This is a genomic window from Pseudomonas sp. NPDC087029, assembly GCF_044745345.1.
Classification (GTDB): domain Bacteria; phylum Pseudomonadota; class Gammaproteobacteria; order Pseudomonadales; family Pseudomonadaceae; genus Aquipseudomonas; species Aquipseudomonas faucium.
The window spans coordinates 1-87,129 of record NZ_JBIVAB010000021.1; the positions used below are offsets into that span (position 1 = coordinate 1).

At 65.2% G+C, this 87,129-nt stretch carries 82 protein-coding genes and 1 pseudogene; 37 read left to right on the top strand and 46 right to left on the bottom strand.

Annotated features, from left to right (window positions below):
• The first annotated feature begins 210 nt into the window (after positions 1-210).
• The gene (gene rhtA / locus ACIPG5_RS23390) at positions 211-1,098 is read left to right on the top strand and encodes a threonine/homoserine exporter RhtA (RefSeq protein ID WP_176516249.1); all 888 of its coding nucleotides are present in this window, start codon (positions 211-213) and stop codon (positions 1,096-1,098) included.
• Positions 1,099-1,286: 188 nt separating this feature from the next.
• Entirely contained in the window at positions 1,287-1,568 is a 282-nt protein-coding gene (locus tag ACIPG5_RS23395) for a hypothetical protein (protein ID WP_176516251.1), read from the top strand.
• A 49-nt stretch (positions 1,569-1,617) separates the two neighbouring features.
• Here ACIPG5_RS23395 and ACIPG5_RS23400 read toward each other — a convergent pair whose 3' ends face one another.
• Positions 1,618-3,426, bottom strand: coding sequence for an aminopeptidase P family protein (locus tag ACIPG5_RS23400; RefSeq protein ID WP_401378463.1), 1,809 nt, complete (start codon positions 3,424-3,426; stop codon positions 1,618-1,620).
• A 182-nt stretch (positions 3,427-3,608) separates the two neighbouring features.
• On the opposite strand from ACIPG5_RS23400, the gene ACIPG5_RS23405 reads away from it, so the two are divergent.
• Positions 3,609-4,727 carry a DUF3182 family protein gene (locus ACIPG5_RS23405; RefSeq protein WP_401378465.1) on the top strand — a complete coding sequence of 373 codons (1,119 nt, stop codon included), beginning with the start codon at positions 3,609-3,611 and terminating at the stop codon, positions 4,725-4,727.
• Positions 4,711-5,481 carry a S9 family peptidase gene (locus ACIPG5_RS23410; protein ID WP_176516258.1) on the top strand — a complete coding sequence of 257 codons (771 nt, stop codon included), beginning with the start codon at positions 4,711-4,713 and terminating at the stop codon, positions 5,479-5,481. Before ACIPG5_RS23405 ends, ACIPG5_RS23410 begins: the two co-directional genes overlap by 17 nt.
• Here ACIPG5_RS23410 and ACIPG5_RS23415 read toward each other — a convergent pair.
• On the bottom strand, positions 5,460-5,840 hold the full coding sequence (locus ACIPG5_RS23415) for an antibiotic biosynthesis monooxygenase (RefSeq protein WP_176516261.1): 381 nt from the start codon (positions 5,838-5,840) through the stop codon (positions 5,460-5,462). The genes ACIPG5_RS23410 and ACIPG5_RS23415 overlap by 22 nt on opposite strands.
• A gap of 87 nt (positions 5,841-5,927) precedes the next feature.
• Between ACIPG5_RS23415 and soxR the strand changes: the two genes are divergently transcribed.
• Together soxR and ACIPG5_RS23425 are read left to right on the top strand one after the other, a co-directional pair.
• Entirely contained in the window at positions 5,928-6,386 is a 459-nt protein-coding gene (gene soxR / locus ACIPG5_RS23420) for a redox-sensitive transcriptional activator SoxR (protein WP_176516263.1), read from the top strand.
• A gap of 80 nt (positions 6,387-6,466) precedes the next feature.
• A complete protein-coding gene (locus ACIPG5_RS23425; protein WP_401378468.1) occupies positions 6,467-7,015 on the top strand; it encodes a cysteine hydrolase family protein in 549 nt (182 codons plus the stop codon).
• A gap of 10 nt (positions 7,016-7,025) precedes the next feature.
• On the opposite strand, the gene ACIPG5_RS23430 is transcribed toward ACIPG5_RS23425, so the two are convergent.
• Positions 7,026-7,589 carry a helix-turn-helix domain-containing protein gene (locus ACIPG5_RS23430; RefSeq protein WP_176516267.1) on the bottom strand — a complete coding sequence of 188 codons (564 nt, stop codon included), beginning with the start codon at positions 7,587-7,589 and terminating at the stop codon, positions 7,026-7,028.
• An 84-nt stretch (positions 7,590-7,673) separates the two neighbouring features.
• Between ACIPG5_RS23430 and ACIPG5_RS23435 the strand changes: the two genes are divergently transcribed.
• The 7 genes from ACIPG5_RS23435 to ACIPG5_RS23465 all read left to right on the top strand — a co-directional run bounded on the left by ACIPG5_RS23435 (position 7,674) and on the right by ACIPG5_RS23465 (position 14,831).
• Positions 7,674-8,624 carry a DMT family transporter gene (locus ACIPG5_RS23435; protein WP_401378470.1) on the top strand — a complete coding sequence of 317 codons (951 nt, stop codon included), beginning with the start codon at positions 7,674-7,676 and terminating at the stop codon, positions 8,622-8,624.
• Between the two features lie 149 nt (positions 8,625-8,773).
• Entirely contained in the window at positions 8,774-11,689 is a 2,916-nt protein-coding gene (locus tag ACIPG5_RS23440) for a monovalent cation/H+ antiporter subunit A (RefSeq protein WP_401378472.1), read from the top strand.
• On the top strand, positions 11,689-12,033 hold the full coding sequence (locus ACIPG5_RS23445) for a Na+/H+ antiporter subunit C (RefSeq protein WP_012315281.1): 345 nt from the start codon (positions 11,689-11,691) through the stop codon (positions 12,031-12,033). The genes ACIPG5_RS23440 and ACIPG5_RS23445 overlap by 1 nt, the downstream gene beginning before the upstream one ends.
• A complete protein-coding gene (locus ACIPG5_RS23450) occupies positions 12,030-13,709 on the top strand; it encodes a monovalent cation/H+ antiporter subunit D (protein ID WP_401378474.1) in 1,680 nt (559 codons plus the stop codon). Before ACIPG5_RS23445 ends, ACIPG5_RS23450 begins: the two co-directional genes overlap by 4 nt.
• On the top strand, positions 13,706-14,194 hold the full coding sequence (locus ACIPG5_RS23455) for a Na+/H+ antiporter subunit E (RefSeq protein WP_176516275.1): 489 nt from the start codon (positions 13,706-13,708) through the stop codon (positions 14,192-14,194). Before ACIPG5_RS23450 ends, ACIPG5_RS23455 begins: the two co-directional genes overlap by 4 nt.
• Positions 14,191-14,469 carry a K+/H+ antiporter subunit F gene (locus tag ACIPG5_RS23460; RefSeq protein WP_016393160.1) on the top strand — a complete coding sequence of 93 codons (279 nt, stop codon included), beginning with the start codon at positions 14,191-14,193 and terminating at the stop codon, positions 14,467-14,469. Before ACIPG5_RS23455 ends, ACIPG5_RS23460 begins: the two co-directional genes overlap by 4 nt.
• Positions 14,466-14,831 carry a Na+/H+ antiporter subunit G gene (locus ACIPG5_RS23465; RefSeq protein WP_314615331.1) on the top strand — a complete coding sequence of 122 codons (366 nt, stop codon included), beginning with the start codon at positions 14,466-14,468 and terminating at the stop codon, positions 14,829-14,831. Before ACIPG5_RS23460 ends, ACIPG5_RS23465 begins: the two co-directional genes overlap by 4 nt.
• A 12-nt stretch (positions 14,832-14,843) precedes the next feature.
• Here the strand turns inward: ACIPG5_RS23465 and ACIPG5_RS23470 are convergent, their stop codons facing one another.
• From ACIPG5_RS23470 to ACIPG5_RS23485, 4 genes are all read right to left on the bottom strand, one after another.
• The gene (locus tag ACIPG5_RS23470; protein WP_401378477.1) at positions 14,844-15,056 is read right to left on the bottom strand and encodes a hypothetical protein; all 213 of its coding nucleotides are present in this window, start codon (positions 15,054-15,056) and stop codon (positions 14,844-14,846) included.
• Complete coding sequence (locus ACIPG5_RS23475; RefSeq protein WP_176516365.1) at positions 15,053-15,523, bottom strand: hypothetical protein; 471 nt, start codon at positions 15,521-15,523, stop codon at positions 15,053-15,055. The genes ACIPG5_RS23470 and ACIPG5_RS23475 overlap by 4 nt, the downstream gene beginning before the upstream one ends.
• 360 nt (positions 15,524-15,883) lie before the next feature.
• Positions 15,884-16,078 (bottom strand): hypothetical protein, encoded by a 195-nt coding sequence (locus ACIPG5_RS23480; RefSeq protein WP_176516282.1) that lies wholly within the window; start codon positions 16,076-16,078, stop codon positions 15,884-15,886.
• 176 nt (positions 16,079-16,254) lie between these two features.
• Positions 16,255-16,659, bottom strand: a complete 405-nt coding sequence (locus ACIPG5_RS23485) for a TraR/DksA C4-type zinc finger protein (protein WP_176516284.1) — start codon at positions 16,657-16,659, stop codon at positions 16,255-16,257.
• A gap of 317 nt (positions 16,660-16,976) precedes the next feature.
• Here ACIPG5_RS23485 and ACIPG5_RS23490 point away from each other — a divergent pair, with 317 nt between their 5' ends.
• Entirely contained in the window at positions 16,977-21,494 is a 4,518-nt protein-coding gene (locus ACIPG5_RS23490; protein WP_401378478.1) for a hypothetical protein, read from the top strand.
• A 3-nt stretch (positions 21,495-21,497) separates the two neighbouring features.
• Here ACIPG5_RS23490 and ACIPG5_RS23495 read toward each other — a convergent pair whose 3' ends face one another.
• The 8 genes from ACIPG5_RS23495 to ACIPG5_RS23530 all read right to left on the bottom strand — a co-directional run bounded on the left by ACIPG5_RS23495 (position 21,498) and on the right by ACIPG5_RS23530 (position 33,650).
• On the bottom strand, positions 21,498-22,271 hold the full coding sequence (locus ACIPG5_RS23495) for an enoyl-CoA hydratase (protein ID WP_176516288.1): 774 nt from the start codon (positions 22,269-22,271) through the stop codon (positions 21,498-21,500).
• Positions 22,272-22,284: 13 nt separating this feature from the next.
• A complete protein-coding gene (locus tag ACIPG5_RS23500) occupies positions 22,285-23,412 on the bottom strand; it encodes an acyl-CoA dehydrogenase (protein WP_401378480.1) in 1,128 nt (375 codons plus the stop codon).
• Between the two features lie 9 nt (positions 23,413-23,421).
• A complete protein-coding gene (locus ACIPG5_RS23505; RefSeq protein ID WP_401378482.1) occupies positions 23,422-24,615 on the bottom strand; it encodes an acetyl-CoA C-acyltransferase in 1,194 nt (397 codons plus the stop codon).
• Between the two features lie 12 nt (positions 24,616-24,627).
• Positions 24,628-25,395, bottom strand: coding sequence for an SDR family NAD(P)-dependent oxidoreductase (locus tag ACIPG5_RS23510; RefSeq protein WP_176516294.1), 768 nt, complete (start codon positions 25,393-25,395; stop codon positions 24,628-24,630).
• A gap of 12 nt (positions 25,396-25,407) precedes the next feature.
• Positions 25,408-27,054, bottom strand: a complete 1,647-nt coding sequence (locus ACIPG5_RS23515; RefSeq protein WP_401378484.1) for an AMP-binding protein — start codon at positions 27,052-27,054, stop codon at positions 25,408-25,410.
• A 115-nt stretch (positions 27,055-27,169) separates the two neighbouring features.
• A complete protein-coding gene (locus tag ACIPG5_RS23520; RefSeq protein ID WP_401378486.1) occupies positions 27,170-31,612 on the bottom strand; it encodes an NEL-type E3 ubiquitin ligase domain-containing protein in 4,443 nt (1,480 codons plus the stop codon).
• Positions 31,613-31,705: 93 nt separating this feature from the next.
• Positions 31,706-32,728 carry an AraC family transcriptional regulator gene (locus ACIPG5_RS23525; RefSeq protein WP_176516300.1) on the bottom strand — a complete coding sequence of 341 codons (1,023 nt, stop codon included), beginning with the start codon at positions 32,726-32,728 and terminating at the stop codon, positions 31,706-31,708.
• A gap of 58 nt (positions 32,729-32,786) precedes the next feature.
• Positions 32,787-33,650, bottom strand: coding sequence for a LysR substrate-binding domain-containing protein (locus tag ACIPG5_RS23530; protein ID WP_176516302.1), 864 nt, complete (start codon positions 33,648-33,650; stop codon positions 32,787-32,789).
• Positions 33,651-33,783: 133 nt separating this feature from the next.
• On the opposite strand from ACIPG5_RS23530, the gene ACIPG5_RS23535 reads away from it, so the two are divergent.
• Positions 33,784-34,890, top strand: coding sequence for a 2-aminoethylphosphonate--pyruvate transaminase (locus ACIPG5_RS23535; RefSeq protein WP_401378488.1), 1,107 nt, complete (start codon positions 33,784-33,786; stop codon positions 34,888-34,890).
• Positions 34,891-34,924: 34 nt separating this feature from the next.
• On the top strand, positions 34,925-35,752 hold the full coding sequence (gene phnX, locus ACIPG5_RS23540; RefSeq protein ID WP_176516307.1) for a phosphonoacetaldehyde hydrolase: 828 nt from the start codon (positions 34,925-34,927) through the stop codon (positions 35,750-35,752).
• Between the two features lie 96 nt (positions 35,753-35,848).
• On the opposite strand, the gene ACIPG5_RS23545 is transcribed toward phnX, so the two are convergent.
• The gene (locus tag ACIPG5_RS23545) at positions 35,849-36,409 is read right to left on the bottom strand and encodes an NADPH-dependent FMN reductase (protein WP_176516309.1); all 561 of its coding nucleotides are present in this window, start codon (positions 36,407-36,409) and stop codon (positions 35,849-35,851) included.
• A 156-nt stretch (positions 36,410-36,565) separates the two neighbouring features.
• Here ACIPG5_RS23545 and ACIPG5_RS23550 point away from each other — a divergent pair, with 156 nt between their 5' ends.
• A complete protein-coding gene (locus tag ACIPG5_RS23550; RefSeq protein ID WP_176516311.1) occupies positions 36,566-36,784 on the top strand; it encodes a hypothetical protein in 219 nt (72 codons plus the stop codon).
• On the opposite strand, the gene ACIPG5_RS23555 is transcribed toward ACIPG5_RS23550, so the two are convergent.
• From ACIPG5_RS23555 to ACIPG5_RS23570, 4 genes are all read right to left on the bottom strand, one after another.
• Positions 36,768-39,017 carry an Orn/Lys/Arg decarboxylase N-terminal domain-containing protein gene (locus ACIPG5_RS23555; protein WP_401378491.1) on the bottom strand — a complete coding sequence of 750 codons (2,250 nt, stop codon included), beginning with the start codon at positions 39,015-39,017 and terminating at the stop codon, positions 36,768-36,770. The two genes, ACIPG5_RS23550 and ACIPG5_RS23555, sit on opposite strands and share 17 nt — an antisense overlap.
• Positions 39,018-39,168: 151 nt before the next feature.
• Positions 39,169-39,927 carry a DNA polymerase III subunit epsilon gene (gene dnaQ, locus ACIPG5_RS23560; RefSeq protein ID WP_286912706.1) on the bottom strand — a complete coding sequence of 253 codons (759 nt, stop codon included), beginning with the start codon at positions 39,925-39,927 and terminating at the stop codon, positions 39,169-39,171.
• A gap of 51 nt (positions 39,928-39,978) precedes the next feature.
• Positions 39,979-40,425: a ribonuclease HI gene (gene rnhA, locus ACIPG5_RS23565; RefSeq protein WP_176516318.1), complete on the bottom strand. Its 447-nt coding sequence runs from the start codon at positions 40,423-40,425 to the stop codon at positions 39,979-39,981.
• A gap of 13 nt (positions 40,426-40,438) precedes the next feature.
• The gene (locus tag ACIPG5_RS23570; protein ID WP_236237396.1) at positions 40,439-41,212 is read right to left on the bottom strand and encodes a class I SAM-dependent methyltransferase; all 774 of its coding nucleotides are present in this window, start codon (positions 41,210-41,212) and stop codon (positions 40,439-40,441) included.
• 85 nt (positions 41,213-41,297) lie between these two features.
• Between ACIPG5_RS23570 and gloB the strand changes: the two genes are divergently transcribed.
• The 14 genes and pseudogenes from gloB (at position 41,298) to ACIPG5_RS23640 (ending at position 57,338) form a co-directional block, all read left to right on the top strand.
• On the top strand, positions 41,298-42,077 hold the full coding sequence (gene gloB, locus ACIPG5_RS23575) for a hydroxyacylglutathione hydrolase (protein WP_401378493.1): 780 nt from the start codon (positions 41,298-41,300) through the stop codon (positions 42,075-42,077).
• A gap of 100 nt (positions 42,078-42,177) precedes the next feature.
• A complete protein-coding gene (locus ACIPG5_RS23580) occupies positions 42,178-43,593 on the top strand; it encodes a transglycosylase SLT domain-containing protein (RefSeq protein ID WP_401378494.1) in 1,416 nt (471 codons plus the stop codon).
• A gap of 120 nt (positions 43,594-43,713) precedes the next feature.
• A complete protein-coding gene (locus tag ACIPG5_RS23585; RefSeq protein WP_236237394.1) occupies positions 43,714-45,543 on the top strand; it encodes an extracellular solute-binding protein in 1,830 nt (609 codons plus the stop codon).
• Complete coding sequence (locus ACIPG5_RS23590) at positions 45,540-47,375, top strand: extracellular solute-binding protein (protein ID WP_401378497.1); 1,836 nt, start codon at positions 45,540-45,542, stop codon at positions 47,373-47,375. Before ACIPG5_RS23585 ends, ACIPG5_RS23590 begins: the two co-directional genes overlap by 4 nt.
• A 1-nt stretch (position 47,376) precedes the next feature.
• Complete coding sequence (locus ACIPG5_RS23595; RefSeq protein ID WP_176516327.1) at positions 47,377-48,450, top strand: microcin C ABC transporter permease YejB; 1,074 nt, start codon at positions 47,377-47,379, stop codon at positions 48,448-48,450.
• 1 nt (position 48,451) lies between these two features.
• Complete coding sequence (locus ACIPG5_RS23600; RefSeq protein ID WP_176516328.1) at positions 48,452-49,471, top strand: ABC transporter permease; 1,020 nt, start codon at positions 48,452-48,454, stop codon at positions 49,469-49,471.
• Position 49,472: 1 nt separating this feature from the next.
• Positions 49,473-51,092, top strand: coding sequence for an ABC transporter ATP-binding protein (locus ACIPG5_RS23605; RefSeq protein WP_286914862.1), 1,620 nt, complete (start codon positions 49,473-49,475; stop codon positions 51,090-51,092).
• A 287-nt stretch (positions 51,093-51,379) separates the two neighbouring features.
• On the top strand, positions 51,380-51,619 hold the full coding sequence (locus tag ACIPG5_RS23610) for a hypothetical protein (RefSeq protein WP_176516330.1): 240 nt from the start codon (positions 51,380-51,382) through the stop codon (positions 51,617-51,619).
• Between the two features lie 137 nt (positions 51,620-51,756).
• A pseudogene (locus ACIPG5_RS23615) lies at positions 51,757-52,029 on the top strand (DUF3077 domain-containing protein).
• A 109-nt stretch (positions 52,030-52,138) separates the two neighbouring features.
• Complete coding sequence (locus ACIPG5_RS23620) at positions 52,139-52,606, top strand: helix-turn-helix domain-containing protein (RefSeq protein ID WP_401378500.1); 468 nt, start codon at positions 52,139-52,141, stop codon at positions 52,604-52,606.
• Entirely contained in the window at positions 52,603-53,178 is a 576-nt protein-coding gene (locus tag ACIPG5_RS23625; RefSeq protein WP_401378502.1) for a PIN domain-containing protein, read from the top strand. Before ACIPG5_RS23620 ends, ACIPG5_RS23625 begins: the two co-directional genes overlap by 4 nt.
• Positions 53,179-53,292: 114 nt before the next feature.
• A complete protein-coding gene (locus tag ACIPG5_RS23630) occupies positions 53,293-53,808 on the top strand; it encodes a sigma-70 family RNA polymerase sigma factor (protein WP_236237391.1) in 516 nt (171 codons plus the stop codon).
• Positions 53,805-54,767: a FecR domain-containing protein gene (locus tag ACIPG5_RS23635; RefSeq protein ID WP_401378504.1), complete on the top strand. Its 963-nt coding sequence runs from the start codon at positions 53,805-53,807 to the stop codon at positions 54,765-54,767. The genes ACIPG5_RS23630 and ACIPG5_RS23635 overlap by 4 nt, the downstream gene beginning before the upstream one ends.
• Before the next feature lie 93 nt (positions 54,768-54,860).
• Entirely contained in the window at positions 54,861-57,338 is a 2,478-nt protein-coding gene (locus tag ACIPG5_RS23640; RefSeq protein ID WP_401378506.1) for a TonB-dependent siderophore receptor, read from the top strand.
• Positions 57,339-57,371: 33 nt separating this feature from the next.
• On the opposite strand, the gene ACIPG5_RS23645 is transcribed toward ACIPG5_RS23640, so the two are convergent.
• From ACIPG5_RS23645 to ACIPG5_RS23765, 25 genes are all read right to left on the bottom strand, one after another.
• Positions 57,372-58,088 (bottom strand): SDR family NAD(P)-dependent oxidoreductase, encoded by a 717-nt coding sequence (locus ACIPG5_RS23645; RefSeq protein ID WP_401378507.1) that lies wholly within the window; start codon positions 58,086-58,088, stop codon positions 57,372-57,374.
• Positions 58,089-58,168: 80 nt separating this feature from the next.
• Positions 58,169-58,453 carry a hypothetical protein gene (locus ACIPG5_RS23650; RefSeq protein ID WP_401378509.1) on the bottom strand — a complete coding sequence of 95 codons (285 nt, stop codon included), beginning with the start codon at positions 58,451-58,453 and terminating at the stop codon, positions 58,169-58,171.
• 59 nt (positions 58,454-58,512) lie between these two features.
• Positions 58,513-59,049 (bottom strand): EndoU domain-containing protein, encoded by a 537-nt coding sequence (locus ACIPG5_RS23655; protein ID WP_401378511.1) that lies wholly within the window; start codon positions 59,047-59,049, stop codon positions 58,513-58,515.
• Between the two features lie 79 nt (positions 59,050-59,128).
• The gene (locus tag ACIPG5_RS23660; protein ID WP_236237385.1) at positions 59,129-59,911 is read right to left on the bottom strand and encodes a glycoside hydrolase family 19 protein; all 783 of its coding nucleotides are present in this window, start codon (positions 59,909-59,911) and stop codon (positions 59,129-59,131) included.
• A 107-nt stretch (positions 59,912-60,018) separates the two neighbouring features.
• Positions 60,019-60,393 (bottom strand): hypothetical protein, encoded by a 375-nt coding sequence (locus ACIPG5_RS23665; protein WP_401378513.1) that lies wholly within the window; start codon positions 60,391-60,393, stop codon positions 60,019-60,021.
• Between the two features lie 32 nt (positions 60,394-60,425).
• Complete coding sequence (locus tag ACIPG5_RS23670; protein ID WP_176516345.1) at positions 60,426-60,659, bottom strand: hypothetical protein; 234 nt, start codon at positions 60,657-60,659, stop codon at positions 60,426-60,428.
• Positions 60,643-60,948, bottom strand: a complete 306-nt coding sequence (locus ACIPG5_RS23675) for a hypothetical protein (protein WP_236237383.1) — start codon at positions 60,946-60,948, stop codon at positions 60,643-60,645. Before ACIPG5_RS23675 ends, ACIPG5_RS23670 begins: the two co-directional genes overlap by 17 nt.
• Positions 60,948-61,220, bottom strand: a complete 273-nt coding sequence (locus tag ACIPG5_RS23680) for a hypothetical protein (RefSeq protein WP_176516349.1) — start codon at positions 61,218-61,220, stop codon at positions 60,948-60,950. Before ACIPG5_RS23680 ends, ACIPG5_RS23675 begins: the two co-directional genes overlap by 1 nt.
• 94 nt (positions 61,221-61,314) lie before the next feature.
• Positions 61,315-61,914, bottom strand: coding sequence for a DUF2589 domain-containing protein (locus ACIPG5_RS23685; protein WP_236237381.1), 600 nt, complete (start codon positions 61,912-61,914; stop codon positions 61,315-61,317).
• A gap of 10 nt (positions 61,915-61,924) precedes the next feature.
• Positions 61,925-62,404 carry a DUF2589 domain-containing protein gene (locus ACIPG5_RS23690; RefSeq protein WP_176516353.1) on the bottom strand — a complete coding sequence of 160 codons (480 nt, stop codon included), beginning with the start codon at positions 62,402-62,404 and terminating at the stop codon, positions 61,925-61,927.
• A gap of 178 nt (positions 62,405-62,582) precedes the next feature.
• Entirely contained in the window at positions 62,583-63,650 is a 1,068-nt protein-coding gene (locus tag ACIPG5_RS23695; RefSeq protein WP_401378517.1) for a helix-turn-helix domain-containing protein, read from the bottom strand.
• 102 nt (positions 63,651-63,752) lie between these two features.
• Positions 63,753-64,448 (bottom strand): response regulator, encoded by a 696-nt coding sequence (locus ACIPG5_RS23700; protein WP_176516355.1) that lies wholly within the window; start codon positions 64,446-64,448, stop codon positions 63,753-63,755.
• Positions 64,445-67,099 (bottom strand): DUF4118 domain-containing protein, encoded by a 2,655-nt coding sequence (locus tag ACIPG5_RS23705; protein WP_401378519.1) that lies wholly within the window; start codon positions 67,097-67,099, stop codon positions 64,445-64,447. The genes ACIPG5_RS23700 and ACIPG5_RS23705 overlap by 4 nt, the downstream gene beginning before the upstream one ends.
• Positions 67,100-67,199: 100 nt before the next feature.
• Positions 67,200-67,751, bottom strand: a complete 552-nt coding sequence (gene kdpC, locus ACIPG5_RS23710; protein WP_401378521.1) for a potassium-transporting ATPase subunit KdpC — start codon at positions 67,749-67,751, stop codon at positions 67,200-67,202.
• Between the two features lie 10 nt (positions 67,752-67,761).
• Positions 67,762-69,816, bottom strand: a complete 2,055-nt coding sequence (kdpB, locus tag ACIPG5_RS23715) for a potassium-transporting ATPase subunit KdpB (RefSeq protein WP_401378523.1) — start codon at positions 69,814-69,816, stop codon at positions 67,762-67,764.
• A gap of 10 nt (positions 69,817-69,826) precedes the next feature.
• Entirely contained in the window at positions 69,827-71,521 is a 1,695-nt protein-coding gene (gene kdpA / locus ACIPG5_RS23720) for a potassium-transporting ATPase subunit KdpA (protein ID WP_236193865.1), read from the bottom strand.
• Positions 71,522-71,530: 9 nt separating this feature from the next.
• A complete protein-coding gene (gene kdpF / locus ACIPG5_RS23725; RefSeq protein ID WP_176518325.1) occupies positions 71,531-71,620 on the bottom strand; it encodes a K(+)-transporting ATPase subunit F in 90 nt (29 codons plus the stop codon).
• A gap of 220 nt (positions 71,621-71,840) precedes the next feature.
• Positions 71,841-72,893, bottom strand: a complete 1,053-nt coding sequence (locus ACIPG5_RS23730) for an AI-2E family transporter (RefSeq protein ID WP_176516562.1) — start codon at positions 72,891-72,893, stop codon at positions 71,841-71,843.
• A 12-nt stretch (positions 72,894-72,905) separates the two neighbouring features.
• Positions 72,906-73,688 (bottom strand): DUF4892 domain-containing protein, encoded by a 783-nt coding sequence (locus ACIPG5_RS23735; RefSeq protein ID WP_176516564.1) that lies wholly within the window; start codon positions 73,686-73,688, stop codon positions 72,906-72,908.
• A gap of 109 nt (positions 73,689-73,797) precedes the next feature.
• Positions 73,798-74,652 (bottom strand): alpha/beta hydrolase, encoded by an 855-nt coding sequence (locus tag ACIPG5_RS23740; protein WP_176516566.1) that lies wholly within the window; start codon positions 74,650-74,652, stop codon positions 73,798-73,800.
• Positions 74,649-75,437, bottom strand: a complete 789-nt coding sequence (locus ACIPG5_RS23745; protein ID WP_176516567.1) for an alpha/beta fold hydrolase — start codon at positions 75,435-75,437, stop codon at positions 74,649-74,651. The genes ACIPG5_RS23740 and ACIPG5_RS23745 overlap by 4 nt, the downstream gene beginning before the upstream one ends.
• A gap of 94 nt (positions 75,438-75,531) precedes the next feature.
• A complete protein-coding gene (locus ACIPG5_RS23750) occupies positions 75,532-75,903 on the bottom strand; it encodes a hypothetical protein (protein WP_176516569.1) in 372 nt (123 codons plus the stop codon).
• Between the two features lie 112 nt (positions 75,904-76,015).
• A complete protein-coding gene (sixA, locus tag ACIPG5_RS23755; protein ID WP_176516571.1) occupies positions 76,016-76,474 on the bottom strand; it encodes a phosphohistidine phosphatase SixA in 459 nt (152 codons plus the stop codon).
• Positions 76,471-76,818, bottom strand: a complete 348-nt coding sequence (locus ACIPG5_RS23760) for a DUF4389 domain-containing protein (protein WP_314615289.1) — start codon at positions 76,816-76,818, stop codon at positions 76,471-76,473. The genes sixA and ACIPG5_RS23760 overlap by 4 nt, the downstream gene beginning before the upstream one ends.
• Before the next feature lie 28 nt (positions 76,819-76,846).
• Positions 76,847-77,872, bottom strand: a complete 1,026-nt coding sequence (locus tag ACIPG5_RS23765) for an NAD(P)H-dependent glycerol-3-phosphate dehydrogenase (RefSeq protein WP_401378526.1) — start codon at positions 77,870-77,872, stop codon at positions 76,847-76,849.
• A 115-nt stretch (positions 77,873-77,987) separates the two neighbouring features.
• Between ACIPG5_RS23765 and ACIPG5_RS23770 the strand changes: the two genes are divergently transcribed.
• The 5 genes from ACIPG5_RS23770 (at position 77,988) to fabB (ending at position 84,902) form a co-directional block, all read left to right on the top strand.
• The gene (locus ACIPG5_RS23770; protein ID WP_401378528.1) at positions 77,988-80,135 is read left to right on the top strand and encodes a TonB-dependent receptor plug domain-containing protein; all 2,148 of its coding nucleotides are present in this window, start codon (positions 77,988-77,990) and stop codon (positions 80,133-80,135) included.
• Positions 80,135-81,025 (top strand): ABC transporter substrate-binding protein, encoded by an 891-nt coding sequence (locus ACIPG5_RS23775; protein ID WP_176516579.1) that lies wholly within the window; start codon positions 80,135-80,137, stop codon positions 81,023-81,025. The genes ACIPG5_RS23770 and ACIPG5_RS23775 overlap by 1 nt, the downstream gene beginning before the upstream one ends.
• The gene (locus ACIPG5_RS23780; RefSeq protein ID WP_176516581.1) at positions 81,022-82,953 is read left to right on the top strand and encodes an ATP-binding protein; all 1,932 of its coding nucleotides are present in this window, start codon (positions 81,022-81,024) and stop codon (positions 82,951-82,953) included. Before ACIPG5_RS23775 ends, ACIPG5_RS23780 begins: the two co-directional genes overlap by 4 nt.
• Positions 82,954-83,154: 201 nt before the next feature.
• On the top strand, positions 83,155-83,670 hold the full coding sequence (fabA, locus tag ACIPG5_RS23785) for a 3-hydroxyacyl-[acyl-carrier-protein] dehydratase FabA (protein WP_054899906.1): 516 nt from the start codon (positions 83,155-83,157) through the stop codon (positions 83,668-83,670).
• A gap of 11 nt (positions 83,671-83,681) precedes the next feature.
• Positions 83,682-84,902, top strand: coding sequence for a beta-ketoacyl-ACP synthase I (gene fabB / locus ACIPG5_RS23790; RefSeq protein ID WP_176516582.1), 1,221 nt, complete (start codon positions 83,682-83,684; stop codon positions 84,900-84,902).
• Positions 84,903-85,029: 127 nt separating this feature from the next.
• Here fabB and ACIPG5_RS23795 read toward each other — a convergent pair whose 3' ends face one another.
• The gene (locus ACIPG5_RS23795; protein ID WP_401378531.1) at positions 85,030-86,034 is read right to left on the bottom strand and encodes an amidohydrolase family protein; all 1,005 of its coding nucleotides are present in this window, start codon (positions 86,032-86,034) and stop codon (positions 85,030-85,032) included.
• A 115-nt stretch (positions 86,035-86,149) separates the two neighbouring features.
• Here ACIPG5_RS23795 and ACIPG5_RS23800 point away from each other — a divergent pair, with 115 nt between their 5' ends.
• Positions 86,150-87,013, top strand: a complete 864-nt coding sequence (locus tag ACIPG5_RS23800) for a pirin family protein (protein ID WP_401378532.1) — start codon at positions 86,150-86,152, stop codon at positions 87,011-87,013.
• Positions 87,014-87,129: the final 116 nt, after the last annotated feature.

The window sequence follows — 87,129 nt, forward strand, 5'->3', positions numbered from 1 at the left end:
ACCTGGATTAAGTAACTCATTGAATCTCAAGGAGTTTCTCGTTCCGACTACGCTGGAAGTGGGGCGCATTATAAGGGGATTCGAAAGCCCGTCAACCCCTGCCGTTCATTTATTTGAAAGTGCGCCCCCTTTGCACCTTGCACCGCTACCCAGCATTTGCGCACTATAGTGCTCACGCAGCCCCACCCCTCTAAGGATTCCCTTCCACAAATGAACACCCAGCCTCGCAGCCTGGCCGCCATGCTCTTCCCTGTCGGCTTGCTGCTGATCGCCATGGCATCGATTCAATCCGGCGCCTCATTGGCAAAAAGCATGTTCCCCATCGTTGGCGCACAGGGCACCACCACCCTGCGCCTGGTATTCGCCAGTATCATCATGCTGGCGATACTGCGCCCATGGCGCGTGCGCATGACCGCCAGCACCCTGCGCAACGTGGTCATCTATGGCATGGCGCTGGGCGGCATGAACTTCCTCTTCTATATGGCTCTGCAGACCACCCCGCTGGGTATCGCCGTAGCCCTGGAATTCACCGGCCCGTTGGCCGTGGCCCTGTTCGCCTCGCGACGGGCTATTGATTTTCTCTGGATTGGCCTGGCCGTTGCCGGCCTGCTGCTGCTGATTCCAATCGGCGACAGCGGCCAGCCCTTGGACCTGACAGGCGTTGGTTATGCACTGGGGGCAGGAGTCTGCTGGGCGCTGTACATCCTCTTTGGCCAACGTGCCGGCGCCGAACATGGCATTCAGAGCGCGGCACTGGGCGTCGTGGTCGCGGCCCTGTTCGTGGCCCCCATCGGCATCGTCCATGCTGGCAGCGCGTTGCTCACACCCGCGCTCATTCCCTTGGCGCTGGGCGTGGCCGTCCTCTCGACCGCCTTGCCTTACAGCCTGGAAATGGTTGCCCTGACCCGCATGCCCGCACGCACCTTCGGCACCCTGATGAGCGTCGAACCTGCAATCGGGGCACTTTCCGGACTATTGTTCCTGGGCGAGGTACTGAGCGTAAGCCAATGGCTGGCCATTCTTGCCATCATTGCGGCCTCTGTAGGCGCTACGCTTTCGATGCGCCGCGACAGCACGCCAGCAGTCGCCGCGGACTGATTTGAGAAAACTTTGCATTTGTGACGGCATTAGCCATTGTGGCGCCCCGCCTCGCTGATTAAGCTGTCACAAAAGCATAATCTTCACGCTATCTACTTGTATGCGCACGGATGCCGGGGAATTCAGGAAGAAACGCAGCGATAACCGAAGGGTAAGGCACAAAGCCAACCCTGCATTTAAGGACAGGAATGAAACGTATTTTGCTCATCCTGGCCGTTTTGGCCATTGCTGGATGCGCCGCGACGGCGAAGACTGAGGTCAAACAGGGGAAAAAGGGCCTGCATATCAACTGCTCCGGCCTCTCCTCGTCGTGGGACAAGTGCTACAGCAAAGCGGCCACCTCCTGCAGCAAGCGCGGCTACAAGGTCGTTGCGCGCTCGGGGGACACCGACGAAGAACCGGGTGACTACCTGTTTGGCATCAACCCTGCCGGCTACACCAGCCGCAGCATGATCGTCATCTGCAAGTAATAAAGAAGGGCAGCCCATGAGCTGCCCTTTTTAATAGCCTCCCGCCCTCTTACAACGGCGCAGTACGCGCCTGCAGCCAGGCCAGTGCGTTGCCCTTGAGCAATGGCGCAATACGTTCGCGCACGGTTGCGTGATAATCGTTGAGCCAGCCCAGCTCTTCCTGGGTCAGCCGTTCCGGCAGCAGGCAGCGGGTATCGATGGGGCACAACGTCAAGGTTTCGAAGTTCAGGAAGTCGCCGAACGCACTGTTGCCGGCTTCGCGGTTCACCACCAGGTTCTCGATACGTACCCCCCAGGCACCCGGGCGATAGGTGCCGGGCTCGATCGAGCTGATCATCCCGACCTGCATGGCTGTCTGCGGGGTGGTTGCCGCCTGGTAGGCGATGACCTGCGGCCCTTCGTGCACGTTCATGAAATAGCCCACGCCATGGCCGGTGCCGTGGCCATAGTCGACCTGGTCTGCCCAGATCGGTGCACGCGCGATGGCATCGAGCAGCGGAGAGAGAATACCGCGGGGGAAGGTGGCCCGTGACAGGGCGATCACCCCCTTGAGTACGCGCGTGCAGTCCTGCTTCTGCGCAAGGCTCGGCGTACCCACCGGGACCATCCGCGTGATATCGGTAGTACCGCCCAGGTATTGCCCACCCGAATCGATCAACAGCAAGCCATCCCCCTCGATTACTGCATGGGATTGCTCGGTCGCCCGATAATGCGGCATCGCGCCATTGCCATTGAAGGCGGCAATGGTGGAGAAGCTCAGCGAGACGAAATCGGGCCGGCGCGCCCGTGCGGCGCTCAATTGCTCATCAATGGTCAGTTCGGTGATGACCTCCTTGCCCAGATGCGCCTCGAACCAGGCGAAGAATTCGCACAAAGCCGCGCCATCCTGCTCCATGACCCGGCGGATATGCACCAGCTCTTCGGCCCCCTTGCGTGATTTGCTCAAGGTGGTCGGGTTCAGCCCTTCGACCAACTGCACCTGGCCGTCCAGGTTCTTCAACAGGCCGCACGTCACCCGAGCAGGGTCGACCAGCAGCCGGCTGCCTGCAGCCAAACCTGCTAGCGCCTGCTGCACCTGCGGGTAGTCACGCACCTCGATGCCGTCCACCTCCAGCACATGGCGCAAGTGATCATCGAGCTTTTCGGCACCCACGAAGAGAATGGCTTGTTCCTGGCTGATCAGCGCAAAGGAGACAAACACCGGGTTGTAGGACACATCGCTGCCACGCAAGTTGAACAGCCAGGCGATGTCATCGAGGGTGGCCAGGAAATGCCAATCAACCCCCTTCTCCTTCAAGGTGCTGCGCAGCTGGGCCAGCTTTTCGGCACGGCTCACCGTGGCATGGGGCGGCAGGTGTTGGTACACCGGGTTGCCTGGCAATGCCGGGCGCCCTTCCCAGACCCTGCCCAGCACGTCAAGGTCAGTCACCAGGCGCACCCCACGAGCGCTCAGGCGCTCTTCGAGCTGACGCGCCGAAGCCAGGGCCATCACCGCGCCATCCACGGCCACGGCGCCGCCAGCGACGACGTTGTCACCCAGCCACTCCAATGCACCCGGCTTGCCCGGCTGCAGCTTCATCAGCTCGATGCCACTGCCCGCCAACTCTTTCTCGGCTTGCTCCCAGTAGCGGCTGTCGGCCCACAGCCCGGCAAAATCCGCCGTGACCACCAGCGTGCCGACCGAACCTTCGAACCCCGACAACCAGCGGCGCCCTTGCCAGTAGCCCGGCATGTATTCGGAAAGATGCGGATCTGCCGAGGGCACCAGCAGGGCATCCATACCCGCCTCGGCCATCACTTCGCGCACGCGCGCCAGGCGCTGCGGCACACTCTGCTCTATCGTGGTCTGAACGTTCATGCGCACTCCTGCGGACACATCTTGGTTGATCCAGGATGTCGATAATGGAGCAGCCATCCCAGCGCTGCAATCATCCAGGCCCAGGCAACGCCCGTGTGCAACGCCCCTACCTTCGATCGACTGCGGCTGAACTTCCCGCAGGCACAAGCTTCACAACCAGTACATTCCCTGCAGACAGGTCGATGCCCATGCCCAGCGCCTGCGACCCGAAGACTGCCGTCGTGCTGCTCGACACCCGCGAACACACCCCGGAGCACGAGCGCGCCGTACACCTCAAGCTCGCTGCCGGCCTGGCCCAGTTGCTGGGCTGTGCAACCGCGCACAACGTGCAAACGCCCAGTGCTGCGGACAACTTCTATTACCTGCCCACCGAAACCCTGGTCGACCCGGCCCGCTACGCACCGATGGGCATCCGCAGCGAACAGGACCTGTTTGGCGGCCTGGTCAGCCATCCCTACATGGCCACCAAGGCAATCTCCCACCCGCTGCCTGCCAACGCCACGTTTCCACCTGGCTGGACCGATGCCTTCGCCCAGCAGGCCAGTGACGCCCTGCTGCGCGGCTACACCGTCTTCAGTAAAGCCGACGCCCGCCGCGCAGCGCAGTTGCTGTTGCTCGATGGCCCCGTTCGGTTCAAGCCGGTGCTGGCCTGTGCCGGGCGCGGGCAGAAAGTGATCACCCAAGCGGAGCAACTGGAGCCGCTGCTGGCTGACCTCGATGACCAGGACCTGGCCCTCTGGGGCCTGGTGCTGGAAGAAGACCTGAGTGATGTGCAGACATTCAGTGTCGGCCAGGTCCGCGTTGCTGGCATAACCTGCAGCTACCACGGCACCCAGCAATTGACCCACGACCACCAGGGCACCGAAGTCTACGCAGGCTCCGACCTGGTAGTGGTGCGCGGCGACTACCAAGCCTTGCTGCAGCTGCCCCTGGAAGATCACCTGCGCCTGGCGATCAACCAGGCCATCACCTACGAGCAGGCGGCAGAGCAGCACTTCCCAGGTTTCATTGCATCGCGGCGCAACTATGACATCGCCCGCGGCAGCAATGCCCAGGGCCACCTGCGCAGCGGCGTGCTCGAACAATCCTGGCGCCCGGGTGGCGCCAGCAGCGCCGAACTGCTGGCCCTGCAGGCATTTGCCGGCGACCCCGCCCTGCAACGGCTGCGCGCCTCCACCCATGAAGTGTTCGGCAGCCACGACCTGCCCGCCGATGCCACCCTCTTCTATCAAGGAAACGACAGTGAACTCGGACAACTCAGCAAATTCGCGCGGATTCGCGAGCATGACCATTCAGAGTGAAAGCGTAGAGCTGCAGGTGGACAACGGCAGCATCGCCGGTACGTTGGTCAGCCCCGGCAGCAAGATGCCCGGCATCCTCTTCGTCCACGGCTGGGGCGGCAGCCAGCAGCGTGACCTGGCTCGCGCCCGGCACATCACCGGGCTGGGTTGCGTATGCATGACCTTCGACCTGCGCGGCCATGAGAAGACCGAGAACCAGCGGCTGACGGTAACCCGTGAACAAAACCTCAAGGACCTGTTGGCCGCCTATGACTGCCTGGCCAATCACCCCGCCGTGGACAGCAATGCCATCGCCATCATCGGCAGCAGTTATGGCGGCTACCTGGCCACCTTGCTGACCCTGCAGCGACCGGTGAAATGGCTGGCGTTGCGGGTACCGGCGATGTACTGGGATGACCAATGGGACACCCCCAAGCAAGCCCTCGATCGCCAGCGCCTCAACGCCTACCGCCAGCGCCCGCTCGGCCCGGCCGACAACCGGGCGCTGGCCGCCTGCGCGGAATTCGCCGGCGATGTGCTGCTGGTCGAATCCGAGCAGGACGACTATGTGCCGCACACCACGCTGATGAGCTACCGCTCGGCGTTCATCGGCGCCCATTCGCTGACCCACCGCATCGTCGACGGTGCCGACCACGCGCTCTCCAGCGAAGAAAGCCAGAAGGCCTACAGCTCGATCCTGGCCGCCTGGATCAGCGAGATGGTGATCGGTGCGCGCCTGGACCGCTACCCGCACTACGCACCGTGGTACGCCTGACGCTCGCCCACCTGGCAATGCAGGCCGCCGTCGGCGCCGCGCACCAGGCTGCGTAGCGCCTGGTAGGCGGTAAAGTTGACACCCCGCGCCTGGTGCTGGCTGAGCAGGTCGAGAAACGGCTCTTGAGCAAAGCTTTGTGCCGCCGTCGCCCACGCCTGGCGCGACTGCCACTGCAAGTACTGCAGCACCCGGCTGCCGTCATCGCTGGCCTGCACACTGACCCCCTGCAGCCCTTCGCAACGCAAAGCCAATTCCTCGCTGCGCGTGACCAGGGCCTGGGCCAATGCGGCCTGGCGCGAAACCGGCACTTCGTATTCGATCATCTGGGTAAACCACAAAGCATGCGGCGTGGCCGTCATGGTCAGTCTCCTTGCTTCGGACGCTTGCAGCGCGATGGCCAGCAGGGTAAAACCTCCAGTTAACTCAAGGTCAAGAGCTTTTTGCGCATGCCACGCCCCACCTCGACAGCGCAGGACACCCAACTGAGCGTCGGCCAACTGGCCGCCCGCAGCGGCGTGGCCGTTACCGCCCTGCACTTCTATGAAACCAAAGGCCTGATCCACAGCAGCCGCAACACGGGCAACCAGCGTCGCTACCCGCGTGCCATGCTGCGCCGCGTGGCGGTGATCAAGATGGCCCAGCGCCTGGGCATCCCGCTGGCCGAGATCGCCACGGCCCTCGCCACGCTGCCCAGCCACCACACCCCGACCGCCGAAGACTGGCAGCGGTTATCGGCGCGCTGGCGCGAGGACCTCAGCCGACGCATCGATGAGATGGTGATGTTGCGCGACCAGCTGGACGGCTGCATTGGCTGCGGCTGCCTATCGCTGAAGGAGTGCCCGCTGCGTAACCGCCAGGATCACCTGGCCGAAGCGGGCCCTGGGCCGCATCCACCCGCGCCGTGATTGCGCGCTATTTCCCGGCAGTACAGCGCTGCAGCACCTATAACTAGCGTCTGGCCACAACGACCGCCACAGGAGGCAGCATGAGCAAGCAGGCGTTGATCATCATCGACATCCAGAACGATTACTTCCCCGGCGGCAAATGGGCGCTCGAAGGCGCCGAACAGGCCGCCGACAATGCCGCAAGGCTGCTGGCCGCAGCGCGCCAGCGCGGTGACCTGGTGGTGCATGTGCGCCATGAGTTCGAAGCGGCCGACGCACCCTTCTTCGCGCCGGCATCGCCCGGTGCGGCGATCTACAGCAAGGTGCAGCCCCAAGAGGGCGAACCCGTGGTGCTCAAACACAAGGTCAATGCGTTTCGCGATACACCCCTCAAGGGCACCCTGGACCAGCACGGCATCGAGGCCCTGACCATCGTCGGCAGCATGAGCCACATGTGCATCGACGCTGCCACCCGCGCCGCGGCCGACCTCGGCTATGAGGTCACCATAGCGCATGATGCCTGCGCCACCCTGGCGCTGGACTTCGATGGCAAGCAGGTGCCCGCGGCGCACGTCCATGCCTCGGCAATGGCCGCGCTGGCGTTCGCCTATGCCAAGGTGGTGAAGACGGACGAGCTGCTGGACCGATGACAGGTCGCGATCAGATCACCACGTTGCGCACGAAGCGCGTGGTCACAGCGCTATCGTTGCGATACGCGTACCGGCAGTTGCTGGCAAACACATGGAACTGGCCGACCTGCAGGCAGTGCTCGGCCTCTTCGATGATCAGCGTGAGCTGGCCTTCGGCCACATAGATCTGCTCGCTCCACCCCTCGGCGTCGGCTTCGCTGACGTAGCATTCGCCTGGCGCCAGGGTCCACTCCCAGATTTCCACCTCGCGCCGCGCCGCGCTGCTGGCCAGCAGCACCGCCTTGCTCTGCGGGTGCACCCCTGCCCAGGCCAGTTCGTCGATACGGCTGGGGTCGCGCTGGTCGGGTGCCTGGATGAGCGTACTGAACGCCACCCCAAGGGCCTCGGCGATCAAGTCCAGGGTGGTCAGGCTGACATTCTTTTCGCCTGCCTCGATTGCCACCAGCATGCGTCGGCTGACCCCGGAGCGCTCGGCCAGCGTGGTCTGGCTCATGGCAGCGGCATTGCGCAGGCTGCGAACGTTGAAGCTGACATGCTGCAGCACCGACGCGCGGTGCGTGGATTCTTTGTGCACTATATTGCTCACTTACCCAGGTTGCGCAGTATACTGCCCACTTTGCGCCGATTGTGCGCCGCCCCCCTCTGAGTGTGCAAGCGCATGAGCCTACCGACCAGCAGCCCGAAGACCTCCCTGTCGTTTCGCCTGAGCAAGGCCGAAATGGTTTTGGTGTTCATCACCATGCTGTGGGGCGGCACCTTCCTGCTGGTGCACAACGTCATGACCGTCAGCGGCCCGATGTTCTTCGTCGGCCTGCGCTTTGCCGCGGCGGCCTTGTTCGTCGGCCTGGTGTCGGCGCGGGCACTGCCTGGGCTGACCTTCACCGAGCTCAAGGCCGGGGTGCTGATCGGCGTGACCATCATGCTCGGCTACGGCTTGCAGACCATGGGCCTGCAGACCATCAGCAGCAGCCAGTCGGCGTTCATCACCGCGCTCTACGTGCCGTTCGTGCCACTGTTGCAGTGGCTGGTACTGGGGCGCCGGCCAGGGCTGATGCCCAGCATCGGCATCTGCCTGGCGTTCATCGGCCTGATGCTGCTGGCCGGGCCACAGGGCGGCGCCCTGCATTTTAGTGAAGGCGAAGTGGTCACCCTGGTCAGCGCCGTGGCCATCGCCGGCGAGATCATCCTGATCAGCCGCTACGCAGGCCAGGTCGATGTGCGCCGGGTGACCGTGGTGCAACTGGCCACCGCCTCGCTGCTGGCGTTCCTGATGATCGTCCCGACCCAGGAGCGCCTCCCCGACTTCTCCTGGCTGTTGCTGCTCAGCGCGCTCGGCCTGGGTGCCATGAGCGCGGTGATCCAGGTGGCGATGAACTGGGCGCAGCAATCGGTATCGCCAACCCGCGCCACCCTGATCTACGCCGGGGAGCCGGTGTGGGCCGGGATTGTCGGGCGCCTAGCCGGCGACCGCCTGCCCGGCGTGGCGCTGCTGGGCGGTGTGTTGATCGTGGTGGCCGTGGTGGTGAGCGAATTGAAGCTGCGCCGCACCCGCGAGGCCAGCGAGCCCATCGAGATAGCGCACGATCACGAACACGAAACCGGCCGGTAAAGCGCGCAACTGCAGCTATGCTTTGTAAAAAACTGTTATAAAAAAATGGCTTGTCACGCCATGTTTGTATGATTCTGCGACAGCTTGCGTGTTGGTGATCACCTGCTCGGCACGTATGATCCTTGCAAACCTTTCCAGAATAGAACGCTATGTCATTGATAGTGCTACTGCTTCTGCCGTTCGTGGGCAGTTGCCTGGCAGCTGTGCTGCCGCACAACGCACGTAATGCCGAGTCCATCCTTGCGGGGCTCGTGGCCCTGGTCGGCACGGTCCAGGTAGCACTGCTGTACCCCCAGATCGCCGACGGCGGCGTCATCCGCGAAGAATTCCTCTGGCTGCCCAGCCTCGGCTTGAACCTCGTGCTGCGCATGGACGGCTTCGCCTGGCTGTTCTCGCTGCTGGTGCTGGGCATCGGTAGCCTGGTGTCGCTGTATGCGCGCTACTACATGTCGCCACAAGACCCGGTGCCGCGCTTCTTCGCCTTCTTCCTGGCGTTCATGGGTGCCATGCTCGGCCTGGTGATCTCCGGCAACCTGATCCAGCTGGTGTTCTTCTGGGAGCTGACCAGCCTGTTCTCGTTCCTGCTGATCGGCTACTGGCACCACCGCGCCGATGCCCGCCGCGGCGCCTACATGGCGCTGATGGTCACAGGGGCCGGCGGCCTGTGCCTGCTGGTGGGCGCGCTGCTGCTTGGCCATGTGGTCGGCAGCTACGACCTGGACAAGGTGCTGGCCGCTGGCGATGTCATCCGCCAGCATGCGCTGTATCCCGTGCTGCTGCCCTTGATCCTGCTCGGTGCGCTCAGCAAGAGCGCGCAGTTCCCCTTCCATTTCTGGCTGCCCCACGCCATGGCGGCGCCCACACCGGTCTCTGCCTACCTGCACTCGGCGACCATGGTCAAGGCCGGGGTGTTCCTGCTCGCGCGGCTGTGGCCGGTGCTATCGGGCAGCGAGGAGTGGTTCTGGATCGTCGGCGGCGCCGGCGCCCTGACCCTGCTGCTGGGCGCCTTCGCGGCCATGTTCCAGAACGACCTCAAGGGCCTGCTGGCCTACTCCACCATCAGCCACCTGGGCCTGATCACCCTGCTGCTGGGCCTGAACAGCCCGCTGGCGGCCGTGGCCGCTGTGTTCCACATCCTCAACCATGCCACCTTCAAGGCCTCGCTGTTCATGGCCGCCGGCATCATCGACCACGAAAGCGGCACCCGCGACATCCGCCGCCTCAGCGGGCTGATCCGCCTGGTGCCCTACACCGCGACACTGGCCATGGTGGCCAGCGCCTCGATGGCGGGCGTACCGCTGATGAACGGCTTCCTGTCCAAGGAAATGTTCTTCGCCGAGACCGTGTTCATTTCCTCGACCGCCTGGGTCGAGGCCGCGCTGCCAGTGATCGCCACCCTCGCCGGCACCTTCAGCGTCGCCTACGCCCTGCGCTTCACGGTCGATGTGTTCTTCGGCCCGCCCGCCCAGGACTTGCCGCACACCCCGCATGAACCACCTCGCTGGATGCGTGCGCCGGTCGAGCTGCTGGTGCTCACCTGCCTGGTGGTCGGCATCTTCCCCGCACAATCGGTCGGCCCGCTGCTGGCCGCCGCCGCCCTGCCCGTGGTGGGCGGCACCCTGCCGGAATACAGCCTGGCCATCTGGCACGGCTGGAACGCCCCGCTGATCATGAGCCTGGTGGCCATGAGCGGTGGCGTCGTGCTCTACCTGCTGCTGCGCAACCAACTACGCCTGGGCCGCTTCCCGAACCCGCCGCTGATCGAGCGCTTCAATGGCAAGCGCCTGTTCGAACATGGCCAGGTGCGCCTGATGCTGCTGGCACGGCGGGTCGAGAAGCTGCTGACCAGCCGCCGCCTGCAGTCGCAACTGTTCATGCTGGTGCTGGCGGCCTTCCTCGCCGGCCTCACGCCCATGCTGTACAGCGACCTGAGTTGGGGCGACCGGCCCAAGATCCCGGGCTCCGGCGTGTTCGTCGCGCTGTGGCTGATCGCCATTGCCTGCGCCATCGGCGCGGCCTACCAGGCCAAGTACCACCGCCTGGCCGCACTGATCATGGTCAGTGTCTGCGGCCTGATGACCTGCATCACTTTCGTCTGGTTCTCCGCACCCGACCTGGCCCTGACCCAACTTGTGGTGGAAGTGGTCACCACGGTGCTGATCCTGCTCGGCCTGCGCTGGCTGCCACGGCGTATCGAAGGCGTCTCTCCTTTGCCCGGGAGCCTTGAGCGGGCGCGTGTGCGGCGCTTGCGCGACCTGGTGCTGGCCATCCTGGTCGGCGCCGGCATGGCCGTGCTGTCCTACGCCATGCTGACGCGGCCCACGCCCAATGACATCTCCTCGTTCTACCTGAGCCGGGCCCTGCCCCAAGGCGGTGGCACCAACGTGGTCAACGTGATGCTGGTGGACTTCCGCGGTTTCGACACGCTCGGCGAGATTACCGTGCTGGTGGCCGTGGCGCTCACCGTGTTCGCCTTGCTGCGCCGCTTCCGCCCACCCAAGGAGAGCATGCAGCTGCCTTCCCAGCAGCGCCTGCTGGCACCTGACGTGGTCACCGACCTGATCAACCCACGCCATGCCACCGACACCGCCCTGGGCTTCATGATGGTGCCAGCGGTGCTGGTTCGCCTGCTGCTGCCGATCGCCCTGCTGGTGTCGATGTACCTGTTCATGCGCGGCCACAACCAGCCAGGCGGCGGTTTCGTCGCAGGCCTGGTGATGTCGGTGGCGTTCATCCTGCAGTACATGGTCGCCGGCACCCAGTGGGTGGAGGCACAGATGAGCCTGCGGCCGCTGCGCTGGATGGGCACCGGGCTGCTTTGCGCCACCCTGACCGGGGTCGGTGCCATGCTGCTGGGCTATCCGTTCCTCACCACCCACACCGCCCACCTGCACCTGCCGCTGTTGGGCGACGTGCATGTGGCCAGCGCGCTGTTCTTCGACATCGGCGTGTACACCGTGGTGGTCGGCTCGACCCTGCTGATCCTCACTGCCCTGGCGCACCAGTCGGTCCGCGCCTATCGCCCGGGCAATTCGTCGAAAACCAGCCAAGCAGGAGCCGCCTGATGGAAGAAGTCATAGCAGTCGCCATCGGTGTACTGGCCGCCTCCGGGGTGTGGTTGATCCTGCGCCCCCGCACCTACCAGGTGATCATGGGCCTGTGCCTGCTGTCGTATGGGGTCAACCTGTTCATCTTCAGCATGGGCAGCCTGTTCATCGGCAAGGAGCCGATCATCAAGGAGGGCGTGACCCAGGACCTGCTGCACTACACCGACCCACTGCCCCAGGCCCTGGTGCTGACCGCGATCGTGATCAGCTTCGCCATGACCGCGTTGTTCCTGGTGGTATTGCTGGCATCGCGCGGCCTCACCGGCACCGACCATGTGGACGGCCGGGAGCGTGACGAATGACAGGGATGAGTCAACTGATCGTCGCGCCCATCCTGTTGCCGCTGCTGACCGCAGCGCTGATGTTGCTGCTGGGCGAGAAGCATCGCCAGCTCAAGGGGCGCCTCAACCTGCTGTCGACCTTCACCGGCCTGGCCATCGCCGTCAGCTTGCTGCTGTGGGTGCGCACCCAGGGGCAGGCAGAGTCGATTGGCGTTTACCTGCCGGGCAACTGGCCAGCGCCGTTCGGCATCGTACTGGTGCTCGACCACCTTTCGGCACTGCTGCTGACCCTGACCGGGGTCATCGGCCTCAGTGCATTGCTGTTTGCCCGCGCCCGCTGGGATAGCGCGGGCGCCAGCTTCCATGCCTTGTTCCAGATTCAGCTGATGGGCCTGTACGGGGCGTTTCTCACTGCCGACCTGTTCAACCTGTTCGTGTTCTTCGAGGTACTGCTGGCAGCCTCGTATGGCCTGTTGCTGCATGGTTCGGGCCGGGCACGGGTGCGAGCAGGCCTGCACTACATCGCCATCAACCTGTTCGCCTCCTCCTTGTTCCTGATCGGCGCCGCCATGCTCTATGGCGTGACCGGCACGCTCAACATGGCTGACCTGGCGTTGAAGATCCCGCTGGTGCCGGAAGCCGACCGCGGCCTGCTGCATGCCGGCGCCGCGGTGCTGGCCATGGCGTTCCTGGTCAAGGCCGGGATCTGGCCACTGAACTTCTGGCTGGTGCCGGCCTATGCCTCGGCCAGCGCACCGGTTGCCGCGCTGTTCGCGATCATGACCAAGGTTGGCCTGTATGCCGTGCTGCGCTTGTGGACACTGCTGTTCTCCGGGCAGGCAGGTGCCTCCGCGCATTTCGGCGGGCAATGGCTGGTGTATGGCGGCCTCGCCACCCTGGCCATCGCGGCGCTGTCGATACTTGCAGCCCAGCGCCTGGAGCGCATGGCCGCCCTGAGCATCCTGGTCTCCGCCGGCACCCTGCTCGGCGCCATCGGCTTTGCCCAGCCCGCCCTGACCGGCGCGGCGCTGTTCTACCTGGTGAACTCGACCCTGGCACTGTGCGCGCTGTTTTTGCTCGCCGAGCTGGTCGAGCGCTCGCGCTCGGCCAACGAAGCGCCGCTGGATGACGAAGAGGACGCCATGCCGTCGCCGCTCGAGTCCTTGCACCCGCCCAAGGGCATCAACCTGGACGACGAGCAAAAGGCCGTGATCGGGCAGATCATCCCCTGGACGATGGCCTTCCTGGGCCTGAGCTTCATCGCCTGCGCCCTGCTGATCATCGGCATGCCGCCGCTGTCGGGCTTCGTCGGCAAACTGAACCTGATCAGCGCATTGTTCAACCCGCTGGGGCTGGGTGTTGCCGCCGAGCAACCGCTGCCTGCCGCGGGCTGGGGCCTGGTGGCCTTGCTGGTGCTGTCGGGCATGGCCTCGCTGATTGCCTTCGGCCGCGTGGGCATCCAGCGCTTCTGGAAGCCTGAAGAGCGGCCTTCGCCGGTTTTGCGCCGTTATGAATGCCTGCCGATCGTGATCCTGCTGGGCCTGTGCATCATCCTCAGCTTCAGGGCCGAGCCGTTGCTGCGCTACACCCAGGACACCGCCGCCAGCCTGCAGACGCCGGAGCGCTATATCGAAGCGGTGATGGCTGCACGCCCCATCCCGGGCCCGACCACCCTCGACGAACAGGTGCAGCCATGAGCCGATTGTTCCCCGCTCCGCTGCTGTCCGTCGCGCTGTTCGGCTTGTGGTTGCTGATGAACTTGTCGGTCAGCCCCGGCAACGTGCTGCTGGCCGCCGCATTGGCGGTACTTGCCCCGCTGCTGATGGCGCCATTGCGGCCACAACGCGCCCATGTGCGCCGGCCGCTGGTGATTGCCAAGCTGATCGCTCGCGTCGGTATCGACGTGATCGTGTCCAACCTGCTGGTCGCCCGTGGCGTACTGCGGGCCGGCAAGCAAGCGCCGCGCTCGGCGTTCGTGCACATCCCGCTCGACCTGCACGACGCCCACGGCCTGGCCGCGCTGTCGATGATCACCACCGTGGTGCCCGGCACCGTCTGGTCCGAGCTGGCCCTGGACCGCAGCGTCCTGCTATTGCACGTGTTCGACCTGGAAGACGAAGCGGCCTTCATCGAGCACTTCAAACACACTTACGAACGCCCGCTGATGGAGATTTTCGAATGACAGGCCTGCTCGCCAACGCAGTCCTCGCCAGCCTGTTCATCTTCGCCCTGGCCATGGGCCTGGCGCTGATCCGGGTGTTTCGCGGCCCGTCCGCCCAGGACCGAGTGCTGGCACTGGACTACCTGTACATCCTGGGCATGCTGATGATGCTGGTGCTGGGCATTCGCTATGCCAGTGACACCTACTTCGAAGGCGCCCTGCTCATTGCGCTGTTCGGCTTCGTCGGCTCGTTCGCCCTGGCCAAGTTCCTGCTGCGCGGCGAGGTGATCGAATGAATCAGGCCCTTGAACTGCCGTTCTGGCTGGAGCTGGTGACGGCGGCATTGCTGTTGATTGGCAGCCTGTTCGCCCTGGTCGGTGCGATCGGGCTGGTGCGACTGAAGGACTACTTCCAGCGCATGCATCCGCCGGCGCTGGCCTCGACCATCGGCGCCTGGTGCGTTGCGCTGGCGTCGATCCTGTATTTTTCGTGGCTCAAGCAAAGCCCGGTGCTGCACGCCTGGCTGATACCTATCCTGCTGTCGATCACCGTGCCGGTGACCACGCTGCTGCTGGCGCGTGCAGCGCTGTTTCGCAAGCGCATGGCCAAGGAGCCGGTACCCGATGAAACCAGCAGCGGCGGCCATCGCGGTAACTGAGTGATGCTCGCCTCACGGCTGGGTGAGGCGCTGCAGCTCCCGTCGCACCATGGCCGCATAGGGCGGCGGCGTAAGCTGGTACAACTGTGCGGCCACCCAGCTCAACCAAGCGCCTTGCAGCGCTTCACGCCGAGCCAGCAGGGCTTTGGCCTGGGCTGTCGCCTGCTCCTGATACTGCCGATGGAACGCGGCACGGCTGCCGGTTTCCTCGCCTGGCTCGCTCATTCACTGGCCTTGAAAGTGGTCAGTTCGCCCTTGCGCCATTTCGCAACCTTGCCGGTAACCGCCTTGAGCAGCTTGCCCAAGCCTTCCTGCACTTGTTGCTGGGCCGCGAACACCAGCATCACGCCCTGCCCTTCACGGAAGACGATGCCCTCACCTTCAGGCACCGAAACAAAGGCATAGTCGCCTACGCCGTAGACATTGAGCTTGATCTCGCGAAAGCGCATTTCCAACTTGCCGCCTTCGCGGCTGGGCAATACGGCTGCACGGAAATGATCCCCCACCTTCAACTCCAGGCGCTGCTTGTCATCGACAACCAATGCGCTATCGGTATCGATTTCGGCCATGTACAGGCCTTCGGGGTTTTGTTCGGTGACATATATGAAACGGCCTTGAAACAGCTTGGCCAACTTACCGCGCAAGTCGCCAAGTGCAAACAAGGCGTGGGTATCCAGTGTACTGACTGCCAATGAAGTAATCCTCAAACCGGTGACATCCGCCCTCACTCGGGCTCGGTGAAGTGCGGCCATTGCAATTCGATAGGCGAAAAAGAGTAATGAACCGAAGCGCGAAACGTCTGTGCCTGCTAGCGATACAGCACGCAGGAATCCTTACACACGCATGTCAGACATGGGCTTTGTACAGCCGTTCGACCTATTCCCTGAACAAGGAAGCGTAATGCCTGACAATAAATCCGCCAGAAAGAGGCGATGGATACGGCAGACCCCCGGCAGATCGGGCGCGGCATCCATGAGCGCATTAGCGGGGATTAAATATGCACGAAAACACCGAAATCCGTCGAGCGCTAAAAGGCATTTATTCATCGAGGCTCAAGCAGCGTGGCCCTTGTGCAATTGCTGCAACCAGGCTGCCTGACACTCAAGCGCCTCTTCGCGAGTGGCAAATGCCGTACCACGGCGCTCGCCATTGACCAGCACCACCCAGCAAATGCGCTTGCCCAACGCCTGCAGCGTTGCCGGTACACCCGTACCGATCATCACGGCCACATCGACTCGGCTATTCATCATTCCCTCCGGAATATAATTAGCACCCTAACGATGTCGTCATGATACGCCCGCCAGGCGGGGATAAACAGCGCATTGCGGTACAGCAGCGTTACACGCCAAGCAATAAACCCCAGGCGCAAGAAACGCAAAAAGCCCCACGGACTGCTCCGTGGGGCTTGGCACACCGCGCGCGGTCAGACCTGGCGCTGGTGGCGGTCGAGCTGCTCGTGACGTTCCTGCGCTTCGATGCAGTACTTGGTGGTCGGGCTGATCAGCAGGCGCTTCAGGCCGATCGGCTCACCGCTGTCATCGCACCAGCCAAAGCTCTCGTCGCTGATACGGTCCAGGGCCATCTCGAGCTGCGGCAGCAGACGCTGGTCGCGATCAATGGCGTTGACCAGCCAGCTGCGCTCTTCTTCGACCGAAGCCACGTCGGCAGGGTCCGACGGGGTGTCCAGGCCTTCGATGGTGGCGCGGCTCAGCTCGATGCGTTCATGGGTTTCGACTTTCATCGCCTGCAGCAAGGCAGTGAAAAATGCCAGCTGATCAGCGTTCATGTAGTCATCGGCCGACATGGCCAGCAACTGTTCCTTGGTCATCGATTTCTCTATGAAAAAATGTGCATTTGGGCGATTCGGGTGCCGCCCAGGCTTCGGCCTGGGCAACGGAATTCTTCAAGCGCCAACCGGCACTCTTTTACAGGGGGCGGCAGTCTAAGGCGCCACGTCGCCAGGGGCAACACCAATAAAGAAGGAAATGACCGAAATGACCGGGTTTCCCCCTGCCACCCGTCATTTCCCGCCTGATCGGAGCAATGGCCCGGGCCGGCACGAATACCGGGCAGTACCCCGGTAGCCCCCGCCCCTGCTGCATGAACGGCCCAATGGCGGCCTTGCCACCAGCCGAGAGTGCCATCATGCCGACATCCCAAAATCCATCACGCAGCCCCAGGCTGCCTTGCGCAGTCGCCAGAAAATTCCTCCACCGCCCGGCCTTGTTCGACGTTGCCAACCAACTGCTGCTGGAACTGTGGCCGGCCTATCAGCTGGGCAACTCGCAAGACCCGGCCAGCCTGCAACTGGCCAGTTTCGGCCCGGTGCCGGGCGTGGCCTACGTGCGCCCGCTGTACGAAGTGCTGGTGGAGCGGTTTTGCATGCGCGCCACGCTCAACCTGACCCCGGGCGAGGATGTGGTGTGCAAGGCGCAGACCATCGACCCGGACTTTCCTGTACCCATAGACCTCCCCCAGCTCGAAGCACTGATCAACGACAGCGGCCCGCTGCTGCTCGACAAGTATTGCCAAGCCATCGTCGATTACTGGGGCGAGGCCGACAGCAGCGGCGAAACGCCCTGGCTGTGGTTCGCTCACTACCTGCAGGGGTTGCTGCGCAGCGCCACGGATCAAGTCATCGCCCTTGATCGGGTGCCAGCCGCCCACGCCACGCTGCAGGCACTCTCCAAGGGGCCAGCGGAACTTGAAGACCTGCTCGAACTCAGCGCAGCCCAGGGCATAACTCTGCAAACCCTGGCCTCGAATTTTTCCGCCGACTGGCAACTGGACCCAAGCCTTGCCAGCGCCCTGCTGATCGAACGGGCCGAAGCGCCCGGTCGCCCACCCTTCACCTTGCTGTTCAGCACGGCCGGCCGCTTGCTGTCCTACCCCTCCCGCGAACGTCTGTTGGAGGCCATCCGCCAGTACTGGCCAGCCATCCTCGCCAGTGCGCCGCCCCAGGTGAAGATCAACACGCCAGACCGCCAACTGTTCCAGGCCCTGGCGCTCAACCTGCTGCAGGAGTTGCTCGAAAGCATAGAAGTGGCCGCTACGGCATTTCATGACCAGAACAGCGCAGAACGCCTCGCCGATGCGCTGGACCGCCTGACCTCCCTGACACAGCTGTGCAGCGTGAATGACCAGGCCGCCCACGCCGCACTGTTCGATCAGTTGCCAGGCTGGGTGCGCCAGGGCGACCCTCGGTCGCTGATCGTGTACAGCACCATGCTGACCGACGTCGCCCGCAGCAGTGCCGAAGCCGAAGGCAAGAGTTGGCTGGACGGAGTACCCAGCGCACAGGCCTTCGCCTGCGAGCGGCTAACCAGCCTGATCCGCCGCGACCACCCCGACACGCCAGTGGATCCGGCCACTGTTCAGGTGATCAACCACCAGACCACCGCCACCGCCATCTCGGTTGGCGGCCAGATCATCAGCGATGGCGCCAGCGTAGCGGTCACCTTCAGCCTGGCGCAGCTGGCGATCGCCAACCTGGGCCTGCTCAAACCCGGCCGGGTGACCCTGGAGACCACCGATGGCCAAGCCATTCCAGGCTGGCTCGACACCGCGACGCTGCAAAGGCTCATCACCGAAGCCGACATCGGCGCCACCTACCCCAAACGGCTGCAAGCACTGCTGCTCGATAACCCGCAACAACGCAGCGCCCGCGAGCAGCGGCTCGCAGCACAACTGCGCACGCAACTGCCTGCACAGGTGATGACCCATCACCTGCAGCACAACAAGCCAACCCTGCAAGCGCTGACCGCCGTGCAGCACGTGTTCTCCCCCATGGTCGACGACCAGAGCCACTGGGTACTGCGCCCGCTCGGCCTGCTGCGCAGCCTCGATGCGCAGCCCGACCATCCGCACAATGCCTGGCTGATCGAAAACGATGACTCGGCCACGGCGTGCTGCCTGTTATACCGCCCGCTGCACCGCGAACCGCTCGTGGAATTCAGTGATCGCCTGGCGTTACTGGTGGCCATCAGCGAGCCTGGCGACCTGCAGGACGACATCCTGCACCGCCTGCCTGAAGAGGACCGGCGCATCTATGCCCATGGCGGCTTTCTGCAGCCGCACCTGTTCCACCCGCTGGATGACGACTGGGCGGTGCCGTTGTTCACCCCGGCGCCGGTGACACTGGCGCGCGAAACACCGGTTGCCGAAGCCGCCCCTGCCATCTACCAGGCCTGCGTCGAGGAAACCTTGCGCAACTTCAAGGCCCAGTCGGCCAGCAGCGACGAAACCCGCTGGCAACGTTGGGAGACGCTGGGGTGGCTGTTGCTCAACAGCGTGCTGCCGTTCGTCGAAGGGCCGATCGCCGAAGCCGCCTGGCTGGTGCAGATGGAAACAGCCCTGGCGCAGCTGGTCGATGACAGCGACCCGCCGGGCGATCGCAGCGCAGCGTGGATCGAGCTGCTGGTGAATGTCGCCCTGCTGATCTTCAGCCACGCAATGACCCGCCTCGACGAACAGAATCCACTGGATATTGCCCTGGCCCACACCCCGACAGCACCCGCGCTGCCAGCCCCCGTGGTGGTCACCGGCATGAGCGAGGCTCAGGTCGAATTCGCCTGGACGCACCCCACGCTCAAGCTCGACAGCCACCAGGCCAAGGCCCTCGCCCACATGCAGGTGGCCATTTCGCCCACGCTGCTGGGCACGCCAATCCCATCCGGGCCAATGCGCGGCCTTTTCCTGCATCAGGACCAGCTATGGGTTCGCCTGCAGGACCAGACCTTCAAGGTCAAGCTCGACCCACAAAGCGAGCGGCTGCGCATCGTGGGCGACGACCAGGCGCTCGGCCCCTGGCTCAGGCGCGACGAGGTCAACCGCTGGCAACTGGACCTGAGGCTGCGCCTGCGCGGCGGCATGCCGCTGTCGAAACGGGTCGCCAAGCTGCAGGAGGAACGCCGGAAAACCTCCGAACAATTGCTCAAGCGTGTGGCGGACGACTCAAAAAGCATCACCGAACAACTCCCCACCGTGCGCAAAGTCCACGCCCTGGGGCAGCGCTCGGACGATGCGCGGGTGTTGCGCAGTTGCCTGGAAAAGCTGCGGGCGTTCGAGACGTTCGTGGCCGAGCATGTCGAGCGACTGCATGAGGCGAATGCACAAGCCCCCCTTCCCGACTACAAGAACCTGCGCGCCGGCACGCTGTTCCACCGCCTCGATTGTCAACTGAACGTGCGTGACTTGCTGCTGCGCCTATACAAGCCTGAGCGTGCGCACTTGCTCGACATGGCCAAGCGCCAGGCCGACGCCACCCCTGAAGACGAAGCCATTTTGCGAAAGCGCCTGGGCGTTCTCGCCTCGGTGGTGGACGAACTGTTCGACAACGCCATTGCCCTGAACGAGGGGCATGAGCAGTTGCGCAAGCTGGCCAGCCCGTCCCTGCCCAATGTCAGCGGCATGCTGCAGCGGGTTGAGCAGCAGAAAGGTCACTGGACGCCGCTGTTCTGGCGCTACATACGCATCGAAACCTGCGTCAACCGCATTTCCCTGGAGGCCAGCGAAAACGTCGAATTCTGGATCGACCGCGCCTGGGACAGCATCGAACTTGCCATCGGCCAGCAACAGCAACTGAGCAAGCGCTCAAGCGACAGCGAAGAGGTCAGGCGTCGCTTGCTGGCCAACATCGCGCAACACCTGGCCACCGCCCGGGCACGCCTGCAAGCCTTGCAGGATGCGCTCGAAGCAGGGGCGGAGCCGGCGCCGCTCAAGCCGCTGCTCAACGACATCAACGACCTGCGCAAGGCCGTTGCCAGTGAACTGGCCGAATACCCCGACCTGCCTGCACGCAGCACGGTTTCGCAATTGAGCAGGCAACTGCCCGGGCTGATCGAAACCCGCGACGACGGTTTGCTGCTGGGGCAACCGCGTGCTGACGATGCCGATATCGTCGACGTCCCGGGCGCCGAGCAGGACTCGGTCTCCTGCAGCTACAAACGCGACCACGAGCAGTGGGTGCCGGTAGCCACCCCGGCTGCAGGCACCCTGCCCACGGCCCTGCCAGCCGGCAAGCTCAAGGGGCTGCTAAGGGAAAGTGCCCGGCGCCTGGCCAGCGCGCGTCAGGATCTGGCGCTGATGCAAAGCAAGAAGGCCAACGCCTACTTGCCAGCCGATATCCAGGACATCCTGCTGCACCATCAGGCAGGTCTGGACCGCCATCGTTCGGCCATCGAAGCGCGCCTGACCCGTGACAATCAGACCGACGAAGGCAGTGGCGAAGCCGATGCAGCCCTGAGCATCAAGGCCATCGAGGACCTGTCGGCGACATTGGCCAAACAGGCCATCGAGCAACGCACACGGGTGGCGCTGCTGCAGAAACCGAAGATGGCCGAGTTGCGTTTCCTGCTCGGCAAGCAGCAGGTCGAGATCCAGCGCACAGGCCCAAGGCGGCAGCTGGCAAAAGTGGCCGGGCGCAGCGACGACTATATGGAGGAGTTCGCCATCAGCCACCAGGGCACCCCACGCTGGTACGCCCACTTTCACTACGCCAGCCGGGAGGTCGAGCAGGCCGTCTATACCGCCGGTCACCTGAAAACCGCCGAGCAGCGCTATGCCAGCGGGCGTTCGAGCAAGGACGCCAATGGCCGCGAGGTCGAGGTCTACCGCAGCCCGATCGACCTGGCTGCGGCAACGCAGTACTTCTTCGACAACTGAGCCTCAGCGGTCCTTGAACTGCGCCTCGCGCTTGCCGATGAAGGCAGCCATGCCTTCCTTCTGGTCTTCGGTGGAGAACGCGGCATGGAACACCCGGCGTTCGAAGCGCACCCCTTCGCTGAGGGTGACTTCGAACGCGCGGTTGACGCTTTCCTTGACCATCATGCTGATCGGGATCGACTTGCTGGCAATGGTCGCGGCCACTTTCAAGGCTTCCTCGAGCAGCTCGGCCTGCGGCACCACGCGCGCCACCAGGCCGGCACGCTCGGCCTCCTCGGCGCCCATCAGGCGGCCGGTCAGGCACAGTTCCATGGCCTTGGCCTTGCCGACCGCGCGGGTCAGCCGCTGGGTGCCGCCCATGCCCGGCAGCACGCCCAGGTTGATCTCCGGCTGGCCGAACTTGGCGTTGTCGGCAGCGAGGATGAAGTCGCACATCATCGCCAACTCGCAGCCGCCGCCCAGGGCAAAGCCAGACACCGCGGCGATGATCGGCTTGCGCCGGTTGGCGACCCGGTCGGCATCGCTGAACAGGTCATCGACGTAGATCTGCGGGTACTGCAGCTCGGCCATTTCCTTGATGTCGGCGCCGGCGGCAAATGCCTTGGCAGAGCCGGTCAGCACCACGCAGCCGATGTTCGGGTCCTTTTCCAGCTGGTCCAGGGCCTGGTTGATCTCGCCGACGATCTGCGCGTTCAGCGCATTGAGCGCCTGCGGGCGGTTGAGGGTGATCAGGCCGACCTTGCCGTGGATGTCCAACAGGATGGTTTCGAATGCCATGCAGACTGCTCCTTCAAAGATTGCGCGCAATGACCATGCGCTGAATGTCGCTGGTGCCTTCGTAGATCTGGCAGACACGCACGTCGCGGTAGATCCGCTCCAGCGGGAAGTCGCTCAGATAGCCATATCCGCCGAGCGTCTGCAAGGCATCCGAACAGACCTTTTCGGCCATTTCCGAGGCGAAAAGCTTGGCCATCGAGGCCTCGACCAACGCCGGGCGCCCGGCGTCGCGCAGCGCGGCGGCGTGCAGCACCATCTGCCGGGCCACGGCAATCCTGGTCGCCATGTCGGCCAGGCGGAAGGCCACGGCCTGGTGTTCGATCAAGGGCTTGCCGAAGCTCTGGCGCTCGTGGGCGTAGTCACGCGCCACCTCGAAGGCGGCGCGGGCCATGCCCACCGCCTGCGAGGCGATGCCGATGCGCCCACCTTCCAGGTTGGCCAGGGCGATCTTGTAGCCCTGCCCCTCTTCGCCCAGGCGGTTGGCCACGGGCACCTGCACATTGTCGAAGACGATCTGGCAGGTGTCGGAGGCGTGCTGGCCGAGCTTGTCCTCGACCCGCGCCACCTGGTAGCCCGGGCTGTCGGTCGGCACGATGAAGGCGCTGATGCCGCGCTTGCCGGCGTCCGGGTCGGTCACGGCGAAGACGATCACCACGCCGGCGTTCTGCCCGGAGGTGATGAACTGCTTGCTGCCATTGAGTACGTAGTGGTCGCCCTCCAGCCGTGCCCGGGTTTTCAGGCTGCTGGCATCGGAGCCGGCCTGGGGCTCGGTCAGGGCGAAGGCGCCGAGCATCGCACCGCTGGCCAGTGGCACGAGAAACTGCTGCTTCTGCTGCTCGCTGCCGAACTTGAGAATCGGCACGCAGCCCACCGAGTTGTGCACGCTCATGATGGTCGAGCAGGCGCCATCGCCCGCGGCGATTTCCTCCAGGGCCATGGCGTAGGCCACGTAGCCGGTGTCGCTGCCGCCGTACTGCTCCGGCACCAGCATGCCGAACAGGCCCAGGCCGGCCATCTCCTCGATGGCCTCCTTGGGGAAGCGATGGGCTTTGTCCCATTGTTCGGCAAACGGCTTGAGCCGCTCCTGGGCAAAGTCACGCACGGCGTCGGCGATTTGTTGTTGCTCGTCAGTTACCAGCATGGTTGCACCTCAGTACAGGCATTCGACGGCCATGGCCGTGGCCTCGCCACCGCCGATGCAGATGGCTGCCACGCCGCGGCGCAGGTTGTTCTGGCGCAGGGCCGACAGCAGGGTCACCAAGATCCGCGCGCCCGAGGCGCCGATCGGGTGGCCCAGGGCACAGGCGCCGCCGTGGATATTGACCTTGTCATGGGGCAGGTCGAGCTGCTTCATGGCGGCCAGGGTGACCACGGCGAAGGCTTCGTTGATTTCGAACAGGTCGACCTCAGCCAGGTTCCAGCCAGTGCGCTTCATCAGTTTGTCGATGGCGCCGATCGGTGCGGTGGGGAACAGTGCCGGGGCATCGGCGAACGCGGCATGGCCATGGATCACGGCCAGCGGCTTGAGGCCTCGCTTGTCGGCTTCGCAGCGGCGCATCAGCACCAGCGCCGCCGCGCCATCGGAGATCGAGCTGGAGTTGGCCGCGGTCACGCTGCCGCCTTCACGGAAGGCCGGCTTGAGCTGCGGGATCTTGTCCAGGCGCGCTTTCGGCGGCTGCTCGTCGTCCTCGACCAGGCGCTTTTGCTTACCCTCGGTGACTTCCACCGGGACGATCTCGGCGCGGAAACGGCCGTTGCTGATCGCCGCCTGGGCGCGGGTCAGCGAAGCGATGGCGAACTGGTCCTGGGCTTCGCGGCTGAAGTTGCCGGCCTGGGCGCAGTCTTCGGCGAAGGTGCCCATCAGGCGGCCTTTGTCGTAAGCGTCTTCCAGGCCATCGAGGAACATGTGGTCGAGGATCTTGCCGTGGCCCATGCGGTAGCCACCACGCGCCTTGTCCAGCAGGTAGGGGGCGTTGGTCATGCTTTCCATGCCGCCGGCGACGATCACATCGGCGCTGCCGGCCAGCAGTTGGTCATGGGCCATGATCGCCGCCTGCATGCCCGAGCCGCACATCTTGTTCAGCGTGGTGCAGGTGGTGTGCTTGCCCAGCCCTGCGCCCAGCGCGGCCTGGCGTGCCGGGGCCTGGCCGAGGCCTGCCGGCAGCACGCAGCCGAACAGCACCTGCTCGACGCTGGCAGCATCGATGCCGGCGCGCTCGACGGCGGCGCGAATGGCGGCCGCCCCCAGCTGTGGCGCGGTCAGGCTCTTGAGGTCGCCCTGCAGCCCGCCCATGGGCGTGCGCACGGCGCTGACGATGACGATCGGGTCGTTGGCAAGTGTCATGTTCGTTTCTCCTTACTTGGCTGCCATGCGCAGTGCGCCGTCGAGGCGGATCACCTCGCCGTTGAGCATGCTGTTCTCGATGATGTGGCGGGCCAGCGCCGCGTATTCGCCCGGGCGCCCCAGGCGCGGCGGGAACGGCACGCCGGCGGCCAGCGAATCGCGCACTTCCTGGGTCATGCCGGCCATCATCGGGGTTTCGAAGATGCCGGGGGCGATGGTCATCACCCGGATGCCGAAGCGCGCCAGCTCGCGGGCGGTCGGCAAGGTCAGGCTGGCGATGGCGCCTTTGGAGGCCGCATAGGCAGCCTGGCCGATCTGGCCGTCGTAGGCCGCGATCGACGCGGTGTTGATGATCACGCCGCGCTCGCCCTCGGCGTTGGCGGCGCCTTCGGCCATGGCCGCGGCGGCCAGGCGCAGCAGGTTGAAGCTGCCGATCAGGTTGACGTTGATGACCTTGGCGAAGCTGGCCAGCCCATGCGGGCCTTGCTTGCCCAGCACCTTCTCGGCGCCGACGATGCCGGCGCAGTTGACCAGCCCGTGCAGGCTGCCGAAAGCAGCCACGGCAGCGTCCACGGCCGCCTTGGCCGCCTGTTCGTCACTGATGTCGGCCACGGCGAAGCGTGCATTGTCGCCAAGCTCACGGGCCTTGGCCTCGACGGCCTGGGCGTTGAGGTCGACCAGCATGACCTTGGCGCCGGCCTCGACCAGCATCTGCGCAGTGGCGGCGCCCAGGCCCGAGGCCGCGCCGCTGACGATGAAATTGCTGTTGGCTATGTGCATGGTAGGTATCCTTCAGGCGCTGGCGCGGTTGGCCAGCACGGCTTGTTGTAGGGCGATTTCCTGATTGCGCAGGATGAAGCGTTGCAGCTTGCCGCTGGGGGTCTTGGGCAGCTCGCTGACGAATTCGATTTCCCGTGGGTAGGCATGGGCATAGAGGCGCTGGCGCACATGCTGGCGCAGCGCTTCCTGCAGCGCCTCGCTGCCGCTGACACCGGCCGCGAGCACGACGAAGGCCTTGATCAGCTCGGTGCGCTCCGGGTCCGGCTTGCCGATCACTGCCGCTTCGATCACCGCCGGGTGCTCGATCAGCGCGCTTTCCACATCGAACGGGCCAACCCGGTAGCCGGAGGTGGTGATCACGTCGTCGCTGCGGCCGACGAAGCTGATGCTGCCATCGGCGTTGAGCTCGACGGTGTCGCCACTGAGGTAGTACTTGCCGACGAAGCTCTTGGTCGGCAAACCCTGGTAGCCGCCGAACCAGCACAGCGGCGATTGTTCGCGGTCCACCGCGAGGATGCCTGGCTGGCCTGCGGGCAGCTCGGCGCCCTGCTCGTCGAGCACGACGATGCGGTGGCCGGGGATGGCGAAGCCTGCCGAGCCAAGGTGCACCGGGTGCTGCAGGCCATGGTGGTTGCACAGCACCATGCCCAGTTCGGTCTGGCCATAGTGGTCGTGGATGGTCACCCCCAGCTCGTCGGCGAACCAGCGGATCACCTCCGGGTTCAGCGGCTCACCGGCGCTGCTGACCACCCGCAGGCGGCCCTGGATCGGCGCCGAGAATTCGCGCCCGGCAGCGATCAGCAGGCGGTACGCGGTGGGCGAGCCGGCAAGGTTGGTGATGCCCAGCTTGTCGATCACCCGCGCACAGCTCTCGACGCTGAACGGGCCATCGTAGAAGGTGGTGGCGTGGCCCAGCGACAGCGGGCCTGTGACCGCGTAGTAGAGGCCGTAGGCCCAGCCCGGGTCGGCCAGGTTCCAGAAATTGTCCGCCGGCCGCAGGTCGATTGCATCGCGCATGTAGCCCTGGAACGCGACGATGGCCCGCAGCGGCACTTCAAGCGGCTTGGCCGGGCCGGTGGTGCCCGAGGTGAACATCAGCAGGAACGGGTCGTCGCCGCTGCGCAGCACCGCCTCGCACTCGGGCGCTGCCGCATCGAGCAGGCGCTGGAAGTCCAGCTCGCCCTCGGCCGCATTGACCGTGATGCGCACCGGGCAGGCCGCCAGCTCATCGAGCTTGGGCCGATTGCCGCGGTCGGTGACCACCACCTTGGCCCCGGACTGCGCCACGCGGTGCTCGATGGCCTTGGGGCCGAAGGCGGTGAACAGCGGCTGGTACACCGCGCCCAGGCGCCAGGTGGCGAGGATGGTCACCAGCAGTTCAGGGGTACGTGGCAGCAGGCCGGCAACCCGGTCGCCCGCGCCTACGCCCTGGTCCTTGAGGACATTGGCAAAACGACTGGCCAGGGCTTGCAGCTGCTCGAAACTGTAGCGTTTGCCATTGCCGTCGCGGCCTTCCCAGACCAGCGCGGCCCGGCCCTCGCCGACATGGCGATCGCAGCATTCGACACAGGCATTGAGGCCCTTGAGGTTGCCCTGCAGCGCCGTGCCCACGGCATCGGCATAGGCGAACGAACGGGCGGCCTCGGCGTAATCGCGCATCGTCAGACTCCTGGTTTCTTATTGTTGGAATCGCACCAAAGGTCTGACGATGGTCACGCCAAGGCCGCGCGCGGACAATGGCCAAAGCGTTCAATCTGGATGAGCGGTTTGGCCGCTAAGCCTTCTTCAGCGCCTCCCGGCTCAGGTACAGGCACAGTTCATGCTCGACGCTGTCGCGTTCCGTCTTCAGCGCATCCCAACGGCTCACGTACTCCTCGGTGGTCAAGCGCTCGGCCAGTGCATCGAGCGCTTCGCCACGGGCATCGAAATCGGCAGCAACGGCCGCGAACAGCGCTGGGTGTTGTGCACGCAGGTGGTCGGTCCAGAAGCTTTGCCGCGAGACGCTTTGCGCCACTGCCTCGGGCGTCTGCGCGGCGAGCACCGCTTGCAAGGCCTCCTGCTGGCGTTGCGGGGTGATGTCGGCCAGGGTGTTGAAGGTCATGGTGCGCGGCTGGCAAGGCAGGTCCAGCGCGTCGGCCAGGTGGATGCGGTAGCCGAGGACGATCTCCAGGTCATCGACCATTCCCTGCGCCGCGCGTCGTTGTTCAACTGCCCAGTAAGCAAAACGGTCCAGTGCCTCCAGGCGGAACAAGCGCCGCCCTAGATTGAGCAGCTCTGCGCCGGCTTCGGCGGCCGTACTGCGCTGGCCAGCCTCGTAGGCCAGCGCCTGGATCTGCAGGCGGCTGAAGCGCTCGGCAGAGCTGTCGACGCAGCCCAAGGTCTCGCCGGCGCTGTCGAAGATCTGCTGGCGCAGGGTTGCATCCTGGTCAATGGCGCCGAGCAGGTTCCACACCTGATCGCTGATGTAATCACGCTCTCTGTTGTAGTCACTGCCTTGGGTCAACGCCTGCAACAGCTCGAAAAGCCCACTGCTGCCCTCCTCTTGCTGCAGCCGTTGCCAAAGCGCCGTGCGTGCCTGACGGCGATCGGCCGGCTGCTCAGTCACCCACCGCGCCAGCGCATCATCGCTCGCCTGCGCCAGCGTGGCTGTCTCGCCATGGCCATCGAGGCCGTAAAAACGCTCACGCTCGGGGAAGGACATCGGATTGCGCAGCAGGTTGAACCGGGTACGGAAGGCCCACGGCATACGTAGAAGTGAGGCTGGAATGGTTTCGATCTGGTTGTCGCTAAGGTCGGCCATCTGCAGGAAGCCGCAGTGTTCGATAGCCTCGGGAATGCTGCGCAACAGGCATCGGCCAAGGCGCAGCGTGCGCAACTGGGGTAGCTGCTCGAAACGCAAGTTGAGCGAACGTAGCGGGTTGAAACTGATATCCAGCTCTTCCAGATGCGACAACGACGACAACACCGCCTGGCTCTGTGCATTCATGCGAATTCGGTTGGCCATCAACCGCAGCGAACGCAGCTCGCGCAGATGGACAAGGCCCGAGGGCAAGGCTGTCAGGCGGTTGTTGGTCAGTACCAGGGTACGCACGCGGTGGAAGCAGCGCAGGAAGTTGGCCGGCACCTCTTCCAGCCCCATGCCAGCCAGCACCAGCTCGCCCACATGGCTCATGTCCACGGCCGCCGGCAGCGAGGGTAGCAGTACGATGCGCCAGCCACTGAGGTTCACACGCATCGTGCCTTGATTGCCGCCATGGCTCACCTCGACCTCACCCTCCAGGCGCCAGGCCCGACGCAGTTGATTGGCGAAATGCTGTTGCTGGTTGCGCAGCGCGCGGTCGGTGGTGTTGGCGCCCCAGCGGTTGAGTGCCTCATCGAGCAGCGCATAGTTGCGTTCGTGATCGATCAGGCGGTCGAAAGGCGATTCCGTCGCCTGCATCAGGCGCCGGAAGAAGCTTTCGACCTGGTCCTCGTTGAAGGCCGGATACAACGCACGAATACGGTCGTGCAGGGTTATGACCGAATACTCCCGGCTTGCGGCCCGCCCACCCAGCGCATAGCCCACGCGGCCATCAGGCAGGCGCGAACCCGGGTTGCACCACGGTGCTTCGTTGCGCCAGCCGAGTAGATTGAACAGTTTCTGGCGCGGCTCCGGCAGGCCGGCCGCCAGCTGGTCGCGAAGCTGCAATGCGGCATCGTCCGCCGCCAAGCCCAACGCTGTACGCTCGGTCGCGTCGAGCAGCGCCAGCAATGCATCGAAGATGCTCCCCGGTTCCTCGACTTCGATATCGAGCTCCAGCCCCTGCGCGTCGTACAACCTGAAGCCGCCAGCGCGATTGACCAGCACGATGCGCGAAGCGGCTGGCCCCTGAGGGTCCAGTTGCGCCAACAGCCGGCCGCTCTCCGTGCCGTTGCGCAGCTCGAGGTTGAGCCGGGCAGGCCATTTGGGCAGCTTTCGCAGCAAGGCGAACACCAGCTCGCCCGTGCCGTCGTTGTAGGCACCTTGCAGGTACAACCCTTCCACCGCACGGTTGACCCGCGCCAGCTGCAGCAGCGAGCGCGCCTTGGTGGCCAGCGCCAGGGGCAGGCGCTGTTCAACCTTGACGATATCGAGCTCGGTCGGTGCCAAGTCGTGCAATGTCGCTTGGGCATAGGCATCCGGGAGCCCGGGGAAATCCCGTTTGAGCAACCTCAGCACTTCGTCATCCAGCTGCATGGGCGCAGCCAGGTGATCGAGCAAGCGGCCCCGCCACAGGCTCGGGTCTTCGAGCAGCGCGGTACCCATCTGGGAATCGGTCAGGCCCTGCATGTCGGGATGAAGCTTGCACCCGTCGAGAATGGCAGCATCGGTGAACTGCGCAGGGGTCTGTTGCAAGCCGGCAAAGAACCGCGTGAGCCGTGCGTCGGCTTCGAAGCGGCGAAGGGTATCGCGCAAGTTGGCCGGCACTGGGCGGTTTTCCACCAGTAGCCCACGCAACTCGTCGCGGTCCACGCCCGACACCTGGAGAATCCTTTGCACCTGCGGCGTCTGCAGGGGTGGATCGCTTGGCCACAGCCGGTCCAGCATCGCGCCACTGTCATCCCATTCCAGCGGGCGCTCCAGGCGCAGGCGCCAGCAACGCTCGCCATTGCTGACCAGTTCAGGCTCGAAGGCATCGGCGCGCAGAGGATGCTTCAGGCGCCACGGGGCGTGCGGATCCGGTTTGTGCACTTGATAGAAGCGCGACTCGATGCGCAGGTAACGCTTTGTGCCCTGCGTGTACAGGCCATCATCCTGCAATACCGCCTGGTCCGGAGCAGCCTCGTAGTGGCTCAGGTCATGCGCCCACAAGCGCGTGTCGCCCGCCACATCCACAGGTTCGAGCTGATCGACGAAGGCCGTGCGGGCGAAGCCGCGCGCTACCAGCCCTACCCCGGCCCCTGTCGCTGCAGTCACAGCAACGATTTCCGCTACACCCAGCAGATGCTCGGCCGCCTCGTGCTGGTGACCCTGCGCCCAATCGACGACGCCTTCGCAGGTCTGCCGGGTCAGCTGATACGCCAACTGCGCCAACAGCAACTGACCCAGCCCGGGCACGAACAGGCCGGCGATCCCCAGGGCTCCCATGCCAATGCCTTCCCAGCGCGCCAGCCTGTTGCTGGCCTCGCTGCTGTCGGCTTCTGCGGTGGTCACCAGCAGCGTGCCGGCATCCGCGCGCAGGCGCGCGACGTGTGCCTCGGCCAGGGCGGAGAATGCATCACCCTCGACCGTCTGGCCCTCCAATTGAAGGTCAGGGTTGTTATCCGTCAGTCGCTTGCCCAGCTTGTTCACGAACGCCACACGCTCGCTCAACGCCACCCGCTCGCCGAAGCGCCGGCGCGCTGCCGGGCTCGCCAGTTCGACGACCAAGGCTTCATCGAGTTGGCCCAGGGTGGTGAAATAACGCAGTGGATGCTCGATGTCGGCGGGCATGTAGAGCACCACCCCGGCATCCTCGCCTTCAGGGTCCCGCAGTTGGATAAGCAACGCGTCGAAGGTGACACAATCGAGAATGTTCAGCAGCCCGGGGTAAGCGCTGGTCGAAAGCTGCGCACGCGCACCGCTTGCCATGCTGCGCAGCGCTGCCTGCACCGCGCCGTCGATTGCGCCCTTGATTACCGCCAGCTCCAAGGCCAGGTTGAAGCCCGTGCGCTTGTGCTCGGCCAAGGCTTTACGCACGTCGTCCGTCACTGCCTTGTTCAGCAAGGCCTGGTATTGCTGCCCGGCATCCAGCTTCCGACAGCGCCGGGCAACGTCATTGCCAGCACCTGCCAGCAGGACGCTCTTACCCTTGGCCACCAAGCCGCTGCCTTCGTAGAAAGGATCGCCTGCTGGGAAATTCTGCATCAGCCTCAGCAGCGCGGGGCTGCGCACATAGGTGATTTCCTCCTCGGGCAGACCGATGCCTTGCGGTACTTTGAGCCGACGCCGCACCTCCAGCCATTCAAGGTTTTCCAGCCCCAGCGCGGCAGCCTCGGCCGTCAGCAGGCCACCGAATGCCTGATGAGCGAACGCTTGAGGGGATGGCAGCACCTGCAGGGCCTTGGTCAATTTCCCATGGCTGGCGCGGTGGGCTGCATAGCAGTCGCGCAGCGTGTTGATCTGCGCTGGGGAAGCGCGTTCGAGCCAATCAGGCAGGCGGGCCGCGACGAACTGGTCGGTGAGGTTGGCGAGCGTGGTGGATGTGGCTTGCGACATGATTGCACCTGTGCGGGTTGGAGGGGCCCATACAGTGAGCAAGGGCCACTTGCCAAGGCACAGGGAACTGCCCCGCACGGCGGTTTGTGGCGCTCAGGCGGCGCCGTCGCCCTGCACTACCAGCGTGCGGTAATGCCCCGGGTTGCAGCCGAACCACTTGCGAAACGCCTTGTAGAACGAACTGCTGTCGGCAAATCCCAGGCGCTCCGCCACCTGTGCCAGGCCAAGGTCGGCTTCGGCCAGCCAGGTGATCGCCAACTCGCGGCGCACGCTGTCCTTCAGGCCCTGGTAGGTCTGCCCTTCCTCGGCCAGGCGCCGGCGCAGGGTCGACGCCGACATGCACAGGCCCAGCGCCAGGCGCTCGGCATCGGGCCAGCCGGCCGGGTCATGCTGGCGCAGGTCGTGGCGGATGCGCCGGGCCAGGCTGTCGGGGTCGCGGTACTTGACCAGGATATTGCCCGGCACCTGCGCCAGAAAGCGCTGCAGGTCTTCGGCCGTGCGCCTGGGCGTCAGCGCCAGGCAATCGGCGGCGATGATCATGCGCGTGCGGGGGCGGTCGAACTGCAGGTTCTCGGAGAACATCACCCGGTAGTCGTCGCAGAACGGCGGCTCGGCGCAGCGCAGGTCGATGGCCAGAATCGGGATGCGCCGCCCGGCCAGCCAGCAAGCCACGCCATGCACGATCATCCAGAAGGTGAAGTAGGTGAAGGCCCGCCGGGGCTGTTCACGGGGCTCGCCGATGACGATCTCGGCCAGGCTGCCCTGGCGTACCAGCACCGGTTGCAGGTCTTCGAGCATCAGGCCGAGAAAGCCCAAGGCCACATCCAGCGCCTCGCCCAGGCTGGGCTGGGCCATGGCCGCGCGGGCCAGCAGGGCCAGGCTGCCGCCCCGCAGGCCACGGGGGTCCATGGCGAAGAATTCGTCATTGCAGCGCTGCGACAGCAGGCGCCACACGCGTGCATAGGCACCGGCAGCCACCCGCGCATCCGGCTGCTCCAGCAAGCCCGCATCGATCCCGGCGCGCCGCAGCAAGGCAGCGGCCGCATCGCTGTCGGGGCAGCTCTGCAACAGGGCTTCACGCACCAGCTGCATGGAAATCGTGTCTTTCTCGCTCATCGGCCATCCGGCGCCAGGTTGCTCACTGGCGGCCATCTTACGGCAAGCCGGCGCGGCCTCACAGGCTTGCCGCCAAGCCCAGGAAGGCCTGGATCAGGCGCAGTTCGCGGCGCCGCTCCAGGCAGCCGAGCATGTGCTGGTTGCGCAAGCCCTGCCCGGCCAACGGCCGGGCCAACACCCGCGGGTCATGGGCCACCTCGGTCGAAGAGACGACGCCGATGCCCAGCTGCGAAGCCACGGCCTCGGTGACCGCCTCGCGGCTGTCCAGCTCCAGCAGTACCCGCGGCTGTACCTTGGCCTGGGCGCAGGCCTTGTCGAAGGTGCGCCGGGTGGTCGAGCTCGGCTCGCGCAGCACCATGATCTGCTGGTGCAGCGCCGCCAGCGGCAGGTCGCCCTCGCCCCTGGCCCAGTCGTGCCCCACCGGCAGCAGTGCGCACAAGCGCGACTCGCAGAGGTTCTGCAGGTGCAGGCCCTTGCGCGGCTCGATCTCGGTCAGCACGGCCACGTCAGCGTGCTCGGACAACAGCGCGGCCAGGGTTTCCTGGGCATTGCCCAGGCGCAGGTTGACGGTGATGCCCGGGTAACGCTCGCGCAGCAGGGCAAGCATCGGCATCACCCGGTGCGGCCCGTCGGCCGCCACTTCCAGGCGCCCGGTGAGCAATTGGCGGTTGGCCTCGAGCATTGCCTGGGCCTCTTCGGCCAGGCCGAACATGGCCCGGGTGATGGCCGCCAGGCGCGTGCCCTCTGGGGTCAATTCCACACGCCGGGCGGTGCGCCGCAGCAAGGTGATCTGGTAGTGCTCCTCCAACGCCTTGACGTGCCCGGTCACCGCCGGCTGGCTGATGAACAGGCGCTCGGCGGCGCGGGTGAAACTGCCCTCGCGGGCAACCGCATCGAAAGCGCGAAGCTGGAAAAGGTTCATTTTGTATCGGCCTGACTTATGGCTGGCATAACGACAAACAATTTGATTGATAGCTCGGTGAATTGCAACCTAGGCCCCGTAGTTTCAGCGCCCAACCAACTGGCGAAACCCGCAGCTTGTGAGGAACCACGGAATGAGCAACGCCCCGATCCTGCTGACCCCCGGCCCACTGACCACATCACTCCGCACCCGCCAAGCCATGCTGGTGGACTGGGGCTCCTGGGACCGCGATTTCAACCAACTGACCGCCAGCGTCTGCGAGCAACTGTTGGCGATCATCGACGGCAGCGCCAGCCACCACTGCGTGCCCCTGCAGGGCAGCGGCACCTTCGCCGTGGAAGCGGCCATCGGCACCCTGGTGCCGCGTGACGGCAAGGTGCTGGTCCTGATCAACGGCGCCTACGGCCAACGCCTGGCGAAGATCTGCAAGGTGCTGGGCCGCAGCTTCACCACCTTCGAGACCGCCGAAGACCAGCCGACCACCGCCGCCGACGTCGACCGCCTGCTGGCCGCAGACCCGGCCGTGACCCACGTGGCGCTGATCCACTGCGAAACCAGCACCGGCATCCTCAACCCGCTGCCGGAGATTGCCCAGGTCATCAAGAACCACGGCAAACGCCTGATCATCGATGCCATGAGCTCGTTCGGCGCACTGCCGATCGATGCCCGCGAAATCCCCTTCGAAGCGCTGATCGCCGCCTCCGGCAAGTGCCTGGAAGGCGTACCGGGCATGGGCTTCGTGTTCGCCGAGAAAACCGCCCTGGCCGCTGCCGAAGGCAATGCCCACTCGCTGGCCATGGACCTGCACGACCAGCACGCCTACATGGCCAAGACCGGCCAGTGGCGCTTCACCCCGCCCACCCACGTGGTCGCTGCCCTGCACGAAGCGTTGCAGCAGTACTTCGAAGAAGGCGGCCTGCCGGCCCGCCACCAGCGCTATGCCGACAACTGCAAGACCCTGCTCGACGGCATGGCCGCCATCGGCCTGCGCAGCTTCCTGCCGGCCGAGATCCAGGCGCCGATCATCGTCACCTTCCACGCACCGAACGATGCCCGCTACCAGTTCAAGGACTTCTACGAGCGGGTCAAGGCCAAGGGCTTCATCCTCTACCCGGGCAAGCTGACCCAGGTCGAAACCTTCCGCGTCGGCTGCATCGGCGTGGTCGGGCCCGATGGCATGCAAGCTGCCGTCAATGCCGTGGCCCAAGTGCTGCGGGAAATGCAAGTACTGGACATCTGACCCTCTGCCTCACCACTTTCAGGAAAACGCGCACATGAACTACAGCAATCCTACCCAGCTGCAAGCCGCCATCCTCGACTGGGCCGGCACCGTGGTCGACTTCGGCTCCTTCGCCCCAACCCAGATCTTCGTCGAAGCCTTCGCCGAGTTCGACGTGCAGGTATCGATCGAAGAAGCCCGAGGCCCGATGGGCATGGGCAAGTGGGACCACATCCGCACCCTGTGCGACGTGCCGGAAATCGCCGAGCGCTACCGCAAGGTGTTCGGCCGCACCCCGACCGACGATGATGTCACAGCCATCTACAACCGCTTCATGCCGCTGCAGATCGAGAAGATCGCCGTGCATTCGGCGCTGATCCCAGGTGCCCTGGACACCCTCACCGGCCTGCGCCAGGAAGGCCTCAAGATCGGCTCGTGCTCGGGCTACCCGAAGGTGGTGATGGACAAGGTGGTGGAGCTGGCGGCCAAGAACGGCTATGTCGCCGACCACGTGGTGGCCACCGATGAAACCCCCAATGGCCGCCCATGGCCGGCCCAGGCACTGGCCAACGTGATTGCCCTGGGCATCGATGACGTGGCGGCGTGCGTGAAGGTCGACGACACCGTGCCGGGGATTCTGGAAGGCCGCCGTGCCGGCATGTGGACCGTGGCCCTGGTGTGCTCGGGCAATGCCCTGGGGTTGACCTGGGAGGAATATCAGGCGGTGAGCGCCGAGAAGCTGGAAAGCGAGCGCAAGCGCATTCACAAGCTGTTCGAAGGGTCGCGCCCGCACTACCTGATCGACACCATCAATGATCTGCCTGAGGTGATTGCCGACATCAACCGGCGGTTGGCCAAGGGTGAGATGCCGCAGGCGTTCTGATAGCGCGGCGTTGCAACCATCGCCGGCAAGCCGGCTCCCACAGGCATTGCACATACCTTTACCCGTGGGAGCCGGCTTGCCGGCGATAGGGCCCTGTCAGGCGGCCCGATTGAGCTTCACCCAGGAGGCGAACTTGTCGATGAAGCCCTGCAGGAACGGCCGGGTCTTGTCGTTGAGCTTGCCACTGTCATCGAACAGGCTCGCCGCGCCGCCCAGATACGCCTCTGGCATCTGCATGCAGGGCATGTCGAGAAACACCAGCGACTGGCGCAAGGCATGGTTGGCGCCAAAGCCGCCAATCGCCCCCGGCGACACACTCACCACCGCCGCAGGCTTACCACCCCAGGCGCTCTGCCCGTAAGGGCGCGAGCCCACATCGATGGCATTTTTCAGGCAGCCGGGCACCGAGCGGTTGTACTCCGGGGTGGCGAACAGCACCGCGTCGCTGCGGCGGATCTCATCGCGAAAACGCTTCCATGGCTCGGGCACGCCCGCCGCCTCGACATCCTCGTTGTACAGCGGCAGGTCGCCGATTTCGACGATCTTCAAGGCAAGGCTGGACGGTGCCAGCTCTGAAAGGGCGCGGGCCACCTTGCGGTTGTAGGAGTCCTTGCGCAAGCTGCCGACGACAACCGCTACCGAATACACCTGGCTCATGGCGATTTCCAACCTTTGCGGGCTAAAGAGACGTTGTAGTTATAGATGACCGTTCCTCGGCGCTTAGGTTTTTTTTGCCGTAGGCGAAAACTCCGGCGGGGATGCACGGTCTATCGCTGCAGACATTTCCTACGTATTTCAGAGGTTTTCACCTAAATGGCAGCAGTAATGGTCGGCCAATTCCACGCCCGAGACGCCGAAGGCCGCATCTACCCCGTTCACGAGTTCCAGGAGTCGACCCTGCAGACCGACGGCAGCGCCCTGGGCGCGCCGATCACCACCTATCGCCTGGCCATTGGCGACCGCGTCAACCACCTGGGTGAGGACCGTTTCGAGCTGGCCCGCACTGGCGTGGAGATCATTCGCATTCCTTGATGCAGTCCACCGTGTACTGGCCGCTCTCGTTCTGCAGGCCATGCACATCGGCGACAAAGCCCGGGAAACCACTGTTGAAGGCCCGGGCGAACGCCAGGTAGTCGAGGATCGAGCGCGTGGTTTCGGTGAACCGCTCGCCCGGCATGATCAGCGGGATGCCCGGCGGGTACGGCACCAGCATCACCGCCGCGACCCGGCCCAGCAACGCCTCGATCGGCACTGCCTCCACCTCCCCGCGCACCATCAGGTCGTAGGCCCGCGCCGGGGTCATGGCCACCTGCGGCAAACGCGTGAACAGGCGCTTGAGCTGCTTGGCCGTGGCATTGCTGCGGTAGCAGGCGTGCAGCTGGTCGCACAGATCCTGCAGGCCCATGCCCTGGTAACGAGCCCCATCGACCGCGACGATGCTCGGCAGGCAGCTGCCGAGCGACGTGTTGGCATCGTAATGGCGCTTGAACTCCAGCAGCTCGGTCAGCAGCGTGCTCCACTTGCCCTTGGTGATGCCCATCGAGAACAGCACCAGGAAGCTGTACAGCCCGGTCTTCTCCACCACCAGGCCACGCTCCCAGAGAAACTTGCTGACCACCGCCGCCGGTATGCCGTGCTCGCCCAGTACGCCGCCGGCGCTGAGGCCTGGCATCACCAGGGTCACCTTCAGCGGGTCGAGCAGCACATAGTCCGGCGCCACCTCGCCAAACCCGTGCCACTCGGCGCGCGGCTGCAGCAGCCAATCGGCGGCATCGAGGCGCTGGATGCCCTCCGCCGCCGGCGGCTGCCAGATGCTGAACCACCAGTCATCGGCGGCGATATGCTCGCGCAAATTGGCCAGGGCACGGCGAAAGCTCAAGGCCTCGTCGAACATCTCCTGCAACAGCGAGTGCCCCGCCGGCCCTTCCATCATCGCCGACGCCACATCCAGCGACGCGATGATGCTGTACTGCGGCGAAGTGGAGATATGCATCATGAAGGCTTCGTTGAAACGGTCGCGATCGAGCTGGCGCTTGGCGCCATCCTGCACATGAATCATGGACGCCTGGCTGAAGGCGGCGAGCAGCTTGTGGGTGGAGTGGGTGCTGAACACCAGCGGGCTCTGCGCGTTGCACGTGGTGCCCATGGCGTAGCGTTCGGCGAAGAAGGCATGAAATGCGGCATAGGCGAACCAGGCCTCGTCGAAATGCAGCACCTCGACGCTAGGGCCCAGCACCTGCTTGATCAGGCCGGCGTGATAGCACAGGCCGTCGTAGGTGGAATTGGTCACCACAGCCAGCTTGATTCGCGGTTCACGCCCCTGCGCCAGCGGGTTGGCGTGGATTTTTGCCTGGATCGCCTCGGGCGTGAACTCGCTGAGCGGTATCGGCCCGATGATGCCCAGCTCGTTGCGCTCGGGGCACAGGTAAAGCGGGATGGCACCGGTCATGATGATGGCGTGCACCACCGACTTGTGGCAGTTGCGGTCCACCAGCACCAGGTCGTCGCGGCCGACCATCGCATGCCAGACGATCTTGTTGGCGGTGGAGGTGCCGTTGATCACGAAGAAGGTGTGGTCGGCGCCGAAGTTTCGCGCCGCGCGTGCCTCGGCCTGGGCCAGCGGGCCGGTGTGATCGAGCAGCGAGCCCAGTTCGGGCACCGACACGGACAAGTCCGAGCGCAGCGTATTTTCCCCGAAGAACTGGTGGAATGCCTGGCCCACCGGGCTTTTGCGGTAGGCCACGCCACCGCCGTGGCCTGGGGTATGCCAGGAATAGTTGGACTGCGCGGTGTGCTGGACCAGGGCTTTGAAGAACGGCGGCAACAGGCCGTCGAGGTAATTGTGCGCAGCCCGCGCCACCTGCCGGGCCAGGAACGGCACAGTGTCTTCGAACAGATAAAGGATGCCGCGTAGCTGGTTCAGCTCGCCCATGGCCTCGGCGGGGGCATTTTCCAGGGTCACCTGCTCGCCCAGGGCGAAGATTGGCAGGTCGGGCGCCCGCGCGCGCGCCAGGCGGATGAGCTCGGCGATGTTTTCCAGCAGGTGGGTGTTAGCGCCGACGCCTTCGGCAGCGATCAGCATGCAGGCCAGGCCGTGGTGGGTGGCGGCGACCAGGCGCGCTTCGGCGTGGTCTGCAGCGGCGAGGATGGCGAAGCCGTCCTGGCTCAGTTCGTCGGCGATGCCACGGATGCGCTCGCCGGCGACGCTGTCGGCCTTGATGGCGCGGTGGACGATGAGGATGGGGAACTTGAGGTCCTTGTACATCAGGCTGCTACCTCCGAAGGACGGATCGTCCCTCTCAGGGTAGTAGAGCCTGATGGTTACAGCGGCGGCCCTGTCGCCGGCAAGCCGGCTCCCACAGGTAACCCATTGTGGGAGCCGGCTTGCCCGCGATAGGGCCGCTACTGCCTGTAAATCAACCGGCCGGCGTCTCGGTCAATGCCTGCCACATCGAAGGCCCACCCGCCGACTTGGCAATCGCCGCCAAGCGCTCGGCATGCGCCTCCAATTCCTCGGCATTGGCCATGATCACCCGCCCTGGCGCCCGGCCTGCGATCCGGCGAATTTCACTGCCCCCACTGCCCTGCCCATCGTTGTCGCCATCAGCCCCATGCCCGGCCAGCGAAAGGCTGGTCTGGCCCCCGGTCATCGCCAGGTAGACGTCCGCCAGCAACTCGGAGTCGAGCAACGCGCCGTGCAGGTCGCGGCCGGAGTTGTCGATGTCGTAGCGTTTGCACAGTGCGTCGAGGCTGTTGCGCTGCCCCGGGTGACGGGCACGCGCCAGCAGCAGGGTGTCGAGGATGGTGCAGTGCTGGGCGATGTCGGCGCGCTCGCGCTGGCCCAGCAGGGCGAATTCGTTGTTGATGAAGCCAACGTCGAACGCCGCGTTGTGGATGACCAGCGTGGCGCCCTGGATGAACTCGAAGAACTCCTGGGCGACCTCGGCGAAGCGTGGCTTGCCCACCAGGAAGGCATCGGTGATGCCGTGGACGTTGATCGCGCCCTCGTCGCTTTCGCGGTCAGGCTGCAGGTAGACGTGGAAGTGCCGCCCGGTCAGGCGCCGGCCGATGACCTCGACGCAGCCGATCTCGATGATCCGGTGGCCTTCGCTGACCGGCATGCCCGTGGTTTCGGTATCGAGAATGACGAACCGCTTATCTTGCTGCTGCTCCACGCGGGGCGCTCCAACTTGCATCAATTACAGAGCCGCGGATTGTACCCCAGCTCAGCGCTTGGCGCGCACTTCCTCGACGCCACGGTTGGCCAGCTGGTCGGCACGCTCGTTGCCGGGGTGGCCGATATGACCGCGCACCCACTTCCAGGTGACCTTGTGGCGGTTGACCTGCTCATCGAGCAGCTGCCACAGGTCGGCATTTTTCACCGGCTCCTTGGCGGCCGTCTTCCAGCCGCGCTTCTTCCAGTTGACCATCCATTCGTTGATGCCCTTCATCACGTACTGCGAGTCGGTGGTCAGCACCACCTCGCATTCGCGCTTGAGCGCCATCAGCCCCTGGATCGCCGCCATCAGTTCCATGCGGTTGTTGGTGGTTTCGCGCTCGCCGCCCCACAGTTCCTTCTCGACGCCCTTGTAGATCAGCAGGACGCCCCAGCCGCCCGGGCCAGGGTTGCCCTTGCAGGCACCATCGGTATACAGCTCGACGCTTTCGCTCATGTACCACTCATGTTCAGTGCTTTTCGGTATCGGGGTTGACGGCGGTGCGGTTGACCTTGGCCAACGGCAACGGCAGCAGCTTGCCCATCGGTTCGCGGCGCTCCGGGCGCAACGGCCGCAGGCCGACCACCATCTTGCGCGCCACCAGCAGGTAGACCCCGCCACCCGAGCTCTGCCAGCCACCCGCCAGCCGTTCCCAGCCCGCCAGGCGTTGTTGCCAGGCCGGCGAGGCAAGCGGCGGACGATAGCACCCGAAGCGGCGTTTCTCCAGCGCGAAGCCCAGCAGGTTGAGCCAGTCGCCGACCCGCGACGGTGAAATGCAACGCGCCTTGCGCAGCGCGCCGTGGCTGAAGAAATGGCGCATGCCCCAGCTGCTCCAGGGGTTGATGCCAACGATCAGCAAGTGCCCGCCCGGGCGCACGGCACTGGCGGCTTCACGCAGCAGGCCATGGGGCGACAGGCAGAAATCCAGGCCATGCTGCAGCACCACCACGTCGGCGGCATGCTCGCTCAGTGGCCAGGCCTGCTCTTCGCAGACGATTTCCACCCCCGGCAGCGGCGCGCCCAGGCGCACGTTGCGCTGCACCTGGGGGGCGCTGGGCGGGGCGTCGGCGCAGGGGCCGTAATGCACCAGGTAACCGCCGAAGAAGCGCCCGAGCTCTTCTTCCAGCAGTTTTTCCTCTTCCTTGAGCATCAACTGGCCGAGTGGGCCGTTGAACCATTCACGGGCCAGGCTGATCAGCTCGACCCAGTCTGGGTCGGCCTGGGCAAAGGCTTGGTCGGTCATTGCGCTCTCCCTCGAAGGTTCTCGCACCGCGCCATCGCGGCTAAGATGCCCTCATGTGCCACGCTAGGCGAATCGGATCCGCACCATGATACAGATCGATGCTCTCCCCGCTTTCTCCGACAACTACATCTGGTTGTTACAGGATACTGCCAAACGCCGTTGCGCGGTGGTCGATCCCGGCGACGCCGGCCCAGTGGAAGGCTGGTTGGCTGCCCACCCCGGCTGGGTGCTGGACGACATCCTGGTCACCCACCACCACAACGACCACGTCGGCGGTGTCGAACGGCTCAAGCAGCTGACCGGCGCCCGCGTCTGTGGCCCGGCCAACGAGCGCATTCCCTGCCGCGACCTGGCGCTGGACGACGGCGACCAGGTCAGCGTGCTGGGCGTGACCTTCAAGGTGCTTGCCGTGCCGGGCCACACCCTGGGCCATATCGCCTTTTTCAGCGATCAGCCGGCCACCCCCGTGCTGTTCAGCGGCGACACCCTGTTCGCGGCCGGCTGCGGGCGAATGTTCGAAGGCACGCCGCAGCAGATGCAGCCAGCCCTGGCCCGCCTGGCGGCGCTGCCGGAGAACACCGAGGTGTATTGCGCCCACGAATACACCTTGAGCAACCTGCGTTTTGCCAAGGCCGTGGAACCTAGCAACCCGCACGTTCAGCAACGGTTCGAAGACGTTACCCGTTTACGTGCGGAAAATCGCATCACATTGCCATCAACGATTGGCCTGGAGCGCCTGACCAACCCCTTCTTGCGCACCTCTGAAACATTAGTTAAACAAAAAGCAGACGAATGGAAGGGACATTCAAACGACTCGCAGGTCACTGTTTTTGCTGCCTTGAGGTCTTGGAAGGACACCTTCTGATAACCTCAAGATATATCGCAACAGGCTGACAACGGTTGACCCGGCCGGGAGCGGTTTCTAGAATCGCCGAAATTTTTTGCCCGGAAACCTGTCCCCGCCGATGTCTTCCCGTAGCCGCAGAACCGCTCATTCAGTCGCCCTGACGCGCCTGGCCCAAATCAGTGCGCTGGCGCTGGCCGCCACCCTGGTGGGCTGCCAGAGCACCCGTCAGGTCGACGAAGCCGACAGCGTTCGCGCGCACAACTACCAGGCGCGGATCAAGCACAAACCGGCCCCGCTGGCGATCAAGCCTGCCGAGCCGCCGCAGGATGTGTGGGAGCGCATGCGCCAGGGCTTCGTGCTGCAGGACAGCATCGACGTCAACCCGCGCATCGAGCAGCAGCGCCTGTGGTTCGCCAGCAACCCGACCTTCCTGGAAAGTGCCGGCGAGCGCGGCAGCCTCTACCTGCACTACATCGTCGAGCGCCTCGAAGAGCGCGACATGCCGCTGGAGCTGGCACTGCTGCCGGCCATCGAAAGCGCCTACAACCCGATGGCCTACTCGCGCGCCCACGCCGCCGGCATGTGGCAGTTCATCCCCTCCACGGGGCGCCACTTCAACCTGCGCCAGACCAACTTCTATGACGGGCGCCGCGACATCACCGCGTCGACCAACGCCGCGCTGGACTACCTAACCCGCCTGCACGACATGTTCAACGGCGACTGGCTGCTGGCCCTGGCCGCCTACAACGCCGGCGAAGGCACCGTCAGCCGCGCCATCGAGCGCAACGAACGGCTCGGCCTGCCCACCGACTACTGGAACCTGCCCCTGCCGCAGGAAACCCGCGACTACGTGCCCAAGCTGCTGGCCCTGTCGCAGGTGGTCATGACCCCCGAGGCCTACGGCGTAAACCTCAACCCGATCGCCAACGAGCCCTACTTCGAGGCAGTCGTCATCAACGAACGCCTCGACCTGTCGCGGGTGGCTGCCTTCGCCAACATCGACGAAGACGAGCTGATCCAGCTCAACCCGGCGTTCAAGAAGCGCATGACCGTGGACGGCCCCAAGCAACTGCTGGTGCCGACCGCCAAGGCGCAGTTGCTGACCGACCTCAAGCCCGAGCAGATCGTCAGCCTGCAGCCGAACAAGGCAGTGTTCGAACGCGCCATCGCCGAAGCCAAGGCGCCGGCCACGGCGCGCAGCTACCGGGTCAAGCGCGGCGACAACCTGAGCAGCATCGCCCAGGCCAACCGGGTGTCGGTCAAGGACATCCAGCGCTGGAACAGGTTGCCGGGCAACCGGGTAAAAGCCGGCCAGGTACTGGCCCTGCGTGGCAGCAGCGCGCCAAGCGCTGCGGGCAACCGGGTAGCGGCCGCCGGCAAGCGTTCGACCCAGTACAAGGTGCGCAAGGGCGACTCCCTGTATTTGGTTGCCAAACGTTTCAACGTCGAGATGCAGCACCTCAAGCGCTGGAATCCGCGCAGCGGGCATGCGCTCAAGCCAGGGCAGACACTGACCGTCTACCTGTCACATTGATGTGAATTCCGGGGCCGCACAGCGGCCCTCTTCATTCCCCCGGACACACCCTTTTTCCAACCCCGCCAAGCTGTTACTGTACCCCGACCAAAGCCCAACGCCCCTGGATCGGATGCCGACTTGATACGTCCCCTCCTGCTGTCACTCAGCCTGGCCTTGAGCTTTCCCGCAGCCGCGATGGTGAGCGAAAGCCACGGATACGCGCAGTTCGGCACGCTCAAGTACCCAGCCACCTTCACCCACTTCGACTGGGTCAACCCGCAAGCGCCCAAGGGCGGCACCTTGCGGGCCATGGCATTCGGCACCTTCGACACGCTCAACCCCTACACCTTCAAGGGCACAAGCCCGGTGACCACGCCAAACTTTTTGCAGTATGGCGTCAGCGAGCTGAACGAAACGCTGATGGTCGGCACCGGCCAGTACGACCCGTCCGGTGACGAAGCCACCTCCAGTTACGGCCTGATCGCGCGTTCGGTCGAATACAGCGAGGATCGCAGCTGGGTGGTGTTCAACCTGCGCCCGGAAGCGCGCTGGCACGACGGCAAGCCGATCACCTCGGCGGATGTGGCCTTTACCTACCGCACCCTGCTCAAGGAAGGCCACCCGATCTACCGCACCAACCTGCAGGAAGTGCAGCGCGTCGACATACTCGGCCCGTTGCGCATCCGCTTCGTCTTCAAGCGCGCCGGCAACCCGCTGCTGATCCTGCGCCTGGGCGAAATGCCGGTGCTGCCCAAGCACTACTGGCAAGGCCGCGACTTCCAAGCCACCACCTTCGAGCCACCGCTGGGCAGCGGCCCCTACCGCATCACCCAGGTGCAGCCGGGCCGGCGCCTGGTGTTCGAGCGGGTGAAGAACTACTGGGGCAAGGACCTGGCAGTCAACCGCGGCAAGTACAACTTCAAGCGCGTCGAATTCGAGTTCTACCGCGATGCCACGGTGGCCTTCGAAGCGTTCAAGGCCGGCGAGTTCGACATCTATATCGAGCACCAGGCGAAGAACTGGGCCAACGGCTACAACTTCCCCGCCGTGCGCCGGGGCGAGGTGATCAAGGCGCAGATCCCGCACCGCATCCCGACCCAGACCCAAGGCCTGTTCATGAACAGCCGCCGCGCCAGCTTCAGCGATGCGCGGGTGCGCCAGGCGCTGGGCCTGATGCTCGACTTCGAGTGGACCAACCGCGCCCTGTTCAGCAGCGCCTACCGCCGCTCGACCAGCTATTACCCCAACAGCGAGTTCGCCGCTGCCGGCGTGCCCACCGGCAAGGAATGGCTGCTGCTGGCGCCATTTCGCGACCAGCTGCCGGACAAGCTGTTCACCCAGCCCTACCAGGTCAGCCACACCGACGGGCGCGGCATCAGCCGCCAGACCCTGCGCCAGGCCCTGACCCTGCTCGGCCAGGCCGGCTGGAAGCTCGACGGCCAGCGCCTGGTGGACAGCAAGGGCCGGCAACTGCGCCTGGAATTGCTGCTGGTGAACCCCAACCTCGAACGTATCCTGCAGCCCTATGTCGAAAACCTCGCGAGCATCGGCATCGATGCCCACCTGCGCACCGTGGACCGTGCCCAGTACAAGCAACGCCTGGACCAGTTCGACTTCGACATGATCCTGATGACCCTCAACCAGACCTTGAGCCCAGGCCTCGAACAGTGGCTGTACTTCCACTCGAGCCAAGCCTCGACCAAGGGCAGCAAGAACTATGCTGGGGTCAAGGACCCGGTGGTCGACCACCTGCTCGATACCTTGCTCGCCGCGCGCACCCGCGACGACCAGGTCGCCGCCGCCCGCGCCCTGGACCGGGTGCTTTCATGGCAGTACTACATGATCCCCAACTGGTATCTCGACAATCACCGCCTGGCCTACCGCAACCGGTTCGCCTTCGTCACCACGCCGCCCTACACCCTCGGGCTGAACAGCTGGTGGATAAAGCCTTCGGAGAAAGCCAAATGATGCCCATGCCCCGCCTGCGCCAGCTGGCCGGCAGCCTGTTGCTCGCCTGCCTGAGCCTGCCGGCCCTGGCCGCGCCCCAACACGCGCTGACCCTGTACGACGAGGCGCCGAAATACCCGGCCGACTTCAAGCACTTCGCCTTCGTCAACCCCGACGCGCCCAAGGGCGGGACCTTCCGCCAGTCCAGCTTCGGCGGCTTCGACAGCCTCAACCCGTTCATCAACAAGGGTGTATCGGCCGAGAACGTCAGCGCCATCTACGACACCCTGATGCGCCAGAGCCTGGACGAACCCTTCACCGAATACGGCCTGGTCGCCGGCAAGATCGAAAAGGCCCCGGACAACAGCTGGGTGCGCTTCTACCTGCGCCCCGAGGCACGCTTCCACGACGGCCAGCCGATGCGCGCCGAAGACGTGGTGTTCACCTTCAACGCCCTGATCAAGGACGGCGCCCCGCTGTACCGCCAGTACTACGCCGACGTCGCCGAAGTGGTCGCCGAAGACCCGCTGCGCGTGCTGTTCAAGTTCAAGCACAAGAACAACCGCGAATTGCCGCTGATCCTCGGCCAGCTGCCGGTGCTGCCCAAGCACTGGTACGAGGGCCGCGACTTCAACCGCGGCAACCTGGAAATCCCGCTGGGCAGCGGCCCCTACAAGATCGCCGAGGTCAAGGCCGGCCGCTCGATCCGCTACGAGCGGGTCAAGGACTACTGGGCCAAGGACCTGCCGATCAACCGCGGCTTCTACAACTTCGACGTGATGACCTTCGATTCCTACCGCGACAACACCGTCGCCCTCGAAGCGCTCAAGGCCGGCCAGTTCGACTATGGCCTGGAGACCAGCGCGAAGAACTGGGCCACCGCCTACAACGTGCCGGCGGTGCGCGATGGCCGGCTGGTCAAGGAAGAGCTGCCCAACGGCAACCCCACCGGCATGCAGGGCTTCATCTTCAACCTGCGCAAGCCGGTGTTCCAGGACATCCGCGTGCGCCATGCGCTGAGCCTGCTGCTGGACTTCGAGTGGACCAACAAGCAGCTGTTCAACGGCGCCTACACCCGCACCGGCAGCTACTTCGAGAACTCCGAGATGGCCGCCAGGGGCCTGCCCAGCGCGGATGAGCTGAAAATCCTCGAACCGCTGCGCGGCAAGGTGCCCGAGCAGGTGTTCGGCGAGGCCTTCCACAACCCGGTCACCGACGGCAGCGGCATGATCCGCGAGCAACAGCGCCAGGCCTACAAGCTGCTGCAGGAAGCCGGCTGGAAGATCGTCGACGACAAGATGGTCGACAAGGATGGCAAGCCGGTGTCGATCGAGTTCCTGCTGGCGCAGACCGAGTTCGAACGCATCCTGCTGCCGTTCAAGCGCAACCTCGCCGACCTTGGCATCGACCTGAACATTCGCCGCGTCGACGTCTCGCAGTACATCACCCGCCTGCGCTCGCGCGACTTCGACATGATCGTCGGCGGCTACCCGCAATCCAACTCGCCGGGCAACGAGCAGCGCGAGTTCTGGAGCAGCGCCGCCGCCGACAACCCCGGCAGCCGCAACTTCATCGGCCTGCGCGACCCGGCCATCGACCAACTGGTCGAACAGCTGATCAACGCCGACTCGCGCCAGAGCCTGATCGACCACACCCGCGCCCTCGACCGCGTGCTGCTGTGGGGCTACTACGTGATCCCCAACTGGCACATCAAGACCTGGCGCGTGGCCTACTGGAACCACATCGGCCACCCCAAGGTGTCGCCCAAGTACGACATCGGCATCGACACCTGGTGGATCAAACCGGGCGTCACCCCGGCAGTGGTCGACGCACCTGCGCAAGAGGCCAACTGACATGCTGGCCTATATCCTGCGCCGCCTGCTGCTGATCATCCCCACCCTGTTCGGCATCCTGGTCATCAACTTCATCATCGTCCAGGCCGCCCCCGGCGGCCCGGTGGAGCAGATGATCGCCAAGCTCGAAGGCTTCGAGGGCGCCACCAGCCGCATCGCCGGTGGCGGCGCCGAAGTGTCGGTGGCCGGCTCCAACTACCGCGGCGCCCAGGGCCTGGACCCGGCATTGATCGCCGAAATCGAGCGCATGTACGGCTTCGACAAGTCGCCGCCCGAGCGCCTGTGGATCATGGTCAAGAACTACGCCCAGCTGGATTTTGGCGACAGCTTCTTCCGTGACGCCAAGGTCATCGACCTGATCGTCGAGAAGATGCCGGTGTCGATCTCGCTGGGGCTGTGGAGCACCCTGATCATGTACCTGGTGTCGATCCCGCTGGGCATCGCCAAGGCAGTGCGCCACGGCAGCCACTTCGACGTCTGGACCAGTTCGGCGATCATCGTCGGCTACGCCATCCCCGCGTTCCTGTTCGCCATCCTGCTGATCGTGCTGTTCGCCGGCGGCAGCTACTTCGACTGGTTCCCGCTGCGCGGGCTGACCTCCAACAACTTCGACGAGCTGTCCACCACCGGCAAGGTGCTCGACTACTTCTGGCACCTGGTTCTGCCGATCACCGCGCTGGTGATCGGCAACTTCGCCACCATGACCTTGCTGACCAAGAACAGCTTCCTCGACGAGATCAACAAGCAGTACGTGGTCACCGCCAAGGCCAAGGGCCTGAGCCGCCCGCGGGTGTTGTACGGGCATGTGTTCCGCAACGCCATGCTGCTGGTGATCGCCGGCTTCCCGTCGGCCTTCATCGGCATCTTCTTCACAGGCTCGCTGCTGATCGAGGTGATCTTCTCCCTCGATGGCCTGGGCCTGATGAGCTTCGAAGCGGCGATCAACCGCGACTACCCGGTGGTCTTCGGCACCCTGTTCATCTTCACCCTGCTGGGGCTGGTGGTGAAACTGATCGGCGACCTGACCTACACCCTGGTCGATCCGCGCATCGACTTCGCCAGCCGGGAGCACTGACATGGCCTTGTCCCCTCTCAACCGCCGGCGCTTCGAGCGCTTCAAGGCCAACCGCCGTGGCTGGTGGTCGCTGTGGCTGTTCCTGATCCTGTTCGGCCTGAGCCTGGGCGCCGAGCTGATCGCCAACGACAAGCCGATCGCCGTGCGCTACGACGGCCAGTGGTACTTCCCGGCGTTCAAGCGCTACCCGGAAACCACCTTCGGCGGCGAATTCCCGCTGGAGGCCAACTACAAGAGCCCGTACATCCGCGAACTTTTGGCCAACAAAGACAGCTTCGTGCTGTGGGCACCGATCCCGTTCAGCTACCAGAGCATCAACTACGACCTGCGCGTGCCGGCCCCGGCGCCGCCATCGGCGGACAACTGGCTGGGCACCGACGACCAGGGCCGCGACGTGCTGGCGCGGGTGATCTACGGCTTTCGTATTTCGGTGCTGTTCGCCCTGACCCTGACTATCCTCAGCTCCATCGTCGGCGTCATCGCCGGCGCCTTGCAGGGCTTCTACGGCGGCTGGGTGGACCTGGCCGGCCAGCGCTTCCTGGAAATCTGGTCGGGCTTGCCGGTGTTGTACCTCCTGATCATCCTCGCAAGCTTCGTGCAGCCCAACTTCTGGTGGCTGCTGGGCATCATGTTGCTGTTCTCGTGGATGAGCCTGGTGGACGTGGTGCGCGCCGAGTTCCTGCGCGGGCGCAACCTGGAATACGTGCGCGCGGCCCGGGCCCTGGGCATGCGCAATGGCGCGATCATGTACCGGCACATCCTGCCCAACGCGATGATCTCGACCATGACCTTCATGCCGTTCATCCTCACCGGCGCCATCGGGACCCTCACCGCGCTGGATTTCCTGGGCTTCGGCCTGCCGCCGGGCGCCCCTTCGCTGGGTGAACTGGTGGCCCAGGGCAAGTCCAACCTGCAGGCGCCGTGGCTTGGCATCAGTGCCTTTGCCGTGCTGGCGATCATGTTGAGCTTGCTGGTGTTCATCGGCGAATCCGCCCGCGATGCCTTCGACCCGAGGAAGTGAAATGAGCGAACAGAACTTGATCGAAGTGCGCGACCTGGCCGTGGAGTTCGTCACCGGCGAGCAGGTCAACCGCGTGGTCGACGGCGTCAGCTTCGACATCCGCAAGGGCGAAACGCTGGCCCTGGTGGGCGAGAGCGGCTCGGGCAAGTCGGTGACCGCCCACTCGATCCTGCGCCTGCTGCCCTACCCCCTGGCCCGCCACCCCAGCGGCAGCATCCGCTTCGAGGGCAAGGATTTGCTGCAGCAGAACGAAAAAGCCTTGCAGCGCATCCGCGGCAACCGCATCGCCATGATCTTCCAGGAGCCGATGACCTCGCTGAACCCGCTGCACTGCATCGAGAAGCAGATCAACGAAATCCTCCTGCTGCACAAGGGCCTCACCGGCAAGGAAGCGACCGCGCGCACCCTGGAGCTGCTGGAGATGGTCGGCATCCCCCACCCGCGCAAGCGCCTCAAGGCCCTGCCACACGAGCTGTCCGGCGGCCAGCGCCAGCGGGTGATGATCGCCATGGCCCTGGCCAACGAGCCGGACCTGCTGATCGCCGACGAACCGACCACCGCGCTCGACGTGACCGTGCAGCTGAAGATCCTCGACCTGCTCAAGGAACTGCAGGCGCGCCTGGGCATGGCCTTGCTGCTGATCAGCCATGACCTCAACCTGGTGCGGCGGATTGCCCACCGCGTGTGCGTGATGCAGCGCGGGCAGATCGTCGAGCAGGCCGATTGCGCGACGCTGTTCAGCGCGCCGCAGCATCACTACACGCAGATGCTGATCAACGCCGAGCCCAGCGGTTTGCCCGCGCACAACCCAGTGGGCTCGCCGCTGCTGGAAGTGAACGACCTGAAGGTGTGGTTCCCGATCAAGAAGGGCTTGCTACGGCGTACCGTCGACCATGTGAAGGCGGTGGACGGCATCAATTTCAGCCTGCCACAGGGGCAGACCCTGGGCATCGTCGGCGAGTCCGGATCAGGCAAGTCCACCCTTGGGCTGGCAATCTTGCGCCTGATTTCCAGCCGCGGCGGCATTCGCTTCCACGGGCAGGCGCTGGAAGGCATGAACCAGAAGCAAGTGCGGCCACTGCGGCGGGAAATGCAGGTGGTGTTCCAGGACCCGTTCGGCAGCCTCAGCCCGCGCATGTGCGTGGCCGATATCGTTGGCGAGGGCTTGCGCATCCACCGCATCGGCACGCCTGCCGAGCAGGAGGCCGCGATCATCGCGGCGCTCGAAGAGGTGGGCCTGGACCCGCGCACACGCCACCGCTACCCCCACGAGTTTTCCGGCGGCCAGCGCCAGCGCATCGCCATTGCCCGGGCGCTGGTGTTGAAACCTGCGCTGATTCTGCTGGATGAGCCGACCTCGGCGCTGGACCGCACGGTGCAGCGTCAGGTGGTGGAGCTGCTGCGCAACCTGCAGCAGAAATACAACCTGACCTACCTGTTCATCAGCCATGACCTGGCGGTGGTCAAGGCGCTGAGCCACCAATTGATGGTGATCAAGCATGGGCAGGTGGTGGAACAGGGGGACGCGCAGGCGATCTTCCATGCGCCGCAGCATGCCTATACCCAGCAGTTGCTGGAGGCGGCGTTCTTGCAGCCGAATGGGGAAAGGAATCAGTTTTAAGCTCTATTTTGTAGGACGTTTCCCAAAGATACTCCTACCGCCATTTTCCCGTTGCGGTCGTTCTGGTCGGGCCCTAGGCTCGGTGGGTCGTTGCTTGGCGACGATATTCGGCTTTGACAGGCCGTGATGGGACATGGCTTTCAGCACGTCTTTATGGCGGCTGTACGTGCGGGCACGCTTGCGTGCGCCGGAACTTGCTATGTCCACCGGTCTGTCAACCCACGTACAGCTGCCACCCTTCTGTTTGACAGCAGGCAGGTGGCGGCGCCCATAAAAGGACATATGCAATGTTAAAGATCGTTCCCGATCCACCGCACATCCACACCTTCGAAGACACCCTCATCCAGGCTGCGGACTACGCCCTCTGCGCACAGACCGTGATACATCAGGCCCTTCAACTGCAGCCCAAATCCCCCGCTTCGATCCTGATGATGGCCTCCATGCATGAGGTTGAGGCGCTGCGCGTCATGCTCGAGTCCATGTTGATCCAGGTGCAGATGCCGGCTGAGCCGCAGACTTCGCACTAGGCATCAGTGATGTGCTGACTGGGCTGGCCTCATCGCCGGCAAGCCGGCTCCCACAGGTGCTGCGCGGCCCCCTGTAGGAGCTGGCTTGCCAGCGATGAGGCCAGCACAAGCAGCAAAGATTTCAGGGAGATCAAACAATGACCACAGATACCACCCACTTCACCGTTGGCAAAACCACCTTCTTCCAGGGCGCAAACCAGACCCACCCGCTGTTTCGCATCGAGCCCGGCATCCCCTGCCACAACGCCCGCGAACAAGCCTCCGAGCTGATGGGCTACGTGCGCGACATGACCCTCGCCGGCCTGATGGACGACAACCCCCAACTGTAATGGGCCTCGCACTACCTCAGCGCGCTGGCCAAGGCCCTGATGGATGATGCCGAGCTGGGCATGGCGCACCAAGGCAACTGATGAAGGGGGCGTTTCGTTTATTGCGATTTTCGAATATTTCGAATATAACTCGAAGCCATGCATTTGCGTAGACGCAACGCCCCCTACCGATAGAGCTCTGGAGACACCCATGACCACCGCCAACCTCCCTCGCAATGTACTTCCCGATGAGAAAGAGATTGCCGTGGCTGTCGAATCCAGCCGCACCCTGGCCGCTTTCCTGTCGACCAAATCAGAAACCCAACGGATTGAGCTGCTCAACGAAGAGAATCAGCGCCAGGTCGTCGAGGTTCCTACCTTTGCGCTTCGCTTGTTCGGCGAAATCCTCAGTGAGCTGGCACTGGGCAACTCCGTCAAAGTGGTACCGATCCACGCAGAACTGACGACCCAGGAGGCTGCCGACTTGCTCAACGTCTCTCGCCCGCACCTGGTCAAACTGCTGGACGAAGCCGTCATTCCACACACCAAGACTGGCCGCCATCGGCGGGTAAAGTTTTCTGATCTGGTTGCCTACAAAGACAAGCGAGATGAGGCCAGCCGCAGCGCACTGGACGCGCTTGCGGCGCAAGCCCAAGACTTGAGGATGGGGTACGAATGAAGCATTCGCCCTTCACTGCACTCTACGACGCCAACGTTCTCTATCCCGCCCCCTTGCGCGATTTGCTGATGAACCTTGCTCTGACTGGCGTTTACCGCGCACGCTGGTCGGCAAACATTCACGAGGAGTGGAAGCGCAACCTGCTGCTCAATCGCCCGGACTTGACCCGCACGCAGGTGGACCGCACCTCAGCGCTCATGGACGCTGCGGTGCCAGATGCTCTCGTTACCGACTACGAGCCGCTGGTCGAGGGGCTGGACCTACCAGATGTAGAAGACCGCCATGTCCTCGCAGCTGCGATCAAATGCAACGCCTCGGTCATCGTCACGTTCAACCTCAAGGATTTTCCCGCCTCCGTGCTGGGCAGTTTCGATATCGAACCACTCCATCCCGACGACTTCATCGCCGACCTGTGGGACCTGGACAAGGCAGCAGTGCTTGAAGCGGCCCAACGCCAACGAATGTCGTTGAAGACCCCACCTCACAGCGTGCAGGAGTATCTGGACAGGTTGCTTCAGCAGAAGCTGCCCGAGTCTGTAAAACTGCTCTCGGAGTTTAAATTTCTCATCTGAGCACGCGTTTGCGCCCAGCGCTCTGGCTCAGGTTGAAGCACCACCCCTCTTGCCAACAAACCACCTCCCACACGACAATAAGATTCATTACCAGTCGCGAACCATTCCATCATCATGCCCGCCAACGATCTCTCCCTGCGCAGCGCCGTCAACGACCTGTACTGCGAGCACCACGGCTGGCTTCATGGGTGGCTGCGCAAGCGCCTGGGCAATGGCTTCGATGCCGCCGACCTGGCACAGGACACCTTCGTGCGGGTGATCAAGGCGCGTAGCGCGCTGGAGATTCGCGAGCCGCGCCCGTACCTGTCGCGCATCGCCAAGGGCTTGCTGATCGACCTGTTCCGCCGACGCTCGCTGGAACAGGCCTACCTCGAAGCCCTGGCCGCACTGCCGGAGGCGGTACACCCTTCGCTGGAAGAGCAGGCGATCCTGCTGCAGGCACTGGTGGAGATCGACCGGCTGCTGCAAGGGCTGGGGGCCAAGGTCAAGCAGGTGTTCATGCTGTCGCAGTTCGACGGCCTCACCTACCCGCAGATCGCCGAGCAGCTGAACATCAGCGTGCGCAGCGTCAACAACTACATGGCCAAGGCCATGGAGCATTGCTGCCTGATGCAGTTGCAACAGGCATGAGCCTTTCGCCTGCCGAGTTGAAGGCAATCAGCATGGCCGCGCGCTGGTACGCGCAGCTGCAGTCTGGCGTTGCCACCGATGCCCAGCGCCGCGCCTGGAACGACTGGCTGCTCGCCGACCCGGTACACCGCCAAGCCTGGCAACGCATCGCCGCCGTGGGCGAACAGATGGCGAGCGTGCCCGCTGCCCTGGCCGCGCCCGCCTTGCGCGGGGCCGATCGCTCTCGCCGGCAACTGCTGCGCAGCGTGATCGTGCTGGTGCCTGCGACGTCGCTGGGCTGGCTGGCCTGGCGCAGCGACAGCTCCCAGCGGCTGCGTGCCGACTACCGTACCGCCGTGGGTGAGCGCCGCGAGTTTCGGCTGGCGGATGGCAGCTTGTTGCTGCTCAACACCGACACGTCGGTGAACCTCAAGTACGACGGCCAGCAGCGCGTGCTGGAACTGCTGCGCGGTGAAATCCTGGTGGCCACGGCCTCAGACCCACTGCAGCGGCCCTTCAAGGTACACACCCGGCATGGCGTGGTGCGGGCGCTGGGCACGCGCTTCATCGTCCGCAGCCAAGCCCTGGGTAGCGAGGTGGCCGTGCTGGAGAAGGCAGTTGAGGTCAAGGCCGCCGGCGCAGGGCTGGCAGTACGCCTGGAGGCGGGCCAATCCACTGCGTTCGACGGCCGTTCGATAGGGCCGATAATGCCCAATGACGCATCCGTGGGGGCCTGGCAGCAAGGCAGCATCATCGCCCTCGATCGGCCTCTGGGCGAGTTGCTGGCAGACCTGTCGCGCTATCGCCCCGGGGTGCTGCGTTGCGACCCGCGGATCGCGCAGTTGAAGATTTCCGGCGCCTTCCCCATCGATGACACCGACCTGGCACTCGCCGCGCTGGAAAGCGGATTTGCGCTGCGTGTCACGCGCTACAGCCGCTACTGGGTCAACGTGTCGCCACCTGCCACGCAGCTGTCCTGAAAAAACCTTCCAGGCTTTTGCACTTTTCCCACACACCGTTCGGCTCATCCCCCAAAGGGTTTCATCGATCATTTTTACGGGGGGAGGTTTTACATGTCTGGCGTGTTCAAGCGTGGTCGTCTGGCGACTGCAGTGAAGGTGGGAATGTTGGCCGTGTCGGCTGCCGGTGCCTGGCCAAGCATGACGTTCGCAGCGCCCATGCCCGCGCAGCAAAACGCGGTGCAGTCGTTCGACATTGCCGCAGGCAGCCTGACCGAAGTGCTCAGCCGCTACGCCAGCGCAGCGGGTGCGGCGCTGTCGTTCGATGCCCGGCAGACCAATGGCTTGCGCTCCTCGGGCCTCAAGGGGGCTTACGGCGTCAGCGAAGGCTTCAGCCAGATCCTCGCCGGCAGCGGCCTGCAGGCCGAGCCGCAGGCCAACGGTACCTATGTGCTGCGGGCCGTGCCGCCTTCAGGGTCGGCACTGGAGCTGGGGGCCACCAACATCACCAGCCAGGTGCTGGGGGCCACCACTGAAAACAGCGGCTCGTACACCACCGGCGCCGTGACCATCGGCAAAGGTGAGCATTCGCTCAAGGAGACGCCGCAGTCGATCACGGTCATCACGCGCAAGATGATGGATGACCAGAACCTCAACACCATCGATCAGGTCATGGAGAAGACGCCCGGCATCACCGTGTACGACTCGACCATGGGCGGCAAGTACTTCTACTCGCGCGGCTTTCGCATGTCGGGGCAGTACCAGTACGACGGCGTACCGCTGGACATGGGCAACCTGTATGTCCAGGCCGACAGCTTCAGCAGCGACATGGCCTACTACGACCGCGTCGAGGTGCTGCGCGGCGCCGCAGGCATGATGAAGGGCTCGGGCGGCACCGCCGGCGGGGTCAACTTCGTGCGCAAAAGGGGCCTGGCAGCGGCGCATACCGATGTCACGCTGTCCGGCGGCAGCTGGGACAACTACCGTGGCCAGCTCGACACCGGCGGCCCGCTGAACGCCTCCGGCACCCTGCGCGGCCGGGCGGTGGTGGCCCAACAGAGCCGCCACTACTTCACCGACGACGCCAACCGCAAGGACCAGGTGTATTACGGCGCCCTCGATTTCGATGTCAGCCCCGACACCACCCTGGGGCTTGGCGTGGCCTACGAGGACGTCGACGCCAACCCATGCTGGGGCGGCCTGCCGCGCTACAAGGACCGCAGCGACTTGAAGCTCAGCCGCTCGACCTGCCTCGACCCGGCCTGGAACACCTGGCGCAGCCAGCGCACCACGGTGTTCAGCGACCTCACCCACCAGCTCGATGACAACTGGAAACTCAAGGTCGCCAGCGTCTATACCAAGAACACCCAGGACATCAAGTACGCCTTCGCCTCTGGCGCCGTCACGCCCGGCACCAACACCACCGGCATGCTCGGCAGCCTGTACGACTACGACCAGGTCGATTACGGCCTGGACGCCTACGTCGATGGCAAGTTCGACGCCTTCGGCCAGCAACACGAGCTGGTGCTGGGCATGAATGCCAGCCGCTCGAACAAGGATGACTTCTACTCGGTGGCGTTCCTGCCGCAGCGGCAAAACGTGTTCAACCCCGACAAGTTCATCCCGGAGCCCGACGACAGCTATTTCATCGAAAACTCCTCGCGCGGGGGCCCGGCCAAGACGCGCATCACGCAAAAGGGCCTGTATTCGACCCTGCGCCTGAAACTGGCCGACCCACTGACCCTGGTCATGGGCAGCCGAGTCAGCTGGTACAACGCCCAGACCGATTACGACTTCATCAACACCGGCACCTCGGAGCATTCCAGCACCCGCGAGACCGGGCAGGTGACGCCCTTTGCCGGCGTGCTGCTGGACCTGAACGAAAACCTCACCGCCTACGCCAGCTACTCCGACATCTTCACCCCGCAAGGCAACTACCGCGGCGAAGATGGCGCGGCGCTCAAGCCGCTGGTGGGCCAGAGCTACGAGCTGGGGATCAAGGGCGCCTGGTTCGACGGGCGGCTCAACGGTGCCTTCAACCTGTTCCGTACCGTGCAGAAAGACCAGGCGCAGACCGACTACAACTCCTCGTGCCCGTCCTCCGATGGCTACTGCTACGTCAACGCAGGCCGGGTCCGCGCCCAGGGCTTCGAGGCCGAGCTCAGCGGCGAAGTGATCGAACGCCTGCAGCTGCTTGCCGGCTACACCTATACCCAGACCAAGACCCTGGACGATATCGACAGCAGCCTGAACGGCGCCGCGTTCAACAGCTACGTGCCTCGGCATGTGCTGCGCATGTGGGGCGAGTACGCCTTAAGCGGTGCGTTGGAGCGCTTCACCCTCGGCGCCGGGGTCAGTGCGCAAAGCGACAACTTCCGCGTATCGCCCGCCAGTGGCGAGAAGATCAGCCAGGCGGGCTACGCGATCTGGAATGGCCGTATCGGCTACCGCATCGACGACACCTGGTCGGTGGCGCTCAACGGCAACAACCTGTTCGACAAGCGCTACTACGCCAGCATCGGCACCGAGACGTTCGGCAACTACTACGGCGAACCACGCAACTTCATGGTCTCGGTCAAGGCCAGCTTCTGATGCCAATGGGGGCTTGAGCGGTGGCAGGCAGCATCAGAACCGCTCATCGGCAATCGCCGGCAACACCAGCTCGCGCACGAACGATGCCGTGGACAAGTGCAACAGCGCCTCGACCATGGCCACCACGTCGTGCACGGGCACCTGCTGGCCACCCCCACGCTGCGCCGCCTCGTGCAGCGGCGTGGCCAGCGCATCGTCGGTATTCAGGTACCCCAGCTGCAGCACCGTGACCGCCAGGTTGTGCTGGCGAAACCCTTCGCGCAGCGCATCGGCCATGCCGTTGAGGGCAAACTTGCTGGCGCCGAATGCCACCTCCGGGCGCCCGCTCTGGCGCAAGGCGGAGGTGGAACCGGTCAGGATCAGTTGTGGCCTGGGTGCGGCGAGCAGCCTGGGCACCAGGCGCTTGAGCAATAGCAAGGTGGCGGTGATGTTCACGTCCACCAGCTTGCCGATCGACGCATCGCTGTCGTTCAGGAAGCTGTAGCCTTCGCTGAACGCCAATTCTTCCCAGATGCCGATGTTGCAGATCAGCACATCGAGGTTGTCCGACGCCCTTGCCGCGATCTGTTCGACACCTGCCAACGGCTCGGCCAGGTCTGCCTCGATCCACTCTAGGCGCGTGCCTGGCGACGGTTCAAGATCCCTGGGTTGCGAGCGCGATACACCAATCAGGGTGTCCCCGGGTTTGCCAAGCCCCTCGATCAAGGCACGGCCCAAGCCCCTGCTGGCACCGATAACCATCGTCTTCATGCTGTGTCCTTCCTTGCAAGAGAAGACCACAGCCTGAGACCTCGAGTTAACCTGAGGTCAAGCGCTGCAGCAAAACGCCCTCACATCACCCGGCCAGTGCGCCAGGCGCACAAGACGCTGATGAACGTATCGAGGCCCAAGGTAACCGTGGGATGGTTCGGCAGATGCAGGTGCTCGAGTACCACGGCCTTGTCGGAAAACGCCACGTGGTACGCGTTTCCCGTGTAGTCCACCCCAGGCCGACCGGCCTGCACATGACGCGCCTGTTCCAGCAGCAAGTCGGCTGCGATGCCATTGACCTCATCGTTCAAGAAAGCCCCAAGACCGGGGTAGCTAGCTTCCAGTTCGGACAAACACTGCATCACGGCCTTTCTCCCACGCATGAATCGAAAAAGGGCCGCAGTGACGCCGGCCCTTTTCACTCTTATGGCTTGATGGCTGAAGGATAGGCGGTGTTCACCTTGCCATCCAGAAGCCAGCCCTCGATGGCGAACGCCTTGCCCCCGACGGTGCATCCAGACCCAGAAGAGCCGGTGAATTTCCCAGTGTCCGTGGTACTGCCACTGGCAGCATTGACGATGGCCGCCAGCACCTGATCATGGCTGCAACTGTCCGGGAACATGGTAGAGCGCGTCTTGCTTGCAGGGCCTTGGTTACCGTCCAAGATGTCGAACTTGGTCATCTCGTAGATACCGGTCGAGGTCGTCGGTGCGATCACCGTATCGGCGGTCACCTGGACGGTCGCGGGCAGCGTGCCACCCGGCCGGCTGTGAAAGCCGACGGCCTTGCCCTTTTTGTTTATCTCGCCGCAGAAAACATGCTTCTGATTGACCACCGGCACCGTCGCCGAATCGCCCCAGGGGCATACCGCACCGCTTGCGGCAAACGTGAGGCCAGATGCCAGCGCCAAACCGGCCAGTGCCACGCGCGCTGCATGGATCGCAATCACCTTGTTCATCATCAAAACTCCCTTTTTGCTGTTGATCGGGGCGCACCCGCCCCGTGCTGCCGCCCTGTGCGGCAAAACCTGGAGCAGGTGTTCAGAGCCCAAGCAGCCACTTGGCGCGGGCCAGGTAGGCGATGCGCTCGTCAAGGCCGTTGAAGCCGCCATTGATGCGCCGGGTAATCTCGCGCACGTCATCCTTGTCGGCGTGGTCGTTGAGCTTGCGGCTGTTCCAGAACCAGCCCGCCACATCCACCGCCAGCCCTGGGTCTGTACTCACCAGCGTGGGCGCGTCCTTGAGCTCGAAATCGCGCCCGCAGGCCTTGCCGTATTCGCGGTAGTTGGCGCGCCCGGTGAGCTGGATCAGGCCACGCCCCTTGAAGCGCGCCCCGTCGCCGGCCTGGGTGTTGCCCAAGTCCTTGCGGCCTTCGTAGGCGTTGCCGTTGGCGATTTCCTCGGTGTATTGCAGGCAGCCACTTTCATGGGCGATCTGCGCCAGGAAATGCGCGCGGCGCAGCGGGGTGTCGATCCTGTAGCGCTCGAACACGTCGACGATGGGCTGGCGGAACGCCTCGATCCTGGGGTCGCTGGCCAGGTTGAAGATCGCCCACAGCTTGGCCTTCACCAGCCCCGCCGGCAGGCCGGCGCGCAAGGCGGCAAGGGTCGGGTCCTGGGGCTTGACCATGCTGCTCTCGGCGAGCCCATTGGCCATTTGAAAACGCTTGAGGGCGACGCGCGAACCCTGCCCCCACAAGCCGTCGCAGACCAGCGCACTGACGAACTCGCCGCGGCCACTGTTCATGTTCAGCAGCAACTGCAGGCTGCGCACATCGCCCCTGCTGTTGCTGCCACCGTCGCCAACCGATTTGTTGATGCACATGTTTGCCTCCTTGCGACAGGTGCACGCGCCCCGTGGGGCGACGTCCAATGCGTGCCTTTGCGCAGGTTGTTGATGGGAATGCTGTGTTGGTGAAGCGGGGTCAGCCGCTATCTGGGCGTGAGGGTGAAGCTGTACATCGTGGTGCCCTTGTAGGTTTTCAGCTGCACCTGCAGCGCATCGCCATCGGGCCGGCTCAGCAGGTCGCCGTTGTTCAAGGGCCCGCAGCGGCCCTTGCCAGTTTCCTTGATGGGGTAGCGCAACGCATCGCCCACCGGCTTGGGCGAATCCAGTTTCAGCACGCAGGCCCACTTGCGGATGGCAAGGCTGCCTGCTTCCATCGCGCCCTTGTCGGCGAGGGTCAGGGTTACATCGACAGTTGCCTGGCCATCCTTAAAGCTTCCCTCGTAGGCCTGGCCGGCAAGGGTGGGCAGCGCGATCGTCAGCGCCAGCGCACCCGCCAGCAGTGAGGTAATAGGTTTCATGTTGACTCTCCTTGTTGAATGAATACCCGGGGTCAGAACGCCAGCAGCAGCCCGACCCATTCGGCGATGGCGATCGCCAGTTCCGGGCGCACCAGCCCCAGCGCCATGAGCCCGACCAGCAGGCTGGCGCCGATGGCAATCACCAGCCGCCTCTGGCCAGACATCTTGCGGCGGGGGGACGACTTGAGGTCGATGATGGATTTCAAGGCACTGCCCTCCTCCTGTGAAAGCACCAACAGCATGGAACGGTCATTGCGCCTGCTCATTGCCAGGCCTCCTGTAGATCGCCAGCAACTGCCCGTCGACGCGCACCACGATGGCCTCGACGCCGTATCCGGGTACTTCGATGCTCAGTTGATGGGTGGCCTGCTTGCGGGTCGGCGGGCTGCCGATACGCAAGCCATAGCTGCCGGCACTGCCCAGTGGCTCCACGCAGGCATCCATCACCCAGGTCATGCCAGCCACCTGGGTGCCCGGCCACAACCGCTCGCACGCCTGCTGCGCACGCTGCATCTCGGCGCCCAGCGCCAACACCAGGTCCTCCAGCCGCTTCATCACGGCTGCTCCGCGTCATCGGGCAACCAGTACGGCCTGCGGGCAAAACCGACGTGGTAGGTCAGGGCCTGCAAGACCACCTGGTGCTCACCGATGTTGAGCAACTTGAAGCTTTTCTCGATACCCACCACGCGCCCGCGTGGGGTCCCGCTGAGGCAACGGTTGAGCAGTGCGGCCTGGGCCTGCACCGCCTCTTCCGGAGTCAGCTTTTCCGGGTCGAGGCTGCCAACCACGATGCGCTTCACATATCCAACATCCGTCAAATCGAACATCACGGCACTCCCTTACCGGAAAAGCTGGTCAGCCAGCGCTGGCCTGATGCACAGGCACACCTGCCGCTGGCCGGTCACTCAGCACGACCACGCCTCAGGCGGCGATCTTCGGCGCGACCGACTGGGCGATGAGGTCCATCACCCGCGCCAGCCCCTCGGGCATGCCGTCATCGACCGCATGCACTTCCACGTGGTACTTGGCCGACTGGTCGGTGGAGCGGGTGTTTTCCTTGTGCGAAGTCACCGAGCCCGACACGTTCACCTTGGCGCTGAACGGGCCCCAGCCCAACTTCGCTTCCGCCGAGAACTTGCCCTCCTCGGTGCGCTCGTCGCGCGATTGCTCCGAATTCTTCACCTCCATGTCGAAGCTGATATCCACCTTGTTGATGGCCAGGCTCGGCACCTTGACCACCGCCAGCAGCGGCACCTCCAACTGGACCTTTTCGGTCGCCCCCGCGTCGTCGGCGGTGGGGGCCGAGCGCTGGTAGCTGAACATCACGTTGCGGATATCGCCTACATCGTTGGGGCCGGCCGTGGTCGGGTCGGCCGGGGGCAGAAAGCCAATCACCTTGATGAAGTTGGCGGTGGCATTGGCCAGGCGAACCTGCGCGTCGCAGGCTGCAGCCAAAGGTGCGCCGATCAGCTCGCCCATCGGCAGGCCGCTGAACTGGTTACCCATTGCAAAGTCAGGCATGACGTCTCTCCTAGATCAATTTATCGAGGTTGTGAATCAGTCGGGCCATGCCCTCGGACGAAGGCTGGGTTTCGACTCTGAGGGTGACGCGCGCCATTGGCCCGCCTTCACCATTGCGGCGAACGCCCATGTCGACGTTCAAAGGCTGATGTGTATCGGTTGGCCACGCCGAATCGGAACCTTCGGCGGGCGCAGGCTTGGCATCGCTCTGGTCGGCATGCAGGCCGACCTCGAAGTCGATCTGCATGTCCTTGACGGTGAGCAGCCGCGAGCCGACCAGCGAGAGCAACGGCACGCGTACAAGGCGTTCCTCACCTTCGGCTGCATCGGGGGCTTGCGATGGCAGGCGCACATCGACACTGACGGGCCGGTTGTCCTCGTCGAAGTACTGGCGCACGGTCGACATCTGGAACCGCTGGATCTTGTCCTGAGCTTCGGCGACAGCGCCGGCAATGCTCTGGATCAGATGGTGGAGGGAGTGATTCGCCACGGCTGACGCTCCTTGTCGAAATCAGTGCCGATCCAGGGCCGCCTTCGGGCAGGCCGGTTGACGATGGCACTTGCAGTTGTTGGTTGAGCTCAGGTTAAGGTGCGCCCGGCGCGGCGTCCCGGGGCGTGCGTCCCGATAACTTGGAGGCGCGTCCCAGAATGCCGGCCCGCCCGCACCATCAGCTGTAGGTCAGCTCCCTGACCCACTGATCGAGTGCCGAGCGTTCGCCGGGCAGTGGTACCAGGCTGAAGAAGCCCGGCACTGCCCCGGCGTGCAGCGCGGTTCGGGCCGCACGTGGCGACAGGCCAAAGGCCTTGCGGAACAGGCGGCTGAAATGCGCCTCATCGACAAAGCCATGCTCGAAGGCCAGGTCGCCAATGCGCCGCCCGGCGTTGGCGCTGTCGCACAGGGCGAACAGGCAATGCCGCAGGCGCCGTTGCAGCACATAGTGGCGCACCCCGCCAAAGCGCTCGAAAGCGCGGTACAGCTGGCTGCGCGAGGTGCCGGCCTCCTTGGCCAGTAGCGCAGGAGTGAGGTCGCTGCGGTGCAGATTGCGCTCGATCAACAGGCGCACTCGCCGGCCCAGGTCCACCGGCCCTGCGCCGGGCGCTATCGCTTGCGTGGCCTTCGCCAGGCAGGCCGCCACCATCCCCAGCAGGGGCAGCGCCAACCTCAGCGCCTCGTCCGTGCCCAGGCACGGCGCGCTCGCCGCCAGTGACGAAAACAGATGCGCCAGGAGCATGCCGGCGGCTGTTTCACGGCGCAGCACCAGGCCATGCAGTTGCCCGGCATCGAACAGCAGCAACGACAGGGCAGTACGCGGAATCAGCAGGCTCATGCCTTCGCTGCTGGCCATGCCGAAACGCGAAGGTTGCGCGAGGTCGAGCATCACCAGGTCACGCGGCCGCACGCGCATGCCATTGCCGCAGGCAAGGCCGCGCTGCAGCGGCAGGTGCAGCAGGTAATGGTCCAGGTCGCACCAGCCCAGGCGGGTGCGATCCCGTTGATAGCGGGCGCCATCCAGGTGCCCGCAACAGAACAGAAAACGACTGAAGTGATACACCGTGAGCGAGCAGGAAAAGGCGTCGGGGGCGCGCGTGCTGACCTCGAACAGCACGCTGGCACTCATCCGCCAATGGCTGAAGCCGGGTGCCGGCATCCCTGCCGGGGCACTGGGCAGGCTGGGGATCAGCGCGGTTTGTGTTGCGGCGTGGGGGGTGGGGGCAAGGGTAGAAGGGCAATCCATGATATCGACTCACTATCCATAGTTGAGTCGGTAAATTGGTTCAGGCCCAGGCCACCTGCTGCAATTTGCCACTATTGCCTTGCCCGCCAGAGCGCGTCGGGCTCAGGCGCCGGGCGCTACCAGGCGGTAGCCTACCCCCGCCTCGGTGATGATGAACCGCGGCGCCGTGGGGTCGTCGCCGAGCTTCTGGCGCAGATGCCCGACCACGATGCGCAGGTAGTGGGTGTTCTCCACATGGGACGGCCCCCAGATCTCCTTGAGCAGTTGCTGCTGGGTGATCACCCGCCCCGGGTGCCCGGCCAGCAGCGCCAGCAGCGCGTATTCCTTGCGGGTCAGCGCCACTTCGGCGCCCGCCAGGGTCACCTTGCGAAAGGCAAAGTCGACGGTCAGCGGCCCGAAGCTGGCCGCCACTTCGCCGCCGCCCGACTGCGGCACCTGGCGCAGCAGGGCGCGCACCCGGGCGAGAAATTCCTGGATGCCGAACGGCTTGGTCACGTAGTCATTGGCCCCGCCATCGAGCGCATCGACCTTCTGCACCTCACTGGCGCGCACCGACAGCACCATCACCGGCACCGCGCTCCATTCGCGCAGTTCGCGCAGCACCTGCTGGCCGTCCATGTCGGGCAGGCCAAGGTCGAGCACCACCAGGTCGGGCTTGGCCAGCGCCGCCTGGGCCAGGCCCTCGCCACCGGTGGCGGCCTCGATCACCTTGTAGCCCTGGGAGGCCAGGCTGATGCGCAGGAACTTGCGAATCTGCGGTTCGTCGTCGATGACCAGAATGGTGGCGGACTGGCTCATGGGGCTTCGCTTTCGGCTTCGGGTTGCTGGGGCAGCGGCAAGCATAGAGTGATGCAGGTGCCATGGCCATCGATGCCTTCGCCGACCAGAATCTGCCCGCCGTGGGCGCCGATCATGCCCTGGCAGATCGCCAGGCCCAGGCCGGTGCCCTGCCCGCCACGATCGCCCCGCGCGGCGGTGTAGAACATGTCGAAGATCTTCTCGCGCTCAGCCACCGGGATGCCGGGGCCCTGGTCGCTGACGGCAAAGCGCAGCTGTTCGTCGTGCACCGACACCTGCAGCTCCAGGCGGCCTTGGGCCGGGGAGAAGCGCGCGGCGTTTTCCAGCACGTTGATCAATGCCTGTTCGATCAGCGCCGCATGCACGAACAGCAGCGGCAATTGCGCAGGCACATCGGTGTGCACGCGCAGCGGCGCCAGCACCACGCGCAAGCGGTTGAGGGCACTGCCGACGATATCGGCCGGGGCCACCCAGTCGCGAGCAAGCTTCAGGCCGCCGTGGCCCAGGCGGGTCATGTCGAGCAGGTTCTGGATGTAGCGGTCGAGGCGTTCGGCTTCATCGCGGGTGCCTTCGAGCAGTTCGCGGCGGTCTTCGACCGGGATCGCCTCGCCCAGCGCCAGGAGGCTGTCGATGCTGCCGCGCATGGCCGTCAGCGGGGTGCGCAGGTCGTGGGACACCGATGCCAGCAAGGCGCTGCGCAGCTGTTCGGTCTCGCCGTGCAAACGGGCGGCCTCCAGCTGCTCGGCCAGGCGGGCGCGGGCCAAGGCTTGTGCCAGGGGCTGGCCGAGCGCCTGCAGCAGGCGCCGGCGCTGGGCACTGAGCGGCTCGCCGGATTGCGGGCGCACGCCAAGCAGGGCCAGGGGCTGGTCGTCGACGGCCAGCGGCCACCACCACCAGCGGCCATTGGGCAAGGTGTCGCTGCCATGCCCGGCGGCCTGGCCGTGCTGCCAGGCCCACTCGGCGGCGGCGCGTTCAGTGTCGCCAAGGCCGTGGGCTTCGCCGCTGGCCACCTGCAGCAGGCCTTCGGCATTGCGCTCGAGCAGGCACACCTGCACGTCCTGCCAGCCATTGAGGTGCTGGCCGGCCGCGTTGAACACCGCCCGCCGGTCGGTGGCCACGGTCAGGCGGCGTGACAGGTCGAGCAGTTGGCTGGTCTGCGCCTGGGTTTCGCGCAGCGCCTGCAACTGGCTGCGCTGGCGGGCGGCGAGGTTGCCGGTGAGGGCGGCCATCAGCAGGAAGAACACCAGCGTCAGCACGTCTTCTTCGCGCTGGATGCTGAAGGAAAAATTCGGCGGGATGAACAGGAAGTCGTACGTCAGGAACGACAAGGCCGCACAGGCCAGGGCCGGGCCCAGGCTGCTGCGCACCGCGACCAGCAGCACGGCGGCGAGAAACACCAGGGAGATGTTGGGCAATGCCAGCACGCTCGACACCGCCCAGGCCAACCCTGCCGCGAGCACGGTGGCAAGCAGTGCCAGCAAGTAGTGGCGCCACACCCATACCCGCTGTACCGCGGCCGCGGCCGGTGCGGGCTGGGCATCGCGGTCGAGCACGTTGATTTCCAGCCCGTGGCTTTCACGCAGCAGCCGCGCTGCCACCCCGGCGCCGAAGAAGCGCCGGCGCAGGCGGTCGCGGGACTGCCCCACCAGCACCAGGCTGGCGCGGCGCTCGGCGGCATGCTGGATCAGCGTGTGCGCCACTTCGCCGGCGCGCAGCAGCACCACCTCGCCGCCAAGCCGCTCGGCCAGCTGCTGCGCGGCCTGCAAGCGATGGCGGGCGGTTTCGTCGCGCAGCCGGCCGTTGTCCACGTGGACCATGCTCCAGGGCAGGTGGCGCCGTTGCGCGACCCGGCTGGCATGCCGCACCAGGCGCTCAGCCTGGTCGTCACCGTCGATGCCGACCAGCAGGCGCCCGCGCAGCGCCGGTGCTTCCTGGCCACGCTGGCGGTAGCCATGGGCAAGGTCGGCGTCGACCTGGGCGGCGGCGGTCTGCATGGCCAGTTCGCGCAGGGCGGTGAGGTTGGTTTGCGAAAAGTACGCATCGATGGCCGCCCTCGCCTGCTCGGGCACGTACACCTTGCCCTCGCGCAGGCGTTCGAGCAGCTCGCGCGGTGGCAGGTCGATCAGCACCAGCTCGAAGGCTTCCTGCAGCACCCAGTCCGGCAGGGTTTCGCGTACGTGCACGCCGGTGATGTCGCGCACCTTGTCGTTAAGGCTTTCCAGGTGCTGGACGTTGATCGTGGTGTACACATCGATGCCGGCGGCGAGCAGCTCCTGCACGTCCTGCCAGCGCTTGGCGTGGCGGCTGCCGGGGGCGTTGGTGTGCGCCAGCTCATCGACCAGGGCCAATTTGGGCGCGGCCTGGAGCAGGCCATCGAGGTCCATTTCCTCGAGGGTGACGCTGCGGTACTCGCTGCGCAGCAACGGCTGCTGCTGCAACCCGCCCAGCAGCCCCTCGGTTTCGGCGCGGCCGTGGGTTTCCACCACCCCGGCCAGCACCTGCACGCCCTGGCGTTGCTGGGCATGGGCGGCCTGGAGCATGGCGTAGGTCTTGCCGACACCGGGGGCGGCGCCGAGAAACACCTTGAGCCTGCCGCGGCCTTCGCGCGGCAGGTTGGCCAACAGCGCGTCGGCGCGGGCTGCGTCACTCATGTTTCATCCTTTGGTTGTGGGCCTGCTTTGCAGGCCATCGCCGGCAAGCCGGCTCCCACAAGCTGTGGGAGCCGGCTTGGCTGCGATTGGGGCCTTGCTGTCACTGCGCCAGATGCTCCAGCGCCTGGTTCAGCGCCAGCACATTGACCACGGGCGGCCCGATCAATGGGTGGAGGGTGGCCTCTTCCAGCATCGCTTGCAACCTCTGCTCCGGCACCTGCCGCGCCGCCGCCACCCGCGGGATCTGGTAGGCCACCGCCTGCGGCGGCAAATGCGGGTCCAGGCCACTGCCGGAGGTGGTCAGCAAGGCCAGCGGCACCGGCCCTTGTTCGGTGCGATAGCGCTTCGCCGCGTCACCCATCACCCGCTCGGCCAGCGCCGGGTTGCTCGGCGACAGGTTGCTGGCGCTGCTGGCCACGGTGGCATAGGCCCCCGCCGAAGGCCGCGAATGGAACCAGCCATCGCCCTGGAAATCCTGGGCGATCAGTGCCGAGCCGCGCACCTGGCCGTGCGCGTCGCGCACCAGGCTGCCATTGGCCTGTTCGGGGAAGGCCACCTGGGCAATGCCGGTGACCGCCAGCGGGTACAGGGCGCCGGTGACCACGGTCATCAGCAGGATCAGGCTCAGCGCCGGGCGTACATACGTATTCATGATGGCCTCCTCAGACCAGGTGCAGGGCATTGAGCAGCAGGTCGATCAGCTTGATCCCGGCGAACGGCACGACGATGCCGCCCAGCCCGTAGATCAGCAGGTTGCGCCGCAGCAGGTGCGCCGCGCTCGCCGCTTGCACGCGCACGCCACGCAGGGCCAGGGGGATCAGCACGATGATGATCAGCGCGTTGAACACGATCGCCGAGAGGATCGCGCTCTGCGGGCTGGCCAGGTGCATCAGGTTGAGCACGCCCAGCTGCGGGTAGATGGCGGCGAACAGCGCCGGCAGGATGGCGAAGTACTTGGCCACGTCGTTGGCGATGGAGAAAGTGGTCAGCGCGCCGCGGGTCACCAGCAGCTCCTTGCCGACCTGCACCACGTCCAAAAGCTTGGTCGGGTCGCTGTCCAGGTCGACCATGTTGGCCGCCTCACGCGCGGCCTGGGTGCCGTCGTTCATGGCCATGCCGACATCGGCCTGGGCCAGCGCCGGGGCGTCGTTGGCGCCGTCGCCGCACATGGCCACCAGGCGGCCGTCGTTCTGCTCCTGGCGAATGCGCGCCAGCTTCTTCTCCGGGGTGGCTTCGGCGAGCACGTCATCCACGCCGGCTTCGGCGGCGATGGCCGCGGCGGTCAGCGGGTTGTCGCCGGTCACCATCACGGTGCGGATGCCCAGCTTGCGCAGTTCGGCGAAGCGCTCGCGGATGCCGGGCTTGACCACGTCCTTGAGGTGGATCACGCCGAGCAGGCGCTTGTCGACGCACACCAGCAGCGGCGTGCCCCCGCTCTGGGCGATGCGCTCCACTTCGCGGGCCAGGGCGGCGGGCATTTCCAAACGTTGCATGCCGACGAAGGCCAGCACCGCATCGACCGCCCCTTTGCGGTAATGGTGCTGCTGGAAGTCGATGCCCGACAGGCGCGTCTCGGCGCTGAAGGCAATGGCGTCAAACTGCTCGGCGGCGGGCTCGACGAAGTCGTGCAACTGGCGCAGGTACTCGACGATCGACTTGCCTTCGGCGGTGTCATCGGCCAGCGACGCGAGCAAGGCGCCCTCGCCCAGCTCCTTGGCGGTGACCCCGGTGGCGGCATGCAGCGCGCTGCAACGGCGGTTGCCGAAGGTGATGGTGCCGGTCTTGTCGAGCATCAGCGTATGCACATCGCCGGCCGCCTCGACGGCGCGCCCGGAACGGGCGATCACGTTCAGGCGCACCAGGCGGTCCATGCCGGCGATGCCGATGGCCGAGAGCAGGCCACCGATGGTGGTCGGGATCAGCGTCACCAGCAGCGCGGCGAGGAAGATCAGCGGCAGGCTGCCACCGGCGAAGTGGGCGAACGGCTGCAGGGTCACCACCACGATGAGGAAGATCAGGGTCAGGCCGATCAGCAGGATATCCAGGGCGATCTCGTTGGGGGTCTTCTGCCGCTTGGCCCCTTCGACCAGGGCGATCATGCGGTCCAGGGTCGACTCGCCGGGGTTGCTGGTGACACGAATCAACAGCCAGTCGGAGACCAGGCGGGTGTTGCCGGTCACGGCCGAGCGGTCACCGCCGGATTCGCGGATCACCGGCGCCGACTCGCCGGTGATGGCGGCCTCGTTGACCGCCGCGATGCCTTCGAGCACTTCGCCGTCGGCGGGGATCATCTCGCCCGACACCACCCGCACCACGTCGTCCTTGCGCAGTTGGCCGGCGGCCACCGTTTCGAACGTGCCGTCACTGCGTCGGCGTTGCGCGGTAAGGCCCTGGCTGCCGGCCTTGAGGCTGTCGGCGCGGGCCTTGCCGCGGCCTTCGGCGAGGGCTTCGGCGAAGTTGGCGAACAGCACGGTGAACCACAGCCACAGGGCGATCTGCACGGCAACCGCGGTGCTCACGCCACTGCCGGGGGCGAAGCACAGCAGGGTGGTCAACACGGCCGTCAGGGCCACCACCAGCATCACCGGCGAGCGCTTGAGCTGGCGCGGGTCGAGCTTGACGAAGGCCTGCACCAGCGCCGGGCGCCAGAGCGCGGCGAAGCGGGTCTGGTCCTTGGCGCTGTGCGCGGCGTTCACTTCAGGAATGGGCATGTTCATGGTCAGCTCCTCAGAAACCCAGGCTCAGGTGTTCGGCGATCGGCCCAAGGGCCAGGGTCGGCAGGAAGGTCAGGCCACCGACCAGCAGGATGGTCACCAGCAGCAGGCCGGTGAACAGCGGGCCGTGGGTGGGGAAACTGTTCAGCCCCTGGGGCGCGCTTTTCTTCGCCGCCAGGCTGCCGGCCAGGGCCAGGATCGGCAGGATGTAGCCGAAGCGGCCGATGAGCATGGCCAGGCCGATCATCAGGTTGTGGAACACCGTGTTGGCACCAAAGCCTGCGAATGCCGAGCCGTTGTTGGCGGTGGCCGATGTATAGGCGTACAACAGCTGGCTGAAACCATGCGGGCCCGGGTTGCTCACCGCCCCGGCCGGGCCCGGCAGGCTGGCGGCGATGGCGCCGAGCACCAGCACGCCCACCGGCATCACCAGCAAGGTCGCCACCAACAACTGCACCTCCCGCGCCTGCAGTTTCTTGCCCAGGTATTCCGGCGTGCGGCCAATCATCAGGCCTGCCAGGAACACGGCGATCAGCACGAACAGCAGCATGCCGTACAGCCCCGCGCCGACGCCGCCGAAGATCACCTCGCCGACCATCATGTTGACCATCGCCACCATCCCGGTGAGCGGGTTGAGGCTGTCGTGCATGGCGTTGACCGAGCCGTTGGAGGCGGCCGTGGTGGTCACCGTCCAGAGCACCGAGGCGGTGGTGCCGAAGCGGCTCTCCTTGCCTTCCAGGGGCGGCGCCTGTTCGATCTGGGCGCTCTGCAGCGCCGGGTTGGGCTGGTACTCCGACCACAGCGCCGTGCCGCCGCCAATCAGGAACAAGCTGAGCATGCAGGCGAGGATCGCGCGGCTCTGGCGCAGGTCCTTGACGTAGTGGCCGAAGGTGAACACCAGCGCCACCGGGATCAGGATGATCGAGGCCACCTCGAACAAGTTGCTCCAGGCCGTGGGGTTCTCGAACGGGTGCGCCGAGTTGACGCCGAAGAAGCCGCCGCCGTTGGTGCCCAGTTGCTTGATGGCGATCTGGCTGGCGGCCGGGCCGAGCGGGATGCTCTGGTCGGCGCCTTGCAGGGTCACGGCGTGGGCGTAGTCGGCGAAGGTTTGCGGCACGCCCTGCCACACCAGCAGCAGCGCCAGCACCAGGCACAGCGGCAGCAGGCCGTAGAGGGTGGCGCGGGTCATGTCGGCCCAGAAGTTGCCCAGGCTGGAGGTTGAACGGCGGGCGATGCCGCGGCACAGGGCGACCAGCACGGCCAGGCCGGTGGCGGCACTGACGAAGTTCTGCACGGTCAGGCCCAGCATCTGGCTCAGGTAGCTGACCGAAGCCTCGCCGCTGTAGGCCTGCCAGTTGGTGTTGGTGATGAAGCTCACTGCGGTGTTGAAGGCCAGCGACCATTCCTGGCCCGGCAGGTGCTGCGGGTTGAGCGGCAGGTAGCCTTGCAACAGCAGGACTGCGAACAGCAGCAGGAAGCCGGCCAGGTTGAAGGCCAGCAGCGCCAGGGCGTACTGCTTCCAGTTCTGCTCTTGTTCAGCCTCGACCCCGGCAAGGCGGTAGCAGCCGCGTTCGACGGGGCCCAGCAGCGGCGTCAGCCAGGTGCGTTGGCCCTCCATGACCTTGTAGTAGAAGCGCCCCAGCCAAGGTGCTGGCAGCAGCACGATGGCGAAAAACGCCAGCAGCAAAGCGAAGTCGTAACTGTGCATGGCCACTCCCTAGCTGCGATCGGCGCGCAGCAGCGCCACCAGCAGGTAAACCGCCAATGCCACTGCAAGAAACAGTGACAGCCCGTCGAGCATGTACATGAGTGGAACTCCCCGTGGTGCGGCTTGGGCCGCTTTGGGGAAATTGTCCGAGGGAGGGGCGTAAAGGGGCGAGAGCGAGGGGTGGGGGTGGGAATAAAGAAAGCGTAAAGATTTGGGTTTTGCGGTGGTTTTACCGGCCTTATCGCCGGCAAGCCGGCTCCCACAAGGTTCGGCTCAGGGCCTGTGGGAGCCGGCTTGCCGGCGATGAGGACGGTGCAGGCTAGCGCTGCGGCGTCTGCTGCCCCGCGTTGCGGCTCCAGTCCAGCAGCAGGCTGTAGCCCACTGCCAGCAAGGTCGGCCCGATGAACAAGCCAATGAAGCCAAAGGCAATCAGGCCACCGAACACACCGAGCAGCACGATCACCAACGGCAAATTGCCGCCGCGGCTGATCAGGTAAGGCTTGAGTACGTTGTCCACGCCACTGATGACGAAGGTGCCCCAGATACCGAGGAACACGGCCATCCCGTACTCCCCCTTCCACACCAGCCAAGCGGTCGCGGGGATCCAGGCCAGCGGCGGCCCCATGGGGATCAGGCTCAGCATGAACGTCACCAGGCCCAGCACGATGGCGCCGGGCACACCGGCGATCACGAAGCCGATCAGCGCCAGCAGCGCCTGGGCCGCAGCGGTGCCGATCACGCCGTTGACCACCCGCTGCACGGTACCTGCCACCAACTCCAGGTAATACTCGGCGCGATCGCCCGCCAGCCGCTGCAGCAGGCGCAGCACGAACGCCGCCAGGCGCGGGCCGTCACGGTAGAAGAAGAACACGAACACCAGGCTCAGGGACAATTCCAGCATCCCGCTGCCGATCTGCGCACTGCGCGCCAGCAGCCAGTTGCCCACCTGGCCCAGGTACGGCTTGACCGAAGCCATCAGCGCGGCGCCTTGCTGGTCCATCGATTGCCACCAGCGGACCAGGCGCTCACCCACCAGCGGCACGCTGCCCAGCCAGTCCGGCGCCTCGGGCAGGCCACCGACCTGCACGTCACGCACGAAGGCCGTCGCATCGCGGATGTGGTCGGCCAGGTTGAACCCCAGCCACACCAGCGGCAACGCCACGATCAGGATCCAGGCGCTGGTCAGCAGGCTCGCGGCCAGGGTTTCGCGCCCGCCGAGCACCCGCGTCAGCAGGCGCATCAATGGCCAGCTGGCAAAGGCCAGGATGGCGCCCCACAACAAGGCTGAAATGAAAGGCGCCATCACCCACAACGCGGCGCCAAGCAAAGCCAGCAATACGATCTGGACCAACAGGCGGTCATGGTTGGCCATGGTGGCACTCGTTCAACGGATCAGTTCCAGGTGCAGGCCATCGGTAGGGGCGCTGCCGACTTCGAGGCGGTTGCTGCGCACCCCGGCCTTGACCAGTTGCTCGCGCCAGCTTTCGGCCTGTTCGCCGCTGAGGCTGGCACGCAGGGTGCTGTCAAGGTTCAGGCTGCGGCTGAGCAAGCCGACCCAGGCCGGCTGTGGCGCGCTCAGGTCAGGGTAGTCGAGCTTGCCGGTGTCGCGCATTTCGCGCAGCACGGTGGCGGCCGTGGGCAGCAGGTCGCCGAGCGGGCTGCCGGCCACGAACTCTTCCACGTGCAGGTAGGCGCGGCGGTTGCCGCGGGTGACGCTGTACAGCGCAACCAGGGTGTCGGCCTCTTCGGCGGAGCGGCGCAGGAGGATGAATGCCTGCTGCTCGTCGCCGCCATTGAGGCGTGCGTTGCCGAACACATCGTTGGCCCACAGGCTGGCTTCACCGCAGTCGCGGCCCTGGCACCAGAACAGCGGGTAGCCGCCGTCGTGCTGCAGTTCCTCGCGGGCACTGGTGAAGGCTTCGCGCGCGGTACGCTCGACCGGCAGCTCGTAGGTCACCGAGCTGACCTGGCCGCGGCTCTCGACCTTGTCGTCGACGCGCAGGCGGCCGCTGATCTTGCGCAGCGGGCCCATCGGGTAGATGCGCTCCTGCTCCACGGCCGGGCGCTGGTCGACCACCTTGGCATCCACCGGCACTGGCAGGCTGCCGGCCCACAACAACGGGCTGGCGAGCCCCAGGCAGCCGGCAACGAGAACTCGAATGCTCATCGGCCACCCATGCCGCACGCGGCGCCGGTGAAAAGTTGATGGATGTCTGGCATGTACATGGTTGTCTCCCTGTTCAACCCGCCAAGCCTCGACACTTGTCCGGTGCAAGTCAAGCAAAGCCAAAGAAGCGATTGAAACAGTCTGCGACAAGGGCCGCGCCCTGTTCGTCGTTCAGGTGCAGGTGATGCCCGCCGGGCAACACCACTTGCTCGAAGGGTAGCTGCTCCAGCAGTTCGGTGTGGCGCGCCAGCATGCCGTCGGCGGCCACCACCAGGCAGGCCGGGCACGCGACGCGGCGCACATGGGCCATCGCCTGGGCCTGGCTCAGGCGCACCGGCGAGGGCAAGGTCAGGCGGCTGTCGCTGCGCCAGCTGTATCCGCCGGGCACGGGCATCAGCCCGCGCTGGGCCAGCAGCTCGGCGGCCTCGCGGCTGACGGCGACCATGCCCTTCATGCGCGCCTGCACGCCCTGCTCCAGGCTCGGGTACACCGACTTGCGCTTGCCATCCAGGCGCAGCTGAGCCTGCAGGGCCATCCCCAAGCGCTCGCCGGCGTCCTGTTCGGCGCCGGTGGGCGGGATGACGCCGTCGATCAGCGCCAGGTGGCTGACCCGATCAGGCAAGGCACTGGCCAGTTGCAGCGAGATGATCGCCCCCAGCGAATGCCCCAGCAGGGCAAAGCGCTGCCAGCCCAGCTGTTCGGCCACCCGCAGCACGTCGTGGGCATAGTCGGCCAGGGCGTAGCCTGCGCCTGGCGGGCGGTGTTCGGAGTAACCGTGCCCGGCAAGGTCCAGGGCGACGATGCGCAGGCCTTTGAGTTGCGGCGCCAGGCGGGCGAAGCTGTTGGCATTGTCCAGCCAGCCATGCAGGGCGATCACCGGCAGGCCGTCCTGCGGGCCGAACAGGTGCGCGGCCAGTTCGATATGGCCCAGGCTCAGGCGCACTTCCTCGACCTGCGCGCTCATGCCTGGCTCCAGCGGTCGAACAGGCCCTTGATCAGGCTGGCGGTATCGGTCGGGCGCTCCAGCGGGAACATGTGGCCGCCGGGCACACTGTGGTATTCGCCCCTGGGCATGCCGCGCACGGCCAGGGTGTGATGGTGGCGGATCACATTGCTGCGATCGCCGCGCACCATCGCCAGCGGCACCTGCAGTTGCCGCGCGGGGGCTGGGCTGGCGTGGGGGATGCTGCGGTAGATGCTGATTTCGGTGGCCGGGTCGAAGCGCAGGCGCAGGCCCTGCTCGCCCTCCTCCAGGCCATGTTGCAGATAGGCTTCGAGGCATTCGGGGTCGAAATGGCGGAACAGGCTTTTGCTGGCGAAGTAGTCCCGCGCGCTGTCGCGGTCGCTGAAGGCCTCGCGCCGGCCCAGGGTGCGCCCTGCCGGGGTGATGCGGTCGATGAAGCCAAAGCGCTTGGCGGTGCGCAGCAGCCACTGGTCGGCGCGGGTCAGCACCGGCGAATCCAGCATCACCACGCCGCGGTAGTACTGCGGGCAACGCAAGGCCGCATGCAGGTGCAGCACGCCGCCCAGGGAATGGCCCACGCCCCACACCGGGGCCTCCTGGCTGGCCAGGTGGTGCAGCAGTTCATCCACCAGGTTCTGCCAGTTTTCGTTGACCGGGAAGCGCGGGTCGTGGGCGTGCTGGGCCAGGTGGCTGACCTGGTAGTCCGGCGCCAGGGCAGCGAACAGCTTGCCGTAGGTGGCCGAGGGAAAACCGTTGGCATGGGCGAAGAAGATCTGCTGCGACATGGCGCCTGGTCCGGACCGAGGAATGATGGCCTATTGTCGGCATCCTGCCGCCGCACGGCAACGTCCGGAAAGGTCATCGCCAAGGGTGTTCAGGTCAGGGGTTGTTGTCGAAACTGGCCAACGAGCGCTGCAGGCAGGCCTGCATGTAGGCCAGTTGCCCTTCCAGCGCCTCGCGGGCCAGGCGCTGGTCCTGGTAGTCGAGTTGCAGGCGCCGCAGCGCCAGGCAACTGGCCTGCAGCAGGTGGGAAACTCGCAGGCAGGCGTCCTGGAGCTTGCGCAGTTCTTCCTCCCCTTGCAGGTTGCTGGCCTGTTCGGGCCCTGCGCTGCGCACCTTGCCCAGCAGGTGATACAGCTTGGCGTCGGCCGATTCGCGCAACAGGCTGTACTGGGCATAGTCCAGTACCTCGCCTTCGTTGAGTTTTTCCAGCGTGGGCTGCAGGTCCAGCGAACGTATCAGTTCTGCCATCAGACCACTCATACAACACTCCCTGGCAGGTTCAGCCACTGATCGATCCGGGTGCAACGCTAGCAATGGATCCAATGCCCCGGCAACTGACAAAAATGCCAGTTGCCGTCGATCAGTGAGGCGAACTGATCGCCCGCAGGGTCATCAGGCCTGCCAACGGCCAGTCTCCCTCAAGCTCTGCAAGGCTTGCAGTGCTCATGGCGGCCGGTTGCTGGCCGTGGCCATGCTCGAGCATGCCCACCAACGTCCCGACCAGCGGTTGGTGGCTGACCAGCAAAACATGCTCCAGGCCCAGCCGTTCGATCTCGCCGATGGCCTGCTGCACGCTGCTTTCGGGGGTCAGCCAGGGCACGGTGCGCACCGGTTCGGCGAAGCCCAGGGTGTCGTGCACCAGCGCTGCGGTCTGCTGGGCGCGCACGTAGGGGCTGGCGATGATCGCCTGCAGCGGTTGCCCGAGCAGCCGCGCGGCGCTGTGCAGCACCTGCTCGCGGCCATGGGCGGTGAGCCGCCGCTCGGCGTCGGTGTTGGCCCGCGGCTCCGCTTCACCGTGGCGCAGAACCCACAGCTTCACAGCTTGGGCTCCTCGTCGCGCGCCGGGTGTGGCGCCGGGGCCACGGCATGCGGGGTTTCGCCTTCGGGGGCACGCGGCGCCGGCCAGTCGGCGAACGGCCAAGGCTTGTTGTCGGTGTGGAAGGTGCCGAAGCGGCCGATCTGCGCCAGGTACTGGCTGAGGCTGTCGCCAAAGTTCATCAGGCTGGCGCTGGGCGCGCCGTAGACCAGCCGGTAGACCAGCTGCACCAGCACCAGGCCGCCCAGCAGCAGCTCGGCCAGTTGCCAGACCACCAGGAACACCAGCATCCATAGCACGCGCAGGATGATCGACTCGCGCTGGGCGCGCTCGGGGGTATCGTTCATGTCTTGCTCCTTGCTCAGTGTCGGCGGCTCAGTTGAAACCGCTGGTGGAAATGAAGTCGACGTCGGTCTTGGGCTCGGCACGCATCAGGCGCTCGATGACCTGGTTGAGCGTGCGGCCTTCGAAGAGGATGGCGTGCAGGCCTGCCACCAGCGGCATGTACACCTGCACTTGCTCGGCCTTGGCCTTGAGCACCTTGAGGGTGTTGACCCCCTCGGCCACCTCGCCCAGGCGGTTGACCGCCTCTTCCAGGCTCAGGCCCTGGCCCAGCGCGTGGCCGACCTGGTAGTTGCGGCTCTTGGGCGAGGAGCAGGTGACGATCAGGTCGCCGACCCCGGCCAGGCCGAGGAACGTCATCGGGTTGGCACCCTGGCTCACGGCAAAGCGGGTCATTTCGGCCAGCGCACGGGTGATCAGCATGCTCTTGGTGTTCTCGCCCATATCCAGGGCCACGGCCATGCCGGCGATGATCGCGTAGACGTTCTTCAACGCGCCGCCCAGCTCGACGCCGAAGCGGTCGGCACTGGCGTAGACGCGGAAGGTGCGCCCGTGCAGCACGGCCTGCACGCGCTGGCACAGTGCTTCGTCTTCACTGGCGACCACGGTGGCGGTCAGCGCGTGCTCGGCGATCTCGCGCGCCAGGTTCGGGCCCGACAGCACACCGATTCGGGCCTGGGGCGCGATCTCCTCGAGGATCTGGCTCATCAGCTTGAAGCTCTGCGCCTCGATGCCCTTGGTCAGGCTGACCAGGCATTTGCCCCGCAAAAGCTCGGCATGCGGGGCCAGCACGCTGCGCAGGGCGCTCGATGGCAGGGCAACGAAAACCAGGTCGCTGGCCTGCAAGGTCGCCAGCAGGTCGTTGACCGGCTCGACACCATCGTGCAGGCGGATACCCTTGAGGTAGCGCGGGTTCTCGCGGTTGACGCGCATCGCCTCGGCCTGCTCGGGGTCGCGCATCCATTGGCGCACCGGCACACCGTTCTCGGCCAGCAGGTTCGCCACGGCGGTGCCGAAGCTGCCGCCTCCCAGAACTGCAACAGGTTGCTGTTCAGTCATATTCAATCCGTTAAAGCCATAAGTTAAGTGGCGACCCCGCCATTATACGGCGCGCCTGCGCCAGAGCCAGTGGCCATGCGGTAGATCACTGGCAAAACCGCACCGGTCAGTTAACATGCGTGTTTCAACCCTGATACAAGGCCGTATCGTGTTTCCTGGCACGCCTCCCTACCCTCGCCTGCTGCTGCTCACCGCCTTGCTCGGCGGCCCGGCCATGGCCGACGATCTGTTCATCGACAACACCGACCTGCCGCAGGTTCTGACCGCCACGCGGCTCAAACAATCCCCGGCAGCGGTGCCCGGCAGCATGACCGTGCTCGACAGCGAACTGATCCGTGCCAGCGGTGCCCGCGACATCCCGGAGCTGCTGCGCCTGGTACCGGGCATGATGATCGGCTATGGCGCCGGCAACCAGCCGACCGTCAACTATCACGGCACCAACGTCAACGAAGCGCGGCGCATGCAGGTGTTGATCGATGGCCGCTCGGTGTACCGCGCGGGCCTGGCCACGGTGGACTGGAGCGACATCCCGGTGGCGCTGGAGGATATCGAGCGCATCGAGGTGTTCCGCGGCCCCAACACCGTCAGCTACGGCGCCAACGCGCTGATGGCGGTGGTCAACATCCTCACCCGCAACCCGGCCGACAGCCACGGCACGCGCATGAAGCTGACCCGCGGCCAGGACGGCATCGACGACTACTACCTCAGCCACGGCCTGGGCTGGGACGGCGGCGACCTGCGCCTTTCGGTGTCGGGCCAGAAGGACGACGGCTTCGATGAAAACCAGTTCGGCCAGAACTACCGCGACAGCCGCCGGGCGAACCGCTTCAACCTCAGCGTCAGCCATACCCTGGCGCCGAACCAGACCCTGGAATGGCAGCTGGCGGCCAAGGAAGGCAGCAACCAGCGGCCCTACACCTACCAGCCGGTGTTCCCCTTCGTCACCGAGAGCGGCGACAACGCCGACGTCAATGCCAAGGATTACGCCGGCTCCGTGCGCTGGAACATCGACTTCAACCCCGAGCACAGCCTCTATGTGCAGGGCTCGGCGCAGCATTTCGACCGCCAGCAGGTCTGGCGCGCCTGCGACGCGGCGCTGTCGTTCAGCCCGGAGCTGACCCGGCTGTGGCAGCTGAACCCGAATTTCGCCGAGCTGGTTGCACGCGGCGCCAACAACCCGCCCAGCAGCAGCAACCCCGAAGAGCAGGCGCTGGTCGATGCGATCAAGAACCAGTGGAACAACCAGGGCGGCAGCAACGTGGTTTGCGGCGATGTCGACCAGAGCACCCGGGAAACCCGCTACGACCTGGAAATCCAGGACACCCTGAGCCTCACCGACAGCCTGCGCCTGCTCAGCGGCATGAACTACCGCTACGACCGCGCCGACTCGCAGACCTACTTCGACGGCAGCCTCGACGACCAGACCTGGCGCCTGTTCGGCCAGCTCGAGTGGCGCGCCGACGAGCACTGGATCCTGCAGGGCGGTGCGATGTTCGAAGACTCGAAGCTGTCCGGCAGCTCGCTGACCCCGCGCATGGCGGTGAACTACCTGATCACCCCGCGCCACGGCTTGCGCGCGGTGTATTCCGAGGCGGTGCGCTCGCCCGACATGTTCGAGAACAACGTCAACTGGAGCTACACGGTCAAGAACCTGACCCCCAACGCCTTCGGCCAGCAGCACGGCGAATACTTCGTCAAGACCCGCGGCCCGGGCGACCTCGAGCAGGAGCGCATGCGCTCGCGCGAACTGGGCTACAACGGCCAGTTCAGCGACATCGACCTGAACATGGATGTGAAGCTGTTCTACGACGAGATCACCGGAATGATCAGCGAGCCTTTGCGCAACAACCAGTACATCGCCAGCAATGCCAACAAGGCCCGCTTCAGTGGCAGCGAAGCGCAGTTCGATTTGCGCGCCACCCGCCGCGACCGCCTGCGCCTGACCTATGCCTATGTCGACGCCTGGGCCAGCAACCCCGCCGACAGCGCCAACACCGCCCGCAACAGCGGCTCGGCCGGCTGGCTGCGCGAATGGGGCCAGGGCTGGTCGAGCGCGCTGTTCTACTATGGCGACGATGCGCTCAACCAGTACCGCTACGAGCGCCTCGACCTGCGCGTGGCCAAGCGCTTTCGCATCCAGGGCAGCAACCTGGAGCTGGCCGCGCTGTGGCAGCAGCGCCTGGACGATGAACCGACCACCCTGGTGCAGAACCGCTACGACAGCCGCCACCGCCTGAGCGTGAGCGCGGAGCTGGAGTTCTGATGGCCCGTCTGCTGCGCCTGCTGCTGTTCTGTCTCTGGCCCCTGGGCTCGCTGTGCGCCAGCGAGATCCTGGTGGTCGGTGGCGAGGATCAGCCCGGCATCCGCAGCTTTGCCACGGCCCTGGAAAGCCGTCGCAGCCATGACCAGGTGCGGTTCCAGACCGTCGCCGAACTGCCGCGCCCAAGCCAGCTGAAGGCCGACACGCGCCTGGTGCTGCTCGACAGCGCTGCGCTGGACTGGCGCCTGGCGGAAAACGCCGGGCCGCCGGCCCTGGCCATGCGCATCAGCCGGGTGCAGGCCGAACAGCGCCTGGGAAAGTCGCGCCCCGGCTACCTGACCCTGCTGTGGAGTGACCCGCCGCTGGCTCGGCAGTTGCGCCTGGCCCGCTACCTGCTGCCGCAGGCCCAGCGCATCGGCGTGCTGTATGGCGAGCACAGCCACTTCCTGGTCGATGAACTGCGCCAGGCGGCGCGCCCGCTGGGCCTGGAAATCGTCGCCCAGGACTGGCCCGACCAGCGTGACAGCCGGCCGCTGCAGCACCTGCTGGGCAGCAGCGACGTGCTGCTGGGCCTGGACGACCCCGACCTGTACAACTCCAAGACCGCAAAGAACGTGCTGCTCAGCAGCTATGGCCGGCAGATGGCGCTGATCGGCCCGAACGCAGGTTTTGTCCGCGCCGGCGCCCTGGCCAGCACCTACAGCGACCAGGACGACTGGCTGGCGGTACTCGACCAATTGCTCGACCACCCGCCCGCGCGCTGGCCGCGCAGCCTGTACCCGGCCCGTTTCGGAGTCAGCGGCAACCAGCAGGTGGCACGTGCCCTGGGCCTTGAAGCGATCGATCCGAAGGCCACTGCCAAGGCCCTGGCCGAAGGAGAACCCACCCCATGAGCAAACGCCTGAGCTGGGACATCCACACCCGCACCCAGATCATCAGCCTGGGCCCGGCGCTGCTGCTGACCCTGCTGCTGATCAGCTTCTTTACCTTCGTGCGCATCCAGGACCTGCGCCAGGAGCTCAACCACACCGGCCAGCTGATCGCCAACCAGCTCGCGCCGGCCTCCGAGTACGGGGTGATCTCCGGCAACAACGAAGTGCTCGAAGGGTTGATGCGCGCCACCTTGAGTATTCCCCACGTGCGCTTTCTCGAGGTCCAGGACAGCCGCAACCATATCCTGGTGTACGTCGAGCAGTCCGACGAGAGCAGCAACCGGGCGCAGCGGGTAGAAGTGTTCCAGGCGCCGATCCGCCTGCAGCAGATTCGCCTGGACAACGACTTCCTCCAGGAAGGCAAGGCCTCGCCGCCGTCGATCGGCGACGATTATCTAGGGCGGGTGATCGTCGGCATGTCGGATGACGCCTTCAGCCAGCGCCAGCAGGAAATCGTCATCAAGGCCGGCATCCTGGCGCTGTTCGCATTGCTTTTCACCTTCCTGCTCGCGCGCCGCCTGGCGCTGAGCCTGGCCAAGCCGATCAGCGACATGGGCCATGCGGTCAAGGCCATCCAGCAAGGCGAATACGACGCACCGCTGCCGGAGGTCGATGACAGTGAACTGGGCCATCTGGCGCGCCATATCAACAACCTGGCCAGCGCCCTGGAGCAGGCCAGCGTCGAGCAGAAGCAGGCGATTGCGCAGTTGATCCAGGCCCGTGAGGAGGCCGAGCAGGCCAACGGCGCCAAGTCGGAATTCCTGGCGATGATGAGCCACGAGTTGCGCACGCCCATGAATGGCGTGCTGGGCATGCTGCAGCTGCTGGAAACCACCCAGTTGACCAGCGAGCAGGCCGAGTACACGGCCGTGGCCAGCGAATCCACCGGGCACCTGCTGAAGGTGATCAACGACATCCTCGACTTCTCGCGGATCGAGCGCACTACCCTGGAGCTTGAGCGCATCGACTTCAACCTGGGCGAGCTGGTGGCCAGCAGCGTGCAGTCGTTCCAGCACAGCGCACAGCAGCGTGGGCTGGAGCTGCACCTGCAACTGCCGGAGGGCGACGAGCAGGTCCAGGTGGTCGGCGACCCGACGCGCATTCGCCAGGTGCTCTTGAACCTGGTGGGCAACGCCTTGAAGTTCACCGAGCGCGGCCAGGTGCAGGTGCAGGCGCGCTGGCAGGTGCTCGACCGCCAACAACTGTGGTTCACCTGCAGCGTGCGCGACACGGGCATCGGCATCGACAGCGAGCGCCTGGAGATGATGTTCGTCGCCTTCCAGCAGGCCGACAGTTCGATTTCCCGCCGCTATGGCGGCACCGGGCTGGGCCTGTCGATCGCCCGCACCCTGGCCGAGCGCATGGGCGGCAAGCTGCGTGGCGAAAGCCGCGAGGGCCTGGGCTCGACCTTCACCCTGGAAATGCCCCTGGCCCTGGCCAGCCCCGCGCCTGCGGCGTTGCCGGGCAGCACCCTGGAGCCGGCGCCGATGGCCGCAGGCGAGCGCATCCTGCTGGTGGAGGACAATCCGGTCAATCAAAGCGTCATCGAGGCCATGTTGCGCAGCCTGGGCCTGGAGGTGAGCGTGGCCCACGACGGCCTCCAGGCCGTCGAGCAGGTCAGCCAGCAACGTTTTTCCGCGGTGCTGATGGATTGCCGCCTGCCCCAGCTGGACGGCTACGAGGCCACCCGGCGCATCCGCCTGCTGCCTGGCACCGCGCAGCTGCCGATCATCGCCCTGACCGCCAACGCGCTACAGGGCGATCGCGAACGCTGCATGGCCGCCGGCATGAACGATTACCTGAGCAAACCGTTCCGCCGCACCGACCTGCAAAGGATATTGCAACGCTGGTTACCCGGCCGGACAGCCGCGACTGGCGATAAATGCTAAAGTGCGGCAGTCTTAAGGACTGGACAGGACCTTCGCCGGCCCTGAAAATAGACGTTTCAGTGCACACCTGTACTTCTTTCGCCAGGTGCGCTGTGACTTTCACCACAACGCAATAGTCTACCTGTAGGCTGCCGCCCGGAGAGATGCCGGGTTGGCCGGGAAGATTCATCCCCTGCCACAGGGGGTTATTGAGGAGCTCGCATGACCAAACAACACGCCTTTACTCGGGAAGACCTGCTGCGCTGCAGTCGCGGTGAGCTGTTCGGCCCAGGTAATGCGCAACTGCCCGCGCCGAACATGCTGATGGTCGATCGCATCACCCATATCAGCGAAGAAGGCGGCAAGTACGGCAAAGGTGAATTGGTCGCCGAGCTGGATATCACCCCGGACCTGTGGTTCTTCGCCTGCCACTTCGAAGGCGACCCGGTAATGCCAGGCTGCCTGGGCCTCGATGCCATGTGGCAGCTGGTCGGCTTCTTCCTCGGCTGGCAGGGCCTGCCAGGCCGCGGCCGTGCGCTGGGTTCGGGCGAAGTGAAGTTCTTTGGCCAGGTATTGCCTACCGCCAAGACCGTTACCTACAACATTCACATCAAGCGCGTCCTGAAGGGCAAGCTGAACATGGCCATCGCCGATGGCTCGGTCAGCGTTGACGGCCGCGAGATCTACACTGCCGAAGGCCTGCGGGTCGGCGTGTTCACCTCCACTGACAATTTCTAAGGGTTATTCGCATGCGCCGCGTCGTTATCACTGGTCTGGGCATCGTTTCGTGCCTGGGCAATGACAAAGCTACCGTCACCGAAAACCTGCGCAACAGCCGTCCGGGTATCCGTTACAACCCGGAATACAAGGAACAGGGGCTGCGTAGCCAGGTTTCCGGCTCCATCGACCTCAACCTCGAAGAACTGATCGACCGCAAGGTCTACCGCTTCGTCGGCCACGCCGCGGCCTACGCCTACCTGGCGATGCAGGACGCGATCAAGGACTCGGGCCTGACCGAAGAGCAGGTTTCCAACCCGCGTACCGGCCTGGTGGCTGGCTCCGGCGGCGCCTCGACCCTGAACCAGATGGAAGCGCTGGACACCCTGCGCGAGAAAGGCGTCAAGCGCGTCGGCCCGTACCGCGTCACCCGCACCATGGGCAGCACCGTGTCGGCGTGCCTGGCCACGCCGTTCAAGATCAAGGGCATCAACTACTCGATCTCCTCGGCCTGCGCCACTTCCGCGCACTGCATCGGCACCGCCCTGGAGCAGATCCAGTGGGGCAAGCAGGACATCGTCTTCGCCGGTGGCGGTGAAGAAGAGCACTGGAGCCAGTCGTTCCTGTTCGATGCCATGGGCGCCCTGTCGACCAAGCGCAACGAAACCCCGGAACTGGCCTCGCGCGCCTACGACGCCGACCGTGATGGCTTCGTCATCGCTGGCGGTGGCGGCATGGTGGTGGTCGAGGAGCTGGAACATGCCCTGGCCCGCGGCGCCAAGATCTACGCCGAAATCGTCGGCTACGGCGCGACCTCCGACGGCTACGACATGGTCGCCCCAAGCGGCGAAGGCGCCATCCGCTGCATGCAGCAGGCGCTGTCCACCGTCGACACCCCGATCGACTACCTGAACACCCACGGCACCTCGACCCCGGTCGGTGACGTTGCCGAAATGAAGGGCGTGCGCGCCGTGTTCGGCGACAAGGCACCGAAGATCAGCTCGACCAAGAGCCTGTCCGGCCACTCGCTGGGCGCCGCTGGTGTGCACGAGGCGATCTACTGCCTGCTGATGATGGAAAACAACTTCATCGCCGGCTCCGCCAACATCGACGAACTGGACCCGGAGGTCGCCGACCTGCCGATCCTGCGCAAGACCGAAGAAAACGCCAAGATCGATACGGTCATGAGCAACAGCTTCGGCTTCGGCGGCACCAACGCCACCCTGGTGCTCAAGCGCTGGGAAGGCAAGTAAGGCCCTGGCGCTGTAAATGAAAACGCCCCGACTGGTTCGGGGCGTTTTCTTTTGTGCCTGCGCCTTGAGCACAGCGCGGTACAGGTGGGAGCTGGCTTGCCAGCGATGAGGCCAGCAAAGGCAACATCTAACGCTGCCTGGGCAAGACAGCCAGAAAATTATCCCGCGCCACCTTGTTCGCCACCGCCTCGGGCAAGGCATCGAGAAACGGCTCGAAGCCGTGCATCTGCTCGCCCAGGCTGCCAAACCTGCCCACCACATCCGAGCCCAGCATGAACCGCTCGGGGTACTTCACCACCAGATCGACCCACGCCTTGCGCGGCACGCCCTGCTCGTCCAGCAGATAAGGCGCCAGCACACTCCACGACAAGTCGACATACAAATTCGGGTAATCCTCCAGCAGGCGCGTCAACACCGGCAGCAAAAAGTCCATGTGCGTCTGGTGCCGATGAATCTCCACGCTGCTGCCCGCATGCGCCCAGATGAACCGGGTGTGCGGGTGATTGCGCAGCGGCTCTTCGATCTCGGCCAGGTACAGCGGGTTGCGCTCGCGCTTGGAGGTGATGTTGGAATGCACCAGCACCGGCATGTCGCGCTCGGCAGCCAGGTGATAGATGCGCGTCATCGCCTCGTTGTTGGCCCGGGGGGTATCGCCGCTGGTCAGTGCGGTGAGGTCGTCGTGGCGGGTGAAGACTTCGCCGATGCCCTGCCACAGGCCGGGGTGCAGATCGAGCATGCGCTCGATATGGCTGACCGCGTTCTTGTCCACCGGGTTGAAGCCGCTGAGAAACGGGTGAAAGCGTTTGCGCTGCTCAGCCGGCAGCTTCTGCAGGGCTGCCGCCACATAGGTGTCGGTGGCGCTGTACCAGTAGGCATCGGCGTCGTCGCCGGCGTAATAGCGCGGGCGTTTGGGTTCATCCTCGTGCCACTTCTTGGCCACCGGGATGCCCGAGATCATCGAATGCTCGACACCCGCCTCATCCATGGCCTTGAGCAGCGCGGGCATGCCTTCGCTTTCCTGGAAAAAGTCGACGTAGTGCAGGTGGGCGTCACTGTAGCGGTACTCACGCGCCTGCGCCGCCTGGCACAGCCCTGCGAACAACAGCATGCCTGCCAGTGTTTTGGCGATCATGGGCAGCTTCCTTTGGCCAATACAGCAGCATAGACCCGCCACCGCGCACCACGGTTCAGCTGCGCCCGGCAAACCGCTATGCTTGGGGGCAATTGCCGCCCGCCTGGAGCCCACCATGAGCCGCCCCCTGGTCATCCGCCCACGTGCCGAATCGGTGGAGGGCCAACCGATCCTGCGCCCGCTGCCCTCGGCCCAGTGCCGCAGCGTCGGCCCGTTCGTGTTCTTCGACCATATGCTCGAGACCAATTACGCGCCCGGGCACGGCATGGATATCCGCCAGCACCCGCATATCGGGCTATCGACCCTGACCTACCTGTTCGAAGGGGCCATCGTGCACAAGGACAGCCTCGGCTCGGAGCAACGTGTGCTGCCCGGCGATGTGAGCTGGATGACCGCAGGCAGCGGCGTGGCCCACGTCGAGCGCACGCCTGCCGACGCCCTGGCCCACGGTTCGCGCCTGCATGGGCTGCAGGTATGGCTGGCCTCGCCACGCGAGCTCGAACAGGGCACGCCGAGCTACAGCCATCACCCGGCAGCGAGCCTGCCGGTCAGCGATAGCCTGGGGGTGCGCATCCGCATGATCGCCGGCAGCGGGTTTTGCCTGGAATCGCCGGTGCCGGTGCTCTCCCCTACCCTGTACGCGCATGTGCACATGCAACCGGCGACCACCTTGCTGGTGCCTGCCGAACATGCGCAGCGCGCGCTGTATGTGCTCGATGGTGAGCTGATGCTCGATGACGAGGAAGTCGAGGCGTGCAGCCTGGTGGTGCTGCCAGAGGGTGAAGAAGTGGCCTTGTACGCCGAGGGCGAGTGCCAGCTGGTGCTGATCGGCGGCGCAGCACTGGATGGGCCGCGGCGGATGAACTGGAACTTCGTGGCCAGTGACCCGGAGTTGATCGAGCGGGCCAGGGTGAAGTGGGCTGCGGGGGATTGGCCGGTGGTGCCTGGGGAGACTTCGCGGATCGAGTTGCCTCGCTAGGTCAGGGCCGCTTTGCGGCCCATCGCCGGCAAGCCGGCTTGTATGGTGATACTCGAAGGGGTGGTGGGACGACAAAGCCGATTCTGACTGTTAGCCGCAGTACAGACCGTGGGAGA

What these genes read in the sequence shown, in the direction of transcription:
- rhtA (WP_176516249.1), top strand. Translation starts at nt 211, where the DNA reads ATGAACACCCAGCCTCGCAGCCTGGCCGCCATGCTCTTCCCTGTCGGC.
- ACIPG5_RS23395 (WP_176516251.1), top strand. Translation starts at nt 1,287, where the DNA reads ATGAAACGTATTTTGCTCATCCTGGCCGTTTTGGCCATTGCTGGATGC.
- ACIPG5_RS23400 (WP_401378463.1), bottom strand. Translation starts at nt 3,426, where the DNA reads ATGAACGTTCAGACCACGATAGAGCAGAGTGTGCCGCAGCGCCTGGCG.
- ACIPG5_RS23405 (WP_401378465.1), top strand. Translation starts at nt 3,609, where the DNA reads ATGCCCATGCCCAGCGCCTGCGACCCGAAGACTGCCGTCGTGCTGCTC.
- ACIPG5_RS23410 (WP_176516258.1), top strand. Translation starts at nt 4,711, where the DNA reads ATGACCATTCAGAGTGAAAGCGTAGAGCTGCAGGTGGACAACGGCAGC.
- ACIPG5_RS23415 (WP_176516261.1), bottom strand. Translation starts at nt 5,840, where the DNA reads ATGACGGCCACGCCGCATGCTTTGTGGTTTACCCAGATGATCGAATAC.
- soxR (WP_176516263.1), top strand. Translation starts at nt 5,928, where the DNA reads ATGCCACGCCCCACCTCGACAGCGCAGGACACCCAACTGAGCGTCGGC.
- ACIPG5_RS23425 (WP_401378468.1), top strand. Translation starts at nt 6,467, where the DNA reads ATGAGCAAGCAGGCGTTGATCATCATCGACATCCAGAACGATTACTTC.
- ACIPG5_RS23435 (WP_401378470.1), top strand. Translation starts at nt 7,674, where the DNA reads ATGAGCCTACCGACCAGCAGCCCGAAGACCTCCCTGTCGTTTCGCCTG.
- ACIPG5_RS23440 (WP_401378472.1), top strand. Translation starts at nt 8,774, where the DNA reads ATGTCATTGATAGTGCTACTGCTTCTGCCGTTCGTGGGCAGTTGCCTG.
- ACIPG5_RS23445 (WP_012315281.1), top strand. Translation starts at nt 11,689, where the DNA reads ATGGAAGAAGTCATAGCAGTCGCCATCGGTGTACTGGCCGCCTCCGGG.
- ACIPG5_RS23450 (WP_401378474.1), top strand. Translation starts at nt 12,030, where the DNA reads ATGACAGGGATGAGTCAACTGATCGTCGCGCCCATCCTGTTGCCGCTG.
- ACIPG5_RS23455 (WP_176516275.1), top strand. Translation starts at nt 13,706, where the DNA reads ATGAGCCGATTGTTCCCCGCTCCGCTGCTGTCCGTCGCGCTGTTCGGC.
- ACIPG5_RS23460 (WP_016393160.1), top strand. Translation starts at nt 14,191, where the DNA reads ATGACAGGCCTGCTCGCCAACGCAGTCCTCGCCAGCCTGTTCATCTTC.
- ACIPG5_RS23465 (WP_314615331.1), top strand. Translation starts at nt 14,466, where the DNA reads ATGAATCAGGCCCTTGAACTGCCGTTCTGGCTGGAGCTGGTGACGGCG.
- ACIPG5_RS23470 (WP_401378477.1), bottom strand. Translation starts at nt 15,056, where the DNA reads ATGAGCGAGCCAGGCGAGGAAACCGGCAGCCGTGCCGCGTTCCATCGG.
- ACIPG5_RS23480 (WP_176516282.1), bottom strand. Translation starts at nt 16,078, where the DNA reads ATGAATAGCCGAGTCGATGTGGCCGTGATGATCGGTACGGGTGTACCG.
- ACIPG5_RS23485 (WP_176516284.1), bottom strand. Translation starts at nt 16,659, where the DNA reads ATGACCAAGGAACAGTTGCTGGCCATGTCGGCCGATGACTACATGAAC.
- ACIPG5_RS23490 (WP_401378478.1), top strand. Translation starts at nt 16,977, where the DNA reads ATGCCGACATCCCAAAATCCATCACGCAGCCCCAGGCTGCCTTGCGCA.
- ACIPG5_RS23495 (WP_176516288.1), bottom strand. Translation starts at nt 22,271, where the DNA reads ATGGCATTCGAAACCATCCTGTTGGACATCCACGGCAAGGTCGGCCTG.
- ACIPG5_RS23500 (WP_401378480.1), bottom strand. Translation starts at nt 23,412, where the DNA reads ATGCTGGTAACTGACGAGCAACAACAAATCGCCGACGCCGTGCGTGAC.
- ACIPG5_RS23505 (WP_401378482.1), bottom strand. Translation starts at nt 24,615, where the DNA reads ATGACACTTGCCAACGACCCGATCGTCATCGTCAGCGCCGTGCGCACG.
- ACIPG5_RS23510 (WP_176516294.1), bottom strand. Translation starts at nt 25,395, where the DNA reads ATGCACATAGCCAACAGCAATTTCATCGTCAGCGGCGCGGCCTCGGGC.
- ACIPG5_RS23515 (WP_401378484.1), bottom strand. Translation starts at nt 27,054, where the DNA reads ATGCGCGATTACGCCGAGGCCGCCCGTTCGTTCGCCTATGCCGATGCC.
- ACIPG5_RS23520 (WP_401378486.1), bottom strand. Translation starts at nt 31,612, where the DNA reads ATGTCGCAAGCCACATCCACCACGCTCGCCAACCTCACCGACCAGTTC.
- ACIPG5_RS23525 (WP_176516300.1), bottom strand. Translation starts at nt 32,728, where the DNA reads ATGAGCGAGAAAGACACGATTTCCATGCAGCTGGTGCGTGAAGCCCTG.
- ACIPG5_RS23530 (WP_176516302.1), bottom strand. Translation starts at nt 33,650, where the DNA reads ATGAACCTTTTCCAGCTTCGCGCTTTCGATGCGGTTGCCCGCGAGGGC.
- ACIPG5_RS23535 (WP_401378488.1), top strand. Translation starts at nt 33,784, where the DNA reads ATGAGCAACGCCCCGATCCTGCTGACCCCCGGCCCACTGACCACATCA.
- phnX (WP_176516307.1), top strand. Translation starts at nt 34,925, where the DNA reads ATGAACTACAGCAATCCTACCCAGCTGCAAGCCGCCATCCTCGACTGG.
- ACIPG5_RS23545 (WP_176516309.1), bottom strand. Translation starts at nt 36,409, where the DNA reads ATGAGCCAGGTGTATTCGGTAGCGGTTGTCGTCGGCAGCTTGCGCAAG.
- ACIPG5_RS23550 (WP_176516311.1), top strand. Translation starts at nt 36,566, where the DNA reads ATGGCAGCAGTAATGGTCGGCCAATTCCACGCCCGAGACGCCGAAGGC.
- ACIPG5_RS23555 (WP_401378491.1), bottom strand. Translation starts at nt 39,017, where the DNA reads ATGTACAAGGACCTCAAGTTCCCCATCCTCATCGTCCACCGCGCCATC.
- rnhA (WP_176516318.1), bottom strand. Translation starts at nt 40,425, where the DNA reads ATGAGCGAAAGCGTCGAGCTGTATACCGATGGTGCCTGCAAGGGCAAC.
- ACIPG5_RS23570 (WP_236237396.1), bottom strand. Translation starts at nt 41,212, where the DNA reads ATGACCGACCAAGCCTTTGCCCAGGCCGACCCAGACTGGGTCGAGCTG.
- gloB (WP_401378493.1), top strand. Translation starts at nt 41,298, where the DNA reads ATGATACAGATCGATGCTCTCCCCGCTTTCTCCGACAACTACATCTGG.
- ACIPG5_RS23580 (WP_401378494.1), top strand. Translation starts at nt 42,178, where the DNA reads ATGTCTTCCCGTAGCCGCAGAACCGCTCATTCAGTCGCCCTGACGCGC.
- ACIPG5_RS23590 (WP_401378497.1), top strand. Translation starts at nt 45,540, where the DNA reads ATGATGCCCATGCCCCGCCTGCGCCAGCTGGCCGGCAGCCTGTTGCTC.
- ACIPG5_RS23595 (WP_176516327.1), top strand. Translation starts at nt 47,377, where the DNA reads ATGCTGGCCTATATCCTGCGCCGCCTGCTGCTGATCATCCCCACCCTG.
- ACIPG5_RS23600 (WP_176516328.1), top strand. Translation starts at nt 48,452, where the DNA reads ATGGCCTTGTCCCCTCTCAACCGCCGGCGCTTCGAGCGCTTCAAGGCC.
- ACIPG5_RS23605 (WP_286914862.1), top strand. Translation starts at nt 49,473, where the DNA reads ATGAGCGAACAGAACTTGATCGAAGTGCGCGACCTGGCCGTGGAGTTC.
- ACIPG5_RS23610 (WP_176516330.1), top strand. Translation starts at nt 51,380, where the DNA reads ATGTTAAAGATCGTTCCCGATCCACCGCACATCCACACCTTCGAAGAC.
- ACIPG5_RS23620 (WP_401378500.1), top strand. Translation starts at nt 52,139, where the DNA reads ATGACCACCGCCAACCTCCCTCGCAATGTACTTCCCGATGAGAAAGAG.
- ACIPG5_RS23625 (WP_401378502.1), top strand. Translation starts at nt 52,603, where the DNA reads ATGAAGCATTCGCCCTTCACTGCACTCTACGACGCCAACGTTCTCTAT.
- ACIPG5_RS23630 (WP_236237391.1), top strand. Translation starts at nt 53,293, where the DNA reads ATGCCCGCCAACGATCTCTCCCTGCGCAGCGCCGTCAACGACCTGTAC.
- ACIPG5_RS23635 (WP_401378504.1), top strand. Translation starts at nt 53,805, where the DNA reads ATGAGCCTTTCGCCTGCCGAGTTGAAGGCAATCAGCATGGCCGCGCGC.
- ACIPG5_RS23640 (WP_401378506.1), top strand. Translation starts at nt 54,861, where the DNA reads ATGTCTGGCGTGTTCAAGCGTGGTCGTCTGGCGACTGCAGTGAAGGTG.
- ACIPG5_RS23645 (WP_401378507.1), bottom strand. Translation starts at nt 58,088, where the DNA reads ATGAAGACGATGGTTATCGGTGCCAGCAGGGGCTTGGGCCGTGCCTTG.
- ACIPG5_RS23655 (WP_401378511.1), bottom strand. Translation starts at nt 59,049, where the DNA reads ATGATGAACAAGGTGATTGCGATCCATGCAGCGCGCGTGGCACTGGCC.
- ACIPG5_RS23660 (WP_236237385.1), bottom strand. Translation starts at nt 59,911, where the DNA reads ATGTGCATCAACAAATCGGTTGGCGACGGTGGCAGCAACAGCAGGGGC.
- ACIPG5_RS23665 (WP_401378513.1), bottom strand. Translation starts at nt 60,393, where the DNA reads ATGAAACCTATTACCTCACTGCTGGCGGGTGCGCTGGCGCTGACGATC.
- ACIPG5_RS23670 (WP_176516345.1), bottom strand. Translation starts at nt 60,659, where the DNA reads ATGAGCAGGCGCAATGACCGTTCCATGCTGTTGGTGCTTTCACAGGAG.
- ACIPG5_RS23675 (WP_236237383.1), bottom strand. Translation starts at nt 60,948, where the DNA reads ATGAAGCGGCTGGAGGACCTGGTGTTGGCGCTGGGCGCCGAGATGCAG.
- ACIPG5_RS23680 (WP_176516349.1), bottom strand. Translation starts at nt 61,220, where the DNA reads ATGTTCGATTTGACGGATGTTGGATATGTGAAGCGCATCGTGGTTGGC.
- ACIPG5_RS23685 (WP_236237381.1), bottom strand. Translation starts at nt 61,914, where the DNA reads ATGCCTGACTTTGCAATGGGTAACCAGTTCAGCGGCCTGCCGATGGGC.
- ACIPG5_RS23695 (WP_401378517.1), bottom strand. Translation starts at nt 63,650, where the DNA reads ATGGATTGCCCTTCTACCCTTGCCCCCACCCCCCACGCCGCAACACAA.
- ACIPG5_RS23700 (WP_176516355.1), bottom strand. Translation starts at nt 64,448, where the DNA reads ATGAGCCAGTCCGCCACCATTCTGGTCATCGACGACGAACCGCAGATT.
- ACIPG5_RS23705 (WP_401378519.1), bottom strand. Translation starts at nt 67,099, where the DNA reads ATGAGTGACGCAGCCCGCGCCGACGCGCTGTTGGCCAACCTGCCGCGC.
- kdpC (WP_401378521.1), bottom strand. Translation starts at nt 67,751, where the DNA reads ATGAATACGTATGTACGCCCGGCGCTGAGCCTGATCCTGCTGATGACC.
- kdpB (WP_401378523.1), bottom strand. Translation starts at nt 69,816, where the DNA reads ATGAACATGCCCATTCCTGAAGTGAACGCCGCGCACAGCGCCAAGGAC.
- kdpA (WP_236193865.1), bottom strand. Translation starts at nt 71,521, where the DNA reads ATGCACAGTTACGACTTCGCTTTGCTGCTGGCGTTTTTCGCCATCGTG.
- kdpF (WP_176518325.1), bottom strand. Translation starts at nt 71,620, where the DNA reads ATGTACATGCTCGACGGGCTGTCACTGTTTCTTGCAGTGGCATTGGCG.
- ACIPG5_RS23730 (WP_176516562.1), bottom strand. Translation starts at nt 72,893, where the DNA reads ATGGCCAACCATGACCGCCTGTTGGTCCAGATCGTATTGCTGGCTTTG.
- ACIPG5_RS23735 (WP_176516564.1), bottom strand. Translation starts at nt 73,688, where the DNA reads ATGAGCATTCGAGTTCTCGTTGCCGGCTGCCTGGGGCTCGCCAGCCCG.
- ACIPG5_RS23740 (WP_176516566.1), bottom strand. Translation starts at nt 74,652, where the DNA reads ATGAGCGCGCAGGTCGAGGAAGTGCGCCTGAGCCTGGGCCATATCGAA.
- ACIPG5_RS23745 (WP_176516567.1), bottom strand. Translation starts at nt 75,437, where the DNA reads ATGTCGCAGCAGATCTTCTTCGCCCATGCCAACGGTTTTCCCTCGGCC.
- ACIPG5_RS23750 (WP_176516569.1), bottom strand. Translation starts at nt 75,903, where the DNA reads ATGGCAGAACTGATACGTTCGCTGGACCTGCAGCCCACGCTGGAAAAA.
- ACIPG5_RS23760 (WP_314615289.1), bottom strand. Translation starts at nt 76,818, where the DNA reads ATGAACGATACCCCCGAGCGCGCCCAGCGCGAGTCGATCATCCTGCGC.
- ACIPG5_RS23765 (WP_401378526.1), bottom strand. Translation starts at nt 77,872, where the DNA reads ATGACTGAACAGCAACCTGTTGCAGTTCTGGGAGGCGGCAGCTTCGGC.
- ACIPG5_RS23770 (WP_401378528.1), top strand. Translation starts at nt 77,988, where the DNA reads ATGCGTGTTTCAACCCTGATACAAGGCCGTATCGTGTTTCCTGGCACG.
- ACIPG5_RS23775 (WP_176516579.1), top strand. Translation starts at nt 80,135, where the DNA reads ATGGCCCGTCTGCTGCGCCTGCTGCTGTTCTGTCTCTGGCCCCTGGGC.
- ACIPG5_RS23780 (WP_176516581.1), top strand. Translation starts at nt 81,022, where the DNA reads ATGAGCAAACGCCTGAGCTGGGACATCCACACCCGCACCCAGATCATC.
- fabA (WP_054899906.1), top strand. Translation starts at nt 83,155, where the DNA reads ATGACCAAACAACACGCCTTTACTCGGGAAGACCTGCTGCGCTGCAGT.
- fabB (WP_176516582.1), top strand. Translation starts at nt 83,682, where the DNA reads ATGCGCCGCGTCGTTATCACTGGTCTGGGCATCGTTTCGTGCCTGGGC.
- ACIPG5_RS23795 (WP_401378531.1), bottom strand. Translation starts at nt 86,034, where the DNA reads ATGATCGCCAAAACACTGGCAGGCATGCTGTTGTTCGCAGGGCTGTGC.
- ACIPG5_RS23800 (WP_401378532.1), top strand. Translation starts at nt 86,150, where the DNA reads ATGAGCCGCCCCCTGGTCATCCGCCCACGTGCCGAATCGGTGGAGGGC.